The sequence below is a fragment of the Rhodanobacter geophilus genome, from assembly GCF_040812275.1.
Taxonomy (GTDB): Bacteria; Pseudomonadota; Gammaproteobacteria; order Xanthomonadales; family Rhodanobacteraceae; genus Rhodanobacter_A; species Rhodanobacter_A geophilus.
Map to the genome: position 1 here is coordinate 114,751 of NZ_JBFOHL010000008.1, position 107,343 is coordinate 222,093.

The following is a 107,343-nucleotide window of genomic DNA, read 5'->3' on the forward strand; positions in this document are numbered from 1 at the left end:
CTGCTCGGCCTGGCCTGCACCTTCAGTTGCCTCACCAGCTACGCCTTCCTCGACGAGGCGACGAAGCCGCCGGGCGACGGCAGCAATCCGCACCCCGTCCACCTGCGCCTGCCGAGGCCGCAGCCGCTGAGCGCCGTCGCGCGACTCGGCAAGGCGCTGTTCTTCGATCCCATGCTGTCGGGTTCGGGCAGGCAATCCTGCGCGTCGTGCCACAGCCCCGCCTACGGCTACAACCCGCCCAACACGCTCACGGTGCAGCCGGGCGGCGTGGACCTGCGCAAGGCCGGCTACCGGCCACCGCCTTCGCTGGCCTACCTGTACCGGCAACGCCCCTTCAGCATCGGCCCGGACCGCTCCGGCGACGACGCGGTGCCCAACCTCGCCGCGCTGGCCACGGCCGCGCGCAACGATCCGCGCGCCACCAAGCAGGCCGGCGCCGCGCCCACCGCGCCGGCGATGGTGCCGCAGGGCGGCCTGTTCTGGGACGGCCGTGCCGATTCGCTGCAGCGGCAGGCCTACCTGCCCCTGCTCAATCCGGTGGAAATGGCCAATCGCAGCACGGACGAGGTGGCCGCCAGGCTGGTGCGCAGCCACTACCGCCAGGGCTTCGTCGAGTTGTTCGGGCCGGGCATCGTCAACGATCCGCGGCAGCTCATCGACGAAGCGATGTTCGCCATCGGCCGCTTCGAGATCGAAGATCCGTCCTTCCATCCCTTCACCAGCAAGTACGACGCGTGGCTGCAAGGGCAGGCCCGGCTGACGCCCGCCGAAATGCGCGGCCTGCGCCTGTTCAATGATCCCGCGAAAGGCAACTGCGCCGCCTGCCACCTCGACCAGCCCACGCGCGACGGGCTGCCGCCGCTGTTCACCGACACCCAGTACGAGGCGCTGGGCGTGCCGCGCAACACCGCGCTGGCGGCCAACCGCGACCCGCGCTTCCACGACCTCGGCCTGTGTGGGCCGTTGCGCAAGGACCTCGCCGCGCAGACGCAATACTGCGGCATGTTCCTCACGCCCACCCTGCGCAACGTGGACCGGCGCGCCGTGTTCTTCCACAACGGCGTCTACCATTCGCTGACGCAGGTGCTCGACTTCTACAACCTGCGCAGCGTCGCGCCGGAGAAAATCTACCCGCGCGATGCGCACGGCAAGCTGCAGGTCTACGACGACCTGCCCGCGGCGAACCAGGCCAACGTGGATACCGCCGACGCCCCCTTCGACCGCCGGATCGGCGACCAGCCACCGCTCACCGCGCAGGACATCCGGGACATCCTCGCCTTCCTGCACACGCTGGACGACGGGTATCGGGCGAAGGCGTCGCGCAACGCCGGCCCGTAGGCAGCGAGTCGCGGACGCGGCACGGCCGGACCCGCGGAGGGTCATGGCGGAACCGGCCGACCCTCGCTGCCGCCGGAGCGCCAGTCATCGCCACCATGCCGCGCACCACCCGCCGCGCCGGCGAAGGCCGCCATTCAGGCCACCCCAGCCGGCCCGCCGGCCAGCGTCGCGCAAAGAACCGCGACATGGGCAACGGCAACCCGCATCATCGACGGCAGCGCACCCATGACGTGGCGCGAGCGAACTGCTATAAAGTATTACAAATTATTCCGGTGGCCCCGGCCACAGAGCGCTGAAGGGAGAACAGGCATGGTGAAACCCGTCATCGTGCGCAACCTGCACGGCCAGGTGGTCCAGGAACTGGGCCGGCTGATCGTCGGCGGCGAGATCGCCCCCGGCGAGAACCTGCCGCGCGAGGAACTGCTGGCCGAACACATGAAGGTGAGCCGCACCGCGCTGCGCGAGGCGATGAAGGTGCTGTCGGCCAAGGGCCTGATCGAATCGCGCCAGAAGACCGGCACCCGCGTGCGCGACACCATCCACTGGAACCAGCTCGACGCCGACGTGCTGGCCTGGCGCTGCGCTTCCATGCCCACCGACGATTTCGTCGAAAAGCTGGCGGAGATGCGCGAGATCATCGAGCCCGCCGCCGCCGCCGCCGCCGCCCGCCGGCGCGACCCGGAGCAGCTCGCCCGCATCGAGGCCGCCTACGCGGCGATGGCCGCGGCGAACGACCGCGAGGAATGGTCCGTGGCGGACCTGGCCTTCCACGAGGCCGTGCTGCACGCCACGCACAACGAGCTGATGATTTCGCTGTTCTCGGTGGTCGAGACGGCGCTGGGCAGCTACCTCGAGCTGTCCGCGCGCAAGGCCAGCGACTTCAAGTACTCGCTGCCGCACCACAAGAAGGTGCTGGACGCGATCCGCCGCCGCCAGCCGGAAGTGGCGCGCGAGGCGATGCAGAAGACGGTGGCCGACTCGCGCAGCAACATCCGCCGCCATGCCAAGCGCCGGGTGGCTGCCAAGGCATGAGCGGGTTGATCGCACTCGACTGGGGCACCAGCAGCCTGCGCGCCTTCCGCTTCGACGACACGGGCAGGCTCGCGGAAACACGTGCACGCCCCTGGGGCATCCGCCACCTGCCGGAAGGCGGCTGCGACGCCGCGCTGGCCGGCATCGCCGCCGGCTGGCCCGCGCTGCCGCGGCTGGCCTGCGGCATGGTGGGCAGCCGCAACGGCTGGCGCGAGATGGCTTACCTCGACCTGCCAGCGGACGCGGCTCAGCTCGGCAAGGCGCTCGGTTCCGTGCGCGCCGCCGATGGCATGGACGTCCATCTGGTGCCCGGCCTGCGCGACCCGCATGGCCCCGACGTGATGCGCGGCGAGGAAACCCAGCTGTTCGGCGCGCTGGCGCGGCGCCCGGAGCTGGCCGCGGCCTCGACCTTCATCCTGCCCGGCACGCACAGCAAGTGGGCCGTGGTGCGCGATGGCGCGGTGCGCGGCTTCCGCACCCTGATGACCGGCGAGCTGTTCGCGGTGCTGCGGCAGCATTCCATCCTCGGCGCCACCGGCGCCGAGGCCGCGGACGACGCGGCGGCCTTCGCGCGTGGCGTGGCCGCCGCGCGCGACAGCGGCGGCGCCGGCGCGTTCAGCCGTCTGTTCTCCACCCGCGCGCTGATGCTGGACGGCGCGCTGGCGCCCGCGTCCGCGCCCGACTATCTCTCCGGCCTGCTGATCGGCGAGGAATTCCGCGCCGCGCTGGCCGACGGCCTCGCCCGCCGCGACACGCGGCTGCAATTGATCGGCGAGGCCGCACTGTGCGAACGCTATCGCCGCGCCGCCGCGCTGTTCGACATCGAACTGCCCGCCCCGATCGAAGACGCCGCCGCGCATGGCCTGTGGCGACTGGCAACGCAGGCGGGTCTCGTCTCCATCCATACCAGGGAATCCCGCGCATGCTGACGCCGTGGCTCCAACCCTTGCCGCTGGTGGCGATACTGCGCGGCCTCGTGCCCGGCGAGGCGGTGGCCACCGGCCGCGCCATCGTCGCGGCCGGCTTCCGCGTGCTGGAAGTGCCGCTGAACTCGCCGCAGCCGTTCGACAGCATCGCCCTGCTCGCCGCGGCGCTGGGCAAGGATGTGCTGGTTGGCGCGGGCACGGTGATGACGCCGGCGCAGGTCGAGGCCGTGGCGGATGCCGGCGGCCGGCTGATCGTGATGCCGCATGCCGACACCGCGGTGATCCGCGCCGCCAAGGCCGCCGGCCTGCTCTGCGTGCCCGGCGTGGCCACGCCCACCGAGGCCTTCGCCGCGCTCGCCGCCGGGGCCGACGGACTGAAGCTGTTCCCCGCCGAGCAATCCACGCCGGCCGTGCTCAAGGCCTGGCGCGCGGTGCTGCCGCGCGAGGTGCCGGTGCTGCCGGTGGGCGGCATCGCACCCGGCAACATGGCGCCCTGGGTCGCCGCGGGCGCCGCCGGCTTCGGCATCGGCTCGGCGCTGTTCGCCCCGGGCCGCACCCCCGACGACACCACGCAACGCGCCCGCGCCTTCGCGCAGGCTTGGCACAATCTGGAAACACACGCATGAAGATCACCAAGCTCACCGTCTACCAGGTGCCGCCGCGCTGGCTGTTCCTGCGCATCGACACCGACGCCGGCGTCAGCGGCTGGGGCGAGCCGGTGGTGGAAGGCCGCGCGCACACGGTGGCCGCCGCCGTGGAGGAGCTGGCCGACTACCTGGTCGGCAAGGACCCGCGCCACATCGAGGACCACTGGAGCGTGCTCTACCGCGGCGGCTTCTACCGCGGCGGCCCGGTGCTGATGAGCGCGATCGCCGGCATCGACCAGGCGCTGTGGGACATCAAGGGCAAGGACCTCGGCAAGCCGGTGCACGAGTTGCTGGGCGGGCCGGTGCGCGAGCGCATCCGCGTGTACTCGTGGATCGGCGGCGACCGTCCCGCCGATACGGCCAGGGCCGCGCAGGAAGCCGTGGCGCGCGGCTTCACCGCGGTGAAGATGAACGCCACCGAGGAAATGCAGTACGTCGACACGCACGCCAAGGTCGAGCGCGTGCTGGAGAACGTGCAGGCGATCCGTGATGCGGTGGGCAACGACATCGGCATCGGCGTGGACTTCCACGGCCGCGTGCACAAGCCGATGGCCAAGGTGCTGATGCGCGAACTGGCGCCGTTCAGGCTGATGTTCATCGAGGAACCGGTGTTGTCCGAATACCTGGAGTGCATTCCCGAGCTGGCCGCGATCTCGCCCGCGCCGATCGCGCTGGGCGAGCGGCTGTACTCGCGCTACGACTTCAAGCGGGTGCTGCAGACCGGCGGCGTGGACATCATCCAGCCCGACCCCTCGCACGCCGGCGGCATCACCGAGACGCGCAAGATCGCCGCGATGGCCGAGGCCTACGACGTGGCGCTGGCGCTGCATTGCCCGCTGGGGCCGATCGCGCTGGCCGCGAACCTGCAGCTGGACGCGGTGTGCCACAACGCCTTCATCCAGGAGCAGAGCCTGGGCATCCACTACAACGCCAGCAACGACCTGCTCGACTACGTCACCGACCGCAGCGTGTTCGCCTACGCCGACGGCTTCGTCAGCATGCCGAAGGGGCCGGGCCTGGGCATCGAGGTGAACGAGGCCTACGTGGCCGAGCGCGCCAAGGTCGGCCACCAGTGGCACAACCCGGTCTGGCGCCACGCCGACGGCAGCGTGGCGGAGTGGTGAGCGCGATGACTTCCACCTACGCGAATTACCCCAGCCTGCGCGACCGCAGCGTGCTGGTCAGTGGCGGCGCCACCGGCATCGGCGCCGCCTTCGTCGAACACTTCGCGCGGCAAGGCGCGAAGGTGGCCTTCCTCGACATCGACGAAGCGGGCGCGCAGGCGCTGCTGGCCACGCTGCAGGACGCGGCGCATGTGCCCGTGTTCCAGCGCTGCGACGTCACCGACCTCGACGCGCTGCACGGCGCCATCGACGCCGCGCGCGAGCGCATCGGCCCGATCGCGGCGCTGGTCAACAACGCCGCCAACGACGTGCGCCACGCCATCGGCAGCACCACGGCGGAGGCCTTCGACCGCAGCATGGCGGTGAACCTGCGCCACCAGTATTTCGCCACCCAGGCGGTGCTGCCGGACATGCGCGCGCTGGGCGGCGGCTCGGTGATCTGCCTGGGTTCGATCGGCTGGATGAAGAAGAACGGCGCCTACCCGCTGTACGCGATGGCCAAGGCCGCGGTGCACGGCCTGGTAAACGGGCTGGCGCGCGAGCTGGGCCACGAACGCATCCGCATCAACGCGCTGGTGCCGGGCTGGACGATCACCGACAAGCAGCGCCGGCTGTGGCTGGACGCGGCGGGCGAGGAAGAGATCGCGCGCATGCAGTGCCTGCCCGATTTGCTGATGGCCGAGGATCTCGCGCGCATGGCGCTGTTCCTCGCCGCCGACGACAGCCGCATGTGCACCGGCCAGTCCTTCATCGTCGACGGCGGCTGGGTGTGAGCGCCGCCTCCGCCCCGATGCAGGCCGCGCTGGCGGCGGCCAACACGCTGGGCGAAGGCATCGTCTGGTGCGAGCGCGCGCAGGCGCTGTACTGGACCGATATCCACGCCTCGACACTCTGGCGCCATGCGCCGTCCAGCGGCGAGACGCGGCAATGGACCCTGCCCGAACGCCTCGCCTCGTTCGCCCTGTGCGAGGCGGACGGCTGGCTGTTGCTGGCGCTGGCCTCGCGGCTGGCGTTCTTCCGCCTCGCCGACGGCGTGCTGCACACCTTGTGCGAGGTGGAGCCCGGGCTGCCCACGCGCTGCAACGACGGCGCCTGCGACCGCCGCGGCCGCTTCGTGTTCGGCACCCTGCACGAGCCCGCGGACGGCGGCCCGAAACAGCCCATCGGCGGCTTCTGGCGCCTGAATGCCGACCTCACGCTGGAAAAGCTGTCGCTGGAAGGCGTGGCGATCAGCAACAGCCTCGCCTTCAGCCCCGACGGCGGCACGCTGTACTACTGCGATTCGCTGACCCGCACGATCCGCTGCTGCGCCTACGGCGACACGGTATCCGGCCTGCGTGGTTTTGCCGACCTGCGCGACACCGCCGGCGAGCCGGACGGCTCCTGCGTCGATGCCGAGGGCGGCCTGTGGAACGCGCAGTGGGGCCTGGGCCGCGTGGTGCGCTACCGTGCGGACGGCGGCATCGACCGCATCGTGCCGGTGCCCGCCAGCCAGCCCACCCGCCCCGCTTTTGGCGGCGCGGCGCTGGACACGCTCTACGTCACCAGCGCCCGCGATGGCCTGGATGCCGACACGCTGGCGGGCGAACCGCTGGCCGGCGCGCTGTTCGCCGCACGGGTCGGCATGCACGGCCTGCCCGAGCCACGCTTTGCAGGCAGGCCGCCAGTGGGTGACACTCCGTGATTGCGGCCAATGTCCGGGAAGGCCTCAGCCTCGCTCGTCATCCCGGCGAAAGCGGGGATCCAGTACTTGCCGGTATGAAACGCAAAGGCACTGGATCCCTGCTTTCGCGGCAATGACGGCAACAACCAGGGCCGCACGCACACCATTCCTCGGGGAGAGATTGATGAGCATCACCAGCGCAGCACCCGCCGCCAGGCACAGCAAGGCCACCGCCATCTTCGTCTGCATCCTCGCCGCGCTGGCCGGCCTGATGTTCGGCCTGGACATCGGCGTGATCGCCAACGCCCAGCAGTTCATCCAGAAGGATTTCGGCATCGGCGACGACACCCTCGGCTGGATCGTCAGCATGATGATGCTCGGCGCGGCCTTCGGCGCGCTGGTGGCCGGCTGGCTGTCCAGCCACCTGGGCCGCAAGCGCACGATGATCCTCGGCGCCGCGCTGTTCGTCGGCGGTTCCGTGCTGTGCGGCATGGCACCGACGCCCGAAGTGCTGATCGTGGGCCGCCTCGTGCTGGGCATCGCCATCGGCCTCGCCAGTTTCACCGCGCCGCTGTATCTCGCCGAGGTTGCGCCGGAGTCCATCCGCGGCGCGATGATCTCGATCTACCAGTTGATGATCACCATCGGCATCCTCGTCGCGGCCCTGTCCGATGCCGCCCTCAGCTACACGCAAAGCTGGCGCTGGATGCTGGGCATCATCGCCATCCCCGGCGCGCTGTTCCTGCTCGGCGTGGCCTTCCTGCCGGAAAGCCCGCGCTGGCTGCTGATGAAGAACCGCGGGCCCGAGGCCGAGCAGGTGCTGCAGAGGCTGCTTGGCGACCGCGACGCCATCGCCAGGGAAGTCGGCGAAATCAGGGAGCAGTTGAAGACGCCGCAAAACGGCCTGCAGATGTTCCTGCAGAACTCCAACTTCCGCCGCTCGGTGGGGCTTGGCGTGCTGCTGCAGGTGATGCAGCAGCTCACCGGCATGAACGTGGTGATGTACTACGCGCCGCGCATCTTCCAGGGCATGGGCTACGCCACCGAATCGCAGATGTGGTTCACCGTCATCGTCGACCTCGTCAACGTGCTGGCCACCTTCATCGCGATCGGCCTGGTGGACAGGCTGGGCCGCAAGCCGATCCTCTACATCGGCTTCGTGGTGATGGCGATCGGCCTCGGCGTGGTCGGCAGCATGATGCACCTGGGCATCCACACGCACGGCCAGCAGATCTTCACCGTGGGCATGCTGCTGGTGTTCATCGTGGGCTTCGCGATGTCGGCCGGCCCGCTGATCTGGACGCTGTGCTCGGAGATCCAGCCGCTCAAGGGCCGCGACTTCGGCATCGGCTGTTCCACCTTCACCAACTGGGCGGCCAACTGGCTGGTCGGCATCTCGTTCCTGCCGCTGCTCAACGGCATCGGCCAGGCCGAGACGTTCTGGTTGTACGGCGCCTTCAACGTGGTGTTCATCGCGTTGACGATCTGGCTGGTGCCGGAGACCAAGGGCGTCACGCTGGAGCAGATCGAGCGCAAGCTGATGGCCGGCCAGCCGCTGCGGCGGATCGGCCAGTAAGGTCGTGCGCCCGGCGCCGGTCCGCGCGAACGGCCAGGCCCGTCGCCCGCATCGGCGGCGACGGGTCGTGCTGGCGGCCCCGCTGCTCGCGCTGCTCGCCACGGCGGCGAACCTTGCCGCCGCCGGCGAAACCTTCCGCAACCCGCTGCTGCCCTCGGGGCCGGACCCGTGGGTGGCGCAGCGCGACGGCTTCTACTACTACACGAACACGCTGGGCGACCGCATCGCGCTGTGGAAGACGCGCGACCTGGGCCGCCTCGCCGAGGCGCCGGTCACCGTGGTCTGGCGCGTACCGGCCAGCGGGCCGGGCTCGGCCGCGGTGTGGGCACCGGAGCTGCACTTCCTCGACGGCAGGTGGTACCTGTACTACACCGCCGCCGACAAGGCGCACGACGACGACACCCACCGCCACCTCTACGTGCTGGAGAACGCCTCGCCCGACCCCACGCAGGGGCAATGGGTGCCGCGCGGCAGGCTGGAGACCGACCGCACCGGCATCGACGGCACCGTGTTCCGCTCGCGCGGCAGGCTGTACTTCGTCTACTCGGCCTACGTCGGCGACCACAGCGACCTGGTCATCGCGCCGATGTCGAACCCGTGGACGCTGGGCCGGCCGCAGGTGGATATCGCCCATCCCACCCGGGCGTGGGAGATGCAGGGCGGGCGCAAGATCCTGGAAGGGCCGGAGTTCCTCGAAGGCCCCACCGGCAAGCTGTTCCTCAGCTATTCCGCCAGCGCGTGCTGGTCCGACCACTATGCGCTGGGCCTGCTCGAAGCGGCGCCGGACGCCGATCCGCTCGATCCCGCGTCGTGGCACAAGTCGGCGCAGCCGGCGTTCGCCCAGTCGCCGGCCAACGGCGTCTACGCGCCGGGCCACAACGGCTTCTTCAAGTCGCCCGACGGCAGCCAGACCTGGATCATCTACCACGCCAACGGCGGCCCGGGCTGGAAGTGCGGACCGCGCCGCTCGCCGCGCATGCAGCAGGTGCACTGGCGCGCGGACGGCACGCCCGACTTCGGCGTGCCGGTGAAGGCGGGCGTGCCATTGGCCGCGCCGTCGGGACAGGACGAGGCGCAGGCCCCGCGACGTCCGCGCTAGTCGCCGGACGCAGGCGCGCCGGCGGCGTCGATCTGCAGGTAGTCGATGTCCAGCGCGTGCGCCGAACCGCCGACGGCGATCGTGTGGTCGCCCGCGCGCAGCGGCGCGCGGAAGGTGGTGATGCGCCAGCCGTCGCGGTCGTCGCGGGTGTCGCCGGCCGCGATCGCCCGCCCGTCGATGTGCAGCACCGGCCCGGTCGCGAAGCCGAGGTCCTGCCAGCGCACGCGCAGCACGCGCGGGCCGTCCGCGGCGGAGTGCACGGCGAAGTCGAGCCGGCCCAGCGGCGGCGCGGCGACGCGCGCCTTGCGCCGGTCGGACGTGGTCGGGTCGTCGATCTGCACCGCCCAGTGGCGCGCGGCGTCCTCCGCCTCGTAGCGGTCGAAGCGCGCCGGCGCGCTGGCCTCGAGGATGACGTTGGCGCGCGCGTCGGCAGGCGCCCCGGGCACGGACGACGAGGTGAGGTGCAGCAGCGTGCCGTCCTTTTGCAGCAGCAGCGCCTGGGTCCAGCCGGCGTGGATGTTGCCGGTGAGCTTCTGCACCGGCGCCGGCGCCTCCCACCACGGACCGCGGCCGAGGTCGTTGTTCCAGTAGATCGCACGGCCGCCCGGATCGCCGCCGCCGCCGGCGCGTTCGGCCAGCACCGCGATCACGCCGTCGCGGCCGCCCAGCGGCAACCACTTCACGATCGGCGAGGCGGCGGGCCAGGCGCCGGCCTGCGTCTGCACCGGCGTGCCACGGTCGGCCGGGTCGCCCCAGTCCAGGCCGTCGCGGCTGGACTTCAGGTAGACGTGGCCGTTCTGCGGGCCGTCGATGTCCTCGTAGCTCATCACGTAGCGGCCGTCGGGCAGGCGCTCGACCACCGCCATGCCGGGGCGCTCCACGCCACCCGGGATCGCCACGTCGACGTGCTCGGCGCTCCACGTGCGGCCGCCGTCGCTGGATACCTTGTGCGCCAGCAACTGGTTGTAGCCCTCGGCCTTGTGCTGCTCGCTGGAGTACCAGGCCACCAGGCGGCCGTCGTCCAGCACGCGCAGGTTGGGTTCCCACACGCCGTGGTTGTCCTTGTCCTCGGGCTTGCCGCCACCCTTGATGATCGAGCTGAGGTAGCGCCAGCTGTGGCCGCCGTCGTCCGAGGCGTAGAGCTGCAGGTCCTCGGTGACCACCCTGCCCTGCGCGTCGTTGCCGGTGGCGTTCGCGGCCAGCAGCACGGTACCCGCCGGCAGCGGGCCGCTGGCGCGCGGCAGTTCGTACAGATTCGGTTGCCAGCGCAGTTGCCAGGTGGCATCGCCGCCATGCGCCTGGTCGGTGACGTTTTCCGTGAAGCGCCAGTCGCGCTGCCCGGGCTCGCGCACGTACAGCGGTATGCCGCCCATGCCGTCGCGCTCGAACGCCAGCAGCACGCGGCCGTCGGCCAACGGGTCGGCCTGGTGGGCGAGCCGCACCAGCACCGGGTAGCCCACGCCTTTCGCCAGCACGCTGCCGATGGACGCATCACCCGGCCGCACGGCGGCCGATGGAGCGGCGGACAGCACGCACAGACCCAGGGCAATGGCGGCGACGGAAGGTTTCATGCGCGGGCTCCAGGCGGATCCGGTGGGCTGTGGCGGGGCGGCATGGCGGAGCGATGCGCCCCGGGAACATCGGGGCGGCGGACGGCCCCGTGACGCATCGCCTGGCCAACACGAGAGTTCAGATCCCGGGGACCGCCGCGTTCGGCACGTCGGCCCATGAAGAAAAAGCGGCGGTGGCGCGGGGAGGGAGCGCCACCGCCGTCGGCGCTCACATCTTGATGCGCACACCCAACCCGACGGTGCGATCCTGGTAGCGGATGTCGCGTGGCCGCGTATCGCCATCACCCCAGTACTCGTGGAGATTGGCGCCAAAGATGTTGGTGGCGTTGAACACCATGGTGACGTTCTTGTTGATGTCGTAACCCAGCGAGAAATCCACCTGGTTCGCCGGCTTGACCTCGTCGTAGACGCCGGCGACTGTTGGCTGGTTGAAGCCGTCGATGAAGCGGCTGCGGAAGTTGTAGGCCAGTCGTGCCGACCAGTTGTACCGCTCGTACATCAGCACGGCGTTGTAGTTGTTCTTGGAGACGTTCTGCAGCGGCGACTGCGTCATCGGTCCGCCGATGTACTGCGGCGAACGCGTCGAACCCTCGATGTAGGTGTAGTTGAACTGCGCGCCCAGGCCACTGAGGATGCCGGGCAGGAAATCGAAGAACTGCTGATAGGCGAATTCCGCGCCGTCGAGATGACCCGAGCCGGCGCTCTGCGGCGAATTCAGCTGGTACGGCTGGCCGCCGATGGTGACATCCGTGGTGTAGTTCTGGATGTACCCGTTGATGTCACGGTAGAAGAGGCCGCCGCTGACGTAGCTGGCCGGGCCGAAATACCACTCCAGCGATGCGTCGTAGTTGTTCGAGCGAATCGGCTTGAGGTCGGGATTGCCGCTGCTGGCGGCGCCGGCGCGGTTGATGGTGCCCGGGTTCAGCGAAATCGACGGGTTCAGCGAACCGAAATCCGGGTAGGTGAGCGTCTTGGCCGCCACCAGGCGCAGCTGCAGCTGGTCATTGAAATGCAGGTTGAAGCTGAAGTTCGGCAGGTAGACGGGCGCGCTGGTGGAATCGGACAGTGGCGTGTAGACGTTGGTCGACGCGTCATAGGAGAACGCATTCAGGTGGCGCTGCATGCGTTCCACGCGCATGCCCATCAAGCCGTCGAACGACAGGCCGAACAGCGTGTTGCCGTAACCCACCTGGGCGTAGCCCGCCGTGGACTTCTCGTCGATCTGGTAGTAGCGCCCGGGATTCTCCGCCGCCGGCCCGGCAGGGAGGCCGTAGAGCGCGCGGATCGCGTCGGCATTGCTGGTCAGGAAGTTGTAGCAGCCGCTGAGCCACGTGACCGGGAGCGCGGAGGTGGTCGGCTCGCTGCAGAAATAGCCGTTCGGGAAGCGCGCGATGACCTGGTTGGCCGGATTCGGGGCAAGGGAGATCGCACCGGTGCCACCCGGCGGCGGCGTGGAGATGTCGTAGCTGCCGTGGTACTCGGCCTTGTGGTCGGCGTAGCGCACGCCGAAGTCGAGATACTGGAAGAAATCACCGTTGATGTCGAAGTTGCCGTCCGCGCGCCACGCCCACTGCTGCGCCCGCTGGTCGTTCCAGTCCTGGAACAGGCCGTTGAGGTAGTAATTGGCCGGATCGGTCTGCGGATTGCCGCCCAGGCCCCAGTTCTGCTGGTTGCCCGCGGTGCCGGTCCACACGGTGGTGATCGGCGCCTTCAGGAAGGTGTCCACGATGAAGGTCTGCTCTTCAAACGACGTCGAGTTGAACGACAGGTCGGTGGAGAGGCTCAGGCGGTCGCCATGCCACTTCGCGCCCAGCGAGTTCTGGATGTCGTGGCCCCATTCCGTGTGCGCCTGCGTGCTGGTGGCCGCGTAGGTGTTGCCCGTCCACGTGCCGCTGGTGGCGTCGCAGATGGTCTGTCCCTCGTACGGCGAGCCCGTCAGCTGGTTGGCGTAGCAGTTGTTGCCGACCGTGTACTGCGAAGGCGTGACCGAACCGACCGGGAACGAAAAGTAATACGGCTGGTTGTATTTGTCGGAATCCCAGTCGTAGATGCCTTCCAGGTAGACCTCGGTGGAATCGTTGGGCTTCCACTGCAAGGCGTAGTTGAACTCCTCGCGCGTGCGGTCGCCGATGTTGTAGTCGGCGCCGAACCCATTGGGTGCCTCGATCAGGTTGCCGCTGCCCGTGCGGATCGGGTTGCCGCTGCCGTCGGTCAGCACCTTCGGGAAATCTCCCCACACCGCGTTGTAGTCATAGTGCTGACGGCTGTAGCCGACGTTGGCCAGGGCGCCGAACTCGCCGATGTCCGTGTTCCAGCGGTTGCTGAGCAGGAAACTTCCGTTGGGATCGACGTGACCGCCGAAGTGGCTGTACGTCTTGGTGAACGTGCCGGCCACCTTGCTGCCGGCGAAGTCGAACGGACGATACAGGTCCATGTCGACGAGGCCGGCGATGCCGCCATCGATCAGGCTCGCTTCGCTGGTCTTGTAGACCTTGACGTCCTTGACTGCCGTGGCCGGCAGGTTCTGGAACGCGAAGGCGCGGCCGACGCCGCTGAAGATCTCGCGCCCGTTCAGCGTGGTGGCGACGTTGGGCAGGCCGCGGATGACCACGGAAGCCGTCTCGCCCTGGAAGTCGGGCGCGACCTGCACGCCGGTGATGCGCTGCATGGCATCGGCCACGCTGTTGTCGGGCAGCTTGCCGATGTCCTCGGCGACGATGGAGTCGACCACCATGCGCGAGTTCTGCTTGATCGTCTGCGCGCTTTCCAGGCTGCTGCGCAACGGGGTCACGGTGATCGTGGACAGGTTGACGGCATTCTTCTGCGCTTCCTCGCGCTGCTTGTTCCTGTCCTCGCCTTCCTTGCTCTTGGCAGCGGCCGCCTGGCTCGTCGTGTCCTGTGCGGCAACCGTCGCATTGCCGGGTGTCGCATCGGCGGCATGCGCCGGGAAAAGGCCGGCACCGATGGCGCTCGCCAGCAGCGTCGCTGTGCATGAGACCAGGATCGGATGCTTCATGTGTTTCTCCCCAGGATTCGTTGGATCGTGCTTCGCAGCAGCGATGGGTGGAATGTCGATGCCCGCCGGCCCGGCCCATCGTTCCCGATGGCTGGCCAGCCTCGATGGAGCCGCTCCTTCGAAGGGGTCCGCCTTCCACGGAGCGCGCCGCCCGGCATGTCTTCAATAGTCTGACAATAATTGATTTGTCGTACTATATGACTAACGATGCATCACTTGCGCCGGCTTGTCATGCTGCAGCGCATCGTCATGGAGCGGCGCTTTCCTTCGGCCCCTTCGAAACGAAAACGCCCGGCTGGCCGGGCGTTTCGTTTTCCTCGGGCTTCGCCTGTCGAAGCCGGCGAAGCCGATTCGTTTGCGCGAGCGTCAGAGGCCCGATGCCGCCGCAGGCACCACGCCCTTCGGTGAATGGCTCAGCGCGCGGATGATCTGCGCCTCGCGCTCGCGGTACGGCGTGCCGTCTGCGTGCAGCAGGTCGTGGAACCAGATCGCGGGCGGCTGCAGCGTGTAGGGGCGCTGCCAGGAATCCCACGGCAGGTTGGTCTGCGTCTTGCCGAGCACGAAGCCCCAGTTGACCATGCCCACGTCCAGCTTCTTGCCCAGCGGCAGCACGCCATCGATGGTGGAGCCGGCGCCGCGCGCCATGTATTCGGTGCAGATCAGCGGTCGCCCGTAGGGCTTGAGCTGGTCCACGCGCCTGAGGAAATCCTCCGGCCAGCCGTAGTTGTGGAAGCTGATGATGTCGGACTGCTCGACCTGGGTGCGCTCGATGGCGTCGAGATGGGCCGACGGGCTCCAGTCCGGGTGCTGCCACAGGCCGCTGGTGAGCGGCTGGATCGGGTGCGCGCTGCGTGCCCAGGCGAACACCTGCGGCAGCAGCTCGGCCACGCGCTGGAACTTGTCCTTCGGCTCGCGCGCGTCGTAGTTGCCGCCGCCCGGATTGTCCGGCTCGTTCCACACGTCCCAGGCGAGGATGCGGTCGTCCCTGGCGAAGCTGCCCACGATGTCCTTCACGTACTGCTCGAAGCGCGGGTACTGGCTGCGGTCGTCCATCGCCACGCCCGGCGACTGCACCCAGCCGGAGTTGTGCACGCCCGGGATCGGCGGGTGCTGCGGCCCGAGCTTCGGCTCCGGATCCCAGCACGAGTCGAACAGCACGAAGATCGGCTTGATGTGGTGCTTCGCCGCGATGTCGAGGAAGGTGTTGATGCGCTGCTTGAAGCCCGCCGCATCCTGCTTCCACAGCAGGTCGTGCAGGAACACGCGCATGGTGGTCATGCCCAGCGACTCGGCCCAGCCCAGTTCCTGGTCGATCCGCTTCGGGTCGAACGTGGCCGCCTGCCACATCTCCAGCTCGTTGATGGCATCCGAGGGAATGTAGTTGCTGCCCACCGGCCACGCCTGTTTCGCGTACCAGGCCCGGGCCTGCGCCTTCGACCAGCGCGCGGGCGCGGCGGCATGCGCCGGGACCGTGGCGACGGCCGCCACCACTGCAAGCAGCAGACAGGACAATGCGTGTTTCATGGAACCTCCATGGCGGTGGCCGGCGGCCCATGCCGCCGGAAGCGCCCGCCGTCATGCGACGGGCCGGAATGCACGTCGCGCCGGCCGGGCCGGCGCGACGCTTCAGTGAACCGCGTCGCCAGCCACCGAAAAGCGGTAGACGATGTGGTTGCGGTAGATCTGCCCCGGCGCCAGCCGGGCCGAGCCGAACGCCGGATGGTTGGGCGTGTCCGGGAACATCTGCGGCTCCAGCACGAAGGCGTCGCCCTGGCGGTAGATGCGGCCCGACTTGCCCACGCTGGTGCCGTCGAGGAAGTTGCCCGAGTAGAACTGCAGGCCCGGCTGCGCGGAGTACAGCGTCAGCAGGCGGCCGCTGTGCGGATCGGCCACCTTCGCCACCAGCCGCGGCGCGGCGGCCTTGCTGCGGCTGATCACCCAGTTCATGTCGTAGCCATGGCCGCGCAGCAGTTGCTGCTCCCTGCCGTCGCGGATGTCGCGGCCGATCGGCTTGCCCTGGCGGAAGTCGTAGTCGGTGCCGGCCACGGCGCGGAACTCGCCGGTGGGGATCAGCGTGTCGTCCACCGGCGTGGTGCTGTCGCCGGGGATGGTGAGCACGTCGTCGTACACGCTGCCAGAGCCTTCGCCGCCCAGGTTCCAGTAGGTGTGGTTGCTGAGGTTGACGATGGTGGGCTTGTCGGTGGTGGCGCTGTAGTCGATGTCCAGCTCGTGGCCGGCCCTGAGCGTGTAGGTGGCGGTGGCGGTGAGCGTGCCGGGGTAGCCCTGGTCGCCGTCGGGGCTGACGTAGCGCAGCGTCACGCTGGGCTCGGGCGACTTCACCACCTTCACCACCTGCCACACCACCTTGTCGAAGCCCTTGGCGCCGCCGTGCAGCGAGTTCGGGCCGTCGTTGAGGGTGAGCTGGTACGCCTTGCCGTCCAGCGTGAAGCGCCCCTTCGCGATGCGGTTGGCGAAGCGCCCCACGGTGGCGCCGAAATACTGCGGCTTGGCCAGGTAGTCGTGCAGGTCGGGATAGGCCACCACCACGTCCGCCAGCTTGCCGTGGCGGTCCGGCAGCATCAGCGACTGCAGGCTGGCGCCGAGGCTGATCACGCGGGCGGTGAAGCCGTGGCCGTCGTCCAGCGTCACCACCTCCACCTTGCGCCCGTCGGGCATCGTGCCGAAGGTGGCGCGGCTGGCGTCGGCCGCCGCGCACAGCCAGGGCGCGGCCAGCAGCGGCAGGGAAAAGGCGCAGGCGATCAGGTGCTTGTTCATCGTGCAGTCCCCGCTTCGCGGAATGGCATCAGGCAGGCCCAAACATCAACATATAATAAGACATTTGGCAAGCCTGTTCGCGCATGGCTGTCCGGCCTGCGCGACGTCCCCGGCTGGCCGCCGCGCCATCGTCCTCCCCGCCCTCCCCCTGTCTCCATCCGCGCGACAGGTGCAAGCTATACCACCCGGCCTCCCGGGATCCGCCCATGACCCTGCGCAGCCTGTTCATCGACTTCAACAGCTACTTCGCCTCGGTGGAACAGCACGAGGTGCCGGCGCTGCGCGGCCGGCCGGTGGGCGTGGCGCCGGTGGATGCCGAGACCACCAGCCTGATCGCCGCCAGCTACGAGGCGAAGGCGCACGGCGTCTCCACCGGCACGATGGTGCGCGAAGCGCGCGAACGCTGCCCCGGCATCGCCATCGTCACCGCGCGACCGAAGCAATACGTGGAATGGCACGGACGGCTGAGGAAGGCGATCGACCGCGCCATCCCCATCGCCTACGCCGGCTCCATCGACGAAATGGCCTGCGAACTGCTCGGTCGCCAGCGCCAGCGCGCGGTGGCGGAGCAGATCGCGCGCCAGGTGAAAGAGGAAATCGCCAGGGTCGCGCCCGGCGGCGCCATCCGCTGCTCCATCGGCATCGCGCCGAACGACTTCCTCGCCAAGACCGCCACCGACATGCAGAAACCCGACGGCCTGGTGGTGATCGAGCAGGCCGACCTGCCGCAGGCGCTGCACGGGCTGGAGCTGCGCGACCTGTGCGGCATCGGCGCCTCGATGGAAGCGCGCCTGCACGCCGAAGGCATCACCACCGTGGCGCAGCTCACTGCCGCCTCGAAACTGCTGTTGCGCCGCGCCTGGGGCAGCGTCGAAGGCGAGCGCATGTGGGGCCTGCTGCGCGGTGCGTGGCTGCCTGCCGCCCCGGCCACGCGAAGCTCGCTGGGCCACTCGCACGTGCTCGGCCCCGAACTGCGCACGCCCGAAGACGCGCTCGCGGTGCTGAAGAAACTGCTGGTGAAAGCGGCCATGCGCCTGCGCCGCGACCAGCTGCTGGCCGGCGCGATGACCGTGGCCATCCGCTTCGTCGGTCACGAGGACCGCTGGGAAAGCAGCGTCCACTTCGACCCCAGCGACGACAGCCGCAACCTGCTGCATCTGCTCACCGCGATGCTGGACGCCGGCCGCGTGCGCAAGCGCCTGCTGCCCGGCCCTGCCCGCGGCGTGCCGCTGTCGGTCAGCGTCACCCTGTCGCGCCTGGCCGAACGCACGCAGACCAGCGGCTCGTTGTTCGCGCCCGCCGGCGACACGCGCGGGATCGACGCCGTGGTGGATCGCATCAACGCGAAATACGGCCTCAACAAGGTCTACTTCGGCGGCATGCAGGCTGCGCTGCTCCACGACGCCGCGCCGATGCGCATACCGTTCAACCGCGTTCCCGAAACGGAAGAGAACGAGGCCGGCCTCGACCCGCTGTGGCTGCAATCACTCAACCGCTTCAAGGCGATGACGGAAGGGGAACATCGACGGAGGGAGAAGGAGCGAGGCAGCACTTACCCTGGCAAGCTTCTACCCAACCGGAACTAGAACCAATCGCAAGGTCTGGACTGCTGCCGCTTCCGTGGACGCCACCCTGAGCTAATGGCATCTGCTGCTCGAACTGCATGGGACCGATGTAGCCCAGCGTCGAGTGCAGGCGTCGGGCGTTGTAGAAGCGCTCGATGTAATCGAACACGTCGGCCTTGGCCTCGGCACGGCTGCGGTAGACCTTCCGGCCGGCGCGCTCGGTCTTGAGCGACTTGGAGAAACTCTCCATCGCCGAGTTGTCCCAGCAGTTGGATGTCGGCCTCGTGTTGGTGCGCCACATGCGGATCCTCGAAGAGGATCGCGCGATGGCAGCGACGCCCCAGCGCCAGGTCGGCAATCTGCGCGGGGCCGTTCGACGCACGGAGGGGGCGAATCCCGAACCCTTGATTTCGCGAAACTCTCATCTTGAGAGTTTTATGTTGCTCCAGGCCGACTGCCCGGGGAGAGCTGCCATGTTCAAGCATCCGGTACTTGTTTTGCTGCTCGCTGCGTTCGCATCTCTTGCTTTTGCGGACAACCCTCCGAAAGTTCGTCAACCTACGCTCACGCCGCAATCGAGCGGCACCACACAGCTGCTGATCGCCGTCAGCCCGGTGAATTCGCGCGTGGTCTGGGCCGCGGGAGCCGGAGGAACCTACGTGGTGACCACCGACGGCGGCAATACCTGGAAATCCGGCGTGGTGCCCGGCGCGGAGAATCTGCAGTTCCGCGATGTCCATGCCGTGAGCGACCGGATCGCCTATCTGTCGTCGGTCGGCGCCAACACCACCGACTTCAGGATCTACAAAACCGTCGATGGCGGCGCACACTGGACGGTGGAATTCACCAACCAGCTTGCCGGCGCGTTCTACGACTGTTTCGCCTTCTGGTCCCCCGGCCGCGGTCTCGCGCACAGCGATTCAGTGGGCGGGGTATTTCCCGACCTGCGCACCTCCGACGGCATCCATTGGCAGTCGATCGCCGGCCATATGCCGCCGGCACTCCCTGGGGAAGCCTCGTTCGCATCAAGCGGAACCTGCATCACCACGCTGGGAAAGCAAAACGCGTGGATTGCCACCGGCGGTTCGACCACCGCACGGATCCTGGCGACGCGTGATGGCGGCAACACCTGGAACGCTTATGCCACCCCGCTCATCAGCAACGCCAGTGCTGGCGGCTTGAGCGTGGCTTTCCGCGATGCGCGCAACGGGTTTGTCGGCGGCGGCGACTTGTCGAGCAATACCTCAGCCGACGCAGCGACCTCCCACGACGGTGGCGCGACCTGGACTCTGACCAACCCACCGCCGGTCCCCGGAGCGGTCTTCTGCGTGGCGTACGTCCGCGGCCTGCGCGATCGCCATTTTTCCGCATCTCCCAACGACGGGGACGATCAGGATCAAGACCAGAATGACCGTGGCGACCATCGCTCTCAATTCGACCGCACGGTCGTGATTACGGCCGAAACCGCACCCGACTTCAATTCCGGATCGGCCGCCTGGACTCCCGACGAAGGCCAGACCTGGTACTGGCTACCCACCGTGAGCGGATACTGGGCCGTCGCTTTCGCGAATCCAAAAGCCGGGTGGTTCGTCGGCAACAACGGACAGATTCTGAAGATCAGTTTCTAGACTTTGGGAAGTTCCAGGCAAGACCGGACTCGTGCGAGGGAGAGTCGACGCTGGGGTGATGGCTCGGTTACGCCGTCGCGCCTCGCTTCGACCGTACCCTCACCCGGCTGTCGCCACCCTCTCCCGGAGGGAGGGGGATTCACCCGTGAAGGTTTTCATCACGCTGCCGCCGCGACCGCTTCCACCGGCGTGGCCGACACGCGTGCGATGGAAGCCGTCAAAACAGGGGCAGGGTAGAGTTCTCCAGGAAATCCCTCCTTCCCCTTGCTTGCAGCTTGCGCGATTCGCCCGCGAGCCAATACACAATCAGCCGCCCGCCCGCTGGTTCCGCCGCAATTCCACCGCCTCCGCCCAGCGCGCCGCCACCCGCGGCGTGGTGATGCATACCGCCGCATCGGTGATGGTTGTCACCGCGCGCTCCAGCAGCTGGATGTCGGCTTCGTGCTGGCGCGCCACGTGCGGGTCCTCGAAGAAGATCGCGCGGTGGCAGCGGCGTTCCAGCACCAGGTCGGCGATCTGCGCGTCGCCGCCCATCGGGCCGCTCTGGTAGCGCTCCGCCCACGGCTGGCCCTGCGGCCAGCCGCGGCTCCAGGCCAGCTCGTTGAGGCGTTGGCCGGTGGTGCCGGTGGCCACGCGGCGGGCGAAGCGCGACAGTGTGTCGAAGTGCTGGGCCGCGTAGGCCAGCATCGCGGGCTTCATCGCGTCGTGGGCGATCAGGGCCAGCGTCTGCGACCCGAACGCGTGCAGGTCGTCCGCGCCGGGATCGGGCGCCAATCCTGCATGCATGCGTTCCAGCTCGATCCAGTCGCGTGCCGAGGCCATGGTGGAGAGGAAGGGCTTGGCGTGGATCACGCACTGGCGCTTGAGCGCCGCCGCCTCGGGGAACACCGAGGACGGATCGACCGGATCGATCAGGTAGATCGCGCCGTCCAGCGTGCGCGCGTCGCCGTCCATGCCCACCACCTCGGCCACCAGCTTCATCAGGCCGCCTTCGCGGCCGTAGGGATAGCGGCGCAGCGGCGCGTAATCCGCGAGCAGGCCGGCGCGCTCGATGGCGTGGTAGGTACGGCCTACCGCGTGCAGGCCCAGCCCCAGTTCGCGGATGCCGCGCTCGCAGGCATGCAACCAGCGGAACAGCGCCGCATCGTCGTGGCTGTGGTGCAATTGGTTGGCGGCCAGGCCAAGGCGCATCGTTTTCATCTCCTCGCTCGTTTCGATCCAGGAACCCGTGACGCATCCCGATCATAGCCGGCACGCAACGCGGCCATGAGGGAGATGACAGGCCAGTGCGGATCCGGCGGACAGCGGAAGACGCGAGCGGCGGAACGGGCATCGCCGCATGATCGACGACACTGCGGGCAACGACCATAGCAGTCGCCGCGGCCCGGACACGACCACGGCGCGCCGGTCGCCCGGCGCGCCGTGGTCTGGTGCCGTTTACAGATCGACCTTGACGCCGAGATTGAAGAAACGGCCGACGATGCCCTCCTGCGACCAGGTGGGGTTGTAGTTGGTGCCGGGGCCCGCGTAGTTGGCGGGGTCGAACGGCGGCAGCTTGTTGAACGCGTTCAGGATCGACCCGGTGATGGTGACGTGGTCGTTGATCGCATAACTGCCGGTCAGGTCGAAGAAAGTGGATGCCCCGATCCGGCAACTGGCCGGGAACGGCGTGCCGGCTGGCGTGGTGGTGATGCACGAGCCCGGGCCGACACCCACGTCCTCGGCGATCTGGGCATAACCACTGGTGCGGTACACCGTACCGGTCACCGTGAGCGGCCCCCAGATGATCGTGTTGGCCCACGAACCGCGCAGGCGCGGCGTGCCGGCGCCCGAGGACAGGTTGTACGGCCCCTGGGTGCCCACGTAACGCTGGACCGTGCCGTCAGGCAGGGTCAGGCTCCAGCTGAAGACGTTGGTGGCCGACAGTTCGCTGATGTACTTGATGCCGTCGCCGAAATCCCAGTGGCCCTGCAGATCCAGGTCGATGCCGGTGGTCTTGAGCTGGTTCGCGTTGACGTACTCGCCGATCACCTCGATCGGACGCGGCTGCGCATTCGGGAACTGCGGGTCAGGCACGTCCGGCACCACGGTGACGCCCGGCGCCTGCGGCGTCCCGGCGTAGTAGTTGGCCAGCGCCGAGCTCGTCTGCGACTGGGTGATCACCCCGGTCTTCTTGATGCTGTAGTAATCCAGCGACGCGCTCAGCCAACTGGTCGGCTGCAACACCACGCCGAACGTGAAGTTGGTGGCCTTCTCCGGCTTGATGTTCTTGTTCGCCAGGGCATTCTCGCCCAGGGCATACGGCTGCACGTAGCCGTTGTTGCCGTGCAGGGCCTGGAAAGCTGGCGGCGGCGTGTAGGTGACGAAACCCACGGACGCGCTGGAGCCGTTCTCGGCGAACGACGGCGCGCGGAAGCCCTTGGACCAGGTGCCGCGAACGGCGAGCCAATCCAGCGGCTTCCACTTGATGCCGAGTTTCGGCGAGAAGTTGTTGCCCACATCGGAGTAATGGTCGAAGCGGCCGGACACATCGACCTCCAGCGAATTGAACAGCGGCGCATCCATCTCGGCATAGACGCCACTCACGTCGCGGCTGCCCTTGGTGTGGGCGTTGCCCAGGCCCTGGAACTCGAAGTTGGGGTTCAGCGTCGGATCGTCCTGCGCCTCGTGGCGGAACTGCGCACCCACGGCGAGGCCAAGGCTGCCACCCGGCAGGTCAAACAAGTCGCGGTTCGCACTCAGATCCAGCGAGTCAAGGTCCGAGGTCGAAGTCTTGCTGTAGCCCGGCGCCAGCGTCGAACGGACGGCGGACGAGTTCGCCGACGGGTTGGCGAAGTTGTAGCTGCCGCTGGCGATCGCGCCGAGCAAGGCGTTGTAGCTGATGAAGCCGAACTGGTCCGTACCCAGCCAGGTGTGGTTGATCACCCCCGTGACGTCCCAGTGCCAGTCGTTGAACTGGCCGGTGACGTCGCCCACGATGCGCGCGTTGTGATTGTTGTAGTTGAATCCGGCGGGGATGTCGCCGAACGCATAGTTGATCAACGCAGGCACTGCGAACGGGTTGGAGGGATTGCCCACCGGCAACGTGATGGCGTCGGTATTGTTCGGGGTGGCATTCTGGATCTGCTGCGCCGGCGACACGGTCCAGGTCTTCGCCTGGAAATAGCTGGCCGACAGGTAGGCCGTGGTGGTGTCGTTGAGCTTGACTGTGAAGCGGCCGTACAGGCCGCCCTGCTCCATCGCCGGCTGCAGCTGCCCGTACTGGGAGGCCAGATTCTGCTGGCAATAGCTGCCCGGGCTGTTCGGGTCGTTGGTCACCAGCGTTTCATAGGGCTCGCCAGTGCAGCTCCGCAGCGGCTGGATGTTGCCGCCGGTGGAAGGCGTGACCGAACCATAGATCGAACCCACTGCATTGGAAGGTACGCCGGGATTCGGGCCGCCGAGCGAGCTCAGGTTGGTCGTGTTGTACGGGAACGGCCGCTGGTTCACGCGGATGGTGTTGTCCTTCTGGTACTGCACGCTGAAGTAGGCGTTGTAGTGATCGGTGTTCAGGTCGCCGCCGCCGGCGAGGAAGGTCGCCTTGCGGGTGAAGCCGCCACCGCGCTGCGAGGTGCCGACATCGGCCGTGGCCTCGACGCCGTGATAGTCGGGCCGCAGGATCACGTTGACCACGCCGGCGATCGCATCGGCGCCGTACAAGGACGAGGCGCCATCCTTCAGCACCTCGATGCGTTCGACTGCGGCGAGCGGAATGGTGTTCAAATCCACGAAGGAGCGCTCGCCGTCGTCCGACACCGCGTAGCTGGCGTTGCGATGGCCGTCGATCAGCACCAAGGTGGAGTTGACGGTCAGACCGCGCAATGCCACGCCGGATGCACCGGCCGCAAAGCCGTTGGTGAATGAGTTCGGGATCGAACCGCTGTTGTCGGCGGAAATCGAGCGCACGACATCGGATAGCGTAGTCAAGCCGCTGCGCTGGATCTGGACTGCCGAGATCACCGTCACCGGCGATGTCGTCTCGGTGTCGATGCGCGGTATCGCCGAACCGGTCACCACGACGGTCTGCAACTGCTGCGCTTGTTTCGCCGATGGCTGCTGTTGCGTGGACTGCTGTTGCGTGGACTGCTGTTGCGTGGACGGCTGTTGCGTGGACGGCTGTTGCGTGGACGGCTGTTGCGTGGACGGCTGTTGCGTGGACTGCTGTTGCGTGGACTGCTGCTGTGTTGATGAAGCTGGTGGCGGCGCGCTTTGCGCAAAGGCCACAGCCAGCGGGGTCATCGCCAGACCGGCGAGGGAAAGCATCGTCATGCGTTTCATGGGCGAACCTCCGGCGTGGGGAACCGTGGCGAGGTGCTCGCATGGCCCGGGGCACGCAGGAACTTTCCCGTCTTGATGCGGGAACACGCTGCTTCAAGCGGCCGACGGGCGTGGGGACGCGGACAACCGTCGCTGAACGCTTGGACTACTCCTCGTATACGGTCTTTACAAGTGACCGTCACGAAGCGCGTTCATGCGCCGTTTCCAATCGTCACGCATTGGTGTCGAGTCAACTTCCGCGATGACGCAAAAACATCGGCCGTCGTTCAGACGGCGACCATCGTCATCGTCGCCTCCGCCAGCATGCGCGCGATCGAGGCGGCGGCCTCGCGGCCGTCGTACACCGCGCGCACCACCAGGTCCGCGCCGCGCACGTTGTCGCCGCCGGCGAAGATGCGCGGATGGCTGCTCTGCTGCGGCAGCGCGCCGTCCGCGCCGGTGACGATGCGGCCGGAGTGCGCCAGCTTCACGCCGTGCGAGGCCAGCCAGCCGGGCGGGCTGGGCAGGAAGCCGAAGGCCTGGATCACCACGTCGGCACGCAACTCGCTCTCGCTGCCTTCGACGTTGCGCGGGCGCGGGCGGCCGTGGCCGTCGTCCACCAGCTCCGTCTCCACCACGCGCACCGCGCGCGCGCGGCCGTGTTCGTCGCCGAGGATTTCCAGCGGCTGGCGATGGAACAGGAAGTTCACGCCTTCCTCGCGGCTGTAACCGACCTCGCGCGCGGAACCGGGCATGCTGGCCTCGTCGCGACGATAGACGCAGGTGACCGAGGCCGCGCCGAGGCGGATCGCGGTGCGGTTGCAGTCCATGCCGGTGTCGCCGCCGCCCAGCACCACCACGTGCCGGCCGCGCAGGTCGAACGCGGGCGGCGGCGGCTCGTCGCGCAGCAGGCGTTCGGTGTTGCCGATCAGGAACGGCAGCGCGTCGTGCACGCCGTGCAGCTCGCGGCCCGGCAGCCTGCCGTCCACGTAGGTGTAGGCGCCGGTGCCCACGAACACCGCGTCGTAGTCGTCCAGCAGCTCGCCGAACTCGATGTCGCGGCCCACTTCGCGGCCCAGCAGGAAACGCACGCCCATGCCTTCGAGCAGCTCGTGCCGCAGGCGCATCACCTGCTTGTCGAGCTTGAACGGCGGAATGCCGTAGGTGAGCAGGCCGCCGATCTCCGGCTGGCGGTCGTACACGTCGGCGGCGATGCCTGCGCGGCGCAGGCGGTCCGCACAGGCCAGGCCCGCCGGGCCGGCGCCGACGACGGCCACGCGATGGCCCGTCTCGCGTACCGCGGACAGGTCGGGCCGCCAGCCCTGGCGCAGCGCCTCATCGGTGACCCAGCGCTCCACGCTGCCGATCGTCACCGCGCCGAAGTCGGTCTGCTCCAGCGTGCAGGCGCCCTCGCACAGGCGATCCTGCGGACAGACGCGGCCGCAGATCTCCGGCAGCGGGTTGGTCTCGTACATCAGCGTGGCCGCTTCCATGATGCGGCCGTGCTGCACCAGCTTCAGCCACTCCGGGATGTAGTTGTGCACCGGACAGGCATGCTCGCAGTAGGGATTGCCGCAATCCAGACAGCGCTCGGCCTGCGTGCCGGCCTGCGGCGCCGCGAAATCGCCGGAGATTTCCCCGTAGCCCAGCACGCGGATCGCCACCGGCACCGTGCGCGGCGTCTCCCGCGGCACGTTGAGGAACTGGAACAACTTGTCGCTCATGCGAACCTCCGGCACTGCGGCCGACGAACTCCCTCCCCTGCTTGCAGGGGAGGGTTGGGGCGGGGTGCCTTCCGCTCGAAGGCGGCCAGGATGGCCGCGCCTTTGAACGGGGCCCCTCGACGGCGCCGAGGAGTGGAGCCGGCAACAGGGGAAAGCCAGACTGTCTGAGGCCAGGGACGGCCGAGTTGTCTGGCGGCCGGTGAGCGGCGAGCACCGCAGGGGACGCGGCGGGCAGGAAGCCCGCCGCGCGCCGGCGCGGGGTGGCCTTCTCTTTTGGTTACTTTTCTCTTGGCCACGCAAGAGAAAAGTGACCCGGCCGCCGGCAGGCGGACGGAACCGCTCTGTCGCTCGTGAAGGGAACCCCGAGGCGAGCACCCGCCCCTCACCCCGCCCTCTCCCCAAAGGGGAGAGGGAAAACCAGGCAGCGGCGAGCCAAGAACCGGTGCACTGTTCATCATGCGGCCCTCCGCAACTCTTCCGCCAGCACGGCCAGGCTCGCCGCCTTGGGCTTCACCAGCCAGAACTTGTACTGCAGCCCGCGGAAATCGCGCAGCACCTGCCGCCCCCAGTCGCTGCCGGTGAACTCCACGTGGCGCGTCACCAGCCCGCGCAGGTGCTGCATGTAGTGCTCCATGCCCTCGGGCGAGATGCGCAGGATGTCCACCAGCTCGTGGTTGTAGCAGTCGACGAAGTCGCGCTCGAGATCGAGCACGTAGGCGAAACCGCCGGTCATGCCCGCGCCGAAGTTGAGGCCCACCTTGCCCAGCACCGCCACCACGCCGCCGGTCATGTATTCGCAGCAGTGGTCGCCCGCGCCTTCCACCACCGCCACCGCGCCGGAGTTGCGCACCGCGAAGCGCTCGCCGGCGCGGCCCGCGGCGTACAGCTCGCCGCCGGTGGCGCCGTACAGGCAGGTGTTGCCGATGATGGAGGCGTCCTGGCTGGCGAACGGCACGTCGGCGGGCGGACGCACCACGATACGGCCGCCGGCCATGCCCTTGCCCACGCCGTCGTTCGCCTCGCCGGTGAGATCGATGTGCACGCCGCCCGCGTTCCACGCGCCCAGACTCTGGCCGGCCGCGCCTTCCAGCTGCAGCACGATGGGGCGCTCGTCCATGCCGTGGTCGCCGTGCCGGCGCGCGATCGCACCGGACAGGCGCGCACCGATCGCGCGGTCGGTATTGGCGATCGCGTAGCTGAAGTGCCCGCCCTCGCCCAGTTCCACCAGCGGCGCGGTATCCGCCGCGATGCGCGTGGCCAGCGCGGCGGCGTCGCGCACCGGGTTGCGCGCCATCGCGCAGGCGGTGTCGCTGGCCGCGCCGAGGCTGGCGCCGTCGAACAGTGGCGCGAGGTCGAGGCCGTGGCGCACCGGCGTGGCGTCGTCGCGCTGCGCCAGCAATTCGCTGCGGCCGACCAGCTCTGCCAGCGAGCGCGCACCCAGTCGCGCGAGGTGTTCGCGCACGTCGGCGGCGATGAACCGGAAGTAGTTCATCACCATCTCGGGCAGGCCGATGAAGTGCTCCTTGCGCAGCACCGGATGCTGGGTGGCCACGCCGGTGGCGCAGTTGTTGAGGTGGCAGATGCGCAGATACTTGCAGCCCAGCGCCACCATCGGGCCGGTGCCGAAGCCGAAGCTCTCCGCACCGAGCAGCGCGGCCTTGATCACGTCGAGGCCGGTCTTCAGGCCGCCGTCGGTCTGCAGCCGCACGCGGCCGCGCAGTTCGTTGCGGCGCAGGGTCTGCTGCGTTTCGGCGAGACCCAGTTCCCACGGCGTGCCGGCGTACTTGATCGAGGTGAGCGGGCTGGCGCCGGTGCCGCCGTCGTGGCCACTCACCGTGATGAGATCCGCGCCCGCCTTCACCACGCCTGCGGCCACCGTGCCCACGCCCGCATGGCTGACCAGCTTCACCGAGACCAGCGCGCCGGGATTCACTTCCTTGAGGTCGTGGATCAGCTCGGCGAGATCCTCGATGGAATAGATGTCGTGGTGCGGCGGCGGCGAGATCAGGCCGATGCCGGGCTTGGCGTAGCGCAGCCGCGCGATGGTGGCGTCCACCTTGTGGCCGGGCAGCTGGCCGCCCTCGCCGGGCTTGGCGCCCTGCGCGATCTTGATCTGCAGCACCTCGGCATTGACCAGGTAGGCCGGCGTGACGCCGAAGCGGCCGGAGGCGACCTGCTTGATCTTCGACATCTTCTCGGTGCCGTAGCGCGCGGGATCCTCGCCGCCCTCGCCGGAATTGCTGCGCGCGCCCAGCCGGTTCATCGCGGTGGCCAGCGCCTCGTGCGCCTCGGGCGACAGCGCGCCCAGCGACATGCCGGCGGAGTCGAAGCGGCGCAGGATCGCCTCGACCGGCTCCACCTCGTCCAGCGGCACCGGCGCGCCCAGCGGCTGCACGGCGAGCAGGTCGCGCAGCGCCGAGGGCGGGCGATGGTCGACGTGGTCGGCGTAGGCGCGGTAGTCGGCCGGGTCGCCGGTGCGCACCGCCTGCTGCAGCGTGGCGATCACGTCGGGGTTGTACATGTGGTACTCGCCGCCGTGCACGAACTTGTACAGGCCGCCCGCGCGCAGCGGCTGCGCCGCGTTCCACGCTTCGGCGGCGAGCAGGCGCTGCTCGTTCTCCAGCTCGGCGAAGCCGGCGCCGCCGATGCGCGAGGGCGTGCCGGGGAAGCACAGCGTCACCACGTCCGGCGCCAGCCCCACGATCTCGAACAGCTGTGCGCCGCGGTAGCCGGCGATGGTGGAGATGCCCATCTTCGACAGGATCTTCAGCAGCCCCTTGCGGATGCCGCGGCGGTAGCTGCGGCCGATCTCCAGCCGGTCGCCCTCGATGTGGCCCTCGCGGCCCAGCTCGAACAGGCTCTGGTAGGCCAGCCACGGGTAGATCGCGGTGGCGCCGAAGCCGAGCAGGCAGGCGAACTGGTGCGCATCGCGCGGCGTGGCGGTCTCCACGATCAGGTTGCACTGGCAGCGCAGCCCCTGCTCGATCAGGTGCGCGTGCACCGCGCCGGTGGCGAGCAGGGAGTGGATCGGCAGCTTGTCGCGCTCGGGGTAGCGGTCGCTGAGGAAGACCAGCGCGTTGCCCTCGCGCACGGACTGCGCCACCTCCTCGCACAGCTTGCGCAGCGCCGCTTCCAGTCCCAGCCCCGGCGCGTACATCAGGTCGAAGCGCGGCGTGTCCGCGAATGGCGGCAAGGCCAGCAGCTGGCGCAGCTTGCGCTGGGACAGGATCGGCGAGTTGATCAGCACCTGCTTCGCGTTCTCGGGCTTCAGCTCGAACACGTTGCCTTCCGGGCCAATCTGGGTGACCAGCGACATCACCAGCTTCTCGCGCAGGGGGTCGATCGGCGGGTTGGTGACCTGGGCGAAGGCCTGGCGGAAGCGGTCGAACAGCGGCCGCACCTGCCGCGACAGCGCGGCGACCGGGGTGTCGTCGCCCATCGCGCCGGTGGCCTCGGCCTCGAGCTCGGCGATCACCTTCAGCACCGTCTCGCGCTCCTCGCGCGAGAGGCCGTACAGCTTCTGGTAGCAGCGCAGCTGGTCCACCGGCAGCGGCTCGGCGGCCAGCGAGGGATCGATCAGGTCGGATTCCAGGTAGCTCACGCCGGCGCGCAGCCAGTCGCGGTACGGCGCGCGCTTGCGGTTGATGTCGTCGATGTCGGCGTCGCGCAGCAGGCGGCGCCCGCGGAAATCCACCGCGATCATCTCGCCCGGCGCAAGGCGGCCCTTGGCGACCACGCGCGCCGAGGGCATGTCCCACAGGCCCGCCTCGGAAGCGATGATGAAGTGGTTGTCGTCGGACAGCGCCCAGCGCGCGGGGCGCAGGCCGTTGCGGTCCAGCGTGCAGGCGGCGTAGCGGCCGTCGCACATCACCAGGCCGGCGGGGCCGTCCCACGGCTCGCTGTGCAGCGCGTAGTACTCGTAGAACGCGGCGAGGTCCTCGTCGATGTTCTCGCGCGCGGCGAACGCGGGCGGCACCAGCACGCGCATCGCGGCCAGCAGGTCGAGGCCGCCGGCCAGCAGCACCTCCAGCGCGTTGTCCAGGCTCTCCGAGTCCGAGCCCTGCTGGCGCACCAGCGGGCCGAGGTCGCCCAGTTCCACGCGCGGCGAGCGCCAGATCGTCTCGCGCGCCTGCATCCAGCGGCGGTTCGCGCGGATGGTGTTGATCTCGCCGTTGTGCGCCAGCAGGCGGAACGGCTGTGCCAGCCGCCACTGCGGCGTGGTGTTGGTGGAGAAGCGCTGGTGGAACACCACCGCGTCGGCGACCAGCGCCGGATGCGCGAGGTCGTCGAACACCTCGCGCAGCCGCCCCGGCGCGGCCATCGCCTTGTAGCCGATCAGCCCGGCCGACAGCGTCACCACGTAGAACTGCGGGTCGTCGGCCAGCGCGGTCTCGGCGCGGCGACGCGCACGGAACAGCGCGCGCTCGAACGCCTCGTCGTCCGTGCCCGCATCGGCGTCGACGAAGACCTGGCGCACGCGCGGCCGCGCGGCGGCGGCCAGCGGACCGCAGGCGTCCTCGTTCACCGCCACCTCGCGCCAGCCCGCCACGCGCACGCCTTCCGCGGCGAGATGCCGCTCCAGCACGATCGCCGCCGCGTCATCGGCGGGATCGAGGAACACCAGGCCCGCCGCGAAACGTTCGCCCACCGCGATGCCCGCCTCGCCCGCCAGCGCACGCAGCCAGGCCTGCGGGCGGCGGATCAGCACGCCGCAGCCGTCGCCGCTCACCCCGTCCGCGTTCACCGCGCCGCGGTGCGAGAGTTTCGCCAGCGCCGCGAACGCGGTGTCGACCACCCACGCGCTGGCGCGGCCGTCGATCTGCGCCACCAGGCCGAAACCGCAGCTGTCGTGCTCGAACGCCGCGTCGTACAGGCTTGTTCCACCGGACTGCTTCATCTTGCTCACTCGCTGGATGGCAGGGCACGGAAGGCCAGCGACGCCATGGCGCCGGTCTGGATTTCGTGGATTGCGGTTCGACTACAACACAATTGCTGCGTCGCGTCAAAGACTTCTATACGTCCAAATGAAGTTTCCCCCGCAACCGGCGCAAACGCCTGTCGCGACAGCATTCGCCGGGACGCCGGCGCCGTGGCGGCCCCGCGCCTCCACCCCTCTACCGCAAGTTTCCGCCCCGAATCGCATCTTCCTTTTGTTGCGTGGCTGTCATGCACGGGGCCTAGCGTGCCGGACCGCATCTTGCCCCCCCACTCTCCGGACTCGCCCATGCCCCAGCCCATGCCCGTCTCCCGTCCCCGCGGCGCCGCCCTGCTCGTCCTCGCCATCGCCGCCGTGCTGGCGGCACCGGTCCGTGCCGATGACACAAACGGCACGCGGCCCGCGTCGACGAACGACACCGGCCCCGCCGCCACTCCGCAGGATGCCAAGAACCTCAGCGCGGTCCAGGTGACCGCCGCCACGACCGCAAGCACCATTGCGCCGACGCAGGGCTCCATGGTCGCAACCGAACCGCAGTCGACCGTCGGCAGCCTGTACATCCAGGAGAACATTGCGCCGACCGGCGACTACACCGACGCGGCAGCCATTTCACCGAGCGTGTACACCGTGACGCCGAACGGCTCCGGCCTGATGGAAGCGCCGGTCGTTTCGATCCGCGGCTTCCAGGACGGCCAGTACAACGTGACGCTCGACGGCATCCCGTGGATGGACTCCAACGACTTCACGCACCACTCCACCTCGTACTTCACCAACCAGGAAACCGGCAGCGTCACGGTCGACCGCGGCCCGGGCACCGCCGGCACGCTCGGCAACGCCACGTTCGGCGGCACCATTTCGGTGGATTCGATCAGCCCGCAAGACAAGCTCAACGTCAGCCCGTACCTCAGCTTCGGCAGCTGGAGCACGGACGTCGAAGGCGTCCGCATCGACACCGGCAAGCTCAACGACAGCGGCACCAGCGCCGTGATCAACGCGCAGAACAGCTCGTCGGACGGCTATCTCACTTACGCCGGCCAGCGCCGCCAGAGCGTGTTCGCCAAGGTTGTGCAGCCGCTGGACGACCACACCACGCTGACTTTCGTCGCCATGGCGAACAAGCTCGACCAGTACGTGCCGTTCGGCGCCACCAAGGCGCAGATCGCGCAGTACGGCGTGAACTACGGCCTGGTCAACGACCCGACCAGCCAGGCCTACTACCGCTACAACCAGGACAAGATCAACACCAACCTCGGCTACGTCGGCCTGCACTCGGCGTTCGACGGCTGGACGATCGACAACAAGGCCTACACCTACGGCTACAACCACTTCGGCTTCAACGGCGAAGACCCGAACGGCGAAACGCCGAACGGCACCTTCTACAGCCCCACCGACGTGCCCGGCCAGCACATGCGCAACACGAACCGCTCGTGGGGCGACATCTTCCGCCTGGGCAAGGAACTCGGCCCGGGCGAAGTGCGCACCGGCGTGTGGTACGACCACCAGGACGACATCCGCTGGCTGTATGAATTCGACGACACGACCAACCAGCTGAATCCGGTGATCAACCCCAGCGCACCCACGTTGCAACTGGCTGCGGCGGATCGCCGGATGAACGACACGCTGATCACGATCCAGCCGTTCATCGAATACCAGTGGAACATCACCGACAACGCATACTTGATCGGCGGCGTGAAGTACAACCGCTTCGAACGCGACCTCGACGCTCCGGTGAACCAGAAGACGGAAACCCCGCTGACCTATTCCAAGACCTGGAACGCCACCCTGCCATCGGCCTCTTTCCACTACGCGTTCAGCTCCAACTGGACGGCCTATGCGCAGTGGGCCAAGGGTTACCTCGCGCCCAACCTCAATCTGCTGTACGTACCCAACCCGGCGGTTTCGGACAGCGCCGTGGCTCCGGAAAAGACCACCAACTGGCAGCTCGGCACGACCTGGACCAACGATCGCCTGACGCTGTCCGGCGACGTCTACAAGATCAACTTCAACAACTTCTTGCAGAGCCACAAGGTCGGCGGCGTCACCGAGTTCTACAACGGCGGCGGCGTGCACTACACCGGCCTCGAACTCGAAGGCACCTACATGCTCGGCGCCGGCTTCAGCGTCTACGCCAACGGTTCGCTCAACCGCGCGATCCAGACCACCGACAATGCGTGGAACGCGAATACGCCGCACAAGACCGCCGCGCTGGGCTTCCTCTACAGCAACGGCCCCGCCTACGTGTCACTGGTCGACAAGTTCGTCGGCAAGACCTACTACACGGCCAACGCGGAAGACGACACGCCGATCGGCGGCTATGCGGTGACCAACTTCACCGCCAGCTACAGGTTCGATCCGCACATCGCCGACGTGAAGGACCTCAAGATCGGCGTGCAGCTCAACAACATCTTCGACAACACCCACATCAACGCCCTGGCCGGCACCACTGGCGCGGATGGCACGCCGCTGTACTGGACCATCCCGGCACGCAACTTCAACTTCACCATCACGGCAGACCTGTTCTGATGAAACGCACATCGTTGTTGTTGGCCCTGCTGCTGGCGGGTCAGGCCGCGTTCGCCGCCGACGGCAGCGCCCCCGTGGTCGATCTCACGGCGCTGCTGCCCCCGCCGCCCGCCGCCGGTTCGCCGGCGGCACGGCAGGACATCGGTGGCGTGCTGGTCGTGCAGGCCCACCGTACACCGGTGGAAATCGCCGCGGCACAAGCCGATCGGCTGCACAGCGTGTTCCGCTTCGCCGACGTGTTCGGCACGGCATTCACGCCGGCGCAACTGCCGCACACGGCCGCGTTCTTCGCCCGCGTGGTGGCCTACGACAAGGGCGAAGTGAAGGCGGTGAAGGCGTTCTGGCACCGCCCGCGCCCGGTGCTGGTGTCGCACGCGGTGCATCCGCTGAGCCAGGAGCAGCCGGACGACTGGAGCTATCCCAGCGGCCATTCCACCCTGGGCTACACCGAGGCCGTGCTGCTGGCGAACATGGTGCCGGAACGGCGGGCGGCGATCTTCGCACGCGCCGACCTGTACGCCCGTCACCGCATCGTGATGGGCGTGCACTACCCCAGCGACGTGGAGGCCGGCCGGCTTGCCGGCACCGTGCTCGGCGGGCGGTTGCTGACCGATCCCGCGTGGCAGGCGGGCTATGCGGCGGCCCGTGCCGAGCTGCGCAAGGCGCTCGCACTGCCGGACGAACCGGCCGCCGCCACGGCCGTCGCCACGCGCTGAGGCACCCCGGCATCCGGCGCATGGGCAACCGGCCCGCGGGCGGCTCGCCCCCGCCCGCGGGCTCGGCGATAATCGACCGATGCCCAGCCCCGTCCGCGTCGCCCGCCTCCCCGTCCTCACCGTCCTGGCACTGAGCGCCGCACTCGCCGTCGTGCCGGCGCAGGCACGACAGGACAAGAGCCAGGCCGAACAGGCCGCGGCGAAGCAGAAGCTGAGCAACGTGCACCAGGAAGTGCAGGCGCTGGACAGGCAGCAGGCCGCCACCGCCGCCCGCCGCGACGAACTCAACGCGGAACTGGCGAAGCAGACCACCGCGCTGGCCGCCGCCGCGCGCGCGCTGCGCCAGACCGACGCCGAGCTCGCCGCCAAGCAGCAGCAGCTCGAACAGCTGCAGCAGCAGCGCACCGGTCTGAAGCAGAAACTGGCGGGTCAGCGCGCCGCGATCGCCGACCTGCTGCGCGCCAGCTATGCGCTGGGTCACGGTTCGGACCTGCGCCTGCTGCTGGACAACGAGGACGTGGGCCGCATCGCGCGGGCGCTGGTCTACTCGAAATACTTCCAGCAGGACCGCCTGCGGAAGGTGCAGCAGCTGATGGCCAGCCTGGCCCAGTTGCAGACGCTGGAGAGCCAGATCACCGCCGAGCAGCAGGCGCTGCAGGCGCAACGCGCGCAGCGCGAGCAGCAGGCCAGGCAGCTGGCCAGGCAGCGCGCCGCGCAGCAGAAACTGGCCGCCGAAACCGCTGCCACCTACCAGACCCAGGCGCAGCGGCTGGCCGCGCTGAAGCAGGACGAGCAGTCCCTCAACAGCCTGGTCGACCGCCTGCAGAAGCAGATCGACCAGGCGCTGCGCGAAGCCGCCGCCCGCGAAGCCGCGCGCCAGGCGGCCGCGCGCAAGCACGGCGGCAAGGCGCCGCCGCCGCTGGCAGTCGGCAAAGCCGGCGCCAACATCCGCGGCAACCTGCCCTGGCCGGCCTCGGGCGACGTGCACCGCTACGGCAATGGCGTGCTGATCCGCGCCATCGGCGGCAGCGAGGTGCACGCGGTGGCCAGCGGCCGGGTGGTCTACGCCGGTTTCCTGCGCGGCTACGGCATGCTGCTGATCCTCAACCACGGCAACGGCTGGATGAGCATGTACGGCAACAACGAGACCCTGCTGCACGGCGTGGGCGACGCGGTGGCCGCCGGTCAGGCGGTGGGCACCGCCAGCGCGCCCACCGGCGTCAACACCGGCGTGTACTTCGAGCTGCGCCGCGACGGCCAGCCGGTCGACCCGCGCAGCTGGCTCAGCCAGCACCGCTAAGCCGGCCGGATTCAAGCATCGGTTCAGCCAGCACCGTTGACGGCCGCCCGCCATCGTCGCAGGCTGGCGGTGCTGAAACCCGCCGTCCGCGCGGCGGGCGTCCCCTTCCCCGGAGTCGTTCCATGCGGTTTCCCACCTACAGCCTGTGCGCCCTGCTGCTGGCGGCGCCGTTCGTCCATGCGCAGACCGCGCCGGCACCGGCGGCGAGCGCGCCCGAACCACCCACCGAGCTGGCGCCCACCCATGTCCGCGCCGATGCCCCCGCCAAGGCCGACGGCAACCAGGTCGACCTCGATGACATCCGCCGCTTCAGCCGCGTCTACGACATCGTGCGCCAGGCCTACGTGGAGCCGGTGGGCGACCACGAGCTGATGAAGGACGCGATCACCGGCATGCTCGCCGGCCTCGACCCGCACAGCGAGTACCTGGACAAGGAAGGCCTGGCCCAGCTCGACGAGGACACCACCGGCCAGTACAGCGGCCTGGGCATCGAGGTGCTCGAACAGGATGGCGGCCTGCTGATCGTCACCCCGATCGACGACACGCCCGCCTCGCGCGCCGGCATCAAGCCCGGCGACAGCATCGTGAAGATCGATGGCGTGCTGGTCGACCCGCAGAACGTGGACGACATGTTCAAGAAGCTGCGCGGCAAGCCCGGCAGCAAGATCACGCTGACCATCGTGCACAGGGGCAGCGACAACCCGGTGGACATGCACCTCACGCGCGAGAACATCGCGATCACCAGCGTCAAGGTGCGCCAGCTCGAACCCGGCTACGACTACATCCGCATCACCCAGTTCCAGAGCGACACCGCGGCCGACCTCGAGCACAAGCTGGCCGCACTGATCGCCAAGGACGGCGCGGTCAAGGGCGCCGTGCTCGACCTGCGCAACAACCCCGGCGGCCTGCTCACCGCCGCCGTGGGCGTGAGCGACGACTTCCTCGACGCCGGCACCATCGTCACCACGCGCGGCCGCCTGGCCGACTCCAACATGAGCTTCAGCGCGCACCCGGGCGACCTGCTCGACGGCGCGCCGCTGGTGGTGCTGGTGAACCACGGCACCGCCTCCGCCGCCGAGATCGTCTCCGGCGCGCTGAAGGACAACCACCGCGGCCTGCTGATGGGGCAGCGCACCTTCGGCAAGGGCGTGGTGCAGACCGTGCTGCCGCTGGACGCCGACCACGCGGTGAAGATCACCACCGCGCGCTACTACACGCCGAACGGCACCTCGATCCAGGCCGAAGGGATCAAGCCCGACATCCCGCTTGCCGACCTCACGGTGCAGAAATCCGACCAGGCGCCCGAGCTGGTCAGCTCGGAAGCCGACCTGCCCAACCACCTCGCCAACGAGAACGCCAAGGCCGGCGGCAACATCGACAACGACGGCAGCGCCGCGGAAGCCAAGCTCGCCACCAGCGACTACACGCTGGCGCAGGCGCTGAACGTGCTCAAGGGCATGGCGCTGGGGCGCGGCGCGGCGACCGCGAAGTAGGGGCCAGGAGCGCAGCCTGCGCGCGAATGCTCCTGGCCTCGATCGGCGTCCGGGCCGTCGCGCACAGGACGCGCACTTTGTAGGAGCGGTTCAGCCGCGACCCGACTGACCATCGCGGCTGAAGCCGCTACTACAGGCGCCCGCCCTGGTCGGCAGCCAGCAGCTCCGCCGGCAACGGCAACATGTCGAGGCCGCGCGCGAACAGCATCGCCTGGAAACGCTCGCCCATGCGATCGGGCAAGGTGAGCCGCTTCACTTCCTGCGCCAGCCGGTAGCGCGCCGCCTCGTCGGCGGCCTGCGCATGGGCGGCCTCGAAGGCTTCCTGCAGGCCGCTGGCGATCAGGAACTGCGCCTGCGGCAGGTAGGCGGCCACGCCGAAGCCGGCGCTGTTGCCGGCCTCGGCCAACGCGGTGAAATCCACCGAGGCGGTGAGGTCGTTGAGGCCGGGCAGCCACAGCGGATCGTTGTGCGCGTGGTGGCGGTAGTGCGCCATCAGCGTGCCGTCGCGGCGCTCGGGCTGGTAGAACTCCCGGCGCACGTAGCCGTAGTCGACGAACAGCATCGCGCCGGCCTCCAGCGAACCGGCCACCGCCTGCAGCCAGTACGGCAGCTGCGGCAGGATCTCGGTGCGGTAGCCGTCGGCGAGATCCGCGCCGAGGTCGCGCTCGACATGGCGCACCGCGCCGGCCACCAGCGCGTCCGCGGGGCGATCCACGCGCATCAGCCGGCCTTCACCGTCCAGCGCCACATGCTCCTCGAACACTTCGCCATCGCGCATCGCGATGCGCGTGGTGGGCAGCGCGTCGATCACCTCGTTGGCGAACAGCACGCCGCGCCAGGCCTGCTCGGGCGGGCGGTCCAGCCATGCGACGCGCGCGTTGAGCTCGCCCGGCAACGCGGCGGCGAGGCACTCGCGCTGGCGCTCGCGCAGGTCGGCGCTGGGTTCGAGGATGAGATAACGCCGCGGCAACACGCCGGAGGCGGCAAAGGCCTTCAGTGCGGCTTCCGCGAATGCGCCGCTGCCGCCGCCGAGTTCGAGGAAATCGGCTTCGTCGCCCAGCACGGCCAGCACCGGCGCCAGCGCATTCACCACGCAGCGCGCGAACAGCTCGCCCAGCTCCGGCGCAGTGACGAAATCGCCCGCCTCGCCGAACTTGGTCTTGCCCGCGCTGTAGTAACCCAGACCCGGCGCGTACAGGCTGCGCTCCATGAATTGCGCGAACGGCATCGGTCCGTGCGCGGCGATCTGCTCGCGCAACTGGCGCAGCAGGCAACCGGAATGCGCGCGCTCGTCGGCGGAGGGTTCGGGGAGTCGGGACTGCATGGGGGCTGGCATCGCGGAAATCCGCGGCAAGCATAGCGGATGGCGCACTCAATCCCGCAGCAGCAGCCGCGCGGCCAGCAGCGCCGAACCATACAGGCCGCAGCCGAACACGGCAAGCGTCAGCAGGCTGCGCAGGCGCGCGCGGTTCGGTCGCGGCGTCCTCGACGCAGCGAAGCCGCCACCCATGCCCGGCTGCAGCACGGCGAACGGAAAGATCACCGTGGCCAGTCCGAAACCCAATGCGGGCGGCAGCGTGGGATGCCTGACCCAGGCTGGCCCCGCCAGCGCAAGCAGCGCCGAGGCGAACACGATGCCGGTCACGTAATGCGCCAGCCAGCCGAGCGCACGCTCGCCGCGGACAGGCGCCGCCTGCGCGATGCCCTGGTGCGCGAAACATCCGCGCGCCAGCTGCCCGAGCCAGCGGCCGACCAGCGCCCAGTCCATCGCCGGAACGCCGAGGACACGCCGCAGCAGCTGCGCCCAGAGATCCGTCGCCAGCGTGGCGCCGACGCCGACCAGCAGCGTGAAAGCGATCGTCGTCATCGCGCTCAGAAATCCTTCTGCAGGCTGAGGTACAGGCCGCGGCGCGGACCGAACTGCGGCGCGCCCACGCCGACGCCGGTGCCGTCGCGCAACTCGTAGGTGCGGTCCAGCGCGTTGATCACTGCCAGCTGGGTATGCAGCTTGCCGAAGCGGTCGAAGCTGAAGTCGTGCGAGACGTTGAGGTTGATCTGGAAGTAGGCCGGCAGGTGGTCGCCGTTCGGCACCAGGCCGTCGCTGCGCAGGCCGGTGCCGAACAGGTAGTCGGCGCCTAGCTTGGTGTTGTCGTCCAGCGCGTAGCTGATGCCGCCGGAGGACGTGTATTTCTGGTCGTGGTCGAGGTAGATGTAGTTGTCCGCGATGTACGCCAGATCCTCCGGGCTGAAGTTGTACTGGCTGGTGACCACGTCCTTGCCCATCGCCTTGGTGTAGGCGAAGTTGAACCAGCCCGACCACGGGCCGCTGGCGTAGTTGGCGGTGAACTCCGCGCCGGCCACGCGGCCCAGACGGTAGTTGAAGGTGGAGGAGACCAGCGCCTGGCCGAACTGGCCTTCGTCCTGCAGGTCGTGCACGTCGCGGTAGTAGGTGTCCAGACCCAGCGTCCAGGCGCTGCCGAGGTTCTGCGACACACCCACGTCGAAGTAGTTCGAGCGCTCCGCCAGCGGCTCGTTGTCGCCGTAGTTCTTCACCGCGTTGGTGGTGCCGGCGAAGGCCGCGATGTTCGCCGCGGTGATCATCTCGGTGGCCGGCGGCGTGAAGTAGCGCGAGTAGCCGGCGTGCACGGTGGTGCTGCCGGTGGCCTGCCAGACCACGCCCACGCGCGGGCTGAGCTGGCCCTGCGTGGTGCCGAAGGCCTTGTACACGTCGCCGCGCAGGCCGTAGTTCACCGTCCAGTCCTGGCCGATGCTCCACTCGTCCTGCACGTAGGCGGACCAGGTCCTGGCGACGATGCGGTCGCTGGTGAAGATGCCGAACGGCGTCGTGCCGGTCTGCCCGCCGCCGGCATCGGCCGGAAACACCAGCGAGTGGGTGTCGGTGGCGGCGCGGTCGTAGCTGCCGTACACGCCGTAGCGCAGGGTGTGCGTGTCGCTGAGCGGCGTGGAGAAATCCGCCTGCAGGGTGCTTGCGCGGTCGCTCTGGTTGATCGCGCCGGCCACGCCGTTGAACATCAGGTCGCCGATGTCGTCCGGCAGGTACTGCAGGCCGCTGTAGCGCTGGCCGAGCGAGACCTGGTAGCCAGTCTGCCCCAGCTTGCCCTGCAGCGACAGCACGCCGAAGCGGGTCTGCTCGTCCTGCTGCTCGTTGAGGTCGGCGGAGTCGAAGTTGGTGACGTCGAGGTAGCCGAACTGCGGCGCCTGGCCCGGGTTGTCCGGGATCTGGAAGCGGTTGCTGGCGAAGCCGAACATGAAGCTCAGCCGCGTGTCGTTGCCGATCAGGTAGGAGATGTCGCCGAAACCCTTGACCTGGTTCGTGTGGTCGTGGATCGGCGTGCGGCTGGCGGTGGGGTTCTCGATGCCGACATTGTTCTGCAGGTAGTTGGCGGTGAAATAGGCGCTCCAGTTGCCGCTGTCGCCCCACAGCGCGATGTTCGGGTTGAAGGTGCCGAACGAACCGCCGGTGACGCCCACGCTGCCACCGTTGCCGAGAGCGGCGCCACTCTTGGTGGTGATGTCCACCACCGCCGCGGTACGCAGGCCGTACTGCGCGGGCAGCGCGCCGTCGAGCAGACTCATGCTCTGGATCGTGCGCGCATCCAGCGTCTGGCCGAAGCCGGAGATCGACTCGGGCACGATCACGCCGTTGATGCGGTACTGCAGGTTCGCGTGGTCGCCGCGCACGTGCAGGCCGCCGTAGGAATCCTGCACCACGCCGGGCGCCTGCAGCAGCACCTGGTTCACCGGGGTGGAAGCGCCCAGCGGCAGCGCCTGGATCGCCTTCTCGTCGATCACGTACTGGCTGCTGCCGGTGTCCGGCGACAGCGCGTTTCGCGCCTGGTCCAGCGCGGCGGAGACGCTGATCGCGCCGAGATCGCGCACGGTGGGCACGGGCTTGTCGCGCGTGCCGCCCAAGGTGCCGTCCGTCGTCGGGCCGTTGCCGGTCGCCGTGGCGGCGGCAGCCAGGGTGACGTCACCGGCATGCGCCGGGACGGAGGCCGCGCATAGCGCGACGGCGAGGCTCAGGGCGAGCGGGGAAAGTTTCATGGTCGAAGGTTCCTGTGGGGCGGCATCCCGCCGGTACGGTCGAGTCGAGGTTCGTAATGTTATAACATTACCAATGTGAGCCCAAGCCGCCCCGGGCCACAAGTCATGCCTGCACCACACGGCCGCCATTGATCCCCGCTTCATGCCCGCGGCCTAGACTGGCCTTCCCGCGCGCGGAAACGGCGCGCCCACGGAGTGCGCCATGAGCCAGCGACACCCGCCCGAACCGGATCGCGTCGAAGGCAGCCGCCAGGTCCCCGCCGTGATCGGCGGGCACGAGGAGGCGAACCGGGTCACCCAGGCCATCCTCGATTTCGTCAGCCGCATCCCCGACAGCAAGGTCGACGGCGCCGCCGATCCGCGGGCGCAGGCGCGCCAGCTCGCCAGCCGCGCCGCCCAGCGCGCCGCGCTCGCCGCCGGTACGCTGGCGCTGCCGCCGGGGCCGCTGGGCTGGCTCACCGTGCTGCCGGAACTGGTGACGATCTGGAAGATCCAGGCGCAGATGGTCAGCGACATCGCCGCCGCCTTCGGCCGCCACGCCGAGTTGGGCCGCGAGCAGATGCTGTACTGCCTGTTCCGCCACACCGCGGCACAGGCCTTCCGCGACCTGGTGGTGCGCATGGGCGATCGCCTGCTGTTCCGGCGCATGTCGCACGCGGTGGTGGAGCGCATCGCCAAGCAACTGGGCGTGAGGCTCAGCCGCCGCGCGGTGGGCGAAGGCATGTCGCGCTGGCTGCCGGTGATCGGCGCGCTGAGCGTGGGCGCTTACGCGTACTACGACACCGGCCAGGTGGCCGCCACCGCGATCGAGCTGTTCGGCGGCGACATCGAGCGCGAAGGAAGCGGGGTGTCGGCGGAGCCACCGGCACCCGTGCGACGCGCGGCCCCGCAGCCACGCGAAGCCGCCCGCAAGCTCGCCGGTGCGGTACGCAAGGCCGCCACGCGCAAGCGCCGGCCGCCCCCGGGCGATGCATGAAGCACCACCGCGGGTGACGCGGGTGCACCGATCCGGCAAGCTGTAGGCATCCGTCGCCACGCAGGAAAACCGCATGCCGCCCCGCCATGAACGCCCCGTCGCGCTGATCACCGGTGCCGGCAGGCGCGTGGGCGCGGTGATCGCGCGCACCTTGCATGCGGCCGGCTACGACCTCGCCCTGCACTGCCGCCGCTCGGTGGCGGAAGCCGAGGCGCTGGCCGCCGGACTGGAGAACGTGCGCGCCGACAGCGCCCTGGTACTGCAAGCCGAACTGGCCGATCCGCATGCGCTGCCCGCGCTGGTGGACACCGCGCTGGCCCGCTACGGCAGGCTGGACGCGCTGGTCAACAACGCTTCGGCGTTCTTTCCCACCCCGGTCGGCGCGGCCAGCGTGGCGCAATGGGACGAGCTGTTCGCCTCCAATGCGCAGGCGCCGTTCTTCCTCGCCCAGGCCGCCACGCCGGCGCTGCGCGCGGCGCGCGGCGCGATCGTGAACCTGGTGGACATCTACGCCGAGCGCCCGCTGGCGGACCACCCGATCTACTGCATGGCCAAGGCCGCGCTGGCGGCGATGACACGCTCGCTCGCGCTCGACCTCGCCCCCGACATCCGCGTCAACGGCGTGGCGCCCGGCGCCGTGCTGTGGCCCGGCGACGGCAAGCCGTACGCGGACCAGCAGGCGCTGCTGGCGCGCACCCCGCTGGCCCGCGCCGGCTCGCCCGGAGACGTGGCCGGCGCCGTGCTGTGGCTGCTGCGCGACGCGCCGTACGTGACCGGTCAGATCATCCGCGTGGACGGCGGCCGCACCTTGTCCGCGTGAATCAGCGCTTCGGACGGAACGCCGATTCCAGCAGGGCCTGGTCGAAGCCCCCGCCCACCTCGCCCGCTTCCGCATAGCGGTACAGCGCGGCGGCGTAGATGCCCTGCAACGTGGACTGCACCAGCCCCAGCAACACGAAGCCGACCAGCACCAACGCGCCCGCCAGCACGATGACGACGATCGACTGGGTGGCCACTGCGCCGATCATCAACACGCCCGCGAGCAGCGCCACGGGAATGAAAAACAGCCCAAACGCCACGCCCAGGCCCGCGTTGCCGATCACGTTCTCGCCCCAGGTCTGCCTAAGCAGTTCCGCGCTGCGTTTCACCGCGTCGACCGGGCCCGCGCCCTCGCCGGCCAGCACCGGCACCACCAGGAAGGTGGCCACCGTCCATGCCAGGCCGAACAGGCCCACCACGAAACGCCCGACCAGCCCCAGCCGCTCCTGCAGTGCGCGCAGGAACAGACCCACCGTGGCCGCGATCAACGCGTAGCCGAAGATGCTGCCCAGCCGCGAGCGCGCCAGCGCGAAGCCGTCGGCGAGCCCGGCCGGCTCGCCACGCAGGCGGCGCAGCACCACCCCGGCCAGCGCGGTGTTGAAGAACGCGATCACGAAGTACTGCACCAGGTAGAACGCGAACAGCACCGCGTAGTACGCCGGCGAAAAGCGGCGACCGTCGAAGTCGGTGCCATGGCCGTGGCCAACCAGCGCCAGCACGACCGGCAGCAGGAAGCTCGCTGCCACCACGATGCAACACAGCCCCGACAGCAGCGGGAACAGCAGCAGCGACTTGTCCGTGCGCAGCACTCCTGCGCTTGCCTTCATCAACGCCCAGCTGCGTGCAAACTTGCCGGCCATGTCCCTACCCCCCAAGCGATTGGAGCCGTCTTTCTAGCACTGCCAGCCGCCCGTGCGACAGTGCGGAAGGATCAGAGCGGCTCGACCGCCAGTGGCTCGCTTTGTTGCGGAAACGCCGCCCACAGCTCGGCCATCGTGTGCCCGCTTGCCGGGTGGCGCGCCTGCGGTGCGATGTCGGCCAGCGGCTTCAGCACGAAGGCGTGCCGGAGTTCCTTGCGCGGGATCTGCAGGTGGCCGGGGCCGGCTATCACGCGCTCGCCGTACAGCACGATGTCCACGTCCAGCGTGCGGTCCGAATAGCGCGGCACGTCGCGGCGGCGGCCATGGCGATCCTCCAGCGCGTGCAGCCAGTCGTTCAGCGCCTCGGGTTCGAGATCGGTGTCCAGCCCCACGGCGAGGTTCACGAAGTCCGCGCCGTCGAAGCCCACCGACCGGCTGCGGTAGGCCGGCGACACGGCGATCGCGCCGAAGCGCACCCGCAACTCGTCCAGCGCCGCCCTGAGGTGGCGATGAGGTTCCAGGTTGGAACCCAGGCTGAGGTAGGCGCGCGCCATGCTCACTCCGGCCGCGTGCCGCGTTCGATGCGCACGCCCACCGCCTTCGCGCCACGCACCGCGCCCGGCTTGGACAGCTTCAGCCGCACCCAGGCCACGCCGAACTCCTCGCGGATCAACGCGGCGCAGCGCTCGGCCAGGGTTTCCACCAGGCCGAAGCTGGAGGCGCCCACGTAGTCGATCAGCCGCTTGGACACGTCCTTGTAGTTCAGCGTGTGCGCGATGTCGTCGCTGGCGGCCGGCACGCTGTTGTCGAACGCCATCTCGATGTCGAACGCCAGCGTCTGGCGCACGCGGCGCTCCCAGTCGTAGATGCCGATCACGGCATCGATGCGCAGGTCTTCGATGAAAACGATGTCCATGGCGGTGCATGCGGCGGAACGATGGCCTTACAGGGTCGGCGACTGCACGCGCGGATGCAAGCCCGCGCCGTTTCACGCCAGCAACGCGCAGACGGGCGCGCGACGTGCTAGATGTGGAGGCCCGCCCCACGACACTGGACCCGCCATGAGCACTCCCGCCAACGTGACGGCCGCCATCGCCAGCACGCCCTACACCGTGCGCCTCGGCGACGACCGCGGCCACCAGTGGCTGGCCGACGAGCCGGCCGACCTGCACGGCGCCAACGCCGGTCCCGACCCGCACCGGCTGCTGCTCTCCAGCCTCGGCGCCTGCACCTCGATCACGCTGAAGATGTACGCCGAACGCAAGGGCTGGCCACTGGATGGCGTCGAGGTGGCGCTGGACTTCAACCCCGACGGCAAGCCGGAGGACGGCAGCAACCGGATCAGCCGCCGCATCGCCCTGCACGGCAAGCTGGACGAGCAGCAGCGCGAACGCCTGCTGCAGATCGCCAACGCCTGCCCGATCCACAAGGTGCTGAGCGGCGAGATCCGCATCGATTCCGCGCTGGCATAACCGGGATGTCGAGTCCGGCGCATGTCCGGACTCGGCTCCGCCGGCCAATCACAGAATGATTGACCGGCGAACGATCCATCCATGGATCATTCATCAGGCCGTTTCCCATGACCCCCCCGTCAAAAGGGCGGAGATGCGATCATGGCGCATGACCGCCTTCGCCACGCTGCCGCTCAAACCCGCCCTGCTCGCCAGCCTCGACGCGCTGGGCTACACCGCCATGACGCCGGTGCAGGCGCAAAGCCTGCCGCCCATGCTGGAAGGCCGCGACGTGATCGCGCAGGCGCAGACCGGCAGCGGCAAGACCGCCGCGTTCGGCCTCGCATTGCTGCAAGCCCTGCAGGTGGAGACGATCCGCCTGCAGGTACTGGTGCTGTGCCCCACGCGCGAACTGGCCGACCAGGTCAGCAAGGCGATCCGCAAGCTCGCCGCCAATATCCCCAACGTGAAGCTGCTGACCCTGTGCGGCGGCATGCCGCTGGGCCCGCAGCTCGCCTCGCTCACGCACGATCCGCACATCGTGGTCGGTACGCCCGGCCGCGTGCAGGAACACCTCAAGCGCGGCAGCCTGCACGGCGGCGGCATCCAGGTGCTGGTGCTGGACGAGGCCGACCGCATGCTGGACATGGGCTTCAGCGAGGCGATCGACGACATCGTGGGGCGCATCGCGAAGCATCACCAGACGCTGCTGTTCTCGGCCACCTACGCGGACGAGATCCGCCAGGTGAGCAAGCGCCTGCAGCGCGAGCCGGTGGAAGTGACGGTGGAAACGCCGCACGCGGAGACCACCATCGAGCAGCGCTTCCACGAAGTGGAGCCGGCGCAGAAGCTGGACGCGCTGGCGCAACTGCTCGGCGCGGGCACGCTGAGCACGGAACAGGCGCAGCACGCCCTGGTGTTCTGCAACATGCGCAAGGACGTGGATGCCGTGGCGCAGGAACTGGACCGTCGCGGCTTCTCCGCGCTCGCCCTGCACGGCGACATGGAACAGCGCGACCGCGACGAAGTGCTGGTGCAGTTCGCCAACCGCAGCTGCTGCATCCTGGTCGCCACCGACGTGGCCGCGCGCGGCCTGGACATCACGGCGCTGCCGCTGGTGGTGAGCCACGACATCGCACACGATCCGGACACCCATACGCACCGCGTCGGCCGCACCGGGCGCGCCGGCGAGAGCGGCCTCGCGATCACCCTGGTCACGCCGCGCGAACGGCCCAAGGCGACGAACATCGAGGAGCAGCTCGGCCACCCGCTGCCATGGCATCCGCTGCGCGTGTCGCCGCCGCGCGGCAAGCAGCTCAACCTGGCGCCGATGAAGACCCTGGTGATCGATGCCGGCCGCCAGGACAAGCTGCGCCCCGGCGACATCCTCGGCGCGCTCACCGGCGATGCCGGGCTGGCCGCGCAGGACATCGGCAAGATCGACGTGTTCGCCACCCGCGCCTACGTGGCGATCAGCCGTGCACAGGCGAACAAGGCACTGGAACGGCTGCGCGCAGGACGCATCAAGGGCCGCAATTTCCGGGTGCGGCCGCTGGGCTAGCTGGCCGTTACTCGACGCTGCAGCCAGCCGGCGGCACCGCGGCCGGCGAGCATTCCGCTGGCAAGGCAGGCCGTGAGCAGGTAGCCGCCGGTGGGCGCTTCCCAGTCCAGCATCTCGCCCGCAAAGAACGTGCCGGGCCGCCCGCGCAGCATCAGCGCCCCGTCCAGCGCCTCCAGCCGCACGCCGCCGGCCGTGCTGATGGCCTCGGCCAGCGGCCGCGGCGCGCGCAGCACCAGCGGCAAGGCCTTGATGCGCGCGGCGAGCGCGACCGGACCGGCGAGCACGGCCCTGTCGCCGCCCTCGAACACGAGCGCGCATTTCACGCCGTCCAGATGGGCACGGCGGCGCAGCCACTCGCCCAGGCTGTGCTTGCCGCGCGGGGCGGCGAGGCGTTCGGCCAGCGCAGCCTGCGTCATGCCCGGCGCCAGGTCGAGTTGCAGTTGCGCCTTGCCCTGCTGCGCGATGCGCTCGCGCAAGTCGGCGCCGATCGCGTAGACCAGGCTGCCCTCGATGCCGTATTCGCTGAGCACGCATTCGCCCTGCCGCGACTGCGCCACGCCGCGGCGGTCGAGCCAGTGCGCCACCACGGCTTTCAGCGGCACGCCGGCGAAACGGCTGCGCAGGTGCTCGCTCCATGCGATCTCGAAGCCGCAGTTGGCGCTCTGCAAGGGTGCGACATCGATGCCGGCCGCGCGCAGCGGCGCCACCCAGGCGCCGTCGGAACCCAGCTTAGGCCAGCTCGCGCCACCCAATGCCAGCACGGTCGCGCCCGCGGCGACGGCATGCTCGCCAGCCGGCGTGGCGAAACGCAGGGCGCCATCGTCCGTCCAGCCCAGCCAGCGATGGTGCACGTGGAAGGCCACGCCCCCGGCGCGCAAGCGGTGCAGCCAGCGACGCAGCAACGGTGCCGCCTTCATGTCGGCGGGAAACACCCGGCCCGAACTGCCGACAAAGGTTTCCACGCCCAGCCCGTGCGCCCAGGCGCGCAATGCGCCGGCGTCGAAGACGCGCAGCCAGCGTGTGATTTCGTCGCGGCGCTCGCCGTAGCGTTCGACGAAGCGCGTGAACGGCTCGCCGTGGGTGAGGTTGAGCCCGCCCTTGCCGGCCAACAGGAATTTCCGTCCCACCGAGCCCATCGCGTCGTACAGGTCGACCTGGACGCCTGCCGCGCAGGCGGCTTCGGCCGCCATCAGGCCGGCCGGACCGCCGCCGATGATGGCCAGCCGGGGAGCGGGAACGTGCGTCATCCGCGCATGATCGCATGCAGCCCGCGTGCGCCCGCAAAAAGGCCCGGGTGTCGCCACCCGGGCCGGTACCGCATCCGATGGTCGGCGCGCTTCCCTGCGCGCCGGGTCGCATCAGAACGTCAGGCTCCAGTTGTTGAGCGTGCCGTAGTCGCCGCTGTACCACGGGTCGTTGTCGATCACGCGCAGCTTCCAGGTGCCGTTGCCCTTCACCGAGGAAGCGTCCACGGTCCAGGTCTGGTTGATGTTGCCGTCGTCGTTGTAGTCCGGCGACTGCAGCACCGCGTAGGCACCGTTCGGCGCCACCAGGTCGATCTCCAGATCGCCCGACCAGTTGTGCGTGATGTTGACGTGCACCTGCAGCGTGGACGGCGCGTTGCCCGGCTCGCCGGTCACCGAGATGTTGCTGGTGATGGTGGCATTGTCCCTGATCACCTTCCTGGTGTTGTTGCTGAAGGTGCCGCCGCTGGGCGCGCTCACCGTCACCGACGCGGTCTTGCTGCTGGTCGCACCGGTGCTGTCGGTCACCTTCTCGGTGACGCTGTAGGTGCCCGCGGCCGCGTAGGTGTGGCTGGGATTCGCCGCGGTCGAGGTGGCGCCGTCGCCGAAGGTCCACGCGTGCGAGTTGATCGTGCCGCCCGTGTCGGTGGAGCTGTCGGTGAAGTTCACGGTCAGGCCGCTCACCGTGTCGGTGAAGTTCGCCACCGGCTTGCCGGCGCCGGCCGCGTTCACGGTCACGCTCTCGGTCGCCACGTTCGAGGTGCCCGCGCTGTCCGTGGCGTCGAAGGTGAACGAGTCGCTGCCGGTGTAGCCACTCGCCGGCGTGTAGGTGAACGCACCCGTGGCGGCATTGGTGATGGCCACCGTGCCGTGGGCGGGCTGCGCCACCACCGCGAAGGTCAGGCTGGCGCCGCCAGAAGCGGTGGCCGCCAGCGTGCCGGAGACGGCGGTGTTCTCGTTCGTGCTCACCGAGCCGTTGCTGGCCGTGGGTACCGTGACGGTGCCGCCGCTGCCGGCGACGTTGGCCACGAAGTTCGCGATGTTGATCGAGCCGAAGCCGGTGGTGTAGTCCCAGCCCGTCGCGGCGGTTTCGCCGCTGTTGTTGCCCGAGGTGACGTCATGGAAGTCGGTCGAATAATGCGACGCGGCATCCGCGTAGATCAGCGGCGCGGCAAAGCCCAGCGAGGAATTCGCGGCCAGCACGCGCGCCCACACGCCCACGAACAGCGGCGAGGCCAGGCTGGTGCCGCCGATCTGCTCGCTGGAGCCGTCCACGATCACGTTGGCGCCGCTGACCGGGCTGGCGTCGAAGGCCACGTCGGGCAGGCCGCGATACTGGCTGCCCGCATTCTGGCCCACGCCGTTCTGCCAGCTCGGCTGCGCCTCGAAGGTGCTGGGGCTGCCGCCGGTAGCGCCTTCGTCCTGGCTGAGGTTGTTCCACACCGTCTCGCTGGTCCAGGTGGTGCCCGAGGTGTACAGCTCGGTGCCGCCCACCGCCACCACGTACTGCGAGTCGGCCGGCCAGCTTGGCACGACGCCGCCGTCGCCGCATTCGTCCGCGCCGCTGTCGCCGGAGGAGATCGAGAAGGTCTGGCCCTGCGCGTCGGCCTGCTCGAAGATGTTGTCGCCGGTGGCCGCGCCGCTGGTCTCCATGCCGGTTTCGCAACCGCCGATCGAGACGTTGATGATGCGCACCGTGTTGTCGGTGACCGCCTTGTTGAAGTCATCCACCAGCGGCTGGGTGTTCAGGCTGGAGGTGGTGTAGAGATAGAAGGCCTTCACGCCACCGGCCATGCCGGCGATGTCCTGGGTATCCAGGTCCCACTCGCCGTCGCCGCTGGTGTCGCTGCTGCCGCCGTCCACCGTCACCACGTTCAGCGGGATGCTGCCGAGACCGCTGTGCTGGCCGAGGAACTTGCTGAAGTCGCTCTTGACGTTCGTCATGCTGCCTTCGGTGATCACGCCGACGTTGATCGTCGAACCGGTCGCCGTGCTGCCTGCGTTGTAGATCGCCGGGAAGTCGGTCGGGGCGTGCGCGCCGGCCGTGCCGGTCGCGTCGGTGTGTACCGGGCTCAGCACGTGGAAGGTATGCACCGTCTGCAGGCCCAGCACCTCGTTCACGATGCCCTGCAGCGCGACCGGGATCTTCACGTCGCTGGCGGTGGCGTAGGCATTGCGCCCGTCATGCGTGTGCACGTTCACCAGCGAGGTGTGGAACGCCGAGGCCGCCGTGTCGGCGCGGCCGCTGGCGGTCACCAGCTGGCGGTTCGGCTCGATGGTGACGTTGCCGAAGCCGGACTTCCGCAGGAAGTCGGCCACCTGCTGTGCCTGCGCCTGGGTCGGCGCGTACATCGCGTTGAACTGCGCAGGCGTGAGGTTGGGGTGGTGCGGATTGGCGACGAACGCATCCAGCTGCGCCTTGTTGCGCAGGTTGAGCGATACCGCGATGTGCATCGACTGCGCGACATCCAGCGGGCCGACGACACGGTCGCCCGTGTGCAGCTTGGTGGCATGCCGCACGGTGGTGAACAGTGCGTTGCTGGTGGTGCTGGCCGAGGTGGCGCACACCGAGGAAGCCGCGGCCAAGGCGATGGCGGCGGCCAGTGCTTTCAAGCGAACGTGTTGCATTGAGTGACTCCCCAGAATTCGAGGCGAACGGACCTGACGCGGTCGCGTGACCCCGTGGCAATGACATGTCGCACGTGTGCGACTCCGTTTGCTGCTTGCCAGACGATTCCCGAGCACCCGCGCGGCCGCCGTCCCCCTGAATCTCCTTTTCACGGGTGGCCTCGGGCTCTGCTCGACGACGCCTGCCCCCGCAAGCGTCATCTCGGAATCATTCGCCGATGCTCCCCATGGCGAATCACCCGAAACTAAGCAATCGAATTTGCACCCGTCAATATCAGGAACCGCAAATATCAAACGGCAGCACATTAATCATTTACGATTGCTTCATATAAAACGCCACCCGCGAAATGGCGCATTTGAAACGCAGGTACATTCGATTATTCCGTGCGTCGCACACCTCGACCGCGTACCGGTAAACCGCCCTGCCACGCGCATCGCCCGCCCGCCGGCGGGCACGGTCGCGCATGCCGTATTCGCAATAAATGGCGGATCGCGGAAATCTATTCATGGATATTCGCAATAAATAACGCGTCAATCGCCGATTCGATCGCCACGATTCAATCGACCACCCCATCCGCTTTTCCCGTCGATTGTCCAAACGACGGCAGGCATGAAATTGCGATACCGTGATTGCCCCGCGCCGGTCAGCCGGTGGCCGCGAAGACCGCAAGGCGCTTCCGCCGGACACGCGGCCGGGACCTTCATCCAGGGAGAAGCCGTGATGCGTCGAATCCTGTCCGTGTGGTGCTGGCTCGCCGCAGGCGCCACCGTGTCCGCCCATGCCGCCGGGCTGCCCGCGGTACCGCGTGAACAACCTGCGCTGCGCGCACTGGCCGTCGCACCGAGTGAAACGGAGTTGCGCGCCACGATCACGCAACTGGTGGGCTTCGGCACGCGCCACACGCTGTCCGACACCCGGTCCGGCACCCGCGGCATCGGCGCCGCGCGGCGCTGGGTGAAGGCGCGTTTCGAGGCGATCTCACGCGACTGCGGCGGCTGCCTGGAGGTGATCACGCCTTCGCAGACCTTCACCGGCAAGCGCATCCCCCATCCCACCCAGGTGATGGACGTGGTGGCGATCAAGCGCGGCAGTTCGGACCCGCAGCGCGTGATCGCGATCACCGGGCACCTGGATTCGCGCGTCAGCGACGTGATGAACGCCAGCAGCGACGCGCCCGGCGCCAATGACGACGCTTCGGGCGTGGCCGCGCTGATCGAGGCGGCACGGCTGCTGTCGAAGCAGGACAACCGCGCCACCCTGGTGTTCGCCGCGCTGTCCGGCGAGGAGCAGGGCCTGTACGGCGGCAAGGTGCTGGCCGACTACGCGGTCGCCCACGGCTGGCAGGTGGAGGCCGAACTCAACAACGACATCGTGGGCAACAGCCGCGGCCAGAACGGCGTGATCGACAACACCGTGGTACGGGTGTTCTCCGAAGGCACCAGGAGCAACGAAACCTTGCAGCAGGCGGACTACCGCCGCTACCACGGCGGCGAGGTGGATTCACCCTCGCGCAACCTCGCCCGCACCATGGCGCAACTCGCCGACCGCTACCTGCCCGACTTCCGCGTGCGCATGGTCTACCGCACCGACCGCTATGGCCGCGGCGGCGACCAGGTGCCGTTCCTCGAAGCCGGCTACCCCGCCGTACGCGTCACCGAGGCGCACGAGGACTACACGCACCAGCACCAGGACCTGCGCACGCAGGACGGTATTCGCTACGGCGACACCATCGCCGGCATCGACTTCCGCTACCTGGCGCGGGTGACCGCGCTCAACGCGATCACCATGGCCACGCTGAGCCGCGCACCGGCGCCGCCCGCCGCCGTGGACATCCACGGCGCGCTGGCCACCGACACCACGCTGGACTGGCACAAGGTGCCGGGCGCCGCCGGCTACCGCGTGCACTGGCGCGACACCACCGCGCCGCAATGGCAGCACGCGCAGGCGACCGGGGATGTCGACCACTACGTGCTCAAGGACGTGGTGATCGACGACTGGTACTTCGGCGTGTCGTCAGTTTCCGCCGACGGCTACGAGAGCCCGGTGGTGTTCCCCGGCGACGCCGGCAGCTTCGAGCGTTCGCCACCGGCAGCCACGAAGCACTGATACGGCGCTCAGCCACCGCTGGTCGAGGGTACGGCCGGGTGCGGCTCATCGCTCTGCCGCGGCATGCCCGACGGCTCCGGCTTCGTGCCGGCGGGTTTCATCCCCATCTTGGCGTGCGGATGATGCGCCGGCGTCCCGCCGCTTGCCGACTGGTCAGCGGAGGACGCGCCTTTCGTGTACACGATCTGCTTGTCGCCCTCGCACTGGCCGACCACCTTGCCGCCCGCCGCCGGCTCGTCGTGCGACGCCACGGCGAGCGTGTAGCCTTGCAGCCCCTTCGCCTGGAGCTTCGCGTCGATGCTCGCCTTCACCGCATCGCACGAGGCATGGGCCAGCATCGGCGCCAGCAGGAGCGCCAGGGCAACGAACACACCTTGGGTTTTCATGGGCAGTCCTCCGCGGATTGACGTCCCATCAGAGCGCGCAGCCAATGAAATCGGCGTCGACGGCGGCCGGGCTGCCCCCGCCCATCCGGTAGCGACCGGATTCAGTGCGACGCGTCGTCCAGCCGCACGCCGAGCTGGGCCAGCCGGCGCAGCCCCTCGTCGCTGGGCAGCAGGGCGCGGCTGCGCTGGCTGCGGCGCAGCCAGCCGGCGTCGAGCATGGCGCCGGTGATCGCCACGCCGAGCGGACCGCCCACGTGCAGCCGGCGCTCGGTCCAGTCCAGGCAGCCGCGGCCGGCAAGACGCAGCAGCTGTTCCGGCAAGGGTTCGGCGATGCCTGCCGCCGCCAGCGCCTGCGCACCCGTCGTCGCGAGATGCAAACCGCTGCCGTCGCTGCGCAACCAGCCGCGACCGAGCCACGCATCGCACAACGTTACCCCCAGTCGCCCGGCCAGATGCCGGTAGCAGGTGCGCGCGCGGCACAGTGCGGGATCGCTGCCTTGCGGCCGCGGCAGTCGCGGCACGCGCGGCAACGCCATCGCCTCCAGCCACGCCGCCACCTCGTCGTCGGCCAGCCGGTAGTAGCGGTGCCGGCCCTGCGCATGCACGGCAAGCAGGCCACCATCCAGCAGACGTTTCAGGTGTGCGCTCGCGGTGGCCGCACCGATGCCGGCGACGCGCGCCAGTTCGCCGGCGGGACGGGCGCTGCCGTCCAGCAGCACCAGCAGCATCGCCGAACGCGCCGGCTCCGCCAGCAGGGCGCCGAACTCGGCCAGCTGATAGCGGTTGGGGATGTCGGCACGGCTCATGCGCGCAGTGTAGTGCCCGCCCTGCACGCTCGTTTCGTCGCGCGGCGAAACATCCGCCATGCCATCCGTCGACACTGCCGGCATGGACATCCACCACGCCCCCGACACACTGCAGATCCATCCTTCGATCCTGTACTTCGGCACGCCCGTGCTGCTGATCACCACGCGCAATCCGGACGGCTCGGCCAACATCACGCCGATATCATCGGCCTGGGCACTCGCCGACCGCGTGACGATAGGCCTGGCCGGCGGCGGCCAGGGCCTGGCCAACCTGCTGCGCGAACGCGAGTGCGTGCTCAACCTCGCTTCCGAATCGATGCGCGAGGCGGTGGAGCGGCTGGCGCCCACCAGCGGCCGCGATCCGGTGCCGGCGTGGAAGCACGGCTATCGCCACGCGGCGGACAAGTTCGCGCTGGCCGGCTGGCACGCGCTGCCTTCCGCCCTGGTGGGCGCGCCGCGCATCGCCGAGGCGCCACTGCAACTGGAGGCGCGCCTGCTGCAGGCCATCGAGCGTCCGCTGGATGCCTGGCGCGACGATGCGGGCGGCTACACCACGCTGGAGCTGGAAGTGTGCCGGGTGCATGCGCATGCCGACATCGTGGTGTCCGGCAGCTCGCACATCGACCCGCGCCGCTACCGCCCGCTGTTCTACGTGTTCCGCCATTACTACGGCGTGGGAGCGGCGCTGGGCCGCACGTTCAAGGCCGAGGTGTAGGCGACGCCGGCGCGGCGGCTGGCCGGAATCAGGTGCCGCGCGGCTTGGCCCGGTGCGTGGGCGTGGCGCTCCACGGGTCGTCGGGCCAGGGATGGCGCGGGTAGCGCCCCTTCAGCTCCTTCCTCACCTCGGGGTAGGTGCGCTCCCAGAAGCCGCGCAGATCCTGGGTGACCTGGATCGGCCGGCCTGCGGGCGACAGCAGGTGCAGGGTCACCGGCACGCGGCCGCCGCCCACGCGCGGGGTGTCGGCGAGGCCGAACAGCTCCTGCAGCTTCACCGCCAGCACCGGCGGCGCGCCGGGCGCGTAGTCCAGCCGGCGCGTCTGTCCGCTCGGCACCTGCAGCGCATCCGGCGCCTGCGCGTCCAGCGCCTGCCGCTGCGCGTGGTCGAGCATGGCCGACAGCGCCTGCGACAGCTCCTCCGCCGCCAGCGCATCGAGCCGGCGCTTGCCGTGGAGATACGGCGCCAGCCAGTCCTCCAGCGTGGCGAGCAGATGTTCGCCGGAGACATCGGGCAGGCCGAGTTCCGGCATCCAGCCGCGCAGCGCCTGCATGCGCAGGCGCAGGCGCTGCGCGTGTTCGCTCCACGGCAGCGCATCCAGCCCCTTGCTGCGGATCGCCGCCAGCAGCGCGGGCAATGCATCCTCCGGCTGCACCGGCACGCTGCGGCGTTCCAGCACGATCGCGGCGTAGCGGTATTCCTCGAACGCCTCCACCGCATCGCGCGCGTCGTTCCAGCGCAGCGCCCGCCCGCGCACGAAATGCCGTGGATAGTCGCGTTCCAAGGTGCGCGGATCGAACGGCGCGGCGGCGAGGATCAGGCTGTCGCGCGCCTCGAAGCGCAGGTCCAGCGCCACCAGCCACGGCTCGCCCAGCAGCGCGGTGTTTTCGTGCAGGCGCGCGCCGCGGCCGTTGGCCAGGGTGTAGCGCAGCGGGTTGGCCTCGTCGCGGCGCGCGATGCGGTCGGGGAAGGCATGCAGCAGCAGGTCGCCCACCGCATGGCTGTCCGGCGTGCCGCTGGCGGCGCTGCGCACGTCCAGGCGACGGCGCCAACCCTTCGAAGCCTGCTCGATCGCCGCCAGCGCACCCGCATCGGCGCCATGGCTGCGGCGATCGCGCCAGGCGTGCAGCGCGGCCACGCGCGCGCGGAAATCATCGCTGCGGCCCTGCTCGCCGCGCAGCGGCGAGCGCGCTTCCATCAGGGCCAGCAGGTCGGCGACCAGGGCGCGCAGGTTTTCCGGGGCGCGCAATGCAGCTGCGCCGAGACGCGGCGTGGCGCCCAGTTCCAGCATGCGCCGGCCCAGCGCGGTGATGTGGCCGTCGCGATCCAGCGCGCCGAGGTTCGCGAGCAGTTCGCGCGCCTGCGCCAGCGCGCCGGCGGGGGGCGCATCCAGCCAGGGCAATCCGGCGCTGCCCCATGCAGCGAGTTCCAATGCAAGGCCGGAGAGTTCCGCCTGCATGATCTCCGCGGTGCGCGACGGGTCGAGCCGCTTGCTCTGCGGCCACAGCCGGTAGGCCGTGCCCTCGGCCACGCGGCCCGCGCGGCCCGCACGCTGGTCGGCCGAAGCCTGCGAGATGGCCACCGTCTCCAGTCGCGTGAAGCCGGAATTCGGGTCGAAGCGCGGCTCGCGCGCGAGACCCGCGTCGATCACCGCGCGGATGCCCGGCAGGGTGACGCTGGATTCGGCCACGTTGGTCGCCAGCACGATGCGGCGCGTGCCGGGTTCGGCAAGCGACAACGCCCACTGCTGCTCGGCCAGCGAAAGCTCGCCGTGCAACGGCACGATCTCGAGACGCATGCCTTCCCTTCCCCTTCCGGGAGAAGGTGCCCCGGCAGGGGCGGAGGAGGGTGCGGGCGAAGCGCGCTGTCCCGCTTCGCCCGCACCCTCTCCCCCGCCCCCTCTGCCGGAGGGAGAGGGGAGCCAAAGCGCCACGTCGCGTGCAAGGGTTTCTTCAAGCAAAGCCTGCGCGCGGGCGATCTCGCGCCGTCCCGGCAGGAAGGCCAGCACGTCGCCGTCGTTCTCCGCCAAGGCCTGCCGCGCCACGCGGGCAAGATGGTGCTCCACGCCCTCCTGCGCCCGCGCCGGCGGATGCTCGATGCGCACCGGGAAACTGCGACCCGGACTCGCGAGCCGCGGCGCATCCAGCCAGCGCGCGATGCGCTCGCCGTCCAGTGTGGCGGACATCACCACCAGCCGAAGCTCGGGCCGCAGCGTGGCCTGCACGTCCAGCGCCAGCGCGGCGCCGAGATCGCCGGCGAGATGGCGCTCGTGGAATTCGTCGAACAGGATCGCGCCGATGCCGGCCAGCTCCGGATCGTCCTGGATCATGCGCGTGAGGATGCCCTCGGTGACCACCTCGATGCGCGTGGCGGCACCCACCTTCGACTCGAAGCGGATGCGGTAGCCCACCGTCTGCCCGGCCTCCTCGCCCAGCTGCCGCGCCATGAACTGCGCGGCGGCACGCGCGGCGATGCGGCGCGGCTCCAGCATCACGATCTTCCCGCCGGCCAGCCACGGCGCGTCGAGCAAGGCCAGCGGCACCTGGGTGGTCTTGCCCGCACCGGGCGGCGCCTCCAGCACCAGCCGCGGCGTCGCGGCGAGCGACGCGCGGATGTCGGGGAGCAGCGGGGTGATCGGGAAAGTCGGCGCGGCGGAACTCATGGCGCGCCGATGATACCGGCTGCCATGAGCCTGCCTGCCTCAATGCCGCAACGGCGCCGTCTGCGTCGCGCTCCCCGATGCGGCGGCCGGTTGCGCCGCCTGCGCCGCCCGCAACGGCTTCAGCGATTCGAAGCCCTGCTGGTAGTCGTCGGTGATCTGGCGCGCTTCCTCGCTGTTGCGGATCACGCGCGGGGTGATCAGCACGATCAGCTCGGTGCGGTTGCGGGTGCGGTTGGTGGTGCCGAACAGGCGGCCGAGGATAGGGATGCGGTTGATGCCGGGCACGCCGTTGTCGTCGGTGCTTTCGTTCTGCTGGATCAGGCCGCCGAGCAGCACGGTCTGGCCGCTCTGCACCGCCACCTGGGTCTGCATCTGGCGGTCGGCGATGGTGTAGTTGCCGTTCTTGTCCTGCGTGGTGGGGGTGCTCACTTCCTGGCTGACGTCGAGGTAGACCAGGCCGCCGGGGTTCACGCGCGGCACCACCTTGAGGATCACGCCGGTGGTGAGGTACTGCACTTCGCCGGTCGTGGCCGCGCCGCCGGTCGTGCCCAGGCCGGAAACGATGTAGTTCTGGTTCACCGGCACGTTGTTGCCCACCTGGATGGAGGCCGGCTGGTTGTTCATCACCACCAGCGAGGGCGCGGACAGCGTCTTGGTGTTGCCGCTGTCCTCCATCGCGCGCACCGCCACCTGCATCTTGCTGTTGATGAAGGAGTAGAACAGCGGCTCGCCGCCGTAGGCGTTGCCGCCGCCGCCCAGCGCCGCCTGGCGGTGGCGATAGGGTTCGCCGGGGGTGATCGTGGTGTTGCCGCTGCTGTCGGTGCTGGTCGTGCTGCCGGTGAGGCCCTGCAGGTACCACTGCACGCCGAACTGGAACTGGCCGGTGAGGTTCACCTCGAGGATGCGCGTCTCGATCTGCACCTGCAGCGGGATGGTGTCGAGCCGCTTGATCGCCGCCTCGATCTCGGCCCACTGCGAGGGCCTCGCGCGCACCAGCAGCTGGTTGTTCGCATCCACCGAACCGATGCGGACGCTGCCATCCTGCGATACGTACTGGCGATCCTGGCTGGCCGCGTTGGCGTTGCCGTAGCCGGCGGACCAGGCCGCGCCACCGGCCATGTTGTTGCCCAGGCCGCCGCCCAATCCATTGCTGGTGCCGCCATTGGCGGTGCCGCCAATGCCGCCGAAACCACCCGCGCCGCCGCTGCCGCCGAGGCCGCTGTTCAGGCCACCCGATCCGCTGCCCGCGGTATTGCTGCTGCCGAAGCTGCCCGCCGTGCTGCCCATGCCGCTGGCCGAGCCGCGCGCGTTGTCGGCGCTGCCCAGCGTGCCGGAGGTGAGGCCCGGGCCGACTTCGCCGCCGGATTCGTTGCCGCCGCCATTGCTGGCGTAGATCTGCGCGAGGTACTTCGCCAGGTCGGAAGCCTTGATGTTGCGCACGTCGTACACGTAGAGCTGCGGCTGGTTGCCGCCGCCCTGGTCGATGCGGGCGATCCAGCTGCCCACCTCGTCCACGTAGTTCGGCTGCGTGCTGATCACCACCAGCGCATTAGTACGCTTGATCGGGATGAAGCGCAGCATGCCGGCCAGCGGCGTGTTGCCCTTGGAACCGAACATCTCGTCCAGCTTGGGCATCAGCTGGTCCACGTCGGCGTGCTGCAGGTTGAACACGCCCACCGACATGCCACGCAACCAGTCCACGTCGAAGGTGCGCACGGTGCGCTGGTAGTTGTCCAGCTCCTCCGGCGTGCCGGACATCACGATCACGTTGCGCGCGGGATCGACCAGCAACACCGCGTCGGGCCGCGCGAACGGCTTGATCAGCTTCTGCATCTCGCCGGCGGCGATGTAGTGCAGCGGGAACAGCCGCGCCTGCAGGCCGCCGGCGGGCGCCGCCGCGCGGAGGCTGGGCACCAGGTTGCCGCCCACCGCCTCCTTCGCCGGCAGCACCACGTAGCTGCCGCCGCGCTCGACCAGCGCGTTGTTGGTCCACGACAGCAGCGTCTCCAGGATGGGCAACGCCTGGCTGGCGTCCACCGGCTCGGCGGTGGAGAAGGAGATGTTGCCCTGCACGCCGGGGACGATGGTGTAGTTCTTCTTGAGCAGGTCGCCCAGGATCGCCTTCACCACCGCCTGCACCGGCTGGTTCTCGAAGTTGAAGGTGACTCCGTTCGGCCCGCTCACCGCCGGACGCGGCGTGGCCAGCGCCGTGGGTCGCACGAACTCGCCGCTGCCGCGGCTGATCTGCGGCAGCACCGCGGCATTCGTGGTGGTGGTCTGGTCGTTGTTGAGCGGCAGCGGCGGCGGCACCGGCGCATGCGTGCCGGCCATCGCCTCGCGCTGCAGCGAGGCGTCGTCCGGTTGCGGCGGCAGGCTGGCGCAGCCGGCCAGCAGGGTCAGCGCCGCCAGCGCGACGATGCGCGGCAGGGTGGGGTAAAGGTCGGCTGATGGCCGCAAACGCACGGAGGTGGACTGGCGGGACATGGGTCAGTGGGCTCCTTCGGGGTTCGCGGCCTGGCTGGCGGCGCGGCGCCGCAGGATCGCGGCCTTTAGCTTGCGCAGGCGGTCGATCTGTTGCGGACTGTACTGAGGCGTGGCCCGGGGCGACGCCGGGTGCGACGAATCCTGGCTCAGCGACTGCACCCGTTGCACGGTGGCGGCGCCCTCGACCTCGCCCTGCGGCATGGCCGGGGGCTGTGGTGCAGCGGCCGTGGATGCCGCCGTCGCGGCATCGATCGGCGCACCGGCGGGCAGTTTCAATTCGGTGCGGCCTTGCGCGGAATCGATGACCACCGAGCGCGGCTTCACCTCGACCAGGCTCAGGCTGCCGTCGGGCAGCGCCTGCCCTTCGCGCAGGCGCAGCTCCCTGTTGCCGTTCTTGTCGTGCAGCAATGCCATGTGCAGCTGCGGGGTGAGGATGATGCCGGTCAGCGCCAGGTCGCCGAGGCTGCTGCCGCCGCTGGCGGCGTGCGCCTCGGGCTTGCGGTCGGGGCTGAACAGCGACTGCTGCCACACCGGCGCAAACTCCGCCAGCGGCAGCGGCGTGGGCAGGCCGGCGTGCTTGCCCGCCGCGGGCGACAAGGCCGTGGCGCGCGGCGCATTCCAGTGCACGCCGCCGCCTAACCCCGCCAGCAGCGACAGCCACAGCGCCCCCAGCAGCAATGCGATGACTCCCAGGGCCGGGGTCAGCCGGCGTTGGCTGGCGGCGTTCATGGCGTCGCTCCCGGCGCGTCCTGCGCCTCGTCGGCCGCGGGCGGCGAAGCCGCCGCCGCGGGCGCGGCGCCGTTCCCTGGACGCACGTAGCCGGACAGGGTGAACTGCACTTCCAGCGATGGCCGGTTGCCTTGCTGCGCCGCCACCGGGTTGCGGTAGATGTTGAGGTTGTCCACGAACAGGTAGGGCGTGCCCTGCTCCAGCGACTGCAGCACGCCCACCAGCGGCTCGATGTCGCAGCTCAGGTTGATGCTGGCCGCCGCCTTGCGGTACGGCTCGCCCGAAGCCATCGGTGGATTGGGCACCGGCATCTTCTGCGTCACCATGCAGCTGCCGCCGGCGGTGTGCGCACCCACCGCGTCGACCACGCGCTGCATCAGGTCGGCGGTGGCGGTATTCGGATCGTCCTCGGGCAGGAAGGCGCTGCTGGCGGCCTGGCCGGCGCCGAGGGCGGCGATGCGCTGGCGCAGCTGCGGCTGCTCGGCGATCGCCGCGGCGTAGCGGCTCTGGGTGTCGCGCAGGTCGTCCATCCGCGCGGCGATGTCGCGCAATGGCGCCACGAACCACCAGTGCAGCAGCAGCACGTAGGCCAGCAGCAACGCCAGCAGCAGCAGGCCGATCGCCGCGATGCGGCTGTCGCGCGGCGAGAGCCTCAGCGCCTTCATGGCGCGCTCCCGCTGGCGGCCGGCTGGCTGGCGGCATGCTCCGCCGCCGGCTTGTGCAACTGCGCCACCATGTAGAAACGCTCCTTGCCGGTGGACGGGTCGGACTGGATGCTGCCCTGGAAATTCGCGTTGTCGATCAGCGGCGAACCCTTGAGCAGGTCGAGCAGCTTGGCCGCCTGCGGACTCTGGCCCTGGAAGCCGATCTGGCCGCTGTCGTCGAGGCTGAAGCGCTCCAGCCACGCGCTGGACGGCAGGCGCCGGGTGAGGTCGAGCAGCACGCCGAGCACGGTGGCGCGTTGCGCCTTGCGCTGCGCCAGGAAGCCGGCCGCGCCGGCGTCGTCCTGCAGCTGCTTGCGCAGGCCGGCCACCTGCTGCGCCTCGCCGCGCATCGCCTCGACCTGCGCCTGCATCTGCGCCAGCGCGGCCTCGCGGTTGCGCAGCCAGCTGCCCATCGCCAGGAAGACCAGCAACACGCAGGCCGCGGCCAGCGCGAGGTTCAGGCGCAGCCGAGGCCGCGTGCGATGCGAGGCCTGTTCCGGCGGCAGCAGGTCGACGCCGAGGCGCCCGGCGTCCTGCGCCAGGTCCACCGCGTCGACCGTGATGCCCAGCGTCGCGAGGCGGGCCAGCAGCGGATCGAGCGTGTCCCGCCGCAGCACCAGCAACTCCACCGCACAGCGGCCGGCCACGGCCGGCTGCGCCAGCTCGCGCACCGCGTGATACACCTGCGCGGCGCTGAAAGGGGTCTGCCGGTCCATCTCGAAACCCGCCACCTGGCGCAGCTTGCCGCGCGCGGCCACCGGCAGCTGCAGCACGCGGCGCAGCACCGCATCGGCAGGCAACAGCAGGGCCAGCCGGCGATCCTCGGGGTCCGTGCCCTGCCATGCGGCGGCCAGCGCGGCCTGCTGCGCGGCGGCGTCGAGGCCGTCGCTCCAGCGCGCCAGCGGCTCGGTGCGGCCGGCACGGCGCAGCCGCCAGTCGCCGTCGACCTGCTGCAGCAGGTGCCAGTCGGCGCCGCCGGCCAGCGCGGCACGCCAGCGCGGCGGCAGCAACGCGCCCAGCTCGCCGCCCCACCAGGCGAAGAAGCCCGGCAGGGGCGAAGCGCGCCAACCCTGGCGCAGGCGCTCCAGCAGCGAACGCAACGCTGGCGTTGCAGCACTCATTCCCCGTCACCCTCCTGCCAGCGCAAGACCGCATACGGCTGCGCGCCCATCCCGCCGGGCCGGAAACGGATCGTGGCGCGGATCACCGCGCGCGTGCCGTCGGCCAGCTCGGCCTGCGAACGAATACTATGCGTGATTCCGCCGCCGATAGGTGGCATGCCGGCAGCGGCGTTGCGTTGCCGTGCAGCCTGCACGGCCTGCAATTGTTGCGGGTCGAGCCCGGGAATCGCGGCCAGCGCCAGCGGCGGCGCGGTGTTCGGGTCAGGCGTGCTGCGCCCCGACCAGATCGTGATGGCCGGCTCCAGCGTCTGGTACAGCGCCGGCGTCATGCCCAGCACCTGCTGCACTTCCTCCAGGCTCGCGAACGGGCCGTGGCGCGGACCGTAATCGCGGCCGGCAGCGGCGTACTCGGCGCGTCCGCGATCCGCCTGGTCTGCCGCGGTGACGAAACTGCGCCAGTCCGCCACGTTGGCGGCGAGCCGGCCGGCCGCCGCCGCGTCCAGTCCGGCGGCGCGGAACAGCGCCTGCAGCACCGCGGGCGTGGCGGCGTTGAGGTCGACCTTGCCGCCCTCGTCGATCATCGAGACCTGCACCTTGGCGCCGTCGAAATCGAACGGATAGACCCGGCCGTCGCCTGACCAGCGTTGCTTCGCATCCGGGTCCTGCAGGCTGTAGATCGCGCGCATCAATCCTGCCTCGGCCGCGTAATGGGCGCGCGTCGCCGCGAACTGGTAGCGCGTCTGCAGCGCCGCGGTACGCGCCAGCACGGCATAGCCGCCGAGCAGGATCGCCAGCAAGGTGCAGGCCCACATCACCAGCAGCAGGGCCACGCCGCGTTGCCGCGAGGCCGGCTTCATCGCGCGCCTCCCAGCGGCATCGCGCTGCCCGGCAGCAGGCCGATCCGGCCCACCACGGCCGACGCATCGACGCGCAACGGCACGTCCAGTTCCGGCCAGTCGTAACCGCCCTGTGCCTGCAACCGGATGCGCACCAGCTGCGGCAGGCGGCTGCCATCGGCCCAGTCCTCGCTCCAGGGCTGCTCGCGGTTCTGTGCGTCGCGGCCACGGTAGCTGAAGCCCCCGCTCCGGATGTGATCGAGCAGCACCTGCGGCTCGCCCAGCGGCTTCGGCGGCCGGCCGTCCGGCGGCAGCAGCGCCAGGCTCAGCTCCAGCCGCTGGCCGCCGTCGCCGTCGTCGACCAGCTTCAGCATTTGCAATTGCGGGCCCAGCTTGCCGAGGTAGCCCGGCAGCGGCGCCACGTAGCGCATCTCGTGTTCGGCGCCGCTGAAGTAGACCGGCGGGCCGCGGTCGTCGTGGGCGATCGGCTGCGCCAGCACCTGGGCGAGCTCGCTGCGCAGGAAGCGCTGCGCCGAACCGATCTGGTCGACCCGTGCGATCGCCGCGCTGCCCGAGCGCACGCCATGGATCGCACTGCGCACGCCGGCGTACACGCCCACCAGCAGCAAGGCCAGCAGGGCCAGCGCGCCGAGCACTTCCAGCAGGGTGAAGCCGTGTTGCCGTCTCATGGCGCACCGGCCCCCTGCGGCTGGCCCAGCCGCAGCGTGTCGAAATGCGCCACCTGCGGATGCGCGGCGCTGCCCCACTGCACCGCCAGATCCAGCCGGTACAGCTGCTGCGTCGCCGCGCCGGGCTGCGTGCCGGTTGGTTGCGCACCGGGCGGCTGCCACGGCGTCACGTCCAGCGTCCAGCGGTAGCGGTCATCGAAGCGGCCGCTGCGGTGGCCCGGCGCCACCGGCTCGGTGACATAGGCGCTGTCGAGCAGGCTGCGCGCCCACAGCGCCGCCTCGTCATGCGCCGCCGCGTTGCGCGACAGCGCGATCGCGCCACCGGCCACCTTCATCAGCGCGGCGAAGGCGACCGCCAGCAGCAGCATCGCGGCGATGACCTCGAGCAGGGAAAAACCGCGCTGGCGCTTCATCGCGCCGCCACCTGGTCGACCACCGCGACCTGCCCGGTCAGCCACGACACGTTGATCCGCCACTGGCGGCGGCCGCTCTGCAGGACGATGTGGCCGCCGGTGGAGCTGCCGTCGGGAAAGAAGCGGATGCGCCCGGTGTGTTCGTCGGGACGATCCTCCAGCGCACTGGTGATCGAGAGCTTCAGGCCCCTGGGCAGGCGCACGTCCTTGCGCTTCGCATCGCTCCAGGTGTCGGCGCGGATGTCCACGTCGAAGTGCTGCTCCCTGCCCTGCACGATCGCCTGTGCGCGGGTGGCGCGCAGCGCGGCGGCGAGCTCGCCGCTGGCCGCGTTGATGCGCGCGCTGGCCAGGCCCTGGGTCACCGACACCGCCACCGCCGCCGCCGCGATGCCGATCAGCAGGATCACGGCGAGCATTTCCAGCAGGGTGAAGCCGCGGGCGCGCTGCGCGCGCTGGGAACGGGGAACGGGAAACGGGGAACGGGGAGTGCACGGGCGAACGCGGGCGACGCTGCGCCCCCGTTTCCCGTTTCCCGTTTCCCGGCTTCTCATTGCCAGTTGCCCACGTCCTTGTCGTAGCCGTCGCCGCCGGGCTTGCCGTCGCGGCCGTAGAAGATCAGGTCGAAGCTGCCGTGCTCGCCGGGGACCTTGTAGCCGAAGGCATGGCTCCAGGGATCCTTCAGCTCGGATTCCTTCGCATACGGCCCCTGCCAGTTCGGCGCGTTCGCCGGCTTGGTCATCAGGTCCTCCAGCTGCTGCGGCGGGGCGCCGTTGTCCAGCGCGTAGTTCTCGATCTTCTGGCTCAGCGTCACCAGCTGCGCCTTGCCCGCGCCGTACTTGCCCTTGTCGACGTTCTTGCCGACCTGGGTCACCACCACCGCGCCGATGATGCCGATCAGCACGATCACCGCGAGCATTTCCAGCAGGGTGAAGCCGCGGGCGCGCCGCACGCGCAGGGAACGGGGAACGGGGAACGGGGAACGGGGGAATACTCGCGGCGATGCGTTGACCGCTTTCTTCACGGGCAACAGGCCGAAGCGTGCGGACACGGGGCGCAACCCGTCATCACGTTCCGCGTTCCCCGCTCCCCGTTCCCTTCTCTGCATCAACATCATCACACTCTCCACGTTTCATTGAATGTTGCTGGTCAGACTCAACAGCGGCAGCAGGATCGCCGCCATGATGAAACCCACCAGCACGGTCATTACCACGGTGAGCGCAGGCACCAGCGCGGCGAGCAGGCGGTCGATCGAGCGGCGGCTTTCCAGCTCGAAGGTGTCGGCCACCTTGAGCAGCATGCCGTCCAGCTCGCCGGCTTCCTCGCCCACCTGCACCATCTGCAGCGCGAGGCGCGGAAACAGCTTCGACTGCCCCAGCGCGAGGCTGAGCCCGGAGCCTTCCTTCACCTGTTCGTGCGCCTGCGCCAGCGCGGCGTCCAGTGCGCGGTTCGCGGTGACCTGTCGCGCGATGGCCAGCGCACTCAGCAGCGGCACGCCGTTCTTCAGCAACGTGCCCAGCGTGCGCGCGATGCGCGCGGTCTGCACCTTGAGCAGCAGCGGGCCGGCCACGCGCAGGCGCAGCACGCGCGCGTCCCAGGCCAGCCGCGTGGCCGGCTCGCGCAGGCGCATGCGGAAGAAGAACACGCCGCCGACCAGCAGCAGCCCGATCAGCCACCACCACGACTGCAAGGCCTGGCCCAGCGCCAGCACCGCTTCGGTGATCCACGGCAGCGGCACCTGCATGTCCTCGAAGATCGGCACGAACTGCGGCACCACGTAGGCCAGCAGCAGCACCAGCGAACCCAGCACGCCGACCAGCAGGAAGGCCGGATAGATCAGCGAGTTGATGATGCTGCCGCGCAGCTGCTGCGAACGTTCCAGGTAATCGGCGAGCCGGCGCAGCGTTTCCTCCAGCGAACCGCCCGCCTCGCCCGCGCGCACCAGTGCGATGTACAGCTTGGGGAATACGCCGTGCTCCTCGTCCAGCGCCTGCGACAGCGGCGTGCCGCCGCGCACGCGGTCGCGCACGCGCTCGATCAGCTTCTTCGCGCGTTCCCCCTCGGGCAGGTCGAGCAGGATGCCCAGCGCGCGATCCAGCGGCTGGCCGGCGCCGAGCAGGGTCGCCAGCTGGTGGGTGAACTGCGCCAGCTGGTCGCCGGTGAACGGGCCGCGCTTGAACAGTGCCGCGAAGCCTGAGCCGCCGCCCATCGCGTCGGCGGGCTGCGCCTCCAGCGGCGTGTGGCCCTGGTCCTGCAGCCGCGCCACCACTTCATCGAGGCTGGCCGCCTCCATCTGGCCTCGCAGCAGTTCGCCGGCTTCGCTGATGGCCTTGTAGCGGAACTGGCTCATGGGACTCGATGCCCCCGAGCCAGATCAAGCTCGAGCCGGGGGGAACCCGCACGGCACGTTTGCCCCCTCTCCCCTTTGGGGAGAGGGTTGGGGTGGAGAGCCAATCTCGCCTCGGCGCCGCTTTGAAGTCCACCTGGAGCATGCCTTATAGCAAGTCCCTCCCCCTCGCCCCAGCCTTCTCTCCAGAGGGGAGAGGGGGTTGTTCCCCGTGGTGAGGGGAGGATCGGATCAGCCCTCCTGCGTGACACGCAGCACCTCCTCCAGCGTGGTGACGCCGGCGAGCGACTTGGCGATGCCGTCCTCGTACATGGTGCGCATGCCTTCGGCGCGGGCCCGCCGCTCGACCTCGCCGGCGTCGGCGCGCTGCATCACCAGGCGACGCAGCGGATCGCTCATCACCAGGAATTCCATGATCGCCTGCCGGCCGCGATAGCCGCTGGGATTGGCGGCGCTGGTGCCGGGCTTCCACAGCCGGATCGGCTTGCCGCCCGCGTATTTCTCCAGCTCGAACTGCGCGATCACCTCGGGCGAGGGCTCGTAGGCCACCGCCGTCGCCGGGTCGAGCCGGCGCACCAGGCGTTGCGCGAGGATGCCGTTGACGGTGGAGCCGAGCAGGTAGTCCTCCACGCCCATGTCGAGCAGGCGCGTGATGCCGCCCGCGGCACTGTTGGTGTGCAGGGTCGACAGCACCAGATGGCCGGTGAGCGCGGACTGGATCGCGATGCGGCAGGTCTCCAGGTCGCGCATCTCGCCGATCATGATCACGTCCGGGTCCTGGCGCACGATGGAGCGCAGCGCCGCGGCGAAATCCAGCCCGATCTGCGGCTTGGCCTGGATCTGGTTGATGCCCTCGATCTGGTATTCGACCGGATCCTCGACGGTGATGATCTTCACGTCCGGCGTGTTGATCTTCGACAGCGCGGTGTACAGCGTGGTGGTCTTGCCCGAGCCGGTGGGGCCGGTGACCAGCAGGATGCCGTGCGGACGCTCCAGCACCTCGACGAAGCGCGACTGGAAGCTGTCGGTGAAGCCCAGCGTGGCGAAGTCGAACACCACCGACTCGCGGTCGAGGATGCGCATCACCACCGACTCGCCGAAGCTGGTCGGCACGGTGGACACGCGCAGGTCCAGCTCCTTGCCCTGCACGCGCAGCTGGATGCGGCCATCCTGCGGCAGGCGACGCTCGGCGATGTTGAGCTTGGCCATGATCTTCACGCGCGAGATCACCGCCGCGGTGCTTGATGCCGGCGGCGCCTCCACCTCGTGCAGCACGCCGTCGATGCGGTAGCGCACCTTCAACCGGTTCTCGAACGGCTCGATGTGCACGTCGGAGGCGCGCTGCTCGACGGCGCGTTGCAGGATCAGGTTGACCAGGCGGATCACCGGCGCCTCGCTGGCGAGGTCGCGCAGGTGTTCCACGTCGTCCACTTCGCTGGCGCCGCCGTCGATGTTCTCCACGATGGTGCCCATCGCGGAACGGCCGCTGCCGTAGTAGCGCTCGATCAGGTCGTCGATTTCCGAGCGCAGGCCGATGCGCAGCGCCACCGGGCGTCCCGCCGCCAGCGTCACCGCCTGCAGCGGGTACGGGTCGGCCGGGTCGGCCATCACCAGCGCCAGCCCGTGCCCGCCATCGGCCACCGGCACCACGTGCTGCTGCTTGAGGAAGCGCAGCGAGAGATCCAGATCCGGCGGCGCCAGCTCCGGCGCGTCACGCGCGGCCAGCATCGGCACGGCCAGCAGTTCGGACCAGGCCTCGGCCAGTTCACGCTCGTTGACCAGGCCCAGTCGCGCCAGCAGCGCGGTGAGCGTGCCCTCGGTGGCTTCCTCGTGCAGGCGGCGCGCCCGCGCCAGGTCGCCGTCCTTCAGCCGGCCGCGTGCGACCAGCAGTGCGCACACCGCCGCCTCGCGCTCGTCCACCGTCGCCGCTCCCTCGCCCCGCGCCGGCTGCACGACTGCCGACATACGTCACCCCGCTCGTGAATCACGACTGCCAAGTAAACCGTCTTCCGGCCGCACCCCCTGTCGCGCGGCGAATGCGCATAGGTAACACATCGGCAGAGCGGCTGGCGAGCACGGTACCGCGGGTCTCGCGATCCGCCGGTTTGCCGGCCTGCGCCAGTCTGGGACAATGGCGCTTTTCACCGGGTTCCCCATGCAGCTCGTCGACATCGGCGCCAATCTCGGCCACGAATCCTTCCGTCACGATTTCGACACCGTGCTGCAACGCGCGCGGGAGCACGGCGTGGGCCGGATGATCGTCACCGGCGCCTCGCGCGAGGGCAGCGAGCATGCGCTGGCGCTGGCGCACGCGCATCCCGGCGTGCTGTGGGCCACGGCCGGCGTGCATCCGCACCATGCGGTGGACTACGACGACGCCACCGATGCGCGGCTGCGCGCGCTGGCGCAGGATCCTGCGGTGCGCGCGGTGGGCGAGGCCGGGCTGGACTACAACCGCAATTACTCGCCACGCGACGTGCAGCTGGCCGCGTTCGAACGCCAGCTCGCCATCGCGGCGGAACTGGGCAAGCCGCTGTTCCTGCACCAGCGCGACGCACACGAGGATTTCCTCGCCTTGCTGAAGCGTTACCGCGACCGCGTGCCGGCTGCGGTGGTGCACTGCTTCACCGACACCGGCGAGGCGCTGCGCGACTACCTCGCGCTGGACTGCCACATCGGCATCACCGGCTGGATCTGCGACGAACGCCGCGGCACCCACCTGCGCGGGCTGGTGCGCGAAATCCCCGCCGGCCGGCTGATGATCGAGACCGACGCGCCCTACCTCCTGCCGCGCACGGTGCGCCCGCAGCCTTCGCACCGGCGCAACGAGCCGATGTATCTCCGGCACATCTGCGAGGAGATCGCCCGCGACCGCGGCGAACCGGTCGATGTCACCGCGGCGAACAGCACGGCGACGGCCGAGTCGTTCTTCGGGCTGCCCGCGCCGGGTTGAGGATCAGTCCACGCGTCCCACCAGCGTCACGAACGGCCAGCGCACGGCGCGCACCGCTGCGGGATCGCCCCAGGCCGCGGCAAGCTCCGGCGCCGCCGCCTGCACCGCGTCGTTGCCGGTGCGCTTCGCGTGCCGCTGCGTGGCCGACCACGAGCGCAGGTAGGCGAGGAACTGCCCGAGGTTCCAGTCGGCGCGCATCATGAAGCTGGGCGCCTCCACGGGCGTGAACGGGAACGGCAGTCCGCGGTAGCCGGCATCCACCAGTGCGCGCTCGGGCGGCCAGTCCGGCCCCAGTGTGTCGGCATAGAGATGGCGTTCCACGGCGTCCACCGCGCGACTCACGCTGCAGTTGCCGTAGGCGGAGACCGCGACGAGCGCGCCCGGTTTCGCCACGCGGCGCACCTCGGCATGGAAGGCGTCGAGGTCGAACCAGTGCAGCGCCTGCGACACGCCGATCAGGCTGGCGCTGCCCGCGGCGAGCGTGCCGCGTTCGGCCGGCTCCACGCGGTAGTCGATGCGCGGATGCGCCGTGGCCTGCGCGATCTGGGTGGCGCTGGGATCGGTGGCGACCACGCGTTCGAAATGCGCGGCGAAACCGACGCTGGCCTGGCCGTTGCCGCAGCCGGCGTCCCAGGCCAACGCGCGGTCCGGCGCCTGCGCGGCCAGCCAGTCGAACCAGTCGGCGGGCGGCAACGGGCGGGCGTCGCGGTACAGCGCGGCGTGGCCGGAGAAGTGGTCCTTGAACGCCATGCGGGAACTCCGTGGGGACGGGTTCCGCGATTATCGCGCCAACACGCGCGTGGCGCCCGGCGCGAGTCCGTCCAGCGCGTAGTCGCCGATGCGCACGCGGATCAGCCGCAGCGTGGGGAAGCCCACCGCCGCCGTCATCCGGCGCACCTGGCGGTTGCGGCCCTCGCGCAGGGTGAGCGTGAGCCAGCTGGTGGGGATGCTCTTGCGGAAACGCACCGGCGGGTCGCGCGGCCACAGCCAGTCCGGCTCGGTCGCGTGCTCCGCCGGCGCCGCCAAGGTGGGGCCGTCGTTCAGCACCACGCCGCGACGCAGCGCAGCCAGCGCCGCGTCGTCGATCGCGCCATCCACCTGCACCAGGTAGGTCTTGGGTTGCTTGTGGCGCGGATCGGCCAGCCGGTGTTGCAAGCGGCCATCGTCGGTGAGCAGCAGCAGGCCTTCGCTGTCGTGGTCCAGCCGTCCTGCCGCGTAGACGCCCTTCTGCCGCACGTAGTCCGCCAGCGTGGGCCGGCCGTCGTCGCTGATGAACTGGCACAACACGCCGTACGGCTTGTTGAGCGCGATCAGCATGGCGACGGCCTGCGGCTCAGTGGGCGGCAGGCTTCACGAAGCGCAGCGTCATGCGGTCCGATTCGCCGATCGCCAGGTACTTCGCCCGGTCCCTGCTGCCCAGCGTCAGCGTGGGCGGCAAGGTCCACACCCCTTTCGGATAGTCCTTGGTGTCCTTCGGGTTCGCGTTGATCTCGCTCTGGCCGACGAGCTTGAAACCGGCGTCGGTGGCGAGCTTGATCACGTAGTCCGTGGGCAGGTAGCCGCTGGCTTCCACCGCTTCCAGGGTGGCGCCCGGCGCGGCGCGATGGTCGGTCACGCCGAGCACGCCGCCCGGGCGGAGCACGGCGAAGAACGCCTTGAACATCGCGGGCGCGGTACCGGCCTCCGCCCAGTTGTGCACGTTGCGGAACGTCAGCACCGCATCGGCCGAAGCGGGTGCGCCGAACACCGGCGCCTTGGGGTCGTAGGCGAGCACTTTCGCCTTGCCGTATTCAGCCGGGTCGGCGGCGAATTTCTTGCGCAGCCTGCTGTCGTCGCGCGTGGCCTCGCCGCCGCCGGACGGCATCGGCTCGGCGGCGATGTAGTGGCCGTGGTCGCGCAGCAGCGGCGCGAGCACCTCGCTGTACCAGCCGGCGGACGGGTTGATCTCGACCACCGTCTGGTTCGGCTCGATGCCGAAGAATCGCAGCGTGGCCTTGGGGTGGCGGTAGACGTCGCGCGCACGGTTCGCCGGCGAGCGCCAGCCGCCCGCCAGTACCGCGTCGATGCTGGTGCTGCCGGACGACACCGCCGCAACGGCGGGTGGATGCTTCATCGCCGGCCGCGCGCCTGCCGCTGCGCCGAAAACCATCAGTGCGATGCCTATGCCACGGAGCTGCGAACGTTTCATGGGTGACTCCTTGGGGATGAAGCCGGTCGCACAGTCTGCCGGCCGGTCAGTGGAGGAAGGGTCGAGACGCAACAGGCTCTCAGAACGGCCGCGGGCACACCGACTGCAGGCCGTCGATGTGTTCGTGCAGGTCCGAGGCGATGCCCTGCCACATCGGGTCGAGGATGAAGTCGATGCCTTCGCGCCGCGCCAGCTTCGCGGCGGGGATGAAATCCGCGTCGCCGGCCACCAGCACGATCTGGTCCACCAGGTGCTTGTAGGCCAGCGCGGCGATGTCGATGCCGATCTTCATGTCCACCTGGGTCTGACGCATGTCCGGCTCGTAGTGCTCGTCGCGCAAGTCTTCCCACTTCAGGCTGCCCTCGCGCAGCTGCTGCATGGCCTGGTGTTTCAGCTTCCATTCGCCGCGCTCGGCGAGCCGGCCCAGCCGCAGCGCCATCTTGCGCTGGCGGCGCAACTGCTCGTGCAGTTCGCGGCGGAACGCGGCGGCGCCGCTCTTGCCGAAATCCACGGTGTCGCCGCTCACCGGGCGCACGAAGCTCTTTTCCAGCGGCGGGCAGTCGTAGAAGAAGATGCGGTACAGCGATTCGCGCGGACGATCCAGCGCCTTGAGGTGTTCCAGCGCCATGCCGAACACGGTCTTGGCCACGGTGCGCGCGTCGTTCGCGTCGCGCTCACCCCACACCTTGCGGTAGCGGGCAAGGAAGAAGGCGCCGTCGACGAGGATGGCGGTGCGTTGCATAGGAAATCCTTATGGGTGGAGCGCAATGGGCATACGTGCAGCGCGTGCTGGCCGCGCTGCGGCATTCTAGAGCCGGGGACGCGTCAGGCAACGGTCAGCGGCAGGCCCGGCTCCCAGGCGGACATCTGCGCCCGATAGGTTTCCGCCTCGGCCAGCAGCCACTCGCGGAAGCTCTGCAGGCCGCGGTGCTCCTGCGAACGCGGCGGATACACCAGCCAGTACGCCTCCTGCACCGGCAGGTAGTTGCGGCCCAGCACCACCAGCAGGCCGGCGTCGATCAGCGATTTCGAGGTCACCATGCGACCCAGTCCGACGCCGAGGCCTTCCAGCGCCGCATGGCGCGCCGCGTCGATGCTGTCGAAGTTCGCCACGCGGCGCTTCGGCAGCCGGCCGCCGAAGCGCGCGAACCAGTCGCGCCAGCGATCGGCCGGGTGCGGATCGCCCAGCAGCGGCCAGTCGCTGAGGTCGTCCTGGCTGGCGCCCCCCATCCGCGCCACCAGTTCGGGCGCGGCCACCGGCGCGATCCACTCGCCGAACAGCCGTTCGCAATGCAGGCCTTCCCACTGGCCGCGGCCGTAGCGCAGCGCGCAGTCCACCGGCTCGCGCTCGAACTCCACCAGCGTGGAGGTGGACTGCAGGTTGAGCTCCAGCTCCGGATGCGCCGCCACCAGCCGCGGCAGTCGCGGCACCAGCCAGCTCGACATGATGCCGGGGCTGGCGCTCAGCACGAGCGCGTCATGGCGATAGTCGCGGTAGCGCATCAGCGCGTGCTCGATGCCGTCGAAGTGCGTGCCCAGCGCCTCGAACAGGCGGCAACCCTCCACGGTGAGGCTCACCCCGCGCGGGCCGCGCTCCAGCAGGCGCCTGCCCAGCCGCTCCTCCAGCTGGCGCATCTGGTGGCTGAGCGCGCTCACGGTGAGATGCGCCTGCTCCGCGGCACGCGAGAGCTTGCCGTGGCGGGCAACCAGCACGAACTGCTGCAGCAGGTCCAGCGAGAGCCGCGTCATCTTGAATGTCCTTCAAGGCAGGCTTGCGAAGATATCGCTTTTTCGGGCACCCGTAACGCCTTACCTTGCACTCGTCCCCACTACCACTTGCAAGGAATTCACCATGCGCTCGCCCTTCGTCGGCCTGCTGCTGCAGCAAGGCCATGTGCATTCCCTCGAACTCGTCCGCCAGCTGGATCGCGCGGACCAGCGTCCGCTGAGCCTGCGCGGCGCATTCCGGCAACTGACCGCGACAGAGGTCGAACGCCGCAACTCGTGGCGCGCCACGGCAGGCGGCGCCCGCCGGCTGTTCCCCATCAACTCGCCCTGAACGTACCGGTCGGCGCATGGCCGCGCCGGCATGGCCGATGGAACCGCGCGGCGGCGCCGATACGGGGCAGACGGCCAGCGACCGCACGGCCCGGAACGACGCCTGGGTCTAGGCTGGCCTTGCTGGCCCCGTCGCGGGAGGACCCCATGATCTGCCGCATCTGGCACGGCATCACGCCACGCTCCAGGGCCGATGCCTATGCGAGCTTTCTGGAGCAGCACGCCGTTGCGGACTACCGTTCCGTTCCCGGCAACCGCTCCGTCGCCGTGCTTCGACGCGACGAGGCCGAGGTCACGCATTTCCTGACCGTGACGCATTGGGATGCGGAGGAGAGCATCCGTGCCTTCGCCGGAGACGACCTGCTCAAGGCCAGGTACTATCCCGAGGATGGCGACTATCTGCTGGAATTCGAGCCGCGTGTCCGGCACTTCGTCGTGACTGCTTTCGCCAGTCGCGGCTGAGCGGCGGCCGTCCGGGTCGGCACATCGCCCGACCCTGGCGCGCTGTCGTTGTCCCCACGGTGCGCCTCGCACGCTGTCCGCGTCGACGCGCCGGTGGTACGTCGGCCACATCCCGTCAGGAGGCTTCCATGCAACACCGCACGCTCGGCCGTTCGCCGCTTTCCATTGCCCCGCTGGTGTTCGGCGGCAACGTGTTCGGCTGGAGCGCCGATGAGGCGCGCTCGTTCGAGCTGCTCGACGCCTTCGTCGACGGCGGCGGCAACCTGGTCGATACCGCCGACGTCTATTCGGCGTGGGTGCCGGGCAACGCCGGCGGCGAATCGGAAACCATCATCGGCAAGTGGCTGAAGCGGAGCGGCAAGCGCGACCGCGTGCTGATCGCCACCAAGGTGGCCAAGTGGGCCGGGCATCCCGGCCTGTCGCCGCTCAACATCCGTGCTGCGGTGGAAGGTTCGCTCAAGCGCCTGCAGACCGATCGCGTCGACCTCTACTTCGCCCACCAGGACGACGCCAGCGTGCCGATGCACGAGACGCTGGGCGAGTTCGCGCGGCTGATCGAGGAGGGCAAGGTGCAAGCCATCGGCGCCTCCAACTTCACCGCCGACCGCGTCGTCGAGGCACTGGCGGTATCGAAGGAACACGGCCTGCCGCGCTACGAGTGCCTGCAGCCGGAATACAACCTCGTCGCACGCGCCGGCTACGAGGCGGAACTCGAACCACTGGCGCGCGAGGAAGGCCTGGGCGTGATCTGCTATTACGCGCTGGCCAGCGGCTTCCTCTCCGGCAAGTACCGCAGCGCGGCCGACCCCGCCAAGAGCGGCGCGCGCGGCGGCGCGGCGAAGCGCTTCCTCAACCCGCACGGGCTGGGCGTGCTCGCCGCGCTGGACGAGGTGGCCGCCGCGCACCAGGCCACGCCCGCCCAGGTGGCGCTGGCGTGGCTGATCGCCCGCCCGGGCATCACTGCGCCGATTGCCAGCGCCACCAGCGTGGCGCAGTTGCAGGAGCTGCTGGGCGCGCTGCAACTCACACTGGGCAGCGAGGAGGTCGCCGCGCTGGATCAGGCCAGCGCGAACTGATCAGTGCGTGGTGCTGGCCGCCGCGGCCGGCGCCACCGCGCTGCCTGCAGCGGCCGGCGCATCATCCAGCCCCTGTGGCGCCTCCACCGCGTAGCCCTGCGCCTTCAGCCTGGCGAGGTAGCCGCTGGGCGACAGCAACTCCTCCATCGGCAACATGGCGAAGCTGGTGTCGTTTTTCGCCAGCGCGTCGCGCGCGGCCGCCAGCCACACCACTTCCATTTGCGCGGGTATGTCATCCAGGCCGAGCTGGTGGGCGAAGCCGGCGCTGGTGATCGCGGTGACGCAGGCGTCGCGGCGGTGGCTGTCGGGCAGCCCGCGCAGCGCCGCCAGGTCGCCGGTGGCCCAGGCGTTGGCGCGCGCGGTCATCGCCGGCAGGTCGTGTTCGATGGCGTCCAGCGTGCGGCTGAAGCATTCCATGTCGCTGGGCGCGGCCGCCTTGAACGCCTTCAGCGCATCGCCCGGGTGCTTGATCTCCACGCGGTATTCCACCGGCGTCTCCGGCACGCCGTCCTGCTTCGCCAGCGCGGCCACCGCGCCCGATACGCCACCGTCGTTGCTGAGGCCGTTCGCCTTCAGCGCCTTCCTGTACAGCTCCTGCGCCGCGAACAGCGGCCGCCAGCGTTCGATGCCGCGGTCGTCGCCGATGTACTTCCGTTTCAGCGCCAGCCAGCGCTGGTAGGTGGATGCATCCATCACCTGGTCCAGCGTCTTGCCGTCCGGGTTCTTGCGCGCACCGTAGGCCGAGGGCAGCAGGAAGAGTTTCCCGAAGAAGCCGATGTCCGCCTTCAGCTTGATCCTCGGCTCCGGCAGCACCTGCCTGGCCTGCGCCAGCACCTGCTCCACCTCGCGCGACTCCCACTGGATGTGCCCCGGCAGCGGCGACAGCGTACCCAGCACCCACACCACGTGGCCGTCCTTGCTGACCTTCCACAGTCCCGGCCCCGACACCACGCCGCTGACGACCACGGGCGCCAGCAGCGGCACGTCGGCGGGCACGGGCGCAGCCGTCGCCGTGGCCGCCGACGGCGGTACCTGCGTCGGCGCGGCAAGCGCGGCCGGCGCAGCCAGCGCGAAACACAACAGCACGGTCCAGGGGCGCATCAGGTTCATCCTCGTCGGTCGTTCTCGGTACCGGGGAGGCGCATGGCCACTCCGGTGTGGGCGCCGCAACCGCGCCAGGCACACGATGTTCGTTGCTGTGGGGCAACGGCGCTTGAACGGATACGCCCGATCAAACACGCCGCCTGTGCCGAGGCGAAGACGTGGCCCGATGGATTATCGATGATCGGGCCGCCTGGCTGGCACGATCCACGGATGGTCGAGGCCGGCCGGGACGGTCGATCCCGATCGCTTGTCCCGACCAGGCTGGCTTGGACAGGGGCGGCCGCGCGGTGTTCGCCATTCAAGGCCACCGTGTAGCCGACGGACATGGATGGCGTTATCGTCTCCCGGATACGGAGGCGGCCCGAGTGCCCGGGCCTGCACGAAGAAGCCGCGGACCTCCTCTCCATGGATCCGGGATCCGGCACACCCGTGCCTGATGCCAGGATGGCTTCCCGCAATCATTGGTGACATCGACACAGGGGTTTTCCATGCGCCCGGTAGCCCGCCTGTTTTTCATCGCCGCGCTCGGCCTGCTGGGATCCGGCGCCCAGGCGGCGTCCGTTCCTTCGTACGACATCGTCATTCGCAACGGGCGCGTGATCGACGGCACCGGCTCGCCGGGGTACTCCGCCGACGTCGCGATCAAGGACGGCCGCATCGCCGCGATCGGCGCGCTTGGCCGGGTCGATGCCAGACAGGTCATCGACGCACGGGGCATGGTGGTCACGCCGGGCTTCATCGACATGCTGGACCAGTCGGGCCACACCCTGCTGGTGGACGGTCATGCGCCCTCGAAGATCTTCCAGGGGGTCACCACGCTGTTCACCGGCGAAGGCGAGTCGGTCGCGCCGCTCAACGACACCATCCTCAAGGAGGAGGGCGGGCACACCCAGCCGGCCTGGCAGACGCTGGACGGCTATTTCAGGCAGCTGCAAGGCCAGGGCATCGCGGTGAACCTCGGCACCTACGTCGGCGCCGCCACGGCGCGCGAAATGGTGATCGGCTATGGCGACCGCAAGCCGACCCCGGGCGAACTGAAGCAGATGCAGGCCATCGTCGCGGACGCGATGCGCGACGGCGCGTTCGGCGTTTCGACCGCGCTGCAATACCCGCCGGCCACCTACAGCACCACCCCGGAACTGATCGCACTGGCACAGACCGCGGCGAGCTACGGCGGCATCTACGCCACCCACATGCGCAGCGAAGGCGATGCCGAGATGGCCGCGCTCGACGAGGTCTTCGAGATTGCCCGCACGGCGCATGTCCCGGTCGAGATCTTCCACCTCAAGGTGGCCGGCCACCGGAACTGGGGCAGCATGCCGAAGGTGATCGCGAAGATCGACGCGGCGCGTGCCGAAGGCCTGGACATACGTGCCGATACCTATGCCTACACCGCCTGGGGCAACGACCTCGCCTCGTTCATCCCGCCATGGGCGCATGCCGGCGGCACGGCCGACCTGCTCGCGCGGCTCAAGGATCCGCAGACGCGCGCACGGATCGAACAGGACATGCGGACGCCTTCCGGCGCATGGAGCAACGACTGGCTGGAAGTCCCCGGCCCGCACGCGGTCGAAATCACCTCCGTGCAGGACCCGTCGCTCAAGGCACTGGAAGGCCGGCGCCTCGAGGACGTCGCCAGGAGCTGGCACGAGGCGCCGATCGACGCCCTGCTCGACCTGCTGATCAGGGACCATGCCGCCACCGACGTCGCCGTGTTCGGCATGTCGCAGCCTGACGTCACGCTCGCGCTCCGGCAGCCGTGGGTATCGATCTGCGACGATGCCGCGGCGCAGGCGCCCACCGGCCCGCTCGGCCAGGGCCATCCGCATCCGCGCGCCTACGCCGCGTTCTCGCGGATCATCACGGAATACGTGCGCAAGGATCATGCGCTGACGCTGGCGGAAGCGATCCACAAGATGACGGCCCTGCCCGCGCAGCGCATGGGTCTCACGCAGCGCGGCGTCATCAGGAAAGGCATGTGGGCCGACATCGCCGTCTTCGACCCGGCGCAGCTGCGCGCACCCGCGACGTTCGAGGAGCCGAAGCAGCTTGCGCAGGGCATGGACTATGTCCTGGTGAACGGCGTGCCGGTGATCGCGAAAGGCAAGATGACGCCGGCCTTGCCGGGCAAGGTGCTGCGCGGGCCCGGATTCAGGGAGGGCGGCCATCCGTCGTCGCAACGCACGGCCGTGCCTTGATGGCATGCCGCGGCGCCCATGCGTCTTCGCTGAGGTGAAGCACCCGCTCCCGACCGAAAACAGGTGTCCCGGACATGGGCATGCATCGATCCATTCCGGCGCAGGCGGCACGGATCAAGCCATCCCGCGGCTGGCGCGTGGGCCCGGTGATCACGACGACGGGTGGAACGAAACGGGGCGCCGAGGCGCCCCGTTTCCCATTGCGTCAAGACCGGACCGTTCTCACCGCAATTCCGCCAGTGCCGCGTTGAACGTGGCGCTGGGGCGCATGGCCTTGCTCACCCGCGCCATGTCGGGGTGGTAGTAGCCCTTGATGTCGACCGGCTTGCCCTGGGCGCCGTTCAACTCGCCGACGATCTTCGCCTCGTTGTCCGCCAGCGCCCTGGCCAGCGGAGCGAACTTCGCCTTGAGGCCGGCATCCTCGTCCTGCGCGGCCAGCGCCTGCGCCCAGTACAGGGCGAGGTAGAAGTGGCTGCCGCGGTTGTCCAGCTCGCCCACCTTGCGCGCGGGCGACTTGTTGTTGTCGAGGACCTTGCCGTTGGCCTGGTCCAGCGTCTTCGCCAGCACCTTCACCCGCGCGTCGCCGGTCTTGTCGCCCACGAATTCCAGCGACGCCTGCAGCGCGAGGAACTCGCCCAGCGAATCCCATCGCAGGTAGTCCTCTTCCAGGAACTGCTGCACGTGCTTGGGCGCGCTGCCGCCGGCGCCCGTCTCGAACAGGCCGCCGCCGGCCATCAGCGGCACGATGGAGAGCATCTTGGCGCTGGTGCCCAGCTCCATGATCGGGAACAGGTCGGTGAGGTAGTCGCGCAGCACGTTGCCGGTGACCGAGATGGTGTCCTGGCCCTTGCGGATGCGCTCCAGCGTGAACTTCGTGGCCGCCACCGGATCGAGGATGCTGATTTGAAGCGGCTTGCCGTCGAGGCCGCGGGTGTCGTGGTCCTTGAGGTAGCGCTCGACCTTTTTGATGATCTCGCGATCGTGCGCGCGCTGCGGATCGAGCCAGAACACCGCCGGCGTGTCCGACAGGCGCGCGCGGCTCACCGCCAGCTTCACCCAGTCCTGCACCGGCGCATCCTTGGTCTGGCAGGCGCGCCAGATGTCGCCGGCTTCCACGTCGTGCTGCAGCAACACCTTGCCGGACTCGTCGATGACCCTGACCACGCCGTCGGCGGCGATCTGGAAGGTCTTGTCGTGCGAGCCGTATTCCTCGGCCGCCTGCGCCATCAGGCCCACGTTGGGCACGCTGCCCATGGTGGCCGGGTCGAACGCGCCGTGCGCCTTGCAGTCCTCGATGGTGGCCGCGTACACGCCCGCGTAGCTGCGGTCGGGGATGATCGCCTTGCAGTCCTGCTGCTTGCCTTCGGCGTTCCACATCTTGCCGGAGTCGCGGATCATCGCCGGCATCGAGGCGTCGATGATGACGTCGCTGGGCACGTGCAGGTTGGTGATGCCCTTGTCGGAATTCACCATCGCCAGCGCGGGGCGCTGCGCGTATTCGGCCGCGATGTCGGCCTTGATCGCCGCCTGCGTCTCCGCCGGCAGGCTGCCGAGGCGCGCATACAGGTCGCCGATGCCGTTGTTGGCGTCGAAGCCGGCCTGCTGCAGCGCGTCGGCATGCTTCGCCAGCACGTCCTTGTAGAACTCATTCACCACCACGCCGAACATGATGGGATCGGACACCTTCATCATGGTGGCCTTGAGGTGCACCGAGAACAGCACGCCCCGCGCCTTGGCGTCGGCGATCTGCGCGGCTATGAAGGCGGCCAGCGCCTTGCGGCTCATCACCGCGGCGTCGAGGATCTCGCCGGCCTTCAGCACCACCTTCTCCTTCAGCAGCTTGCTGGAGCCGTCCTTGCCGAGCCACTCGATCTTCACCGAAGTCGGCGCGTCCACCACCACGGACTGCTCGCTGCCGTAGAAGTCGCCGTCGTCCATGTGCGACACGTGGGTCTGCGAATCCTTGCTCCACGCGCCCATCTTGTGCGGGTGCTTGCGCGCGTAGTTCTTCACCGAGAGCGGCGCGCGGCGATCGGAATTGCCCTCGCGCAGCACCGGGTTCACCGCACTGCCCTTCACCTTGTCGTAGCGCGCCTTGGCGTCCTTCCCGGCATCGTCCTGCGGCGCGTCCGGGTAGTCCGGCAACGCGTAACCCTGCGCCTGCAGCTCCTTGATCGCGGCCTTCAGCTGCGGCACCGAGGCGCTGATGTTCGGCAGCTTGATGATGTTGGCGTCCGGCGTGGTGGCGAGCTTGCCCAGCTCGGCGAGGTGGTCGCCGATCTTCTGGCCGTCCTGCAGGCGATCCGGGAACTGCGCCAGGATGCGCCCGGCCAGCGAGATGTCGCGCGTCTCCACCGCGATGCCGGCGGTGGCGGTGAACGCCTCGACGATGGGCAGCAGCGACGCCGTGGCGAGGAACGGTGCTTCGTCGGTGAGGGTGTAGATGATCTTGGGCGTGTCGGACATGGTCGGCGGGACTCTCTGACGGCGATGGGGAATGGCGCGAGGCCAGCGCGCCATTGTCGCGGTTTCCGGTGCAGGCGGCAAAGCACATGCCGCATCGACGCGATTCGCGCCGGCACGGTGCCCACCGCGATGCGTTGCGGCCTGCCCGTCCGTCACAACGATCTGCTAGCTTGCCGATTCCATGTGCTTATTCGATTCCGTCATGCCCCGTCGCCGCATCGCTCTCGCCCTCCTCGCCGCCGCCCTGCTCGCCGGCTGCGCCCACCAGCCCGCGCACGCGCCCGGCCTGCCTGACGGCACGCGCGCCACGGTGGCGATCCTGGAAACCACCGACATCCACTCCAACATCCTCGGCTACGACTACTACAAGCAGAAGGCCGATCCCACGCTGGGCTTCGAGCGCACCGCCACGCTGATCGCCGAGGCGCGCAAGCAATTCCCGAACCACTTCCTGTTCGACAGCGGCGACACCATCCAGGGCACGGTGCTGGCGGATTGGCAGGCGCAGGTGCAGAAGCTGGCCTGCGGACAGGAACTGGCGATCTACCGTGCGATGGATGCGGTGGGCTACGACGGCGGCACCGCGGGCAACCACGAGTTCAACTACGGGCTGGGCTGGCTCTCGCAGGTCACCGGCACGCCGATGAACGTGGATGGCGGCACGCGGCAGCGCTGCGCCGGGCCGCATTTCCCGCTGGTGCTGGCGAACGTGGACAGCGCGCGCGACGGCGCGCCGATCTTCAAGCCGTGGACGATCGTCACCAGGCCGATCGCGGTGCAGCTGCCGGACGGCAAGACGGAGAACGTGCCGCTGCGCGTGGCGATCATCGGCTTCACCCCGCCGCCGATCATGCAGTGGGACAAGCAGAACCTTGCCGGCAAGGTCAGCGTGGACGGCGTGGTGGAGGCGGCGAGGAAATACCTGCCGCAGATCCAGGCGCAGCATCCGGACCTGGTGGTGGCGATCGTGCACGGCGGCCTCGACACCGCGCCGTACACGCCCGCGATGGAGAACGCCGGCTGGCACCTGGCCGGCGTGCCCGGCATCGACGTGCTGCTGCTCGGCCATTCGCACACGGAGTTCCCCGGACCGCGCTTCGCGAAGATGAAGGACGTGGACGACGTGCGCGGCTTCGTGCGCGGCGTGCCCGCGGTGATGGGCGGCTTCTTCGGCAAGGACCTGGGCGTGGTCGAGCTGGCGCTGGATCGCCGGGACGGCCGCTGGAGCATCGACAAGAGCCGGACGCACAGCGAGGTGCGGCCGATCTGCGGCAAGCCCGGTGACGCCGCCAGCTGCGTGGCAGCCGACCCCGCCATCGCGCCGCTGGTGGCGAAGGTGCAGGCAGCCGTGGTGGCCTACGTCAACACGCCGATCGGGCGCAGCGACGTGCGCCTCTCCAGCTACTTCGCCGACGAGGGCGACATGACGGCGCTCGCCGTGGTCAATGCCGCGCAGCGCGACTACGTGCGCGCCGAGCTGCCGCGCCTGCACCCCGAGCTGGCGCAGGTGCCCGTGCTCTCCGCCGCCGCCGCGTTCCGCACCGGCTTCGGCGGCCCGGACGACTACACCGACGTGGCGCCCGGCCCGCTCACCCTGCGCAGCGCGGCCGACCTGTACTTCTATCCGAACACGCTCGCCGCGGTGAAGACCGACGGCGCCGGCGTGAAGGCGTGGCTGGAGGAATCCGCCAAGCGCTTCAACCGCATCGACCCGGCGAAGACCGACGCGCAGCAACTGATCAACACCCGCTTCCCCGGCTTCAACTTCGACCAGCTCCAGGGCGGCCTCCACTACGTCATCGACGTGGCCAGGCCGGCGGGCCAGCGCATCGTGGCGCTGACCTTCGACGGCAAGCCGGTGCGGCCCGGCCAGCCCTTCGTCGTGGTCACCAACAACTACCGCGCCAGTGGCGGCGGCCGGTTCCCGGGGCTGGACGGCGGCAGCATCGTGCTGGCGGCACCCGCCGGCACGCGCGAGATCGTGGCGCGCTGGCTGCAACAGCATCGCGAGATCGGCGCGCACGACCTGCCGGCCCGTTCCTGGCATTTCGCAAAACTGAAGACCGCCGGCCCGGTGCTGTTCACCAGCGCCAGCAACAAGCAGGCGATCGCCCGGGCCGACGGCCTCGGCGACATCCGCGAGCTGCAGGACCACGGCGACGGCACGGCGACCTACGCGATCGACCTGTCGCGCTGACGAACCGGCCGCCGCGTGCCAGGCTGCGCCCGCTGCGCGGCGGCGGCTCAGTCCACCGGCGTGTGGCGCAGGCGGCCCACTTCGGCGGGCCGCACCGCGCTGGCGCGGTTCGACCAGGACTGGCGGATGTAATTGACCACCGCGGCCACCTCGTCGTCGCTCAGCTGCTGCGCGAATGGCGGCATCGAATACGGCCGCGGGTTGCCGGCAGTGGCCGGCGCGAAACCGCCCAGCAGCACGCTGCGCACCGCATTGGTGGCGGTGGGCCCGTTGATCGAGCCGTTGCCGTCCAGCGGCGGGTAGATGCCGGGCACGCCCTCGCCGTGCTTGCCGTGGCAGGCGGCGCACTGCCGCGCGTAGAGCTCGCCGCCCTGTGCGTGGCTGGCAGCCTGCACGAACGCGACGGGCGCCGCGGCAGCCGGTCCGCGCGCGGGCAGCGCCTGCAGGTAGGCCGCCACGGCCTGCAGGTCGGCGTCGCTCATGTGCTGGGTGCTGTTGCGCACCACGTCAGCCATCGGACCGAAGGCGACGCCCCTGGCCGAGCGGCCGGTCTTGAGCAGGTCCACGATGTCCCGGCGGCTCCAGCCCGCCAGGCCGCCGCCCGGCTGCGCGCCGAGGTCGGGCGCATACCAGTCCAGCGCGGGGATGGTGCCGCCGGCGAGATGGCGGTCCGGGTCCATGCCGCCCCAGGCATTGCGCGTGGTATGGCACTCGTTGCAATGGCCCAGGCCCTGCACGAGGTAGGCGCCGCGGTTCCACTCCGGCGACCTGGCCGGGTCGGGCCGGTACACGCCCGGCTTGAAGTACAACGCACGCCACGCCAGCAGGCTGCTGCGCACGCTGTAGGGAAAGGCCAGGCCCGGCTCGCGATCGGGCTGGTGCACCGGGGGCAGCGATTTCAGGTAGGCGAAGATCGCCAGCGCGTCGTCGCGGGTGACCCTGGTGAACGAGGTGTAGGAGAACACCGGATACAACGGCTCGCCGCGGCGCCCCTTGCCTTCGTGCAGTGCCTGCCAGAAGTCCCCGAAGCTCCACTGGCCGATGCCGGTTTCCGCATCGGGCGTGATGTTGGGCGCGGGCACGTCGCCGAACGGCGTGGCCAGCGAGCGGCCACCGGCATAGCGCTGGCCGCCACGCTCGGTATGGCAGGCGGCGCAGTCGCCCACGGTGGCGAGGTATTCGCCGCGCGCGACCAGCGCGGGATCGCGCAGCTTCGCGGCCTCGGCCTCGAGCTGCGCGGCGGGCGCCTGGTGTACGCGGCCAGGCACGAACAGCCACCAGGCGAGCAGGGCCGCGCCGGACAGCGCCAGGATCAGGATGCCGCTTCGCCGCCCGCGCTTCATGGATTCACCTCGTTCTTGCCCAGCACGCACCAGCCTGGCAACGGCTCATGCTGCGCACTGGCCGGCAACGGATGCATGTCGGCCGGCGGTGGCTGGCTGGCCAGCCACGCGGCCACCGCGGCGACATCGTCGCCGGTCATGCGATTGGCCACCACGACCATGCAGCCGGGGCCATCGCTGACACGCTGGTGCGTGCGCCACGCGTCGAGCTGGGCATCGATGTAGGCGTAGGACAGTCCCGCCAGGCCCGGCATCATCGGTTCCACGCCGGTCAGCGTGCTGCCGTGGCAACTCGCGCAGGCCGGCACGCCGCGGCCCGGGTCTCCGTGGCGCACCAGTTGTTCGCCGCGCTGCCGTGCCGCGGCCGATACCGCGGGCAGCGATTGCCGGTGGTACGGCACCTGCTGCGCCGCGAAGTATTCCGCGATCCGTCGCAGGTAATCCGGGCTCAACGGGCGCACCACGTATTCCATCGCCGCGTGGTGGCGCTGGCCATCCTGGAAGGACTCGAGCTGCTGCAGCAGATAGCCGGCCGGCTTGCCGGCCAGGCGCGGCACTTTCGCGTCGCCGGGCAAACCTTCGCCACGGGCACCGTGGCAGCTGGCGCAGGCGGCCACGCGCTGCTGCATGGAATCCGGCACATCCGTCGCGGCGACCGCCATGCCGACGCCGGACGCAAGCAACACGACGCCGGCGCGGGGCAGCCAGCGCAAGGAGGAGGAGAGATTCATCGCCGATATTGTAATTGTGCGGGTCCACGCCGGACGGCCAAAACCGGCCATCGCGACAACCTGCCGCGGCCGCGCGCCCGCGCCGGACACGGCGGAACAGTTGCAAATGCATCTGTTGACTGCAGTGCAACATCGGCCTTAGTGTCGACGCCATGTCGCCGCTTTCCGCCCTCGCCCGCATGCACTTCGCCCCGGCTGCCGCCGGTCGCATGCCGCCGCGCGCGGGCGACATCGCCAGCACCATTACCACCACGATTACCACCGGTACCGGTACCTGGTCCGGGCGGAGCGTCGTGCGTAGCTGAGTTTCCCCACGCAACGGCCCGCCCTCGACGAGGCGGGCCGGCACACGCCGACACGCCAGACAGGACGGGCCTCCATCGGAGAGGCCGTCGTGATCACCTGTGCAATCGAGCAAGTCCCACACCCTTCGTTGCCACCGCTCGCGATGCCGCGCGCCGGCACCGGTCGGCGCACGCTGGCGGTGGGCGTGATCGGCCCGGGCCGGGTCGGCAGCGCGTTGCTGGAACAGTTGCGCGCGGCGCAGCCGCGACTGGCGCGCGACCACGCGCTGGAGCTGAAACTGTGCGGCGTGGTGGCCAGCAAACGCATGTGGCTGGACTGCGACGACGCCGAACTCAACGGCCGCCACGGCGGCGCGCAAATCTGGCGGCCGAACGACCTGGATGCGTTCGCCGCCCACGTGCACGGCAACGACGATCGCCACGCGCTGCTGGTCGACTGCAGCGCCAGCGACGCCGTCGCCACGCACTATCCGCGCTGGCTGGCCGCCGGCCTGCACGTGGTGACACCGAACAAGCTGGCCGGCAGCGGCCCGCTGGAGCGCTGGCAGGCGATCCGCGCCGCCTGCACGGGCGGCGCGCGCTTCCGCTATGAGGCCACCGTCTGCGCCGGCCTGCCGGTGGTGCAGACCTTGCGCGACCTGCTCGACACCGGCGACGAATTGCTGGGCATCGAGGGCATGTTCTCCGGCACGCTGGCCTGGCTGTGCAATCGCCACGACGGCAGCCAGCCGTTCTCCGCGCTGCTGCGCGAGGCGCATGCGCTGGGCTATACCGAGCCCGATCCACGCGAGGATCTGTCCGGCCTCGACGTGGCGCGCAAGCTGGTGATCCTCGCCCGCGAGGCCGGCTGGCCGCTGTCGCTGGAACAGGTGGCCGTGGAGAGCCTGGTGCCGCCCGCGCTGGCCGCGTTGCCGCCGGACGAATTCATGCGGCGTCTCGATGAACTCGACCCGCCGCTGGCCGCGAAGCTGGCCACGGCGCGCGCCGAAGGCGGCGTGCTGCGCCACGTCGCCCGCCTCGACCGGCACGGCCGCGCCAGCGTGAGACTGGCGGTGCTGCCGGCCACGCACGCGTTCGCGCACAGCCGGCTCACCGACAACGTGGTGCAGTTCACCACCCGCCGCTACTGCGATAATCCGCTGCAGGTGCAAGGCCCCGGCGCGGGGCCGGAAGTCACCGCGGCCGGCGTGTTCGCCGACCTGCTGCGCATCGCCGAGTCGCTGGGGGTGCAGGCATGAACGCCCTCGCCCCGTTGCAGGAACCCATGAGCGCACGATCGCCACGCCTCGCCCACGCCACCGCCTTCGCACCCGCCTGCGTCGGCAACGTCGGCGTGGGCTTCGACATCCTCGGCCACAGCATGGCCGGCGCCGGCGACCGCGCCGAGGTGCGCCGCATCGACGAGCCCGTCGTGCGCATCGCGGCGATCCGCGGTTGCGTGACCGCGCTGCCCACCGACGCGGGCGCGAATACCGCCGGCGCCGCCCTGCTCGCGCTGCGCAAGGCGCTGGGGGTGCAGCACGGTTTCGAGCTCACCCTGCACAAGGGCATCGCGCTGGGCTCGGGCATGGCCGGCTCGGCGGCCTCCTGCGTGGCCGCGCTGGTCGCCGCCAACGCGCTGCTGGAGACGCCGCTGCCACGCGAGGCGCTGTACGGCTTCGCGATGGATGGCGAGGCGGTGGCCAGCGGCGGCCGCCACGGCGACAACGTGGGCCCGCAACTGCTCGGCGGCCTGGCGCTGGCCACGCACGACCGCGTGCTGCGCATCCCGGTGCCGGCCGGCTGGCATTGCGCGCTGGTGCATCCGCACTTCGTGCTGGAAACGCGCAAGGCGCGCGCGGCGCTGGCCGGCCATTACGCGCTGGGCGAGTTCGTGGCGCAGAGCGCGAACCTCTCGCTGCTGCTGGCCGGCTGTTTCCAAGGCGACGCCGCGCTGGTGCGCGAGGGGCTGAAGGACGTGCTGGTGGAACCGCGGCGCGCGTCACTGGTGCCGAACTTCGCGCGGGTGAAGCAGGCCGCGCTCGATCATCGCGCGCTGGGGGCCAGCATTTCCGGAGGCGGCCCCAGCGTGTTCGGCTGGTTCGAGCAGCGTGATGAAGCGGAGGCGGCTGCCGTGGCCATGCGTGCGGCGTTTGCCGAAGCCGGGCTGGACAGCGATGCGTTCGTGGCGCCGATCGATGGGCCGGCGGCCACGCTGCTCGATGACGAGGCGGCCGCATGAGTGCAGCCTTGCGTTTCCCCAGTACGCGCGGGCGCGCACCGGCCGCCACGTTGAGCGCGGCGATGGCTGCCGGGCTGGCGCCGGATGGCGGCCTGTATGTTCCGCGGCAGTTGCCGGCGCTGGCTCCCGCGGACTTCGATCCGCACGGCTCGCTGGCCGGCACCGCCGCCACCCTGCTCGCGCCGTTTTTCGCCGGCGATCCGCTGGCCGCCGAGCTTCCCGCGATCTGCGCCGAGGCGCTGGATTTCCCCGTGCCGTTGCGCGCGCTGCCCTATCGCGACGCGCAGGTGCTGGAGCTGTTCCACGGCCCCACCGCGGCGTTCAAGGACGCGGGTGCGCGCTTCCTCGCCGCCTGCCTGCGCCGGCTGCCGCGGGCGGACGAGCGGCCGCTCACCATCCTCGTCGCCACCTCGGGCGACACCGGCGCGGCGGTGGGCGCGGCCTTCCATCGCCAGCCGGGCGTGCGCGTGGCGATCCTGTATCCGGATGGCCTGGTTTCGCCACGCCAGGCGCATCAGCTCGGCTGCTTCGGCGACAACGTGCAGGCGCTGCGCGTGGCCGGCCGTTTCGACGACTGCCAGCGCATGGTGAAGGCCGCGCTCAACGACGCCGGGCTGCAGCGCGACGTGCCGCTCAGTTCCGCCAACAGCATCAGCCTGGGCCGCCTGCTGCCGCAGATGAGCTACTACGCGCACGCCGCGTTGGCATTCTGGCGCGAACGCGGCGAGCCGCTGCACTTCATCGTGCCCACCGGCAACCTCGGCAACGCCCTGGCCTGCCTGTGGGTGCGCGCGATGGGCCTGCCGGTGGGCGATATCCGCCTCGCCTGCAACGCCAACGCCACCCTGCCCGCGTTCTTCGCCGGGGGCGACTATGCGCCGCGCGAAGCGGTCGCCACGCTGGCCAACGCGATGGACGTGGGCGCGCCCAGCAACTTCGAGCGCCTGCGCTGGACCTTCGGCGGCGACGATACGGCGCTGCGCTGTGCGCTGCGGGCGGAAAGCGTGGACGACGCCACGATCCGCCACACGATTGCCACGCACGCCTGCGAACATGGCGAAGTGTTCTGCCCGCACACCGCCGCTGCCGTGCATCTGCTCGACCGTTTGCGTGAACGAGGCGACACGCGACCCTGGGCCGCGGTCGCCACCGCGCATCCGGCAAAGTTCGAGCAGGTGGTGGAGCCGCTGGTCGCCCGGCCGGTGCCGGTGCCGCCCGCACTGGCGGCGATGCTGCAGCGGCCGGCCACTGCCGGACCGTTGGCGGCGACCGACGCAGCCCTGAAGCACTGGCTGCGCGAACCGCCGCCTGCCTGAAACCGTACGCGATCGTGCCGTCGTCACGGCGGCGCCACGTACCCGGCTCGCGGATGACTGGCACGGCTTCGTCGGCTATGCGGGGGGACTGCGCAGCCATTACGATAGGTCGAGGGAGTGCCGGCCGTGCCGGTGGCACGCGTCGGCATGCATGATCCCGCGTCTGCGGCATGCGCACCCGCCTGCGGCCCCAGTGACGCACGTCGCTGTCTCCCTTCATGGCCGCCGCCAAGGCGGCCCGCGCCAGCCAGCAGACCTGGGACGCCCGCATGCAGAATCCGGAAGACAGCAAGATCGCCATCATCGGCCTGGGCTACGTCGGCCTGCCGCTGGCGGTGGAATTCGGCAAGCGTTGCGACACGCTCGGTTTCGACATCAACCAGACACGCATCGGGGAGTTGCGCGCCGGCCGCGACAACACGCTCGAGGTGGATGCCGCCGAACTGGCCGCCGCCGCGCGCCTGCGCTTTTCGGCGACGCTGGACGACCTGCGCGACCGCAACGTCTACATCGTCACCGTGCCCACCCCGATCGACCAGGCCAAGCGGCCGGACCTGACCCCGCTGGTCAAGGCCAGCCAGACCCTGGCCAAGGTGCTGAAGCCGGGCGATCTCGTGGTGTACGAGTCCACCGTCTACCCCGGCTGCACCGAGGAAGTGTGCGTGCCCATCCTTGCCGAGGGCTCCGGGCTGGTCTTCAACCGGGACTTCTTCGCCGGCTACAGCCCCGAGCGGATCAACCCGGGCGACAAGCAGCACCGCGTCACCGGCATCCTCAAGGTCACCTCCGGCTCCACGCCGGAGGTCGCCGATTTCGTCAACCGCCTGTACGGCTCGATCATCACCGCCGGCACCCACCAGGCCAGCTGCATCAAGGTGGCCGAGGCGGCCAAGGTGATCGAGAACACCCAGCGCGACCTCAACATCGCCCTGGTCAACGACCTCGCGATCCTGTTCAACAAGCTCGGCATCGACACGCTGGAGGTGCTGCAGGCGGCCGGCACCAAGTGGAACTTCCTGCCGTTCCGGCCGGGCCTGGTCGGCGGCCACTGCATCAGCGTCGATCCCTACTACCTCACCCACAAGGCGCAGGAGGTGGGCCATCACCCGGACGTGATCCTGGCCGGCCGGCGCACCAACGACGGCATGGGCCCGTACATCGCCGGCGAGGTGATCCGGCTGATGGTGCGCAAGGGCATCAACCCGGTGCATGCGCGCGTGCTGCTGCTGGGCCTGGCGTTCAAGGAGAACTGCCCGGACCTGCGCAACACGCGGGTGGTCGACATCGTGCAGGCGCTGCGCGGCTACAACGCGCAGGTCGACGTGCATGACCCGTGGGTCAATGCCGCCGAGGCCGAGCACGAATACGGCCTCGTGCCGCTGGCCGAGCCCGCCCGGGGAGCCTACGACGCGGTGATCGTCGCGGTGGGCCATCGCCAGTTCGTGGCGCTGGGCGCCGAAGGCGTGCGTGCCTACGGCAAGCCCGAGTCCGTGGTCTACGACGTCAAGTACGTGCTGCCGCGCGACGCGGTCGACGGGAGGCTGTGATGGCCACGCTGGACAGCTTGCTGCCGCCGGACCTGCAGGCGCGGGTGCGCGCCGAAACGGGCGCCTGGCTGGTCACCGGCGCCGCCGGCTTCATCGGCTCCAACCTGGTCGAGGCGCTGCTGGGCCTGGGCCAGGCCGTGGTCGGCCTGGACAACTTCGCCACCGGCCACCGGCGCAACCTCGACGAGGTGGAGCAGCTGGTCGGTCCCGAGGCGTGGTCGCGCTTCCGCTTCATCGAGGGCGACATCCGCACGATCGATGACTGCCGCGCCGCCTGCGCCGGCGTGCGCCATGTGCTGCACCAGGCCGCGCTGGGCTCGGTGCCGCGCTCGATCGAGGATCCGCTGGCCACCCACGCGGCCAACGCCACCGGCTTCATCAACATGCTGGTGGCCGCGCGCGACGCCGGCGTGGCCAGCTTCACCTACGCCGCCTCCAGTTCCACCTACGGCGACGAGCCCAGCCTGCCCAAGGTCGAGGACCGCATTGGCCGCGCGCTGTCGCCCTACGCGGCGACCAAGCTGTTCGACGAGATCTACGCCGAGGTGTTCGCCCGCTGCTACGGCTTCAAGTCCGTCGGCCTGCGCTACTTCAACGTGTTCGGCCGCCGGCAGGATCCGGAAGGCGCCTATGCCGCGGTGATCCCGCAATGGATCGCCACCATGATCCGCGGCGAGGACGTGTTCATCAACGGCGACGGCGAGACCACGCGCGACTTCTGCCACGTCGCCAACGCGGTGCAGGCCAACCTGCTGGCGGCGCTGTCGACCGACGAGCACCGCGACCTGGTCTACAACGTGGCGGTGGGCCAGCGCACCAGCCTCAACCAGCTGTTCGAGGGACTGGTGCAGCAGCTCGCGGCCGAGAACCTGCATTACGACCGGCCTCCGGTCCACCGCGAATTCCGCGCGGGCGACGTGCGCCACTCGCTGGCCGACATCAGCCGCGCCGCCACGCGCCTGGGCTACGTGCCCACCCATACCCTGGTCCAGGGCCTGGGCGAGGCGATGCCGTGGTACCTGGGGTTCATCGCACAACAGGCCCGGAGCCCGTGACCCCACTGCAGCGGTAAGCCGGGCCGCGTGCCGGTGGATTCGTCCAGTTCCCGTGGCCGGCCGCCGATCGAGATGTCAAATATGTGAAGTATTCGACATATGTAATTATTGCACATTCGGTCGACAAGTGATATGGACAGCGGCCCGTAGCATTGCTACCCTTCATGTCCCACTGGCACTGGATGCCGGGGGAGGGGGTAGAGGGAATGTTGCGGTTTCTGCATAGGCAATCCACGCGCTGGCTGCTGCTGCTGGCGGTAGTCGAGCTGCTTCTGCTTTGCGCATCGCTGAACGCCGCCACCTTGCTGCGCTTCGGCGACACCAACGAGCTGCACCACCTGCCCGAGCGTTCGCTGCTGTTCGGCCTGATGCTGCTGCTCGGCCTGGCGGCCATGGGCCAGTACCAGGCGCACATGCGTGTCACCTGGTTCGGACTGCTGGCGCGCCAGGCGGTCGGCTTCACGCTCGGCGGCCTGGGTCTGGTCGTGGCGTACTACGTGCTGCCGAAGGCCTACATGGGTCGCGGCGTGCTGGGTATCGCGCTGGTGGTCGGCTTCGTCGCGGTCACCGCGTTCCGCGCGGTTTTCCTGCGGCTGGTCGAGGTGGAAGCGTTCAAGCGGCGGGTGCTGATCCTCGGCGGCGGCACGCGCGCGGCACAGATCCACAACCGCATGCGCCGCCGCTCCGACCGGCGCGGTTTCGTGGTGGTCGGTTTCGTGCCCCGGCCCGACGAAACCGTCAGCGTGCCGACCGAATTGCTGGTCACGCCCAATGCTCCGCTGGACGTCTGGGCCGAACGGCACGGCATCGACGAGATCGTGGTCGGCGTCGACGATCGCCGCGGCAGCCTGATGATGGACGAGCTGCTCGAATGCCGGCAGCTGGGCATCGAGGTGACCGACCTCACCACCTTTTTCGAGCGCGAATCCGGGCGTGTGCAGCTTTCGCTGACCTACCCTTCGTGGCTGGTCTATTCGGGTGGCTTCTATGCCTCGCCGATGCGCCGGCTCAGCAAGCGCAGTTTCGACCTGGCCGCGGCGCTGCTGGTGCTGGCGCTGGCCTGGCCGCTGATGCTGCTGACGGCACTGGCCATCCGCCTCGAATCGGGTCCGGGCCAGCCCATCCTGTATCGCCAGGAACGCGTGGGCGTGCGTGGCCGCACCTTCTGGCTGATCAAGTTCCGCAGCATGAGGATCGATGCCGAGCGCGATGGCGTGGCGCGCTGGGCGTCCAGGGACGACAGCCGCGTGACCCGCGTCGGCCGCTTCATCCGCAAGGTGCGGCTGGATGAACTGCCGCAGCTGTGGAACGTGCTCAAGGGCGAGATGAGCTTCATCGGTCCGCGCCCCGAGCGACCGCAGTTCGTCGCCGACCTGGCGCAGAAGATCCACTACTACCACCTGCGCCACTGCCTCAAACCCGGCCTGGCCGGCTGGGCGCAGCTGCGCTACCCGTACGGCGCATCCGAGGACGACGCCGCCGAGAAGCTCAAGTACGACCTCTACTACGTCAAGAACAACAACCTGCTGTTCGACCTGCTGATCCTGATCCAGACGGTCGAGGTGGTGTTGTTCGGCCGGGGCGCACGCTGACCGGCCGCCTGTCGGGGCCGGTCCGGTGCATCCATCTGATCCGAGGATTCGCCATGCCGAATCGAAGCTTGCCGAGCCATCCGGGCACATCCGCCACGCACGGACGGGGGCTGCTCGCGGCACCCCGCCGCAACTGGCGTTGGCGCGCCGCGCTGGCGGGGGCCGCGGCGTTGCTGGCGGCCGTGGTGATGGCGCAGGCCATCGTGCGGATCCGCGACGAACCAGCGGCGCCTGACAACCACGCGGTACCCGCCGCCGTGACGGAGGAAGCGGCACGGCAAGTGCCGCTCGCCGCATCACCGGCCACGCCGGCGCGCCCCCGGACAGTTCCCGCCGTTGCGGTGACGCAGGCGATGCAGGCACCGGCTGTGGCGGATGCCAGGGCAGCTGTGCAGCTCTCGCCGGAGAGCCTGGCATGGACCTATCAGGACCTGCCATGCGATGCCCGGGCCGCCGCCGCACAGGCATCCCATCCATGCGAGCCCTCGCGCGTACTGGCCCTGGTGGATGCCAAGACGCGCCCACGCGGCGCTTCCACGCCGACGCCGGCCGCCTTCTCGGTGCAGGCGCTGGCCGCGGTGACGCTGGCGCCTCATCCGCGCCTGCTGCTGGACAGCACCACGCTGGCCGCACTGCGCCAGCGCGCCACCAGCTCCAACCCGCAATGGACGGCGTTGAAGGCGCAGTGCGACTCCTACATCGGCGGCACGGTGGAGTACCCCACGGGCAACACCTATCCGGACCTGCCCAACATCGGCCAGGGCTACCAGGGCAGCGGCTACGTGCCCGCCCTGCTGGCCGAAGGCATGTGCTACCAGGTGCTCAAGACCAGCAATGCCTCGGCGGCCGCCAACTACGGAGCCAAGGCGGTGGACATCCTGCTCAAGATGTCCACCTCCGGCAGCCAGGGCCAGCCGCCCTGCACCGACAGTGGCTACGGCATGCGGTTCTACGGCGTGGGCATGGGCCTGGGCTACGACTGGGTGTACGACCTGCTGACGCCGGCCCAGCGCACGCAGGTCTACACCACCGCGAACGCGTGGATCACCGCCTGGGAGGCGCCGAACGGCTGTGCCGATTTCGAGTACGCGCATCCGCAGAGCAACTACTACGCGGGCTACTTCCATGCCAAGGCGGCCATCGCCCTGGCCACCTACGAGGACAACCCCTCGGCGCCGGCGCAGTGGGACGACTGGCTGAACAACCAGTTCGCCAAGCGCGTGCAGCCGTACTACCAGCAGCACCTGCTGGGCGGCGGCTGGCCCGAGGGCTACGCCAACTACGCCCCGCTGGGCGTGCTCAACATGACCATGCCCCTGCGCGAGGTCAAGACCGCCACCGGCCAGGACCTGGTGCATGCCACGGCGCCCTATGCCTACCCACTGGACAGCGCCGATTACACGATGCACTTCACCTGGCCCTCGCGTGCCTATTTCGACGACCGCGACACCAATCATTCCGGTTCGGGCAGCCAGCCGCCGGGCACCACCCAGGTGGGTTTGTTCCAGCAGCTGCTCGGCGCGCTCGACTACTGGGGTTCGCCGCACAGCGCGATCCTGCGCCAGTACCTGGCCGATGTGAACGCCGCCACCAGCGGCTACGGCGCGGCGGATCCGTGGCTGCAATTCCTGGCGCTGGACCCGGCCGGCACGGTGGCACCGGTGAGCGGACTGCCGCTGTCCTATTTCGCGCAGGGACTGGGTGCGGTCGCCGCACGCTCGGACTGGGGCACCGGCGCCAGCTGGATGTCCTTCCGCGCCGCGCCGTACGCCAACAATCCCGCGCAAGGCGAGGAGTACTTCGACCAGGGCAGCCTGGCCCTGGTCCGCGGTGGCACGCCGCTGCTGCTCAATGCCGCCGGCTGGATGGTGCACGACCCCAACGGCACCGCCGACGAGAACCTGGTCTACACCGACAACTTCGGCAGCTTCAGCAGCGGCAACATCTATTCGGGCAACCGCCAGATCTACAACGTCTTCTACGTGCGCAACATGAGCAACGGCACGCCGGCCGAACAGTTCGGCCAGTTCGCCAGCACCAGCGAGGACAACCAGGCCAGCACCAAGGTGGCCGCGTTCGAGGACGGCGGCAGCTACGTCTACGTGCTGGCGACCGGCCTGCAGGACATGTACCGCAGCTTCGCCGCCGGCAAGGCCGTGGTGAACTGGTCGCGCGAGGTGGTGTACCTGCGTCCGAACCGCTTCGTGGTCTACGACCGCACCACGGCCGGCAGCGCGGGCTACGACCAGTACATGGCCTGGCACTTCCCGGCCAGCCCGGCCAGCGGTTCCGCCGCGGCCGGCGACAATCGCCTGGACGTCAGCTACGGCGGGACCTATGCCGGCGCGATGACCACCGTGCTGCCGCAGAACGCGAAGCTGACGACCGTGGCGATGTACCCGACCAGCAACCCGGTCAAGGCCTGGCAGGTGCAGGTGCGCCCGGCCGCGGCCGCGGCCAGCCAGCAGTGGCTGACCGTGTTCGACCTGTCCGGCTCCGCATCCGCGGTGGCCGGCGCCAAGCCGGTGGTCGTCAACCAGGGCGGCATCGTCGGGGTGCAGCTGGCCGCTGCGGACGGCAGTGCGGTGGTGGTCAGCAGCACGGGCACGGCCGGCACGCGGCTGGCCGGCACGATCGCCTACACCGTCGACAACCTCGCCGCGCGGCACGTGATCACCGACCTGGCCCCGTCGGCCGGCTACACCGTGACCGTGGCGACCAGCGGCAGCCAGCAGACCATCACGGTGAATGCGGGCGGCACCACCACGAGCAGCGCGCAGGGCGTGCTCAACTTCACGGTGAACGGCAACAGCGTGCAGCAGCCCGTGCAATATGCGCCGCCGGTGTCCGCCCTGCCGGTGCCCGGCTACCCCAAGCCGTACAAGGGATGACGGAATGCTGGAGATGGACGCCGTGCACTACAGGCCTTCAGCCGTCCTGTTCGATATCGGTGAGGTACATGCCGGCGCCGATGTCACCGGCGCGCCGCGGGTCCATCCCGGCGATGAACAACGGCTGCTCCCCCCGGGCGGCGAACCCTTCGCCACGCCACGCCCCGAGCACCGATGCAGCGACGGCAAGGCGTACCTCGATCGCCTCGTAGCCGCCCTCGTAGCCCATGCGGCAGAGTTCGCGTATGGCGCGGCGGTCGGCTTCGCGCACGCCGCCGGCAAACCAGGCATCGGTCACGGTCATGAATCCGGGTGCGCGCACATTGGTCTCGCAGGCGAACCACGCCAACAGCGGCGCGCCTGGCGCCGGAGCCACCAGCAGGAAGCGGCGGCGCACCGCCGGCAAATGGAGGAAACGCCACTCGAGCATCGCGGCGGTACGCATCGTGCTGAGGCCGTTGCCGTGTTCGGACTGTTCCCACAGGGCCGGCATGCGTGGATCGACGGTGTCGGTCCAGGCCACGTGCAGGCCGGAACGCCTGCCGGGAGCGCGCAGCTTGCGGCCCGCGGCGACCGCGCTGTCCAGCAGCGCTCCCCCGGCCCGGCCGAGCGGGCCGGGCAGCACGCGCGGCACGTAGCCCCGGTAGCGCAGCACTTTCACGTGCCGCGAAAGCCGCGCGGGCACGCTGAAACCGGCACGCCTGCACACCGCGCCACCCTGGGCATTGGTCAGGCCGTAGGCGAACTCGAACCGGTCGAGGCTGCTCGCCGCCATGGTGCGGGCCAGCCCCAGCGCCGGCTTGAGCGAACGATGCTTCGGCAGCACGGTGAAATGGCTGATGACCCCGGCCCGCAATTCGCGCCCCTGCCAGAGCATCGGTCGCGGCCCGACACCGATGGTGCCCACGATCTCGCCGCTGGCGCGATGACGCAGCAGCTGCAACTGCGGTCGCCCGAAAGGGCAGCCCAGGTAGAACACGTCGTACATCCGCTCGAGCTGGTCCTGCCAGCCGATCTGGCCGCGCCACAGGCCGATGACCGTATCGCGATCCCGTTCGAGCCGGCCTTCGACCGTCTCGTAGCGATCGTCGAGAACGACACCGTGCATTTCCATGGGCTCCGGATTTCCGAGGGCAGCGCCAGCGGATTCTGTGCGACGCCCGCCTTGCGTACAAGACGAGATCGCCCCGGGGGAGACAAGGGGCCGCATGCGCGTGGATTGCAGCGGGCGATCCGGCGCGCACGTGGCGGCAACGGCACGGTGGCGGTGCGACCATGAACCGGCAGACGGCTTGCATCGACATCGACTGGAGCGCGTTCGATCCATGGCGCGTCCAGGCAGTACGGCACCGGTTGATGGAGCACCCGTTGCTGCAGCCGGACCGGCTCGTGGAGTTCGGCCGGCGCCTGGAGCGGGCGGCCCAGCTCTACTCGTTCAGCAACGATGCCACCGCCGACGAGAACTTCAGCACGGTGGGAAGCACGCATCCGAACCGCAAGTCGGCGCAGGAAACCCTGCAGGACATCGGCCATGCCAAGGCATGGATGTTGCTTCGCCATGTGCAAGGCGATCCGACCTACCGTGGGCTGGTCGACTCCGTGCTCGATGAAATCAGACCGCAGGTCGAACGCAAGGATCCCGGCATGTGCTACCGGGCCGGCTGGATCTTCGTGTCTTCGCCGCACACGGTCACGCCGTTCCACATCGACCGCAACCACGGCATCCTGCTGCAGATACGCGGCCACAAGACCGTCTACGTATGGGATCCCGACGACGCCACCGTGGTGAGCGACCGCGCGCGCGAATGGTTCCATGGCCACCGCGAGCTGGCCCTGGTCAAGTGGCGCGAGGAGTTCCGCGAGCGCGCGCACGTATTCCACCTGCGGCCCGGCATGGGCGTGTACATGCCGCTGACCAGCCCGCACATGGTCGAGACCAGTGACGAGCCGTCGACCACGCTGAGCCTCAGCTACAACACCGACGCATCGCGTCGCAATGTGCTGCTGCACGTGGTGCGCGATCGCATGCGCGGACTCGGGATCGGCTTGCCCCCGGTCGGCCGCCACCCCCGCTTCGATGCATGCCTGCATGCCGCCGCGCACGTCGCGGACGGCGTGCGCAGGCACGCGCGCCGCCGGCTCGGCCGGCCTGTCCATTTCGATGGAGCGCCCTACGCCGCGGACGATTGAGCCGGCCGCAGGGCCGCCTCGATCGCCGGCAGGACACGGGCAAGTTCGATGGGTATGCAGATCATGACGCCAGGCGATACGCAAAACATGGACTTGTTCGACGCGCTGCCTGGCCTGGCCGATGGCGCGGACGGCGCGTGGCGGCACCGGCAGTATCCGCTCGGTGCCGCACTCGCCGACGGGCTGGCCGCTGCCTTGCGCCGATGGCCGCTGGCTCCGGCGCAACTGCTGGGCGCGGCCGTGGCGCTGGTCGAATCGCGCCTCACCGGGACCGACGCCGTGCTGGCCACGGCATCGGACTCGACCGGCATCACCCAGGGCTCCATCGAGGTGCCGCGCACCGGATCGCGCGACGCCTGGCTCGAAACCTGCGCGCGCGCGTTCGGCACACCGGCGGGGACACCCGCGGACGGCGCATGGCTGGCCCATGACGGCAACGCGGCGCCGCTCGGCGGCGACGCGTCGGCACGGCTGGCGTGGCAGCTGCGCCTGTCGGACGACGCGCAGCTGCACGTCGACTTTCGCGGATCGCCGGACGGGGCGTCCGTCGACCTGCTTGCAGGCTGCGTGCAACGCGTGCTCGCGGCATTCGGGGGGGCGGCGGACTGCGCGCTGGAATCGATCGACATCCTCGACCCGGCCGAACGCCACCGGCTGCTGGTCGAATGGAATGCGACGGAGGTGCCGCGGCGCGCCGCGGACACGGTGCATGGCCTGTTCGCCGCCGTCGCCCGCGACCATGCGGAGCGGATCGCGGTCATCGACGACCAGTGCAGCCTGACCTACGCGCAGCTGGGCCGGCGGGCGGAGGGACTGGCGGCGCGCCTGCGCGACGCCGGCACCGCGCCCGGCGCGATCGTGGGCGTGATGCTGGACCGCTCGGTGGACGCGGTCGTCGCCATTCTCGGCGTGCTGAAGGCGGGCGCCGCCTACCTGCCGCTCGACATGGCCTACCCGGCGGAGCGCGTGGCGTTCATGCTGGACGACGCCGAAGTGCGCATCGTGGTGACGCCGCGCGTCGAGCGGGCACTGCCGCTTGCCGATGCGATCGTGCGCGTCTCCGTTGCCGCCGGGGAGCAGTCCGGCGGTCCCGGCGCGATCGCACTGGACGGCGAAGCGCTGGCCTACGTGATGTACACCTCCGGATCGACCGGCACGCCGAAGGGCGTGGAGATCCGGCACCGCTCCATCATCCGCCTGGTGCGCGATGTCGACTACATCGACCTGGGGCCGGACACGCGACTGCTGCATGCGGCGCCGCTGGGCTTCGACGCTTCCACGCTGGAGATCTGGGGAGCGCTGCTCAACGGCGGTTGCGTCATCGTGCACGACGAGGGCATTCCGACCGGCGGCGGCCTCGCCCGCAGCATCACGCGGCACAAGGTCAGCACGGCCTTCCTCACCACGGCGCTGTTCAACGCCATCGTGGATGTCGACCCGCGTCACCTGAGTGGACTGCGCGAATTGTTCACAGGCGGCGAGAAGGTCTCCGTCCGGCACGTGCGCCGCGCGCTGGATGCGTTGCCCGGCACGTCCATCGTCCATCCGTACGGCCCGACCGAATGCACGACGTTCACCACCACCCATCGCATACCGCGCGACCTTGCGCCTGACGCGCGCACGATCCCGATCGGGCGCCCCATCGCCGACACGCGGCTCTACGTGCTGAACCGGCGCATGGAACTGCTGCCGATCGGCGTCGTCGGCGAATTGTTCGTGGGCGGGGCGGGCGTCGCGCGCGGCTACCTGCGGCGCCCCGGGCTGAGCGCCGAACGCTTCGTGCCCGACCCGTTCGGCGGCGCGGGCGAGCGCCTGTACCGCACCGGCGACCTGGTGCGCTACCTGCCGGATGGCGCCATCGAATTCGTCGGCCGCATGGACGGCCAGGTCAAGATCCGCGGCTTCCGCATCGAGACCGGCGAGATCGAGGCGGTGCTGGCGCGGCATCGCGCGATCGGCGCCTGCGCCGTGCTGGCGCGCGAGGATCAGCCCGGCCGCAAGCGCCTGGTCGCCTATTACGTGAGCCATGGCGTTCCCACCACCGCGCAGGCACTGCGCGGTTACCTCGGCACCAGCCTGCCCGAGTTCATGGTGCCGGCCTGCTACGTGCAGCTCGATGCGCTGCCGCTGACCACCAACGGCAAGCTCGACCGCCGCGCGCTGCCCGCGCCGGATTCCAGCCGGCCCGAACTCGGCGTGCCGTACGCGGAACCCGTCGGCCCTTTGGAACAGCACGCCTGCGCCGTGTTCGGCGAGCTGCTCGGCCTGGACCGCGTGGGCCGCGACGACAATTTCTTCGAGCTGGGCGGCGATTCGCTGTCCGCCGTGCGTGCGGTCAACCAGCTCGGCAAGCAGGTGCCGCATGAGCTGACCATACCGATGTTCTTCCAGAACCCCACGCCGGCGGCGCTGGCGCGGGCGATGGCAGGGAACCCCGCGGTCGCGCCCGCCGCATCCGCCCAGCCGCAGGCCAGGCAGGGCGCCGCCGCCGAACCGGTCGCGATCATCGCGATGGCCGGGCGCTTCCCCGGCGCGGACGATGTCGAGGCGTTCTGGCGCAACCTGTGCGCGGGCACGGAGTCGATCACGCATTTCGGCGCCGACGAGCTCGACCCGGGCATCGCGCGCGCGGAGCGCGACGACCCGTCCTATGTCGCCGCGCGCGGCATCATCGACGGCGTGGAGAACTTCGATGCCGCGTTCTTCGGCATCCCGCCGCGCGAGGCGGAGCTGATAGACCCGCAGCAGCGGATCTTCCTCGAACTGTGCTGGGAGTGCCTGGAGCGCGCCGGCCATGCGCCGGGCACGCATGCCGGGCCGGTCGGCGTGTTCGGCGGCATGTACCACGCCACGTATTTCCAGCGCCACCTGAGTGCGCGGCCGGACCTGGTCGACAAGCTCGGCGCGTTCCAGGTGATGCTGGCCAACGAGAAGGACTTCCTGGCCACCCGCGTCGCGCACAAGCTCGACCTCACCGGCCCGGCGGTCAGCGTGAACACCGCCTGCTCGACTTCGCTGGTGGCGATCTGCCAGGCCTTCGATGCCTTGCGCGCGGGCCGCTGCACGATGGCGCTGGCCGGCGGCGCGTCGATCACCTGCCCGCCGCGCAGCGGCTATCTCGCCCAGGAAGGCACCATGCTTTCGCCGGACGGGCACACGCGCAGCTTCGACGCGGAGGCGCGCGGCACGGTGTTCAGCGACGGCGCCGCGGTGGTCCTGCTCAAGCGGCTGTCGGATGCGATCGCCGACGGCGATCCGGTCTACGCCCTGATCCGCGGCGGCGCGGTGAACAACGACGGCGGCGGCAAGGCCAGCTTCATGGCGCCGAGCAGCGCGGGGCAGGCCGCGGTGATCACCATGGCGCAGGCGGATGCCGGCGTCGACCCGCGCAGCATCTCCTACGTGGAGGCGCACGGCACGGCCACCCCGATCGGCGACCCGATCGAGATCGAGGGGCTGACCAGTGCGTTCCGGCGCGGCACGGATGACATCGGCTTCTGCCATGTCGGCTCGCTGAAGAGCAACGTCGGCCACATGGTGATCGCCGCCGGCGCGGCGGGCGTGATCAAGACGGCGTTCGCGCTGGCCGAGCAGCGGATTCCGCCGACCCTGCATTTCCGGGCGCCCAACCCGGTCATCGATTTCGCGGGCTCGCCGTTCGTGGTCAACCGGCAGTTGCTGGAGTGGCGGCCCGACGGCGGGCCGCTGCGCGCGGGCGTCAGCTCGTTCGGCGTGGGCGGCACCAATGCGCACGTGGTGATGGAACAGGCTCCCGCACGGGAACCCTCCGATGCCGCGGCCGGGCCGCAGCTGCTGCTGTTGTCGGCGCGCACGCCGACGGCGCTCGCCGCCACCGCGGAACGCCTGGCCGCGCACCTGGGCGCGCACCCGGACGAGAACCTCGCCGACGTGGCCTGGACGCTGGCGGTCGGCCGCAAGGCCTTCGCCCATCGCACGGCGGTGGTCGCCGGCGACGCGGCCGAGGCGACCCTGCGCCTCGCCGAGGCCGCTGCCGCCAGCGTGCGCAGCCAGGCCACCCAGCCGGCCGACGTGGTGTTCCTGTTCCCCGGGCAGGGTTCGCCCTACCCCGGCATGGGCCGTGCGCTGCACGCCGCCGAACCGGTGTTCCGCGAGGCCTTCGACGCCTGCGTAGCGCATGCCGCCGAAGTGGCGGAGTTCGACCTGCGCGAGCGCATGTGGAGCGATGATCCCGCGGCGCTGCTGCCCACCGCGGTGATGCAGCCGGCGATCTTCACGATGGAATACGCGCTGGCGCAATGGTGGTCGAGCCTCGGCGTGCGCCCGGCGGCGATGCTCGGCCACAGCGTGGGCGAATTCGTCGCGGCGACCGTGGCCGGCGTGTTCGAGCTGCGCGCCGCGATGCGCCTCGTCGCCCGCCGCGGCGCGCTGATGCAGGCGCAGCCGGAGGGCGCGATGCTGTCGGTGCGACTGTCGCGCCAGGACGTGCTCGCGCGCCTGCCGCCGACGCTGTCGCTGGCGGTGGAAAACGCGCCGGCCGCCTGCGTGGTGGCCGGCGCACACGCGGACGTCGCCGCATTCCAGGCCGTGCTGGAGCGGGACGGCGTCGCCTGCCGCCTGCTGCGCACCTCGCACGCCTTCCACTCGGCGATGATGGAGCCGGCGCTGGCGCCGTTCCGCGCCGAAGTGGCGCGCGTGCGGCGGCAGGCGCCGCGCATCCCGCTGGTGTCCACCGCGACCGGCGACTGGCTGGGCGACGACGCCGCGCAGTCGATCGGCTACTGGACGCGCCACCTGCGCGAGCCGGTGCGCTTCTCCAGCGCGCTCGAACACGTGCTCGACAAGCCCTCGCGCGTGCTGCTGGAAGTGGGCCCGCGCGCCACGCTGTGCGCGCTGGCGCGGCAGCAGCCGCTGCTGCGCCAGCAGCGCATCACTGCCCTGCCGTCGCTGGGCGATGCGCCGCAGCTGGAGCCGGCGCAGCTGCGCCAGGCCGCCGGCGAACTGTGGCGCCAGGGCGCGGCCATCGACGCCGCGCGGCTGGACCGGCGCACGCGTCGGCGGCGCGTGTGCCTGCCCGGCTATCCGTTCGAACGCCAGCGCCACTGGATCGACGCGCCCGCGGCAGCGGGCGTCCGCGCATCATCGCCGCCGCCCGCCACAACGCCCGAGTCCCACGAAGGAACGCCCATGCCTGCGCCAATCGTGTCGTCCATGGATCGCCAACCGCGCCTGATCGGCCAGCTCAAGGCCACGTTCGAGGACGTCGCCGGCATCGACCTGGCCGATGCCGATCCCGCCAGCCACTTCATCGAGCTGGGCCTGGACAGCCTGATGCTGACCCAGGTGGCGCTGCAGGTATCCAAGACCTTCGCGGTACAGGTGAGCTTCCGCCAGCTGATGGGCGACTGCTCCAGCTTCGCGCAACTGGCCGCGCTGCTCGACGCCCAACTTCCGCCCGAAGCGCCCGAAGCGGCAGCGACATCCGTCCAGCCGCAGGCGGCGCCGCAGGCGATGCCGCTGCTGCCGGCCATGACTGGCGCGGCGCCGGACGGCTACGTGCAGCAGGTGATCGCGCAGCAGATGCAGCTGATGGCCCAGCAGCTGGCCCTGCTCGGCGGCGCGCCGATGGCGCCGCTCGCCGTGCCGCCGCCGGCCGCGGCGCCGGCACCCATCGCGCCGATCGCCGCCGCGGCCCCGGCGGTGGACGAGGAAACCGCACTGGCGCACACCCGCTACGACGTGAAGAAGGCCTTCGGCGCGATCGCGCGCATCGATACCGGCAAGTTCGAGCTGTCGCCGCGCCAGCAGGGCCGGCTGGACCGCTTCGTCGAGCGCTACGTGACGCGCACGCGCAAGTCGAAGGCATACACCCAGGCGCATCGCCCGCACATGGCCGACCCGCGCGTGGTCAACGGCTTCCGTCCGCTGCTCAAGGAAATCGTCTACCAGATCGTGATCGAGCGCTCCAAGGGCGCCCACCTGTGGGACCTGGACGGCAACGAATACGTCGACGCGCTGAACGGCTTCGGCATGAGCCTGTTCGGCTGGCAGCCGGATTTCGTGCTGGAGGCCGTGCGCAGGCAGCTCGATCTCGGCTACGAGATCGGCCCGCAGCATCCCCTGGCCGGCGAGGTGGCGAAGCTAGTCTGCGAAGTCACCGGGCACGAGCGCGCCGCGCTGTGCAACACCGGCTCGGAGGCGGTGCTGGGTGCGCTGCGCATCGCGCGCACGGTGACCGGACGCGAAACCGTGGTGCTGTTCACGGGGTCCTACCACGGCATCGTCGACGAGGTGATCGTGCGCGGCACCAAGAAGCTGCGCGCGGTGCCGGCCGCGCCGGGCATCCTGCGCAACACCGCCGAACACGTGCTGGTGCTGGACTACGGCACGCCCGAATCGCTGGAGATCATCCGCAGTCGCGCGCACGAACTGGCCGCCGTGCTGATCGAGCCGGTGCAGAGCCGGCGCCCGGATTTCCAGCCGGCGGAGTTCCTGCGCGAAGTGCGTGCGATCACCGAGGCCAGCGGCACGCTGTGCATCTTCGACGAGATCGTCACCGGCTTCCGCAGCCATCCGGGCGGCACCCAGGCGCTGTTCGGCATCCGCGCCGACCTCGCCACCTACGGCAAGGTGGTCGGCGGCGGTTATCCGATCGGCGTGATCGCAGGCAGGCACGAGTACATGGACGCGCTGGACGGCGGCCAGTGGCAGTACGGCGACGACTCGGTACCCACCGTGGGCGTCACCTATTTCGCCGGCACCTTCGTGCGCCACCCGCTGGCGCTGGCCGCGGCGAAGGCCGTGCTCGAACACCTCAGGCAGGAAGGCCCGGCGCTGCAGGAACGGCTCAATGCGCGCACGGCGGCGCTGGCCGACGAGCTCAACGGCTTCTTCGTGGAAGTGGGCGCGCCGATCGCGATCAAGCAGTTCGCCTCGGTGTGGAAGACCCAGTTCCTGGAAGACCACCCGCTGCAGGATCTGCTGTTCGCGATGATGCGCAGCCGCGGCGTGCACATCCTGGACAACTTCCCCTGCTTCTTCACCACCGCGCACGGCGAGGCGGATTTCCGCCAGATCACCGAGGCGTACAAGGCCTCGGTACTCGAACTGCGGGAGGCCGGCTTCCTGCCGCGCAACGTGCCCGTGACGCAGACGGTGATGGATGCCGCCAGGCCGCCCGTGCCCGGCGCGCGGCTCGGCCGCGAACCCGACGGCCGACCCTGCTGGTTCGTGCCGAACCCCGAACAGCCCGGCAAATACCTCAAGGTGGAGTCATGAACACGCCGCTGGATGCGCATGCCGGCCTCGCGGCCGTCGACTACGACCCGTTCGCCAGTCCCGTGCTGGAGCGCGTGGTGCCCAGCACCGAGGCGCAGCGCGAGATCTGGCTGGCCGCCAAGCTGGGCGAGGAAGCCTCGCTGGCCTACAACGAGGCGGTCGCGCTGCAGCTGCGCGGCGCGCTCGACCGCGCAGCCCTGCTGCACGCGCTGCAGGCACTGGTCGATCGCCACGACGCGCTGCGCGCCGGCTTCGGCCCGGACGGCGAGACCTTCTGCGTGGCCGGCAGCCTCGCGCTCGACGTGCGGCAGGCCGACCTGGCCGCACTCGATGCGACCGCCCGCGCGGCGGCGCTGGAAGATCGCCGCGCGCAGGCCGTGCTGCTGCCGTTCGAGCTGGAAACCGGCCCGCTGTTCCGCGCCGAACTGCTGCGCCTGGGCGAGGGCGAGCACGTGCTGCTGCTCAGCGCGCACCACCTGGTCTGCGACGGCTGGTCGTGGTGGGTGATCCTGCGCGAGCTGGGCGCGCTGTATGGGCTGCACAGCGGCGCCGGCCATGCCGACCTGCCGCCGGCACCCTCGTTCGCCGACTACGCCCTGCGATGCGCCGGGCAGGCAGGCCGCCGCGCCGGCGCCGCCGACGAGGCCTGGTGGGTGGCGCATCACGCGCACCGTCCGCCGGCACTGGACCTGCCGGGCGACCGCCCGCGGCCGCCGCGGCGCGGCTTCGCCTCCGGCCGCGAGGACCACGTGCTCGGCGCCGACCTGGTCGGTGCCTTGCGCCACCTGGGCGCGCGCCACGGCGCCAGCCTGTTCGCCACCCTGCTGGGCAGTTTCGCGGGCCTGCTCGGCCGGCTGGCCGGACAGGACGAGGTGGTGCTCGGCATCCCCGCCGCGGCGCAGGCGAACGAGGGCCTGGGCGATCTGGTCGGCCATGGCGTCAACCTGCTGCCGCTGCGTTGCACGGCCGATCCGGCGCTGCCGTTCGCGCGGCTGCTCGCTGCGGCGAGCAACGAACTGCTCGATGCACTGGAGCACCAGCGCTGCACCTTCGGCAGCCTGCTGCAGCAGCTGGACATCGCGCGCGATCCGGCCCGCCTGCCGCTGGTCAGCGTGCTGTTCAACATCGACCAGGCGCTGGAACAGGAAGGCGAGGCTTTCCCGGGGTTGCAGCTTGGCTTTGCCAGCGTGCCGCGCCGCTACGAGAATTTCGAGCTGTTCGTCAACGCGGTGCAGGAGCATGGCGGCCTGCGCCTGGAATGCCAGTACAACGCCGGCCTGTTCGACGCCGCCACCGTGCGCCGCTGGCTGCGTGGCTACGAGACCCTGCTGCGCGCCGCCGTGGCGCAACCGGACAGTCCGCTGGGCGTGTTGCCGCTGGTCGACGCGGCGGCACGCCGGGAACTGGCCGAACTGCAGCCACCTGCGCGCCACTGGGGCGACCTGGCGCCGACGATGCACGGCGCATTCGAGCACCAGGCGGCGGCCACGCCGGAGCGCATCGCACTGCGCCTCGGCAGCGCGACGCTGAGCTACCGCGCACTCGACGAACGCGCCAACCGCATCGCCCACGGCCTGATCGCCCACGGCGTCGGCCCCGGCGCCCTCGTCGGCATCGCGCTGGAACGCGGCCCCGACATGCTCGC

77 protein-coding genes and 3 pseudogenes (1 of these 80 only partly in view) are annotated in these 107,343 nt (G+C 69.9%); 38 read left to right on the top strand and 42 right to left on the bottom strand.

What is annotated here, in order from left to right; genetic code table 11:
* From ABQJ56_RS10235 to ABQJ56_RS10280, 10 genes are all read left to right on the top strand, one after another.
* Positions 1-1,338, top strand: partial view of a cytochrome-c peroxidase gene (locus ABQJ56_RS10235; protein WP_367844918.1) — the 3' portion only. 60 nt of this gene lie to the left of the window's left edge; only the last 1,338 of its 1,398 coding nucleotides appear in the window; its start codon lies beyond the left edge, outside the window; its stop codon occupies positions 1,336-1,338.
* A gap of 95 nt (positions 1,339-1,433) precedes the next feature.
* Positions 1,434-1,634: a hypothetical protein gene (locus ABQJ56_RS10240; protein WP_367844919.1), complete on the top strand. Its 201-nt coding sequence runs from the start codon at positions 1,434-1,436 to the stop codon at positions 1,632-1,634.
* A gap of 13 nt (positions 1,635-1,647) precedes the next feature.
* Positions 1,648-2,370: a FadR/GntR family transcriptional regulator gene (locus ABQJ56_RS10245; RefSeq protein ID WP_367844920.1), complete on the top strand. Its 723-nt coding sequence runs from the start codon at positions 1,648-1,650 to the stop codon at positions 2,368-2,370.
* Complete coding sequence (locus ABQJ56_RS10250; RefSeq protein WP_367844921.1) at positions 2,367-3,299, top strand: 2-dehydro-3-deoxygalactonokinase; 933 nt, start codon at positions 2,367-2,369, stop codon at positions 3,297-3,299. The genes ABQJ56_RS10245 and ABQJ56_RS10250 overlap by 4 nt, the downstream gene beginning before the upstream one ends.
* Positions 3,293-3,922: a 2-dehydro-3-deoxy-6-phosphogalactonate aldolase gene (locus ABQJ56_RS10255; RefSeq protein WP_367844922.1), complete on the top strand. Its 630-nt coding sequence runs from the start codon at positions 3,293-3,295 to the stop codon at positions 3,920-3,922. The genes ABQJ56_RS10250 and ABQJ56_RS10255 overlap by 7 nt, the downstream gene beginning before the upstream one ends.
* Positions 3,919-5,067 (top strand): galactonate dehydratase, encoded by a 1,149-nt coding sequence (gene dgoD, locus ABQJ56_RS10260; protein WP_367844923.1) that lies wholly within the window; start codon positions 3,919-3,921, stop codon positions 5,065-5,067. Before ABQJ56_RS10255 ends, dgoD begins: the two co-directional genes overlap by 4 nt.
* 5 nt (positions 5,068-5,072) lie before the next feature.
* The gene (locus ABQJ56_RS10265) at positions 5,073-5,840 is read left to right on the top strand and encodes an SDR family NAD(P)-dependent oxidoreductase (RefSeq protein ID WP_367844924.1); all 768 of its coding nucleotides are present in this window, start codon (positions 5,073-5,075) and stop codon (positions 5,838-5,840) included.
* A complete protein-coding gene (locus ABQJ56_RS10270; protein ID WP_367844925.1) occupies positions 5,837-6,751 on the top strand; it encodes an SMP-30/gluconolactonase/LRE family protein in 915 nt (304 codons plus the stop codon). The genes ABQJ56_RS10265 and ABQJ56_RS10270 overlap by 4 nt, the downstream gene beginning before the upstream one ends.
* Positions 6,752-6,914: 163 nt before the next feature.
* Positions 6,915-8,306 carry a sugar porter family MFS transporter gene (locus ABQJ56_RS10275; protein ID WP_367844926.1) on the top strand — a complete coding sequence of 464 codons (1,392 nt, stop codon included), beginning with the start codon at positions 6,915-6,917 and terminating at the stop codon, positions 8,304-8,306.
* A gap of 67 nt (positions 8,307-8,373) precedes the next feature.
* Complete coding sequence (locus ABQJ56_RS10280) at positions 8,374-9,405, top strand: glycoside hydrolase family 43 protein (protein ID WP_367844927.1); 1,032 nt, start codon at positions 8,374-8,376, stop codon at positions 9,403-9,405.
* Here ABQJ56_RS10280 and ABQJ56_RS10285 read toward each other — a convergent pair.
* The 4 genes from ABQJ56_RS10285 to ABQJ56_RS10300 all read right to left on the bottom strand — a co-directional run bounded on the left by ABQJ56_RS10285 (position 9,402) and on the right by ABQJ56_RS10300 (position 16,767).
* Positions 9,402-10,976, bottom strand: coding sequence for a sialidase family protein (locus tag ABQJ56_RS10285; RefSeq protein WP_367844928.1), 1,575 nt, complete (start codon positions 10,974-10,976; stop codon positions 9,402-9,404). The two genes, ABQJ56_RS10280 and ABQJ56_RS10285, sit on opposite strands and share 4 nt — an antisense overlap.
* A gap of 208 nt (positions 10,977-11,184) precedes the next feature.
* Complete coding sequence (locus ABQJ56_RS10290) at positions 11,185-13,992, bottom strand: TonB-dependent receptor (protein ID WP_367844929.1); 2,808 nt, start codon at positions 13,990-13,992, stop codon at positions 11,185-11,187.
* Positions 13,993-14,358: 366 nt separating this feature from the next.
* Positions 14,359-15,516, bottom strand: a complete 1,158-nt coding sequence (locus ABQJ56_RS10295; RefSeq protein ID WP_367844930.1) for a glycoside hydrolase 5 family protein — start codon at positions 15,514-15,516, stop codon at positions 14,359-14,361.
* A gap of 102 nt (positions 15,517-15,618) precedes the next feature.
* A complete protein-coding gene (locus ABQJ56_RS10300) occupies positions 15,619-16,767 on the bottom strand; it encodes an aldose epimerase family protein (protein WP_367844931.1) in 1,149 nt (382 codons plus the stop codon).
* 206 nt (positions 16,768-16,973) lie between these two features.
* Here ABQJ56_RS10300 and ABQJ56_RS10305 point away from each other — a divergent pair, with 206 nt between their 5' ends.
* A complete protein-coding gene (locus ABQJ56_RS10305; protein ID WP_367844932.1) occupies positions 16,974-18,353 on the top strand; it encodes a DNA polymerase Y family protein in 1,380 nt (459 codons plus the stop codon).
* Between the two features lie 49 nt (positions 18,354-18,402).
* Here the strand turns inward: ABQJ56_RS10305 and ABQJ56_RS10310 are convergent.
* Together ABQJ56_RS10310 and ABQJ56_RS10315 are read right to left on the bottom strand one after the other, a co-directional pair.
* A pseudogene (locus ABQJ56_RS10310) lies at positions 18,403-18,609 on the bottom strand (IS3 family transposase); the annotation flags it as partial.
* Positions 18,596-18,703 (bottom strand): annotated as a pseudogene (locus ABQJ56_RS10315) (methylglyoxal synthase); the annotation flags it as partial. The pseudogenes ABQJ56_RS10315 and ABQJ56_RS10310, both read right to left, overlap by 14 nt.
* Before the next feature lie 102 nt (positions 18,704-18,805).
* Here ABQJ56_RS10315 and ABQJ56_RS10320 point away from each other — a divergent pair.
* Positions 18,806-19,960: a WD40/YVTN/BNR-like repeat-containing protein gene (locus tag ABQJ56_RS10320; protein ID WP_367844933.1), complete on the top strand. Its 1,155-nt coding sequence runs from the start codon at positions 18,806-18,808 to the stop codon at positions 19,958-19,960.
* Positions 19,961-20,266: 306 nt separating this feature from the next.
* Here the strand turns inward: ABQJ56_RS10320 and ABQJ56_RS10325 are convergent, their stop codons facing one another.
* The 4 genes from ABQJ56_RS10325 to gltB all read right to left on the bottom strand — a co-directional run bounded on the left by ABQJ56_RS10325 (position 20,267) and on the right by gltB (position 30,877).
* Positions 20,267-21,151, bottom strand: a complete 885-nt coding sequence (locus ABQJ56_RS10325; RefSeq protein WP_367844995.1) for a methylglyoxal synthase — start codon at positions 21,149-21,151, stop codon at positions 20,267-20,269.
* Positions 21,152-21,397: 246 nt separating this feature from the next.
* The gene (locus ABQJ56_RS10330; RefSeq protein WP_367844934.1) at positions 21,398-24,277 is read right to left on the bottom strand and encodes a TonB-dependent receptor; all 2,880 of its coding nucleotides are present in this window, start codon (positions 24,275-24,277) and stop codon (positions 21,398-21,400) included.
* Between the two features lie 266 nt (positions 24,278-24,543).
* Positions 24,544-25,980 carry an FAD-dependent oxidoreductase gene (locus ABQJ56_RS10335; RefSeq protein WP_367844935.1) on the bottom strand — a complete coding sequence of 479 codons (1,437 nt, stop codon included), beginning with the start codon at positions 25,978-25,980 and terminating at the stop codon, positions 24,544-24,546.
* 454 nt (positions 25,981-26,434) lie between these two features.
* A complete protein-coding gene (gene gltB / locus ABQJ56_RS10340; protein WP_367844936.1) occupies positions 26,435-30,877 on the bottom strand; it encodes a glutamate synthase large subunit in 4,443 nt (1,480 codons plus the stop codon).
* 327 nt (positions 30,878-31,204) lie between these two features.
* Between gltB and ABQJ56_RS10345 the strand changes: the two genes are divergently transcribed.
* From ABQJ56_RS10345 to ABQJ56_RS10360, 4 genes are all read left to right on the top strand, one after another.
* Entirely contained in the window at positions 31,205-33,439 is a 2,235-nt protein-coding gene (locus ABQJ56_RS10345; RefSeq protein WP_367844937.1) for a TonB-dependent receptor, read from the top strand.
* Positions 33,439-34,155, top strand: coding sequence for an acid phosphatase (locus tag ABQJ56_RS10350; protein WP_367844938.1), 717 nt, complete (start codon positions 33,439-33,441; stop codon positions 34,153-34,155). The genes ABQJ56_RS10345 and ABQJ56_RS10350 overlap by 1 nt, the downstream gene beginning before the upstream one ends.
* A gap of 79 nt (positions 34,156-34,234) precedes the next feature.
* The gene (locus ABQJ56_RS10355; protein WP_367844939.1) at positions 34,235-35,455 is read left to right on the top strand and encodes a murein hydrolase activator EnvC family protein; all 1,221 of its coding nucleotides are present in this window, start codon (positions 34,235-34,237) and stop codon (positions 35,453-35,455) included.
* Between the two features lie 122 nt (positions 35,456-35,577).
* Entirely contained in the window at positions 35,578-36,948 is a 1,371-nt protein-coding gene (locus ABQJ56_RS10360; RefSeq protein ID WP_367844940.1) for a S41 family peptidase, read from the top strand.
* Between the two features lie 130 nt (positions 36,949-37,078).
* Here ABQJ56_RS10360 and ABQJ56_RS10365 read toward each other — a convergent pair whose 3' ends face one another.
* Genes ABQJ56_RS10365 through ABQJ56_RS10375 form a run of 3 tightly spaced genes read right to left on the bottom strand, consistent with a single transcriptional unit; the run spans position 37,079 to position 41,013 of the window.
* Positions 37,079-38,272, bottom strand: coding sequence for a class I SAM-dependent methyltransferase (locus tag ABQJ56_RS10365; RefSeq protein ID WP_367844941.1), 1,194 nt, complete (start codon positions 38,270-38,272; stop codon positions 37,079-37,081).
* A gap of 48 nt (positions 38,273-38,320) precedes the next feature.
* Complete coding sequence (locus ABQJ56_RS10370; protein ID WP_367844942.1) at positions 38,321-38,815, bottom strand: DUF2938 domain-containing protein; 495 nt, start codon at positions 38,813-38,815, stop codon at positions 38,321-38,323.
* A gap of 5 nt (positions 38,816-38,820) precedes the next feature.
* On the bottom strand, positions 38,821-41,013 hold the full coding sequence (locus ABQJ56_RS10375) for a TonB-dependent receptor (RefSeq protein ID WP_367844943.1): 2,193 nt from the start codon (positions 41,011-41,013) through the stop codon (positions 38,821-38,823).
* A 202-nt stretch (positions 41,014-41,215) separates the two neighbouring features.
* Here ABQJ56_RS10375 and ABQJ56_RS10380 point away from each other — a divergent pair, with 202 nt between their 5' ends.
* Together ABQJ56_RS10380 and ABQJ56_RS10385 are read left to right on the top strand one after the other, a co-directional pair.
* Positions 41,216-41,989 (top strand): hypothetical protein, encoded by a 774-nt coding sequence (locus ABQJ56_RS10380; RefSeq protein ID WP_367844944.1) that lies wholly within the window; start codon positions 41,216-41,218, stop codon positions 41,987-41,989.
* Between the two features lie 73 nt (positions 41,990-42,062).
* The gene (locus ABQJ56_RS10385; protein WP_367844945.1) at positions 42,063-42,809 is read left to right on the top strand and encodes a pteridine reductase; all 747 of its coding nucleotides are present in this window, start codon (positions 42,063-42,065) and stop codon (positions 42,807-42,809) included.
* Position 42,810: 1 nt separating this feature from the next.
* Here the strand turns inward: ABQJ56_RS10385 and ABQJ56_RS10390 are convergent, their stop codons facing one another.
* The 3 genes from ABQJ56_RS10390 to folB all read right to left on the bottom strand — a co-directional run bounded on the left by ABQJ56_RS10390 (position 42,811) and on the right by folB (position 44,584).
* Positions 42,811-43,668: a DUF6159 family protein gene (locus tag ABQJ56_RS10390; protein WP_367844946.1), complete on the bottom strand. Its 858-nt coding sequence runs from the start codon at positions 43,666-43,668 to the stop codon at positions 42,811-42,813.
* A 71-nt stretch (positions 43,669-43,739) separates the two neighbouring features.
* Positions 43,740-44,222: a 2-amino-4-hydroxy-6-hydroxymethyldihydropteridine diphosphokinase gene (folK, locus tag ABQJ56_RS10395; RefSeq protein ID WP_367844947.1), complete on the bottom strand. Its 483-nt coding sequence runs from the start codon at positions 44,220-44,222 to the stop codon at positions 43,740-43,742.
* 2 nt (positions 44,223-44,224) lie between these two features.
* Positions 44,225-44,584, bottom strand: coding sequence for a dihydroneopterin aldolase (gene folB, locus ABQJ56_RS10400; RefSeq protein WP_367844948.1), 360 nt, complete (start codon positions 44,582-44,584; stop codon positions 44,225-44,227).
* Between the two features lie 145 nt (positions 44,585-44,729).
* On the opposite strand from folB, the gene ABQJ56_RS10405 reads away from it, so the two are divergent.
* Both ABQJ56_RS10405 and dbpA read left to right on the top strand, forming a co-directional pair.
* Positions 44,730-45,140, top strand: a complete 411-nt coding sequence (locus ABQJ56_RS10405) for an OsmC family protein (RefSeq protein WP_367844949.1) — start codon at positions 44,730-44,732, stop codon at positions 45,138-45,140.
* Positions 45,141-45,288: 148 nt separating this feature from the next.
* Positions 45,289-46,680, top strand: a complete 1,392-nt coding sequence (gene dbpA, locus ABQJ56_RS10410) for an ATP-dependent RNA helicase DbpA (RefSeq protein ID WP_367844950.1) — start codon at positions 45,289-45,291, stop codon at positions 46,678-46,680.
* On the opposite strand, the gene ABQJ56_RS10415 is transcribed toward dbpA, so the two are convergent.
* Complete coding sequence (locus ABQJ56_RS10415; protein WP_367844951.1) at positions 46,677-47,927, bottom strand: TIGR03862 family flavoprotein; 1,251 nt, start codon at positions 47,925-47,927, stop codon at positions 46,677-46,679. The two genes, dbpA and ABQJ56_RS10415, sit on opposite strands and share 4 nt — an antisense overlap.
* Positions 47,928-48,038: 111 nt before the next feature.
* Complete coding sequence (locus ABQJ56_RS10420; protein ID WP_367844952.1) at positions 48,039-50,552, bottom strand: protease pro-enzyme activation domain-containing protein; 2,514 nt, start codon at positions 50,550-50,552, stop codon at positions 48,039-48,041.
* 721 nt (positions 50,553-51,273) lie between these two features.
* Between ABQJ56_RS10420 and ABQJ56_RS10425 the strand changes: the two genes are divergently transcribed.
* A complete protein-coding gene (locus tag ABQJ56_RS10425; RefSeq protein ID WP_367844996.1) occupies positions 51,274-52,659 on the top strand; it encodes a M20/M25/M40 family metallo-hydrolase in 1,386 nt (461 codons plus the stop codon).
* A gap of 8 nt (positions 52,660-52,667) precedes the next feature.
* Here the strand turns inward: ABQJ56_RS10425 and ABQJ56_RS10430 are convergent, their stop codons facing one another.
* A complete protein-coding gene (locus ABQJ56_RS10430) occupies positions 52,668-53,045 on the bottom strand; it encodes a DUF1161 domain-containing protein (RefSeq protein WP_367844953.1) in 378 nt (125 codons plus the stop codon).
* Between the two features lie 101 nt (positions 53,046-53,146).
* On the bottom strand, positions 53,147-53,911 hold the full coding sequence (locus ABQJ56_RS10435) for an ArsR/SmtB family transcription factor (RefSeq protein ID WP_367844954.1): 765 nt from the start codon (positions 53,909-53,911) through the stop codon (positions 53,147-53,149).
* Here ABQJ56_RS10435 and ABQJ56_RS10440 point away from each other — a divergent pair.
* A complete protein-coding gene (locus ABQJ56_RS10440; protein ID WP_367844955.1) occupies positions 53,910-54,566 on the top strand; it encodes a flavin reductase family protein in 657 nt (218 codons plus the stop codon). The two genes, ABQJ56_RS10435 and ABQJ56_RS10440, sit on opposite strands and share 2 nt — an antisense overlap.
* A gap of 28 nt (positions 54,567-54,594) precedes the next feature.
* Here the strand turns inward: ABQJ56_RS10440 and hrpB are convergent, their stop codons facing one another.
* The 12 genes and pseudogenes from hrpB to gspE form a co-directional block, all read right to left on the bottom strand.
* Complete coding sequence (hrpB, locus tag ABQJ56_RS10445; protein WP_367844956.1) at positions 54,595-57,228, bottom strand: ATP-dependent helicase HrpB; 2,634 nt, start codon at positions 57,226-57,228, stop codon at positions 54,595-54,597.
* Between the two features lie 39 nt (positions 57,229-57,267).
* Positions 57,268-59,712, bottom strand: a complete 2,445-nt coding sequence (gene gspD / locus ABQJ56_RS10450; RefSeq protein WP_367844957.1) for a type II secretion system secretin GspD — start codon at positions 59,710-59,712, stop codon at positions 57,268-57,270.
* Positions 59,713-59,715: 3 nt separating this feature from the next.
* On the bottom strand, positions 59,716-60,441 hold the full coding sequence (locus ABQJ56_RS10455) for a type II secretion system protein, XpsN-like (protein WP_367844958.1): 726 nt from the start codon (positions 60,439-60,441) through the stop codon (positions 59,716-59,718).
* Complete coding sequence (gene gspM, locus ABQJ56_RS10460) at positions 60,438-61,106, bottom strand: type II secretion system protein GspM (RefSeq protein ID WP_367844959.1); 669 nt, start codon at positions 61,104-61,106, stop codon at positions 60,438-60,440. The genes ABQJ56_RS10455 and gspM overlap by 4 nt, the downstream gene beginning before the upstream one ends.
* The gene (locus ABQJ56_RS10465; RefSeq protein WP_367844960.1) at positions 61,103-62,266 is read right to left on the bottom strand and encodes a PilN domain-containing protein; all 1,164 of its coding nucleotides are present in this window, start codon (positions 62,264-62,266) and stop codon (positions 61,103-61,105) included. The genes gspM and ABQJ56_RS10465 overlap by 4 nt, the downstream gene beginning before the upstream one ends.
* Positions 62,263-63,123, bottom strand: coding sequence for a type II secretion system minor pseudopilin (locus ABQJ56_RS10470; protein WP_367844961.1), 861 nt, complete (start codon positions 63,121-63,123; stop codon positions 62,263-62,265). Before ABQJ56_RS10470 ends, ABQJ56_RS10465 begins: the two co-directional genes overlap by 4 nt.
* Positions 63,120-63,791, bottom strand: coding sequence for a prepilin-type N-terminal cleavage/methylation domain-containing protein (locus ABQJ56_RS10475; protein WP_367844962.1), 672 nt, complete (start codon positions 63,789-63,791; stop codon positions 63,120-63,122). The genes ABQJ56_RS10470 and ABQJ56_RS10475 overlap by 4 nt, the downstream gene beginning before the upstream one ends.
* Positions 63,788-64,204 carry a prepilin-type N-terminal cleavage/methylation domain-containing protein gene (locus ABQJ56_RS10480; protein ID WP_367844963.1) on the bottom strand — a complete coding sequence of 139 codons (417 nt, stop codon included), beginning with the start codon at positions 64,202-64,204 and terminating at the stop codon, positions 63,788-63,790. Before ABQJ56_RS10480 ends, ABQJ56_RS10475 begins: the two co-directional genes overlap by 4 nt.
* Positions 64,201-64,644: pseudogene (locus ABQJ56_RS10485) on the bottom strand (GspH/FimT family pseudopilin); the annotation flags it as partial. The pseudogene ABQJ56_RS10485 and the gene ABQJ56_RS10480, both read right to left, overlap by 4 nt.
* Positions 64,645-64,751: 107 nt before the next feature.
* Complete coding sequence (gene gspG / locus ABQJ56_RS10490) at positions 64,752-65,159, bottom strand: type II secretion system major pseudopilin GspG (protein ID WP_437343419.1); 408 nt, start codon at positions 65,157-65,159, stop codon at positions 64,752-64,754.
* A 174-nt stretch (positions 65,160-65,333) separates the two neighbouring features.
* A complete protein-coding gene (gene gspF, locus ABQJ56_RS10495) occupies positions 65,334-66,551 on the bottom strand; it encodes a type II secretion system inner membrane protein GspF (protein WP_367844965.1) in 1,218 nt (405 codons plus the stop codon).
* A 228-nt stretch (positions 66,552-66,779) separates the two neighbouring features.
* Positions 66,780-68,513, bottom strand: coding sequence for a type II secretion system ATPase GspE (gene gspE / locus ABQJ56_RS10500; RefSeq protein ID WP_367844966.1), 1,734 nt, complete (start codon positions 68,511-68,513; stop codon positions 66,780-66,782).
* 190 nt (positions 68,514-68,703) lie between these two features.
* On the opposite strand from gspE, the gene ABQJ56_RS10505 reads away from it, so the two are divergent.
* Entirely contained in the window at positions 68,704-69,501 is a 798-nt protein-coding gene (locus tag ABQJ56_RS10505) for a TatD family hydrolase (RefSeq protein WP_367844967.1), read from the top strand.
* A 3-nt stretch (positions 69,502-69,504) separates the two neighbouring features.
* Here ABQJ56_RS10505 and ABQJ56_RS10510 read toward each other — a convergent pair whose 3' ends face one another.
* The 5 genes from ABQJ56_RS10510 to ABQJ56_RS10530 form a co-directional block, all read right to left on the bottom strand.
* A complete protein-coding gene (locus ABQJ56_RS10510) occupies positions 69,505-70,251 on the bottom strand; it encodes a class I SAM-dependent methyltransferase (protein ID WP_367844968.1) in 747 nt (248 codons plus the stop codon).
* Between the two features lie 30 nt (positions 70,252-70,281).
* On the bottom strand, positions 70,282-70,818 hold the full coding sequence (locus ABQJ56_RS10515; RefSeq protein WP_367844969.1) for a pseudouridine synthase: 537 nt from the start codon (positions 70,816-70,818) through the stop codon (positions 70,282-70,284).
* Between the two features lie 16 nt (positions 70,819-70,834).
* On the bottom strand, positions 70,835-71,689 hold the full coding sequence (locus ABQJ56_RS10520; protein WP_437343417.1) for a class I SAM-dependent methyltransferase: 855 nt from the start codon (positions 71,687-71,689) through the stop codon (positions 70,835-70,837).
* 79 nt (positions 71,690-71,768) lie between these two features.
* Positions 71,769-72,431, bottom strand: a complete 663-nt coding sequence (locus tag ABQJ56_RS10525; protein ID WP_367844970.1) for an NYN domain-containing protein — start codon at positions 72,429-72,431, stop codon at positions 71,769-71,771.
* 83 nt (positions 72,432-72,514) lie between these two features.
* Positions 72,515-73,438 (bottom strand): LysR substrate-binding domain-containing protein, encoded by a 924-nt coding sequence (locus ABQJ56_RS10530; protein ID WP_367844971.1) that lies wholly within the window; start codon positions 73,436-73,438, stop codon positions 72,515-72,517.
* Positions 73,439-73,541: 103 nt separating this feature from the next.
* On the opposite strand from ABQJ56_RS10530, the gene ABQJ56_RS10535 reads away from it, so the two are divergent.
* From ABQJ56_RS10535 to ABQJ56_RS10545, 3 genes are all read left to right on the top strand, one after another.
* A complete protein-coding gene (locus tag ABQJ56_RS10535) occupies positions 73,542-73,748 on the top strand; it encodes a hypothetical protein (RefSeq protein ID WP_367844972.1) in 207 nt (68 codons plus the stop codon).
* Between the two features lie 146 nt (positions 73,749-73,894).
* A complete protein-coding gene (locus ABQJ56_RS10540; RefSeq protein ID WP_367844973.1) occupies positions 73,895-74,209 on the top strand; it encodes a hypothetical protein in 315 nt (104 codons plus the stop codon).
* A 128-nt stretch (positions 74,210-74,337) separates the two neighbouring features.
* A complete protein-coding gene (locus ABQJ56_RS10545) occupies positions 74,338-75,285 on the top strand; it encodes an aldo/keto reductase (RefSeq protein WP_367844974.1) in 948 nt (315 codons plus the stop codon).
* Here ABQJ56_RS10545 and ABQJ56_RS10550 read toward each other — a convergent pair whose 3' ends face one another.
* Positions 75,286-76,386: a TraB/GumN family protein gene (locus ABQJ56_RS10550; RefSeq protein ID WP_367844975.1), complete on the bottom strand. Its 1,101-nt coding sequence runs from the start codon at positions 76,384-76,386 to the stop codon at positions 75,286-75,288.
* A gap of 491 nt (positions 76,387-76,877) precedes the next feature.
* Here ABQJ56_RS10550 and ABQJ56_RS10555 point away from each other — a divergent pair, with 491 nt between their 5' ends.
* Positions 76,878-78,587, top strand: a complete 1,710-nt coding sequence (locus tag ABQJ56_RS10555; RefSeq protein ID WP_367844976.1) for an N-acyl-D-amino-acid deacylase family protein — start codon at positions 76,878-76,880, stop codon at positions 78,585-78,587.
* Between the two features lie 222 nt (positions 78,588-78,809).
* Here the strand turns inward: ABQJ56_RS10555 and ABQJ56_RS10560 are convergent, their stop codons facing one another.
* Positions 78,810-81,053 carry an NADP-dependent isocitrate dehydrogenase gene (locus ABQJ56_RS10560; RefSeq protein WP_367844977.1) on the bottom strand — a complete coding sequence of 748 codons (2,244 nt, stop codon included), beginning with the start codon at positions 81,051-81,053 and terminating at the stop codon, positions 78,810-78,812.
* Between the two features lie 202 nt (positions 81,054-81,255).
* Here ABQJ56_RS10560 and ABQJ56_RS10565 point away from each other — a divergent pair, with 202 nt between their 5' ends.
* Positions 81,256-83,250, top strand: coding sequence for a bifunctional 2',3'-cyclic-nucleotide 2'-phosphodiesterase/3'-nucleotidase (locus tag ABQJ56_RS10565; protein WP_367844978.1), 1,995 nt, complete (start codon positions 81,256-81,258; stop codon positions 83,248-83,250).
* 47 nt (positions 83,251-83,297) lie between these two features.
* On the opposite strand, the gene ABQJ56_RS10570 is transcribed toward ABQJ56_RS10565, so the two are convergent.
* Positions 83,298-84,593, bottom strand: coding sequence for a cytochrome c (locus ABQJ56_RS10570; protein WP_367844979.1), 1,296 nt, complete (start codon positions 84,591-84,593; stop codon positions 83,298-83,300).
* The gene (locus ABQJ56_RS10575; protein WP_367844980.1) at positions 84,590-85,324 is read right to left on the bottom strand and encodes a c-type cytochrome; all 735 of its coding nucleotides are present in this window, start codon (positions 85,322-85,324) and stop codon (positions 84,590-84,592) included. Before ABQJ56_RS10575 ends, ABQJ56_RS10570 begins: the two co-directional genes overlap by 4 nt.
* A gap of 394 nt (positions 85,325-85,718) precedes the next feature.
* On the opposite strand from ABQJ56_RS10575, the gene ABQJ56_RS10580 reads away from it, so the two are divergent.
* From ABQJ56_RS10580 to ABQJ56_RS10610, 7 genes are all read left to right on the top strand, one after another.
* Positions 85,719-86,867, top strand: a complete 1,149-nt coding sequence (locus ABQJ56_RS10580; RefSeq protein WP_367844981.1) for a homoserine dehydrogenase family protein — start codon at positions 85,719-85,721, stop codon at positions 86,865-86,867.
* Positions 86,864-87,850, top strand: coding sequence for a homoserine kinase (locus tag ABQJ56_RS10585; RefSeq protein ID WP_367844982.1), 987 nt, complete (start codon positions 86,864-86,866; stop codon positions 87,848-87,850). The genes ABQJ56_RS10580 and ABQJ56_RS10585 overlap by 4 nt, the downstream gene beginning before the upstream one ends.
* The gene (gene thrC / locus ABQJ56_RS10590; protein ID WP_367844983.1) at positions 87,847-89,166 is read left to right on the top strand and encodes a threonine synthase; all 1,320 of its coding nucleotides are present in this window, start codon (positions 87,847-87,849) and stop codon (positions 89,164-89,166) included. Before ABQJ56_RS10585 ends, thrC begins: the two co-directional genes overlap by 4 nt.
* Positions 89,167-89,435: 269 nt before the next feature.
* Positions 89,436-90,713: a Vi polysaccharide biosynthesis UDP-N-acetylglucosamine C-6 dehydrogenase TviB gene (tviB, locus tag ABQJ56_RS10595; RefSeq protein ID WP_367844998.1), complete on the top strand. Its 1,278-nt coding sequence runs from the start codon at positions 89,436-89,438 to the stop codon at positions 90,711-90,713.
* Positions 90,713-91,768: an SDR family oxidoreductase gene (locus ABQJ56_RS10600; protein ID WP_367844984.1), complete on the top strand. Its 1,056-nt coding sequence runs from the start codon at positions 90,713-90,715 to the stop codon at positions 91,766-91,768. The genes tviB and ABQJ56_RS10600 overlap by 1 nt, the downstream gene beginning before the upstream one ends.
* A 206-nt stretch (positions 91,769-91,974) precedes the next feature.
* Positions 91,975-93,360 (top strand): TIGR03013 family XrtA/PEP-CTERM system glycosyltransferase, encoded by a 1,386-nt coding sequence (locus ABQJ56_RS10605; RefSeq protein WP_367844985.1) that lies wholly within the window; start codon positions 91,975-91,977, stop codon positions 93,358-93,360.
* A 53-nt stretch (positions 93,361-93,413) separates the two neighbouring features.
* The gene (locus ABQJ56_RS10610; protein WP_367844986.1) at positions 93,414-96,251 is read left to right on the top strand and encodes a hypothetical protein; all 2,838 of its coding nucleotides are present in this window, start codon (positions 93,414-93,416) and stop codon (positions 96,249-96,251) included.
* Positions 96,252-96,288: 37 nt separating this feature from the next.
* Here ABQJ56_RS10610 and ABQJ56_RS10615 read toward each other — a convergent pair whose 3' ends face one another.
* Complete coding sequence (locus ABQJ56_RS10615; RefSeq protein WP_367844987.1) at positions 96,289-97,461, bottom strand: hypothetical protein; 1,173 nt, start codon at positions 97,459-97,461, stop codon at positions 96,289-96,291.
* A 65-nt stretch (positions 97,462-97,526) separates the two neighbouring features.
* Here ABQJ56_RS10615 and ABQJ56_RS10620 point away from each other — a divergent pair, with 65 nt between their 5' ends.
* The 3 genes from ABQJ56_RS10620 to ABQJ56_RS10630 all read left to right on the top strand — a co-directional run.
* Positions 97,527-98,441, top strand: a complete 915-nt coding sequence (locus tag ABQJ56_RS10620; RefSeq protein ID WP_367844988.1) for a cupin-like domain-containing protein — start codon at positions 97,527-97,529, stop codon at positions 98,439-98,441.
* Between the two features lie 87 nt (positions 98,442-98,528).
* Positions 98,529-105,698: a hybrid non-ribosomal peptide synthetase/type I polyketide synthase gene (locus ABQJ56_RS10625; protein ID WP_367844989.1), complete on the top strand. Its 7,170-nt coding sequence runs from the start codon at positions 98,529-98,531 to the stop codon at positions 105,696-105,698.
* The coding region (locus ABQJ56_RS10630) for a condensation domain-containing protein (protein ID WP_367844990.1) at positions 105,695-107,343 on the top strand (1,649 nt) is incomplete at its 3' end. The genes ABQJ56_RS10625 and ABQJ56_RS10630, both read left to right, overlap by 4 nt.

Excerpts from the sequence above, each read along its gene's own strand:
- ABQJ56_RS10335 (WP_367844935.1), bottom strand. The coding sequence starts at position 25,980 with ATGAGCGACAAGTTGTTCCAGTTCCTCAACGTGCCGCGGGAGACGCCG.
- hrpB (WP_367844956.1), bottom strand. The coding sequence starts at position 57,228 with ATGAGTTCCGCCGCGCCGACTTTCCCGATCACCCCGCTGCTCCCCGAC.
- ABQJ56_RS10325 (WP_367844995.1), bottom strand. The coding sequence starts at position 21,151 with ATGCGCCTTGGCCTGGCCGCCAACCAATTGCACCACAGCCACGACGAT.
- ABQJ56_RS10530 (WP_367844971.1), bottom strand. The coding sequence starts at position 73,438 with ATGACGCGGCTCTCGCTGGACCTGCTGCAGCAGTTCGTGCTGGTTGCC.
- ABQJ56_RS10290 (WP_367844929.1), bottom strand. The coding sequence starts at position 13,992 with ATGAAGCATCCGATCCTGGTCTCATGCACAGCGACGCTGCTGGCGAGC.
- ABQJ56_RS10505 (WP_367844967.1), top strand. The coding sequence starts at position 68,704 with ATGCAGCTCGTCGACATCGGCGCCAATCTCGGCCACGAATCCTTCCGT.
- ABQJ56_RS10370 (WP_367844942.1), bottom strand. The coding sequence starts at position 38,815 with ATGACGACGATCGCTTTCACGCTGCTGGTCGGCGTCGGCGCCACGCTG.
- ABQJ56_RS10560 (WP_367844977.1), bottom strand. The coding sequence starts at position 81,053 with ATGTCCGACACGCCCAAGATCATCTACACCCTCACCGACGAAGCACCG.
- ABQJ56_RS10390 (WP_367844946.1), bottom strand. The coding sequence starts at position 43,668 with ATGGCCGGCAAGTTTGCACGCAGCTGGGCGTTGATGAAGGCAAGCGCA.
- ABQJ56_RS10510 (WP_367844968.1), bottom strand. The coding sequence starts at position 70,251 with ATGGCGTTCAAGGACCACTTCTCCGGCCACGCCGCGCTGTACCGCGAC.
- ABQJ56_RS10365 (WP_367844941.1), bottom strand. The coding sequence starts at position 38,272 with ATGCAGTCCCGACTCCCCGAACCCTCCGCCGACGAGCGCGCGCATTCC.
- ABQJ56_RS10535 (WP_367844972.1), top strand. The coding sequence starts at position 73,542 with ATGCGCTCGCCCTTCGTCGGCCTGCTGCTGCAGCAAGGCCATGTGCAT.
- ABQJ56_RS10480 (WP_367844963.1), bottom strand. The coding sequence starts at position 64,204 with ATGAAGCGCCAGCGCGGTTTTTCCCTGCTCGAGGTCATCGCCGCGATG.
- ABQJ56_RS10380 (WP_367844944.1), top strand. The coding sequence starts at position 41,216 with ATGAGCCAGCGACACCCGCCCGAACCGGATCGCGTCGAAGGCAGCCGC.
- ABQJ56_RS10545 (WP_367844974.1), top strand. The coding sequence starts at position 74,338 with ATGCAACACCGCACGCTCGGCCGTTCGCCGCTTTCCATTGCCCCGCTG.
- ABQJ56_RS10345 (WP_367844937.1), top strand. The coding sequence starts at position 31,205 with ATGCCCCAGCCCATGCCCGTCTCCCGTCCCCGCGGCGCCGCCCTGCTC.
- ABQJ56_RS10295 (WP_367844930.1), bottom strand. The coding sequence starts at position 15,516 with ATGAAACACGCATTGTCCTGTCTGCTGCTTGCAGTGGTGGCGGCCGTC.
- ABQJ56_RS10550 (WP_367844975.1), bottom strand. The coding sequence starts at position 76,386 with ATGCGCCCCTGGACCGTGCTGTTGTGTTTCGCGCTGGCTGCGCCGGCC.
- ABQJ56_RS10425 (WP_367844996.1), top strand. The coding sequence starts at position 51,274 with ATGCGTCGAATCCTGTCCGTGTGGTGCTGGCTCGCCGCAGGCGCCACC.
- ABQJ56_RS10625 (WP_367844989.1), top strand. The coding sequence starts at position 98,529 with ATGGACTTGTTCGACGCGCTGCCTGGCCTGGCCGATGGCGCGGACGGC.
- ABQJ56_RS10420 (WP_367844952.1), bottom strand. The coding sequence starts at position 50,552 with ATGCAACACGTTCGCTTGAAAGCACTGGCCGCCGCCATCGCCTTGGCC.
- ABQJ56_RS10575 (WP_367844980.1), bottom strand. The coding sequence starts at position 85,324 with ATGAATCTCTCCTCCTCCTTGCGCTGGCTGCCCCGCGCCGGCGTCGTG.
- ABQJ56_RS10520 (WP_437343417.1), bottom strand. The coding sequence starts at position 71,689 with ATGAAACGTTCGCAGCTCCGTGGCATAGGCATCGCACTGATGGTTTTC.
- ABQJ56_RS10605 (WP_367844985.1), top strand. The coding sequence starts at position 91,975 with ATGTTGCGGTTTCTGCATAGGCAATCCACGCGCTGGCTGCTGCTGCTG.
- ABQJ56_RS10540 (WP_367844973.1), top strand. The coding sequence starts at position 73,895 with ATGATCTGCCGCATCTGGCACGGCATCACGCCACGCTCCAGGGCCGAT.
- ABQJ56_RS10255 (WP_367844922.1), top strand. The coding sequence starts at position 3,293 with ATGCTGACGCCGTGGCTCCAACCCTTGCCGCTGGTGGCGATACTGCGC.
- ABQJ56_RS10620 (WP_367844988.1), top strand. The coding sequence starts at position 97,527 with ATGAACCGGCAGACGGCTTGCATCGACATCGACTGGAGCGCGTTCGAT.
- ABQJ56_RS10570 (WP_367844979.1), bottom strand. The coding sequence starts at position 84,593 with ATGAAGCGCGGGCGGCGAAGCGGCATCCTGATCCTGGCGCTGTCCGGC.
- folK (WP_367844947.1), bottom strand. The coding sequence starts at position 44,222 with ATGGCGCGCGCCTACCTCAGCCTGGGTTCCAACCTGGAACCTCATCGC.
- ABQJ56_RS10375 (WP_367844943.1), bottom strand. The coding sequence starts at position 41,013 with ATGAAACTTTCCCCGCTCGCCCTGAGCCTCGCCGTCGCGCTATGCGCG.
- thrC (WP_367844983.1), top strand. The coding sequence starts at position 87,847 with ATGAGTGCAGCCTTGCGTTTCCCCAGTACGCGCGGGCGCGCACCGGCC.
- ABQJ56_RS10250 (WP_367844921.1), top strand. The coding sequence starts at position 2,367 with ATGAGCGGGTTGATCGCACTCGACTGGGGCACCAGCAGCCTGCGCGCC.
- ABQJ56_RS10615 (WP_367844987.1), bottom strand. The coding sequence starts at position 97,461 with ATGCGGCCCCTTGTCTCCCCCGGGGCGATCTCGTCTTGTACGCAAGGC.
- ABQJ56_RS10435 (WP_367844954.1), bottom strand. The coding sequence starts at position 53,911 with ATGGCGGATGTTTCGCCGCGCGACGAAACGAGCGTGCAGGGCGGGCAC.
- ABQJ56_RS10285 (WP_367844928.1), bottom strand. The coding sequence starts at position 10,976 with ATGAAACCTTCCGTCGCCGCCATTGCCCTGGGTCTGTGCGTGCTGTCC.
- dbpA (WP_367844950.1), top strand. The coding sequence starts at position 45,289 with ATGACCGCCTTCGCCACGCTGCCGCTCAAACCCGCCCTGCTCGCCAGC.
- ABQJ56_RS10385 (WP_367844945.1), top strand. The coding sequence starts at position 42,063 with ATGCCGCCCCGCCATGAACGCCCCGTCGCGCTGATCACCGGTGCCGGC.
- ABQJ56_RS10610 (WP_367844986.1), top strand. The coding sequence starts at position 93,414 with ATGCCGAATCGAAGCTTGCCGAGCCATCCGGGCACATCCGCCACGCAC.
- ABQJ56_RS10265 (WP_367844924.1), top strand. The coding sequence starts at position 5,073 with ATGACTTCCACCTACGCGAATTACCCCAGCCTGCGCGACCGCAGCGTG.
- ABQJ56_RS10455 (WP_367844958.1), bottom strand. The coding sequence starts at position 60,441 with ATGAACGCCGCCAGCCAACGCCGGCTGACCCCGGCCCTGGGAGTCATC.
- gspF (WP_367844965.1), bottom strand. The coding sequence starts at position 66,551 with ATGAGCCAGTTCCGCTACAAGGCCATCAGCGAAGCCGGCGAACTGCTG.
- ABQJ56_RS10320 (WP_367844933.1), top strand. The coding sequence starts at position 18,806 with ATGTTCAAGCATCCGGTACTTGTTTTGCTGCTCGCTGCGTTCGCATCT.
- gspM (WP_367844959.1), bottom strand. The coding sequence starts at position 61,106 with ATGAAGGCGCTGAGGCTCTCGCCGCGCGACAGCCGCATCGCGGCGATC.
- gspE (WP_367844966.1), bottom strand. The coding sequence starts at position 68,513 with ATGTCGGCAGTCGTGCAGCCGGCGCGGGGCGAGGGAGCGGCGACGGTG.
- ABQJ56_RS10300 (WP_367844931.1), bottom strand. The coding sequence starts at position 16,767 with ATGAACAAGCACCTGATCGCCTGCGCCTTTTCCCTGCCGCTGCTGGCC.
- ABQJ56_RS10415 (WP_367844951.1), bottom strand. The coding sequence starts at position 47,927 with ATGACGCACGTTCCCGCTCCCCGGCTGGCCATCATCGGCGGCGGTCCG.
- ABQJ56_RS10330 (WP_367844934.1), bottom strand. The coding sequence starts at position 24,277 with ATGAAACGCATGACGATGCTTTCCCTCGCCGGTCTGGCGATGACCCCG.
- ABQJ56_RS10305 (WP_367844932.1), top strand. The coding sequence starts at position 16,974 with ATGACCCTGCGCAGCCTGTTCATCGACTTCAACAGCTACTTCGCCTCG.
- tviB (WP_367844998.1), top strand. The coding sequence starts at position 89,436 with ATGCAGAATCCGGAAGACAGCAAGATCGCCATCATCGGCCTGGGCTAC.
- ABQJ56_RS10355 (WP_367844939.1), top strand. The coding sequence starts at position 34,235 with ATGCCCAGCCCCGTCCGCGTCGCCCGCCTCCCCGTCCTCACCGTCCTG.
- ABQJ56_RS10360 (WP_367844940.1), top strand. The coding sequence starts at position 35,578 with ATGCGGTTTCCCACCTACAGCCTGTGCGCCCTGCTGCTGGCGGCGCCG.
- ABQJ56_RS10585 (WP_367844982.1), top strand. The coding sequence starts at position 86,864 with ATGAACGCCCTCGCCCCGTTGCAGGAACCCATGAGCGCACGATCGCCA.
- ABQJ56_RS10475 (WP_367844962.1), bottom strand. The coding sequence starts at position 63,791 with ATGAGACGGCAACACGGCTTCACCCTGCTGGAAGTGCTCGGCGCGCTG.
- ABQJ56_RS10405 (WP_367844949.1), top strand. The coding sequence starts at position 44,730 with ATGAGCACTCCCGCCAACGTGACGGCCGCCATCGCCAGCACGCCCTAC.
- gltB (WP_367844936.1), bottom strand. The coding sequence starts at position 30,877 with ATGAAGCAGTCCGGTGGAACAAGCCTGTACGACGCGGCGTTCGAGCAC.
- ABQJ56_RS10515 (WP_367844969.1), bottom strand. The coding sequence starts at position 70,818 with ATGCTGATCGCGCTCAACAAGCCGTACGGCGTGTTGTGCCAGTTCATC.
- ABQJ56_RS10600 (WP_367844984.1), top strand. The coding sequence starts at position 90,713 with ATGGCCACGCTGGACAGCTTGCTGCCGCCGGACCTGCAGGCGCGGGTG.
- ABQJ56_RS10240 (WP_367844919.1), top strand. The coding sequence starts at position 1,434 with ATGCCGCGCACCACCCGCCGCGCCGGCGAAGGCCGCCATTCAGGCCAC.
- ABQJ56_RS10440 (WP_367844955.1), top strand. The coding sequence starts at position 53,910 with ATGCCATCCGTCGACACTGCCGGCATGGACATCCACCACGCCCCCGAC.
- folB (WP_367844948.1), bottom strand. The coding sequence starts at position 44,584 with ATGGACATCGTTTTCATCGAAGACCTGCGCATCGATGCCGTGATCGGC.
- gspD (WP_367844957.1), bottom strand. The coding sequence starts at position 59,712 with ATGTCCCGCCAGTCCACCTCCGTGCGTTTGCGGCCATCAGCCGACCTT.
- ABQJ56_RS10465 (WP_367844960.1), bottom strand. The coding sequence starts at position 62,266 with ATGAGTGCTGCAACGCCAGCGTTGCGTTCGCTGCTGGAGCGCCTGCGC.
- ABQJ56_RS10430 (WP_367844953.1), bottom strand. The coding sequence starts at position 53,045 with ATGAAAACCCAAGGTGTGTTCGTTGCCCTGGCGCTCCTGCTGGCGCCG.
- dgoD (WP_367844923.1), top strand. The coding sequence starts at position 3,919 with ATGAAGATCACCAAGCTCACCGTCTACCAGGTGCCGCCGCGCTGGCTG.
- ABQJ56_RS10525 (WP_367844970.1), bottom strand. The coding sequence starts at position 72,431 with ATGCAACGCACCGCCATCCTCGTCGACGGCGCCTTCTTCCTTGCCCGC.
- ABQJ56_RS10275 (WP_367844926.1), top strand. The coding sequence starts at position 6,915 with ATGAGCATCACCAGCGCAGCACCCGCCGCCAGGCACAGCAAGGCCACC.
- ABQJ56_RS10555 (WP_367844976.1), top strand. The coding sequence starts at position 76,878 with ATGCGCCCGGTAGCCCGCCTGTTTTTCATCGCCGCGCTCGGCCTGCTG.
- ABQJ56_RS10350 (WP_367844938.1), top strand. The coding sequence starts at position 33,439 with ATGAAACGCACATCGTTGTTGTTGGCCCTGCTGCTGGCGGGTCAGGCC.
- ABQJ56_RS10470 (WP_367844961.1), bottom strand. The coding sequence starts at position 63,123 with ATGAAGCCGGCCTCGCGGCAACGCGGCGTGGCCCTGCTGCTGGTGATG.
- ABQJ56_RS10565 (WP_367844978.1), top strand. The coding sequence starts at position 81,256 with ATGCCCCGTCGCCGCATCGCTCTCGCCCTCCTCGCCGCCGCCCTGCTC.
- ABQJ56_RS10245 (WP_367844920.1), top strand. The coding sequence starts at position 1,648 with ATGGTGAAACCCGTCATCGTGCGCAACCTGCACGGCCAGGTGGTCCAG.